Source organism: Enterobacter quasihormaechei, from assembly GCF_004331385.1.
Lineage (GTDB): Bacteria > Pseudomonadota > Gammaproteobacteria > Enterobacterales > Enterobacteriaceae > Enterobacter > Enterobacter quasihormaechei.
This window is the reverse complement of sequence record NZ_SJON01000010.1, coordinates 57,672-150,959: the sequence shown is the minus strand read 5'-3', so window position 1 is coordinate 150,959 and position 93,288 is coordinate 57,672. Positions and strand designations below refer to the sequence as shown.

The following is a 93,288-nucleotide window of genomic DNA, read 5'->3' as shown; positions in this document are numbered from 1 at the left end:
CTACGCTTACCGGGCCTACGTGGAGTAGCGGGGCATCGGTTTTCTCCCTCTCCCTGTGGGAGAGGGCATCAGGCATTAGCCTTAATCAATGCCCGTTCACTCACTCCACGTTTCATCACTCTATCCAGCACTTCCGCCTCCAGCTCCGCCAGTCTCGCTGACCCCACCCGGCGAGGGCGTGGAATATCCACCATCAGATCCAGCCCGATTTTTCCCTCTTCTATTAACAGCACCCGATCGGCCATCGCCACGGCTTCGCTGACGTCATGCGTCACCAGCAGCACCGTAAAGCCGTGCGCCTTCCAGAGCGATTCAATCAAATCCTGCATCTCGATCCGCGTCAGGGCGTCGAGGGCGCCGAGCGGTTCATCAAGCAGCAGCAGGCCCGGACGATGAATCAGCGCGCGCGCCAGCGCCACGCGCTGCTTCTGTCCTCCCGACAGTGCGGCGGGCCACTCTCCCGCGCGATTCTCCAGCCCGACCGCGGCGAGTGCCTGCCGGGCTTGCTCCTGCCAGCTGCCCTTCAGGCCCAGCCCGACGTTATCCATCACCGTTTTCCACGGTAGCAGACGCGCGTCCTGAAACATCATGCGCGTATCATCCTGAATAGTGGCCAGCGGCGTGGTGCCCGCCAGAATGTCGCCGCCGTTGGGGGCTTCCAGCCCGGCTAAAAGACGCAGCAGGGTACTTTTACCGCCACCGCTGCGTCCGACAACGGCCACAAACTGTCCGGCAGGGATATGCAGATCCAGTGCATTCAGAATGGTGTTTTCGCCGTAGCGTTTGGTCACGCCGTTCAGCAGTAACGGTGTCCCCTGGTTCAGTCGTGCAGTATTCATGCTTTCGCCTCCTGAGCGGTATACGCCGGGTTCCAGCGCAGCCAGCTACGTTCCAGCCACTGGGCGCTGACGTCCGCCAGTTTGCCGAGCAGGGCATAAAGGATAATGGCAACCACCACCACGTCCGTTTGCAGGAACTCGCGGGCGTTCATCGCCAGATAACCAATGCCGGAGTTTGCCGAAATGGTTTCCGCCACGATCAGGGTGAGCCACATCAGGCCGAGCGCAAAACGTACGCCGACCATAATGGAGGGCAGGGCGCCCGGCAGGATCACGTGGGTAAACAGAGCAAAACCCGACAGGCCATAGCTGCGGGCCATCTCAACCAGCCCGCGATCGATATTGCGGATCCCATGCCAGGTATTGATATAAATCGGGAACAACGTCCCCAGCGCCACGAGGAAGATTTTGGCGCTCTCATCAATGCCAAACCACAGGATAACCAGCGGGATCAGCGCCAGATGCGGCACGTTCCGCAGCATCTGAACGGAGGTATCCAGCAGCCGCTCGCCCCAGCGGGACAGGCCGCTGATGAGCCCCAGGGTCAGGCCGATGCTGCCGCCAATCGAAAAGCCGATGACGGCGCGCCAGGAGCTGATAGCCAGATGCTGCCACAGCTCACCGCTGGCGCTGAGCGACCAGAACGCTTCCACAACGCCTTCCGGCGAGGGCAAAATGCGGCTCGACAGCCAGCCGGTTGACGACGCCAGCTGCCAGACGAGGACAATGCCGACGGGCAGAAACCACGGCGCGGCGCGCAGCAGCCATTTTTGTGCGATTGCAGACATGGCGGCTCCTTAGCTTTGCGCGACTTTTCTCGGGATAAACGCGTTCGCTACGGCTTCACCCTGCAACTGAAGCTGACGCGGCTGCGGAATTTCCGGGATAGCGACATCCAGATGCGGGAACAGCAGTTCACCCACCTTGTACGCCTCTTCCAGATGCGGATAGCCGGAGAGGATAAAGCTGTCGATCCCCAGCTCCGCATATTCATTAATGCGTGCCGCCACGGTTGGACCGTCGCCCACCAGCGCCGTACCGGCGCCGCCGCGCACCAGTCCCACACCGGCCCACAGGTTTGGGCTGATCTCCAGATTCTCGCGCTTGCCGTTGTGCAGGGAGGCCATTCGGTGCTGGCCTACGGAGTCGGTTTTGGCAAAGGCGGCCTGTGCTTTGGCGATGGTATCGTCATCCAGATGAGCGATCAGACGGTCTGCGGCTTGCCAGGCCTCGTCGTTGGTTTCGCGTACAATCACATGCAGGCGAATACCGAAGCGTACCTTACGACCGTGTTCTGCGGCTTTAGCGCGTACCTGGGCAATTTTCTCTTTGACCAGCTCCGGCGGCTCGCCCCAGGTCAGATAGAGATCGACCTGCTCGGCCGCCAGCGCCTGCGCCACGTCAGACGATCCGCCGAAATAGAGGGGAGGGCGCGGCTGCTGTACCGGCGGGAAGTAGAGCTTCGCATCGCGAACGTGGATATGTTTTCCTTCGAAGGTAACGGTTTCCCCTTCCAGCAGACGCCGCCAGACGCGGGTGAACTCTGCGGAAGCTTCATAACGCTCGGTATGATCGAGGAAGACGCCGTCGCCCGCCAGCTCCTGCGGATCGCTGCCCGTCACCAGGTTGAACAGCGCGCGTCCGTTAGATAGCCTGTCCAGCGTTGCCGCCTGGCGCGCCGCGACGGTGGGAGACACTACGCTCGGGCGCAAGGCTACCAGGAACTTCAGGCGCTGGGTGACGGGGATCATGGATGCGGCAACGAGCCACGCATCCTCACATGAGCGGCCCGTCGGGATCAGCACCCCGGTAAAACCGATGCGATCTGCCGCCTGGGCGATCTGCTGTAGATAGCCATGATCGACCGGGCGGGCGCCTTCTTCTGTACCAAGATAGTGTCCATCACCGTGGGTGGGTAAAAACCAGAAAAGATTCAGACTCATGATTTTTTTCCTTCAATGCCAGCGGGTTGCCAGATGCGTTCGCGAATATTCACCTGCTTTGGAACCAGGCGGTTTTGATAAAAGAGATCGGCCGTTTGCTGCTGAAGCGCGGCAACGTGGGCGTTAACCGGCGCAATGGTGGTGGGTGGACGATGGTCAAGATACGTGGCGATCACCGGTTCAGGTAAGCCCATGGTTTTTGCCAGCAACGTGATGCTCTGCTGACGCTGGCTCTGGGTCAGCGCATCGGCCTGGGTAAAGGTATCCAGCACCTGCTGAATAAAGGCGCCATTTTTTTCTGCGTACGGACGTGCCGCCAGGTAGAACGAACCGGTCTGCTTCAGGGTAGTGCCGTCTTTCAGCACCCTTACCCCGCCCTGCAACAGCGCGGCGGAGTAGTAGGGATCCCAGATTGCCCAGGCATCGACGTTCTTTTGCTGAAACGCCGCGCGCGCATCGGCAGGCGTCAGGTATACGGGCTGGATATCGGTGAATTTAAGGCCGGCTTCCTGCAACGCGCGCAGCAGCAGGTTGTGCGAGCTGGAACCTTTTTGGAAAGCAACCTTATGGCCTTTAAGATCGGCGACGCTTTTAATATCGCTGTTTTCCGGTACCAGGATCACCTCTGCCTTCGGCTTGGCGGGCTCAACGCCAACGTAAACCAGATCCGCCCCGGCAGCCTGAGCAAAGATAGGCGGGATATCGCCGGTGCTGCCTAAATCAATACTCCCGACGTTCAGCGCCTCCAGCATCTGTGGTCCGGCGGGAAACTCGACCCAGGAAAATGTGGTCTCCGGAAAGCGCGTCTCCAGCAGCGCATGGCTTTTCGCCAGCACCATGCTGACGCTGCCTTTCTGATAACCGATACGCAGGCTCTCCGGCGCGGTCTCCGCCGCCTGAGCCAGTGACGCCACTACCAGCAGACCTGCCAGCCCGATACGGGTAACGGTTTTAAACATGGGCCACTCCTTGTGATTGATGACTTGCCGCTGCGTGACGATCCCGGCGGTTCAGGGCATGCCAGAAGGTTTCAAGCGCGCCGTCGAGGCGGGTTTGCAGGTTCGGCGTAAAATGCGGTTTATGCTGATAATCAATCACCTGTGAATCATCAGCGAACACGCCATGCAGGATCTCCTGGGCTTTCAGCGCGTTCAGAACCGGCTTGAGGGCATAATCTACCGCCAGCAAATGGGCGACCGTGCCGCCCGTGGCCAGCGGCAGGACGACCTTGCCGTCCAGCGCGCGTTCGGGCAGCAGATCGAGCAGCGTTTTCAGCGCGCCGGAAAAAGAGGCTTTATAAATCGGTGTCGCGACGATCAGCCCGTCAGCACTCTTAAACTGTTCGATCAGGGTTTTCAGCGCCGGGCTGTCGAAACGGGCGTAGAGCAGATCTTCAGGCGCGAAATTGTGTAAATTCCAGTGACACACTTCCACATCCAGAGCATTAAGCTTTTCGCGAGCGTATTCCAGCAGAGCGCTGGAGCGAGAGGGGAAGCGTGGGCTTCCGGCCAGAGTAATGACGCGCATGGTTGCTCCTTATAACTAATTGTTTGCTTTTATCTAACATTCATAACAATTTTCAGGAGTGTGACATTGCGTGGTTATTCCACTAAATGATTTATCCTCAGGATGAATGCTGAAAAATGCATAAGAAGCTTGCCGATAAGTAAACGATTGCGTTTTAAACGGCTTTTTTTGCCACAGGTCAATTCCCTTTCCGGGCGGGATCGCACATAATCCCCTCCCGGTTTGCACACCGGGAATCCAGGAGAGTTCATGTACTACCCCTTCGTTCGTAAAGCCCTTTTCCAGCTCGATCCTGAGCGCGCTCATGAATTTACATTTCAGCAGTTACGCCGTATTACAGGAACGCCTCTGGCCGCGCTGGTGCGTCAAAACGTGCCGGAAAAACCCGTTCAGTGCATGGGTCTGACGTTCAAAAATCCACTGGGCCTGGCGGCCGGTCTGGATAAAAATGGCGAATGCATTGATGCACTCGGTGCGATGGGCTTTGGCTCGATCGAAATCGGGACGGTGACGCCGCGCCCGCAGCCGGGAAATGACAAGCCGCGTCTGTTCCGCCTGGTTGAAGCCGAGGGGCTGATCAACCGCATGGGCTTTAATAACCTTGGCGTCGATCGTCTGGTTGAGAACGTAAAAAAAGCTCATTTTGATGGCGTGCTGGGTATTAATATCGGCAAAAATAAAGACACCCCAGTCGAGCAGGGTAAAGATGACTATCTGATTTGTATGGAAAAAGTCTATGCCTATGCGGGTTATATCGCGGTGAATATATCATCGCCTAACACCCCAGGGCTGCGTTCATTACAATATGGCGAAGCGCTCGACGATCTTCTTAGCGCCATTAAAAATAAACAAACGGCGCTACAGGCGATCCACCATAAATATGTCCCGGTCGCGGTTAAGATCGCCCCGGATCTTTCGGTTGAAGAATTGATCCAGGTTGCCGACAGTTTAGTTCGCCATAATATTGACGGTGTGATTGCGACCAATACAACCCTCGACCGTTCCCTCGTTCAGGGAATGAAAAACTGTGACGAAGCGGGTGGATTAAGCGGACGTCCGGTTCAATTAAAGAGCACTGAAATTATTCGCGCACTGTCTGCGGAATTAAAAGGCCAGCTGCCGATTATTGGCGTGGGCGGCATTGATTCCGTCATTGCTGCACGTGAGAAGATGGCGGCTGGTGCATCACTGGTGCAAATTTATTCCGGCTTTATTTTCAAAGGGCCGCCGTTGATTAAAGAAATCGTCACGCATATCTAATCTTTTCTCTTAATCAGACAACCAGGGCTTTATTTCCAGCCCTGGTTGTTTTATATTCCGTCATTGTTGCTTATTTAGACATTATAGTCTTTTATTACTAGTGTTATAAGCGAAGCGGCAAACAGGACATTTTTAGTACAGGACGTTTTGGGGACGGGAGAGAAACATGCGAATTAAACCTGACGATAACTGGCGCTGGTATTTTTGTGAAGAGCATGACCGCATGATGCTCGACTTAGCCAATGGCATGTTGTTTCGTTCTCGTTTTGCGCGCCGAATGTTAACCCCTGACGCGTTTGCTCCTTCAGGCTTTTGCGTTGACGACGCTGCACTCTATTTCTCTTTCGAAGAAAAATGCCGCGACTTCGATCTCTCCAAAGAACAGCGCGCTGAACTGGTTTTAAATGCGCTGGTGGCGATCCGTTTCCTGAAACCACAAATGCCGAAAAGCTGGCATTTCCTCGCGCACGGCATGAGCTGGACCCCGGCTACCGGCGATGCGGCAAGCGTCAATCTGAGCGATACCGAAGAAGAGGTGAATTTGCTGGTGGTTGAACCCGGTGAAAACGCCGCGCTCTGTCTGCTGGCCCAACCCGGCGTGACCATTGCCGGGCGAGTGATGCAGTTAGGCGACGCCATCAAAGTGATGAATGACAGGCTGAAGCCACAGCTGCGCGTGGATGCCTTCAGCCTCGAACAGGCGGTTTAAGCTTCGAGCTGTACGCTCGTTTTTGGCACACAGCTACAGCACAGGATCGTGCCGTCATTGCCAATCGCAGATTTCTTCAGGGCACTCACTTCCCCATCGACCAGTTTAATGCGACAGCATCCGCAGATCCCCGCGCGACAGGAATACGGTACGCGGATCCCTGCCTGCTCCAGCTGCTCCAGTAGCACCTGCTGATTATTGCCACGAATGACCTTGCCTTCCCAGTGAATATCCACCGCAGCGGCGACGTTTGTCTCAGGGGCGGCCATTTCATCTTGCTGGCCTGCGCCGTACACTCGTGCAGGCCCGCGAGTCAGAATTTCGACCTCGTCGCCCACGCGGATCACGCCGCTGGAGCGGGGGATCAGGTTCTGGCCGAAGTCGACATCACCGTTATCCTGCGCGGTACGAAATGACTGCAACGTTTTCAGCGGTTCGCCGGAAGGGTGTTTTTGGCCTTTCTCCGGGCTGACGGTGGTGAAAATACAGCGGCTGCACGGCTTCACGACATCAAAAATAACGCTGCCGATGCGGATGACTTTCCAGGTATCTTCATCCCAGGCGTCCGCGCCGGTCACCACCAGATTTGGGCGGAACTGCTCCATCTGCACGCTGGCTTTGCAGCGGCGCTGTAGATCACGCAGCGAGGCCTCGCTGGTCAGCAGGAAGGGAAATCCATCCGCGAAGGAGAGGGGAACCGCGTCGTGGCGTTTTACGCGACGGGTCAGCGCGGGTCCAACCCAGCGCAGCTGAACGTCGCGGGAGAAAAAGCCGCTCAGCCACTGGTTTATAGCGTCCGGCGCGATGCGCGCGGTAAAATGATTCCCCCACACTTCCGTTGGCGCATCGACGGGCGCAAAATCAGCAAAGCGGACAACCACGCTTGAGCCGTCCGGCGCGGTCAAATGCAAACCGTCATGAAGCGGGGAAGGGGTAAAGCGGACCATCTGCGGGAACTGGCGCGCGGTGATGAACGTACCGTCAGGCTCGGTGACCATAAAAATGCGATCGAAGGCGAAGCCGCTCATATCGGCCAGCGCGTGGGTCACGCCGATGCCGCGCATGGATTTCACCGGATGAATAAAAAGCCTGGATAACGTCGCCACTGCACACTCCCGCTAAAGAAATAAGCCTTCAACTTTATGACATACACGCCATATTAGCTATAATGCGCGACAATTTTCTATGAGTAAAAGTGACGATATGAATTCTCTGTTTGCCAGTACGGCCCGTGGGCTGGAAGAGCTGTTAAAAACTGAACTGGAAGGCCTGGGCGCGAAAGAGTGCCAGGTGGTTCAGGGTGGTGTCCATTTTGAGGGCGACACGCGGCTTATTTACCAGAGCCTGATGTGGAGCCGTCTGGCGTCGCGCATCATGCTGCCGATGAAAGAGTGCAAGGTCTACAGCGATCTTGATCTCTACACCGGCGTACAGATGATCGACTGGACAGAGATCTTCACGCCGGATGCCACCTTTGCGGTGCATTTCAACGGTGTCAACGACGAGATCCGCAACAGCCAGTACGGTGCCCTGCGCGTCAAAGACGCCATTGTGGACTGCTTCACGCGTCGTAATAAAGAACGTCCGAACGTTGACCGTGAAAACCCGGATCTGCGCATCAACGTCTGGCTTAACGGCGACACGGCGAGCATCTCCCTGGATCTGAGCGGGGCGGGCCTGCATCTGCGAGGCTACCGCGATCGCACCGGCATGGCGCCAATCAAAGAGACCCTGGCCGCCGCGATCGTGATGCGCTCCGGCTGGCAGCCAGGTACGCCGCTGCTCGATCCGATGTGCGGTTCCGGTACGCTGCTGATTGAGGCCGCGATGCTGGCCACCGACCGTGCGCCAGGGCTGCATCGTGGACAGTGGGGCTTTAAAGGCTGGGCGCAGCACGATGAAGCCATCTGGAAAGAGGTTAAAGACGACGCGCAGACCCGCGCGCGTAAGGGGCTGGCGGAGTACACGTCTCACTTTTACGGTTCGGACAGCGACGCGCGGGTAATTGAGCGCGCGCGCAGCAACGCCCGTCGTGCCGGGATCGGTGAGCTGGTGACCTTTGATGTTAAGGATGTGGCGAACCTGACCAATCCGCTGCCAAAAGGCCCGTATGGTACCGTTATCAGCAACCCGCCGTACGGTGAGCGTCTGGGCAGCGAGCCGGCGCTGATTGCCCTGCACAGCCTGCTGGGCCGCAACATGAAGGCGCATTTCGGCGGCTGGAATCTTTCTCTGTTTAGCGCCTCGCCGGAACTGCTGAGCTGCCTGCAACTGCGTGCAGATCGCCAGTTCAAGGCGAAAAACGGCCCGCTGGACTGCGTACAGAAAAACTACCATCTGGCAGAGATTGCGGCGGACAGCAAACCGTCCGGCGTGGCGGAAGACTACGCCAACCGCCTGCGCAAGAATCTGAAGAAATTTGAGAAGTGGGCGAAGCAGGAAGGCATTGAATGTTATCGCCTGTACGACGCTGATCTGCCGGAATACAACGTGGCGGTTGACCGCTATGCGGACTGGGTGGTGGTTCAGGAATACGCTCCGCCGAAAACCATCGATGCGCAAAAAGCGCGTCAGCGTATGCTGGACGTGATTGCGGCCACCATCGCCGTGCTCGGCATTTCGCCAAACAAGCTGGTGCTGAAAACCCGCGAGCGTCAGAAAGGCAAAAACCAGTATCAAAAGATGGGCGAGAAGGGCGACTTCATCGAAGTGGGCGAATATAACGCTCGCCTGTGGGTAAACCTGACCGACTACCTCGATACCGGCCTGTTCCTCGACCACCGTATCGCCCGCCGTATGCTGGGCCAGATGAGCAAGGGCAAAGACTTCCTGAACCTGTTCTCCTACACCGGCAGCGCCAGCGTTCATGCGGGGCTTGGCGGGGCGCGTAGCACCACCACGGTAGATATGTCCCGTACCTATCTGGAGTGGGCTGAGCGCAACCTGCGTCTCAACGGCTTAACCGGTCGGCAGCATCGTCTGCTACAGGCCGACGTGCTGGGCTGGCTGCGTGACACCGACGAGCAGTTCGATCTGATCTTCATCGATCCGCCGACCTTCTCTAACTCCAAGCGTATGGAGGATAGCTTTGATGTTCAACGCGATCACCTGCGCCTGATGACCGACCTGAAGCGTCTGCTGCGTAAAGGCGGCACCATTATGTTCTCGAACAACAAGCGCGGATTCCGAATGGATCACGACGGCCTGGCCGAACTGGGACTGAAAGCACAAGAAATCAGCCAAAAAACGCTGTCTCAGGACTTTGCCCGTAACCGTCAAATTCATAACTGCTGGCTGATCTCCGCGGTCTGAAAGGAAAAATAAATGTCTTTAATTAGTATGCATGGCGCGTGGCTCTCGTTCAGCGACGCACCGCTTCTCGATAATGCAGAGCTGCATATCGAAGATAACGAGCGCGTCTGTCTGGTGGGCCGTAACGGCGCGGGTAAATCGACGCTGATGAAAATCCTCAACCGTGAGCAGGGGCTGGATGATGGCCGTATTGTTTACGAGCAGGATCTGATCGTCTCTCGCCTGCAACAGGATCCGCCGCGTAACGTTACCGGCAGCGTGTACGATTTCGTGGCCGAAGGGATTTCAGAGCAGGCGGAATACCTCAAGCGCTACCACGAGATTTCGCATCTGGTGATGACCGATCCAAGCGACAAGAATCTCAACGAGCTGGCAAAAGTGCAGGAGATGCTCGATCACCACGGCCTGTGGCAGCTGGAAAACCGCATTAACGAAGTGCTGGCTCAGCTTGGCCTGGAAGCGGATATGGAGCTGTCGGCGCTCTCCGGCGGCTGGCTGCGTAAAGCCGCGCTGGGACGTGCCCTGGTGAGCGGGCCTAAGGTGCTGCTGCTGGACGAACCGACGAACCACCTGGATATCGAAGCGATTGACTGGCTGGAAGGGTTCCTGAAAACCTTTAACGGCACCATTATCTTCATCTCCCACGACCGTTCGTTCATCCGTAATATGGCCACGCGCATTGTCGACCTCGACCGCGGCAAGCTGGTGACCTATCCTGGCGATTACGATACCTATCTGCTGGAAAAAGAAGAGAACCTGCGCGTCGAAGAGCTGCAAAACGCCGAATTCGACCGCAAGCTGGCGCAGGAAGAGGTCTGGATCCGTCAGGGCATCAAGGCGCGTCGTACGCGTAATGAAGGCCGCGTTCGTGCCCTGAAGGCGATGCGTCGCGAACGTAGCGAACGCCGCGAAGTCATGGGCAGCGCCAAAATGCAGGTGGAAGAGGCGTCCCGCTCGGGCAAAATTGTCTTCGAAATGGAGAACGTCAACTATTCGGTTGACGGCAAAGTGCTGGTGAATGATTTCTCCGCTCAGGTTCAGCGCGGCGACAAAATTGCGCTTATCGGTCCAAACGGCTGCGGCAAAACCACGCTGTTGAAGCTGATGCTGGGCCAGTTGCAGGCCGACAGCGGTCGCATTCACTGCGGTACCAAACTGGAAGTGGCGTACTTCGACCAGCACCGCGCAGAGCTGGATCCGGATCGTACGGTGATGGATAACCTCGCAGAAGGGAAACAGGAGGTGATGGTTAACGGCAAGCCGCGTCACGTGCTGGGCTACCTTCAGGACTTCCTGTTCCATCCGAAACGCGCCCTGACGCCTGTGCGCGCGCTGTCCGGCGGTGAGCGTAACCGTCTTTTGCTGGCGCGCCTGTTCCTGAAACCCAGCAACTTACTGATTCTCGATGAACCGACGAACGATCTGGATGTCGAAACGCTGGAACTGCTGGAAGAGTTGATTGATGGTTATCAGGGAACCGTGATGCTGGTCAGCCACGATCGTCAGTTTGTCGATAACACCGTCACCGAGTGCTGGATCTTCGAAGGTGAAGGACGCATCGGACAATATGTGGGCGGCTATCATGACGCGCGTGGTCAGCAAGCGCAGTCGCTGGTGCAAAAACAGGCGAAGACTAAAAATGTCGCTGAACCTGCTGTTGCAAAAGCAGAAACCGCCAAAAAATCTCCAGCTAAAATGAGCTATAACTTGCAGCGCGAGCTGGAAGGGCTGCCGCAGCGTCTGGAAGAACTGGAAGCGGCGCTGGAAGCACTGCAAATTCAGGTCGCGGATGCGTCATTCTTTACGCAGCCTCACGACTATACTCAGAAAGTATTGGCTGAACTCTCCCAGGCCGAGCAGGCGCTGGAAGAAGCTTTTGAGCGCTGGGAGTACCTTGAGTCTCTGAAAAACGGCGCATAACAGGGATAATCTATGTGTGACCAGCACCGTGCCGATCGGCATATATTATGCTCGCAATGCGATATGCTCGTGGCGTTGCCAGAGCTTGGTCACGGACATAAGGCTGCCTGCCCGCGCTGCGGAGCTACGCTGACGACCGAGTGGGACGCGCCAAGGCAGCGTCCTACGGCTTACGCGCTGGCAGCCCTGTTCATGTTACTGCTCTCCAATCTCTTCCCTTTCATCTCTATGAAAGTGGGCGGGATGACAAGCCAGGTGGATTTACTGGAAATTCCTGGCGTGATGTTCTCGGAAGATTACGCCAGCCTCGGCACCTTCTTTCTTCTGTTCGTTCAGATAGTCCCGGCTTTTTGCCTGGTGGTTATTCTTTTGCTGGTCAACCGCGTCAGGATGCCTACCGCCCTTAAAATCAAACTCGCGCGCATCCTGTTCCAGCTGAAAAGCTGGGGGATGGCAGAAATTTTTCTGGCAGGTATCCTCGTCAGCTTCGTGAAGCTGATGGCCTACGGTGACGTGGGGATTGGCAGCAGCTTTATTCCGTGGTGTCTGTATTGCGTGCTGCAACTGCGCGCGTTCCAGTGCGTGGACCGACGCTGGGCCTGGGACGATATCGCCCCGGCCCCGACGCTCTCGCGGACGGTAAGGGTGGGCGTACCGGGTATTCGTCAGGGGCTTCGCTCCTGCTCCTGCTGCACCGCCGTGCTGCCAGCGGAGGTCGAGGTGTGCCCGCGCTGTGAAACAAAAGGTCACGTGCGGCGCAAAAATAGCCTGCAATGGACCATGGCGCTGCTGGTGACCTCCATCATGCTCTATCTGCCCGCCAATATATTGCCAATCATGATCACCGATCTGCTTGGCGACAGAATGCCCTCGACCATCCTTGCCGGGGTCATTTTGCTGTGGAGCGAGGGATCATACCCTGTTGCAGGGGTCATATTTCTCGCCAGTATTATGGTCCCGACCTTGAAGATGATTGCTATTGCCTGGCTTTGCTGGGATGCGAAAGGGCACGGTAAGCGTGACAGTGAGCGTATGCATCTGATTTATGAGGTCGTGGAATTTGTTGGCCGCTGGTCGATGATTGACGTGTTCGTGATTGCGGTTCTCTCTGCGCTGGTGCGTATGGGAGGGCTGATGAGTATTTATCCCGCTATGGGAGCGCTGATGTTTGCGTTGGTCGTCATTATGACCATGTTTGCGGCCATGACCTTCGACCCTCGTTTATCGTGGGATCGTGAGCCCGATTCAAGCCATGAGGAAGAGTAAGAGCATGGAAAATAAGAGTGGAGAGGCTAAAGTGCAGAAGGTCAGAAACTGGTCGCCGGTGTGGATTTTCCCCATCGTGACCGCGCTGATTGGTGCATGGATCCTGTTTTATCATTACAGCCATCAGGGACCGGAAGTGACGCTCATCACCACCAATGCAGAGGGGATTGAGGGCGGGAAAACCACCATCAAGAGCCGCAGCGTGGATGTGGGCGTCGTCGAAAGCGCGACCCTGACGGATGATTTAACCCATGTTGAAATCAAAGCCCGCCTGAATGCCGGCATGGAAAAACTGCTTCATGAAGATTCCGTTTTTTGGGTGGTGAAACCTCAGGTCGGAAGAGAAGGCATCAGCGGTTTAGGGACGCTGCTTTCAGGGGCTTACATTGAACTCCAGCCCGGCAGCAAAGGTACCCAGCCAGCAGACTATCAGCTGCTGGATTCACCGCCGCTTGCGCCGCCGGATGCAAAAGGGATCCGCGTTATTCTGGACAGCAAAAAAGCGGGCCAGCTCTCGCCGGGCGATCCGGTGCTGTTCCGTGGGTATCGCGTCGGTTCGGTTGAAACAAGCACCTTCGATCCGCAAAAACGGACCATCAGCTATCAGCTTTTTATCAATGCGCCTAATGACCGCCTGGTGACCAGCAACGTTCGCTTCTGGAAAGACAGCGGGATCGCGGTGGATCTGACCTCTGCGGGTATGCGCGTTGAAATGGGCTCGCTCACCACGCTGTTTGGCGGGGGCGTCAGTTTCGACGTGCCGGAAGGCATGGATCTCGGACAACCGGTGGCGGAGAAAACCGCCTTCAGGCTGTTTGACGATCAAAAAAGTATTCAGGATGCGCTCTATACCGATCACATTGACTACCTGATGTTCTTTAAGGACTCCGTACGCGGCTTGCAGCCAGGGGCGCCAGTCGAGTTCCGCGGTATCCGTCTGGGGACTGTGGGACAAGTGCCTTACTTTGTTCCGGGTCTTAAGCAGATGCTTGATGATGATTATCGTATTCCGGTGCTGATCCGCATCGAACCTGAGCGTTTGATTAACCAGATAGGTGAGGATCAGGATATCGGGGAGCATATCAGCGACCTGCTGAACCGCGGCCTGCGCGGCTCGCTGAAAACCGGCAACCTGGTGACAGGGGCGCTGTATGTCGATATGGACTTCTATCCTAAAGCGCCTGCCATGACGGGTATCCGCGAATTTGGCGGCTACAAAATCATTCCTACGGTCAGCAGTGGTCTGGCGCAGATCCAACAGCGTCTGATGGAAACGCTGGATAAGATTAATAATCTGCCGTTGAATCCAATGCTTGAAGCCGCGACGGGTTCACTGCATCAGAGCCAGGCGACGATGCAACGTCTGCAAACCACGCTGGATAATATCAACAAGATCACTGCTAACCAGTCCATGCAGCAGCTGCCGCAGGATATGCAGAAAACCTTGCGCGAGCTGAACCGCAGCATGCAGGGCTTCCAGCCGGGCTCGGCGGCCTACAACAAGATGGTGGCGGATATGCAACGTCTTGATCAGGTTTTACGCGAGCTACAGCCCGTTCTGAAAACGCTCAATGAAAAGAGCAACGCGCTGGTGTTTGAAGCGAAAGATAAAAAGGATCCTGAGCCTAAGAGGGCGAAACAATGAAAAAATGGCTAATCATCGTGGGCGCACTGGTATTAACGGCCTGTAGCTCCGGAAGCGACAACAAAAGCTACTACCAGCTGCCGCTAAGCGCGCAGCCGGGTGCGCAGAGCAGCACCTCGCAGGGCAGTCGTCTGCTGTGGGTTGAACAGGTTGCCGTGCCGGATTATCTGGCGGGCAACGGGGTGGTCTACCAGACCAGCGATGTGCAGTACGTTATCGCCAACAATAACCTGTGGGCCAGCCCGCTGGATCAGCAGCTTCGCAATACGCTGGTGGCGAACCTGAGCAGCCAGCTTCCTGGTTGGGTAGTCGCCTCACAGCCTCTGGGAAGCGATCAGGACACGCTGAATGTTAACGTGACGGGGTTCCACGGCCGCTATGACGGCGCCGTGGTTATCAGCGGAGAGTGGCTGCTGAATCACCAGGGCCAGCTGATGAAGCGTCCTTTCCATCTGGAGCTTAAGCAGCAGAAAGATGGCTATGACGAAATGGTGAAAGTGCTGGCACAGGGATGGGCACAGGAGTCGGCGGCCATTGCCAGAGAGATTTCCCGTCTGCCATAAGTAAAATTCATCGACAAAAGCCGCACTCAGCGACGCGCTGATGGCGGCTTTTTTTTCGTTTTGCGTTCAGGCTGTTACTTGTGCCGCATCACATTTTTTGTACAAACGATCTTCCATGTAGCTCACAAATATGACACCCGTATGAATTTTGAACGTTGACGCTGAAGCTGATTCGGGGTATTCGTTAACTGTGCTTGCACATATTGCAACCACTGTTTTCTTTCCACCAGACAAAAGAATGAGGGAAACGAGGCATGAAGAGACAGAAACGAGATCGCCTGGAAAGGGCTCATCAACGTGGTTATCAGGCTGGCATCGCCGGACGTTCTAAAGAAATGTGTCCCTATCAGGCCCTGAATCAAAGGTCCCAATGGCTAGGGGGCTGGCGAGAAGCCATCGGAGACAGGGCAGTACTTGCCTGATACCGTCTCTTTAAAAAGAAACCTCCGCAATGCGGAGGTTTCGCCTTTCTGGGAGGCGCTAAAAGCCGTTATCAGAAAGCAGAGGTATCCTGGAACAGACCCACTTTCAGGTCGTTTGCGGTATAGATCAGACGACCATCTACCAGCACTTCGCCATCCGCCAGGCCCATGATCAGACGGCGGTTAACGATACGCTTGAAGTGGATGCGGTAGGTGACTTTCTTCGCGGTAGGCAGAACCTGACCGGTAAATTTCACTTCGCCTACGCCCAGCGCGCGGCCTTTGCCTTCACCGCCAAGCCAGCCCAGATAGAAGCCTACCAGCTGCCACATAGCATCGAGGCCCAGGCAGCCAGGCATTACCGGATCGCCAATAAAGTGGCAACCGAAGAACCACAGGTCCGGGTTGATATCGAGTTCTGCTTCTACGTAACCCTTATCAAAGTTGCCGCCGGTTTCGGTCATTTTCACGACACGGTCCATCATCAGCATATTTGGGGCTGGTAACTGCGGGCCTTTCGCGCCAAACAGTTCACCGCGACCAGAGGCAAGAAGGTCTTCTTTCGTATAGGATTCGCGTTTATCTACCATGTTCTCAGTAAGCCTTATTTTAGTGAAGCACGCAGGATAGCTAACACGTGTACGCTGAACAAGTCCGATCAGTTTGAACTAAACCAACTTAACCAGCGCAACGGCCACGGATAACGATGACGAGCATCCTGCTGTGTCGCCTGAGCTATACGTTCCTGAATGGTCTGCATCAGGGTTGTCTGGCCTTCGCCGTCCCAGACCAGGTTCGTCAGTAAGGGTAGTGCATCCTCAACGCCTTCGATGGCCCAGACGGTGAATTGTTCCTGCTCTACCGCATCCAGAATCGCCTGGCTCAGGCTCAAATGGCGAGCGTTAGGTGCCGGAATAATCACGCCCTGTTTGCCGTTTAAACCGCGCTGCTGGCAGATAGCAAAGAAACCTTCGATTTTCTCATTCAGTCCGCCTACCGGTTGGGCACGACCAAACTGATCCACGGATCCGGTAATCGCAATGTTCTGGTTAATCGGCACGTCTGCAAGCGCGCTGATCACGGCGCACAGCTCCGCCATGGAGGCGCTGTCGCCGTCGACTTCGCTGTAGGACTGCTCAAAGGTTAACGAGGCAGAGAAGGGGAGCTGCTGCTCGAGCTGGAGTTCAGACATCAGGAATGCCTGCATGATCATCATGCCTTTAGCATGAATATTTCCGCCCAGTTCCGCCTTGCGTTCGATATCGGTAAATTCGCCGTCACCAATGTGCACCACACAGCTGATGCGGGAAGGCTCGCCGAAGGCGCGCGGGTGTCCAGGGAACTCGATGACGGATAAGGCGTTGATTTGCCCGATACGTTCGCCCTCGGTCTCCACCAGAATCTGTTCCAGCAGAATTTCATCCTGCATACGGTCAGCAAGATAGCCTTCGCGCCATTCACGCTGGGCCAGCATCTGGCTAAGCTGCTCGCCGCTAAACGTACCGTTGCCGCTGATTACGCCAACTTCACGCAGCTGTTTACCGATCCAGAGCGGGCAGAGCGGCAGGGTTTCCTGATCACCGGTGTAGCGTACGGCCTCGCGGATTAAGCCAGGCCACGCATCGCTGGCAGGCGAGGGCAGCGCGAAACGTTCCGCCACGGCCATCACCCACTGGCACCACTGCGCCATATCATCGGCATCAGCAATCTGAATATTGTCTTCAAATTCGCTGTAGACAGCCTGCTCCGCGAGTTCAGGCTCCATTTCCTGGAAGTCCGCCAGCGATTCGCGATCGCCCGTCAGCACGACGGTCAGAGACAGCGGCATAGACGGGATGGAGACCGGCAGAGGACGTGAATCGTCGTAGCCTACCCAGTCAAAACGTTGCTGCGTCACTACCGTTTTCAGGCGCATCCACAGCAGCGGCTGCGCAAGCAGCGTACGCAGGGAAATGAGCAGCACGCCGCCGTTCGCGCGGTGTACCAGCCCGGGTTGCAGTGACACCTCGCCATTGAACTGACGAAGGCAGCCGAACAGCTGTTCGGCTTCCGCCCAGCTGGCAGTAATCACTTCGCCTTTGGCAGCGAACAGCCCGTCGGCCTGTGCGGCGGGTTCGAACGTCACGTCGCGTCCGGCAATATGATACTGACCACCAAAAACGGCGTTCGTTTTTGGCTGCAACTGGCGCATGGCATCACCGAGAAGCGTCAAATACTCGGCTTCTTCCGGGGCTTTGAGCAGCATGAAGGGAGATGTGGCCCATGGGGATGACATCTGCTCCAGCGCATAATGCAAACGCGGTTGTGTCTCGCTAAGTATGTATTCGTGTTCTTTTGTGAAGTCTGGCTGTGTAAACAGTTCCTGATAGCTTTCGGTATCCGGAACAAGGTCACGCCATGCAAGTTTCGTAATGGTCAAAGTTGATGTTTTTTAGTCAGAAGTAAAACCGTGGAGTATACCGTAAGCGGCGCACTCTGCCCAATCAGGATTCGGGTTTTCATCATGCGGATTGCCGCAGCGTTTCACAGGATATGATTTCTTTTCAGCAGATTGCCAAAAAACTGATATTCTGAACTGAGTTACACGGTAACACTGAGATCGCAATGAAATATCAACAACTGGAAAACCTCGAAAGCGGCTGGAAATGGAAGTACCTGGTCAAAAAGCACCGTGAAGGGGAGCTGATCACCTGCTACATCGAAGCCAGCGCGGCTCAAGAAGCTGTGGATATGTTGCTGACCCTCGAAAACGAACCGGTACAGGTCAACGGCTGGATCGAGAAACATATTAATCCGGCCTTGTTGAACCGGATGAAGCAAACTATCCGCGCTCGTCGTAAACGGCATTTCAATGCCGAGCATCAGCACACCCGTAAGAAATCTATCGACCTGGAGTTTATGGTCTGGCAGCGTCTGGCCGGGCTTGCGCAACGGCGCGGGAAAACGCTGTCGGAAACGGTGGTGCAGCTGATTGAAGATGCCGAGCATAAAGAGAAGTATGCCAGCCAGATGTCGACGCTGAAGAACGATTTGCAGGCACTGCTGGGTAAAAAATAACGTTTTTGCTTTTGTTCAGATAATAAAAAACCCCGCATGGCGGGGTTTTTTTATAAGACGATAACTTATGCCGCAGGCTGAGTTACAACGTCTTTGATACCTTTAACTTCGATCTCTACGCGACGATCTGGTGCCAGGCAGTCGATCAGTGCAGCGCGTGGTTTCACGTTGTCACAGGTAGAACCGGTAACTGGGTTAGATTCGCCCATACCACGTGGGGAGATCTTGTTAGCTGGGATACCTTTAGATACCAGGTAATCAACTACAGACTGAGCACGTTTCTCAGACAGACCCTGGTTGTAAGCGTCAGAACCGATACGGTCGGTGAAGCCCAGAACCACTACAGAACCGTCTTTAGGATCCAGGTTGCTCAACTGGGTGTACAGCTGATCCAGTGCCTGCTGACCTTCTGGTTTCAGGGTAGCTTTGTTGAAGTTGAACAGAACGTCAGACTTCAGAGTGAAGTGCTTGGTCTGTACTTCTGGAGCTGGAGCCGGCGCTGGAGCTACGACTGGCGCATCTTCCTGCTGACCGAAACGGTAAGAAACACCAACGCTCAGCATGCCGTTGTCTGGACGAACGCCAACGGTAGCACCGTCACCGATGTTGTTAACCCACTGGTATTCCAGACGGGTAGCGATGTCGCGGGTCATTGCCCACTCAACGCCGCCAGCGAATACTGGGGAAACGCCAGTGTCGTGGTCGTCACCAGCGATGCTGTTGCTGGAGTCTGCACGCCATACCATGCCGCCCAGACGGGTGTACACGTCCAGATCGTCAGTTACTGGGTAACCCAGTTTAGCGGTCAGCTGAACGCCTTGAGCTTTGAAAGCGCCATTTACGTTGTCGCCTTTGTACGGCATACGACCTAACCAGTCGTAACCCATTTCAAAGCCAACATACGGGTTAACCTGATAGCCACCGAACGCACCTGCACCCAGCTGGCTCTCGTGAGTAGGGCCATCGTTGTTCAGGCTGCTGTTGTACCAACCGGTGTCATGGAACTGAGACCAGCCCAGTTTACCACCTGCATACCAGGTATTATCTTTCGGAGCGGCCTGCGCTACGGTAGCGAAGCCAGCCAGTGCCACTGCAATCGCGATAGCTGTCTTTTTCATTTTTTGCGCCTCGTTATCATCCAAAATTTGCCATGAATATCTCCATCGGAGAAATCACGGTTAAATCCTTCACCGGGGGGCGTGGTCAAATATAAACCTACCGATATCTTCGGCTTAGGCCGAGCACCCCTGGCGATGTAAAGTCTACAACGTAGCTGAAAACTTACAAGTGTGAAGTCCGTCAGGCATATGAAAAAAAAAGTTCCGTATACCTAATATTTAACATTTTTTGAACGATTTTTGTGCAGTAAAATTAACGAGAACCGCGTCAGACAAGCCTTGCCGCAGTTTTGGCGCATTGAACTTTTTTTGCATACTGCGGTCGAAAAAAATTCCAGGAAAACTCTTAAAATGACTCAATGGTACACATTTGAGTGAATTTTTAGCCCGGGATGTTGTCCTCTGCGATAGGAATCTTCACGAACCGGCCGCATGATGAACCCCATCGCGTTACCTTCTTCAGCAGCTTCAGACAGACGCAAATGTTCCTCTTGCGACAGATCTTCAGGTAACCATCCAATCACGACGCTATAGTTCCCGGTACGTAATGCCCGAACCATCGACTCAACCGTATCGCAAGGGGAGAGTTGATTGATCTGCATTACCTTCGCCAACGGCAGACCCGCCGACTGAACCCATTCACGACTTAGTTTTTGCTGTGGCGTCAGCCAGAGCTGCCAGCGAGACTGTTGACCGAGCTGCTGCAAAAGCGGCAGGAGTAACAGTTGTGTTAACAGCGGCTGGTCTTCACGGTAAACCACTTCACTGATAAGCCCTGTCGATACACGCCCGATAGAATTCTGCGCAACATTGCCTGCGGCAGAAGTAGAAGGTGTTAAGTGATTTGCATAGCCTGAAGTGTACATGTTCATTCCAGCCCTGTGGTTACTGTATGGATATACAGTAACCCCTGTGTGCATAAAGATCAACCTCATTTTCGGAAAGCGACTCGCAAATTTCATCCATTCCCGGTGAACCTGAAAAAATCATCTTGCCCAACGGCAATAAGTTGCCTATTTTCCTGCTAACGGATCCGTTAGTAAGAAATATCGTGTTTACTCTATGATTTTAAATGGAATTATCATGAAAAAGATATCCTATGAGCGGATTTATCAATCGCAGGAATACCTCTCTCCGCTGGGTGAAATTCACCATCGAGCCCTGTTTGGCGGTTATACCCTGGCCGTGGATGAAGCGGTGTTTGCAATGGTGTCTGACGGTGAGCTTTATCTTCGCGCCTGTGAGCAGAGTGCAAAATACTGTGTAAAAAATGCCTCCTCTTTTCTGACGCTGATGAAACGAGGACGTCCTGTTCTGCTTAATTACTATCGTGTGGATGAGGGGCTTTGGCAAAACAGGGAAAAGTTGCTTCAGCTCTCCTCGTTTGCGCTCGATGCTGCAAGGAAAGAGCGCTACCAGCGACATCAGCGTAACCGGCTAAAAGATCTGCCAAACCTGACTTTTCAGATTGAGGTCCTGCTGATGGAAGCGGGCATCACCAATGAAGAGACGCTACGACAGCTGGGTGCGAAGACGAGCTGGCTGAAAATGCGCTCCAGGAATAAGGCGCTGAGCATCCGGGTTTTGTTCGCGCTTGAAGGCGCCATCGAAGGGCTTCACGAAGCGGCACTCCCGGCGGATATTCGCCGGGAGCTTACGGAGTGGTTTAATGCGCTGCCTGAGTCGCAGGGGCATCATTCCGCCAGGTAGCAATCTGCTGTCGCAGTCGACAAATTTCCGGCAGCAAAGCGATAAGCAGGCCAATTTGCTGTAGGACCAGCGGAGCTTTGTTGTCGGTGCCCGGATCCAGGTGTGCGATACGCTGCACCAGTTCATCCAGTGCCTGGTGCACCCGCGGCTCATCCGCAGGTTGATGATGAAGCGCGTCATCAACGTAGCAAACGGCATCGTCCAGCAGCGCCAGGATCTCCGGATTGGTCAGCTTCTCACGGTGGGCGCCCAGGGTAGAGATATAGCTCGTAAACGTGTGGTTCAGGCACAGCAGCCGGAAGGCCGTTTCGCGAATTTCTGCCGTGGCGCGCGGCTCTGTTGACATATTAGAGACGACTGAAGCCAGCTCTGCGTCAGTATTATGCGCGTCGCGGCGGGCAATGCGATAGGCCAGACGGTTATCGCGGCCCTGATGGTACTGCTCAAGAATGGCGTCCAGATAGCGGCAGTTAGCGTTCATTGCTCTGTCGGAGACGCGGGGTAAGTTTCGAAAACGCCAGTCAGGCCAGATGAAGCTCACCGCTGCCCAGGCAATGGCGCAGCCGATTAGCGTGTCGATCACGCGGGGGAGGGCCACTTCAAATCCTTCCCCTAGCAAATTGAAGCAGAGCAGCACCAGCAACGTGATGAACATTGTGGCGTGAGCGTACTGCACATTGCGGAAGGCGAAGAACAACACGCCGGTGATCACAATAAGGATAAGCTGTCCTTCTACAGAAGGCACAAAATAGAGCACCGGCAGCCCGATGGCGACCCCGACTAACGTCCCGACAATACGCAGCGCAAGTCGATGGCGGGTAGCGTTATAGTTCGGCTGGCAGACGAACAGGCTGGTCAGCAGGATCCAGTATCCGTGATGCAACCCTGTTATCTGGATAAACGCATAGCCCACGCACAGCACCAGCGACATCCTCACCGCATGGCGAAAGAGTGCGGAATCCGGCGTAAAATGACGGCTCAGGCGCAGCCAGATATCGCTGAAGCCGTTCAGACTGTCATCCGCAAGCCGGTTGTCAGCATCGTTGGCCGGCATCGCCATCGCCTGTTCAGACTCAATGGTGGCCAGCTGGGCATCAATGGCTCGCAGGTTGTTGAGCAGGAATCCCAGGGCTTTGAACTGTTCCGGCGAGGTTCCGCTGGCCTGAACGCGATCGAGCGCCGCATCCAGGTGACTGAACGCGCGCTCAAAGCGAGGATCATGCTGATAGGGCGTGCGCAGCAGTATTGAGCGCGCAAGCTGCTGGCAGGCCTGAGACTGCATCGACAGCAGGCGCTGGAAGCGAAACATCACGTCGCTGTAGCGGAATTTCTCGCGCAGATCAGCGTACTGCACATGCGAGGAGCTGGCGCGCTCGTGTATATCCTGGGCGACAAAGTAGTAGTGGAGGGTGCGTCGGGTACCGCGCTGACCGCGATCGCCGCGCAGACGGGTGAGCAGAGACGCTTTGGTCTGGTTCAGCGTAGCGACCAGTTGGCCATTTGCCAGCGCCAGATCGTACAGTGGCGCCTGGCTATCCTCTTCGATATCCGGATCGAACAGCCGTGATTTCAGCTCCAGATAGTGGGCCAGCTGTTCATAGCTGCGGGCAAGGTTGTCCTGCAAGGCACGGACCGGAAAAATAAGATGCCCGGTTAAGGTCAGCAGGTTATACCAGATAGCACCCAACAGCAGCAGGACTGGCTGCTGATACCACTGATCGTAAAGGGAGACCCCCAGCATGGTGTAAATGGCAATCAGCAGGGCGCCGAACGCGATAGTGGCGTAGCGTTGCCCGAGGCCGCCGAGCAAAATGAAGCCGCTGGTCGACACCGTCAGCCCTAGGGCAAACAGCCAGGGCCAGGGGAAAAGCAGCTCCACGGAGGCGGAGGCAATAAAGAAGCAGACCAGCGTGATGACCAGGTTACGCAAACGTCCGGCCAGGCGGTCGTCGAGATCGGCCAGCGCGCCGGCCACCACCCCAAGCGTGAGGGGAATGGTGAGCTTAACGTCATTCAGCCACCACGGCAGCGCCACGGTGCCACAGAGAGCGATAAAGATCCTGACGTTATACAGCCAGTTACTGTTCCACGTATAGCGACGAATCAGGGGGCTTAGCATGAGAGCGGCCAGTCCTTATTACTGAAAACGACGACGGGCATTGGCTTCACGCGCGGCTTGCGCCACTTCGACCGGGACAACGCGGCGTCCGACCGGCCACAGGGCGATGGTGGCAATCTTGAAATTAGCGATGCCAACCGGAATGCCAATAATCGTAATGCACTGGGCGATACCGGCGAAGATATGCATCAGACACAGCCACCAGCCAAAGAAGATCAGCCACAGAATATTCAGCAGCGTGCCGCCGGTATTCATCAGGGCATTTTTTCTTTCCGGCTCCAGCTCATCCACGTGTACGGCTTCATTTCCATAAGGAACAAGGGACAGTTTGGTGATTTCCCAGCAGGAGCGCGTCAGCGGAAGCGTAAAGATGAGCACAATGCTCACCAGGGTGGCGAAAAGCCAGGAAAGGGTGGTGGCAAAACCGCCAAGGACAAAATTCAACACATTCAGAACGGTACGCATAAACCCTCATTTCCTTCGATATGATTAACGCCTGGTGATTGTAACGTTTTTTTGGGCTGGAGCACCTTAAAACTGGCAGTTAAACTGTCTGACAAATTATTACCTCGTGGATCCGGCAGGATATGGAACTGAAAGCTACTTCAATGGGCAAACGCCTGGCGCAGCACCCTTACGACAAGGTTGTCCTCCTCAATGCGGGAGTGAAAGTCTCCGGTGAACGCCACGAATACCTTATTCCGTTTAATCAGCTGCTCGCCATCCACTGCAAGCGTGGGCTGGTGTGGGGCGAGCTGGAGTTCGTCCTGCCGGCAGAGAAAGTGGTGCGACTCCACGGGACGGAGTGGGCTGAAACCCAGCGCTTCCATCATCATCTGAACGCGCGCTGGCAGCAGTGGAGCCAGGAGATGAGCGTGATTGCCGCACAGGTACTGCACCAGGTGCTGGACGATATCGCGTTAAGCAATACCCAGCAGAAGTGGCTAACGCGTCAGCAAACCGCCGGGCTTCAGCAAAAAATCACCCAGGCGCTGACGGCGTTGCCTTTACCCGTGGCGCGGCTGGAGGAATTTGATAACTGCCGTGACGCGTGGCAGCAGTGTCAGGCATGGCTCAGCGATATCGAGAAAAGCCGTCTGGCGCACAACCAGGCCTGGACCGATGCGATGCTTACGCAATATGCCGATTTCTTCAGCACGGTGGAATCATCGCCCCTCAATCCTGCCCAGGCGCGCGCCGTAGTGAATGGCGAGCAGTCTCTGCTGGTGCTGGCAGGGGCCGGTAGCGGCAAAACATCGGTGCTGGTGGCGCGCGCGGGCTGGCTTCTGACGACGGGCGAGGCGGTTGCCGACCAGATTTTGCTGCTGGCCTTTGGCCGCAAAGCGGCGCAGGAAATGGACGAGCGCATTCAGGCGCGTTTGCATACTCAGGATATCTCGGCGCGCACGTTCCACTCTCTCGCGTTACATATCATTCAACAGGGCAGCAAAAAAGTCCCTGTTGTCAGCAAGCTGGAGAGTGATGCTCAGGCTCGCCAGGCGCTGTTTATCAAGACATGGCGTCAGCAGTGCAGCGAGAAAAAGGCGCAGGCGAAAGGCTGGCGTCAGTGGCTTGAAGAGGAGCTGAACTGGGCGGTGCCGGAGGGCAGCTTCTGGCAGGATGAAAAGCTGGCGCGCCGGCTGGGTTCCCGTCTCGACCGGTGGGTAAGCCTGATGCGCATGCACGGCGGCTCTCAGGCCGAGATGATAGAAAGCGCACCGGAAGCGATCCGCGCCGTCTTCTCTAAGCGGGTTAGGCTGATGGCGCCGATGCTCAAAGCGTGGAAAACCGCGCTGAAAGAGGAAAACGCGGTCGATTTTTCCGGGCTGATCCATCAGGCCATTATCATTCTGGAAAAAGGGCGCTTCGTCAGTCCGTGGAAACACATTCTGGTGGATGAGTTTCAGGATATCTCGCCGCAGCGCGCTGCGCTGCTTTCGGCGCTGCGGGCGCAGAATAAACACACGTCGCTGTTTGCCGTGGGCGATGACTGGCAGGCAATCTACCGTTTCAGCGGGGCGCAGCTTTCCCTCACCACGGCTTTCCACCACTATTTTGGTGAAGGCGACCGCAGCGATCTCGACACCACCTACCGCTTTAACGCGCGGATTGGTGAAATTGCCAACCGCTTTATTCAGCAGAACCCGCATCAGCTGTCGAAGCCGCTCAACAGCCTGACGCCGGGGGATAAAAAGGCCGTCACCCTGCTGGCGGAGGATCAGCTGGAGCCGCTGCTGGACAAACTGAGCGGCTATGCGAAACCCGATGAGCGGATCCTGGTGCTGGCGCGTTACCACCACCTCAAACCCGCGGCGCTGGAAAAAGCGGCGACGCGCTGGCCAAAACTACAGCTCGATTTTATGACCATTCACGCCAGTAAAGGGCAGCAGGCTGATTACGTGATTGTGGTAGGGCTAAAAGAGGGGAGCGACGGTTTCCCGGCACCCGCGCGGGAATCCGTGATGGAAGAGGCGTTACTGCCGGTTCCCGAAGATTTCCCGGATGCCGAAGAGCGGCGTTTGTTGTACGTGGCGATAACCCGCGCGCGGCATCGCGTGTGGCTATTGTTCAACAAAGAGGAGCCGTCGGTGTTTGTCGATATTTTGAAGAGTATTGACGTGCCGGTAGCGAGAAAGCCGTAACATGTCGGCCCGGTAAGCGCAGCGCCACCGGGCAAAAAACTACTTCAGCCTTTCCGCAAGATAGCGCGGGTAATCCGGGATCAAAATCTCTACCGGATCGTTAAACTGCGGTGATTCAATGATGAAATCGGCCGTTGAAAGATTTGTCGCCACCGGAATGTTCCACACTGTCGCCAGACGCAGCAGCGCCTTAACGTCCGGGTCATGCGGCACCGCGTTCAGCGGGTCCCAGAAGAAAATCAGCACGTCGATTTTGCCTTCCGAAATCTGAGCGCCGACCTGCTGGTCACCCCCCATCGGGCCGCTCAGCATGGCATTCACTTCCAGACCGGTTTCGCGGTGGATCAGATTACCGGTTGTCCCCGTGGCGGAAAGGGCATGATGCTGGAGAAGAGGCTGATGGCGACGAACCCAGTTAAGCAGCATTTGTTTACAGTGATCGTGCGCAACCAGAGCAATGTGCTTGCGCGCCGGAAGTGTGCGTGTTGTCAGTTCCATAATCTTATCCGTGAAGTTACCTCGCTACACGATGACGGGAACTGACTGATGCTGCAAGAGAAAGGACGAAAAAATGTGGCTTACGACGACGGTTGTCGTTTCACCCATTGCAGAAAACGGGCCCGCGTATCCGTATCGGCATTCTGGAACCAGAACCTGAGGCGTTGCTCGGTGAGCGTCTGCGACTGAGGGGGAAGCACATCCAGCCCCTGTACGCCCGAAAGCAGGGTGCTGTCGTCTGCCATCATGGTAGCGAACTGAGGCAGGGAGGCGGGCCGGCTGGCTCTGTTATAGATCGCCGTGTCTGCTTCGTAATCCGTTCCTTTGGGCCTGTTTGTCAGCGCCAGGATATCCAGCTTTACCGGGATGGGCATGGAATCCCCGTCCACCAGTTCAAGGCGTGGCGAAGCGTCAAAGGCCTGTGACTCTTTCTCTGTATCGAGACGCGGAAGCCTGAAGTTGACCTTACTGATACGCTGCGTGTTAAAGCTGACGACCAGAGGCGGAGAAATGTACATATGCTGTTCGTTGTCGGCGAGGCGAATCGTCTTTTCCACCCGAAAAACGATCTGATGCGGACCGTTATCCAGCTCGATGCTGTCTGCGCCTCGCAGCAGGGAGCTGGAGACTTTTTTCCCGTCCAGCACCAGCAGGTCAACGTCCGGTGAGAGTCTGAGGGTGGTTGCGAAAACACACACCGGCATGATCAACGCAACTACAGCCGAGGCAATGCCGGTTTTCATAGCAGACTCCTGTAGACAAACTACCCATGTAAGAATGTATCAAAATTTTTCGATAATCACGTTTACTAACATATAGACATATTCTGCCGTTTTGCCCGCATACTTCTGTAGGGACAGCGTGGTTGAGATGGCTGCTTTGACGTACACTTTGAAAAAAACCAGGAGGAAGAGCATGAAAGAGAACGACATTGTCGAGATCCTGACGTCCACGCGCACTATCGCGCTGGTTGGCGCGAGCGACAAACCGGATCGTCCAAGCTATCGGGTAATGAAATACCTTCTGGATCAGGGTTATCACGTGATCCCGGTCTCGCCGAAGGTGGCGGGAAAAACGCTGCTGGGCCAGCAGGGCTATGCGACGCTCGCGGACGTGCCGGAAAAGGTGGATATGGTGGACGTGTTCCGCAATTCTGAGGCGGCCTGGGGCGTGGCGCAGGAGGCAATCGCCATTGGTGCGAAAACGCTGTGGATGCAGCTGGGCGTAATCAATGAGCAGGCGGCCGTGCTGGCACGCGATGCCGGGCTTAAGGTGGTAATGGATCGCTGTCCGGCAATCGACATCCCCCGTCTGGGGCTCGCAAAATAAAAAAAGCCCGCTTGACGGGCTTTTTTACACCTTTAGTTTCGCAGTCTTGGTGCCTGTAACTGTTTGCGGATGGTCTGAGCAAGCTCGTCCATAGTGGGTTGTTCCGGATGCTCATCCTGTAATTCACCACTCAACTGCGCTTCGGCAAGATAGGTATGGACAGGCTGACCATCGTCGCCCTCCATGACCACATGATACCAGGGCGCGGCGCGAAGCTCTGCGTCAACCGCCAGCTCGTCTGCTGACGGTTCATCAAGGGAATACTCCGGGTCGATATCCACGACCACACCCAAATATCCAAGCAAGGTGTGGCGGACCTGCTGGCCGATACCGAATTTGCTGGCAATCATAGTCACCTCCCGGGAAACATCACATACACACTATGTGCGGGCAATATTTCTCTTTTCAAGTTACATGACGCGACAGGCAAACCCTTTCAGATACAGCCCTTCCGGGTAGGTGGCGATCACCGGGTGATCGGCGGCCTGACGGAACTGCTCTATAAATTGTACATCACGACCCGCATCTATTGCGGCATCGGCGATGATTTTTTGGAATAAATCTGTCGTCATCAGGCCAGAGCAGGAGAATGTCAGCAGTACGCCGCCCGGGTTCAGCAGTTGGATCGCCAGCATGTTAATGTCTTTATAGCCACGGCAGGCGCCCATCAGCTGGCTTTTGTTTTCCACAAATTTCGGTGGATCCATCACGATGACGTCAAATTTCTCGCCCTGGTCGCGGTATTTACGCAGCAGCTTAAACACGTCGTCGCGCACAAACTCCGCTTTGCTCAGATCCAGCTTGTTCAGCTCGACGTTCTGCTTCGCCACGTCCAGCGCTTCCTGGGAGGTGTCGACGCTGACAACCTGGGCACAGCCGCCCATCAGAGCAGAGACCGCAAAGCCGCCGGTATAGGAGAAGCAGTTCAGCACGCGCTTATCGGCAACGTACTGGCGTGTTGCCAGACGGCTGTCACGCTGGTCGAGGTAATAACCGGTCTTATGGCCGCCCTGGATGTCCACCAGCAGCTTCATGCCGTGCTCCTCGATAGGCAGCAGGGCAGGCGGCAATTCGCCGGTGACCGGGCCTTGCGTCAGCTCCATGCCCTCTTTTTTACGTACCGCCACGTCGCTGCGGTCGTAAATGGCGCATGACGGGAACAGCGTTTGCAGGGCGCTGATCAGCGCAGCACGCTGGTATTCCGCCCCGGCGCTCAGCAGCTGCAACACCAGGAAATTGCCGAAGCGGTCGATGGTCACGCCCGGCAGGCCGTCAGACTCACCGGCAATCAGACGATAGCTGTCCAGTCCGTCGCGCTTTGCCAGCCACTCGCGCCACTGCTGCGCCTGTTGCAGACGGCGGACAAAGAAATCGATATCGATGGTTTCATCTTTATCGAACGTCCAGACGCGCGCGCGGATCTGAGAGGCGGGCGAGTATGCGCCGCGTGCTAACCATTTTCCCTGATGGTCAACAATATCGATGGTTTCGCCGAGGCTGGCTTTGCCTTCCATGCGGGCAACCGCGCCGGAGAAGACCCAGGGATGGCGGCGCAGTAATGACTTCTCGCGCCCTTTGGCTAACACTAAACGTACGCTCATAATTTGCTATTCTGTCGATTCCAGTAAAATGGCCGCCATTTTCCCGACTTCAGTGAGGAAATGCAACGCGCCAGTCGGATAAGGAGAAGGATGATGTCAAATGTTTGCACCATTGCCTGGGTCCACGGCCTCGTACAGGGCGTCGGTTTCCGCTACAGCACCCAGCGCGAAGCTCTTCAGCTCGGGCTGACGGGGTATGCGCGTAACAGGGATGATGGCAGCGTGGAGGTAGTCGCCTGCGGTGATGCGGATAAGGTTGAGAAGCTGGTGGCGTGGCTAAAAGCGGGCGGACCGCGAAGCGCGCGGGTTGATAAGGTTTTAACGGAACCGCATCAACCCGGCCGGGAATACGCTGACTTCAGTATTCGCTATTAAATGCATTTTACCGGTTTTGGCAGGCCGGCAATTTTTGTCGCCTGTTTAGCCGGGCCTTTCGGAAACAGGCGATACAGATAACGGCTGTTGCCTTTCTCTTCGCCAAACTTATTCGCCATGGCTTTGACCAGCATGCGGATCGCCGGCGACGTGTTGAATTCAAGGTAAAACTCGCGCACAAAGCGCACCACTTCCCAGTGCTCCGGGGAGAGGCTAATCCCTTCGTTTTCCGCAATTTTCTCCGCCAGCGCTTCGCTCCACTGGCGGCTCTCTTTCAGATAACCGTCGTTATCGGTTTCGATCTCTTTGCCTTCAAAACTCAACATAATCATTCACGCGTTAGTCAAAAACCGCATCAGTTTACCAAAAAAACAAAGCCCCGCATAAGCGGGGCCATGTTCACAGCACGGTGGGTTAATCGCGGCTGGCGAAGCCCAGGATGCTCAGCAGGCTGACGAAGATGTTGTACAGCGACACGTACAGGCTCACGGTGGCGCGGATGTAATTGGTCTCACCGCCGTGAATGATGTTGCTGGTTTCATACAGGATTGCGCCGGATGAAATCAGGATGAACACCGCGCTGATTGCCAGATGCAGAGCAGGCAATTGCAGGAAGATGTTCGCCAGCATACCGACCAGCACAATCACGATACCCGCCATCAGCATACCGCCGAGGAAGGACATGTCCTTACGGGTGGTCAGCACGTAGGCCGAGCAGCAGAAGAACACCAGCGCGGTGCCGCCCAGCGCCATCCCGATCACGTCGCCCATTCCGGCAGACAGATAGGCGTTCAGGATTGGCCCCAGGATGTAGCCCAGGAAGCCCGTAAAGGCGAACGCGGAAAGAATACCCACCGGCTTATCCGCAGTTTTATAGGTCAGGAACATCAGACCATACATACCCACCAGCGTCAGGATCAGGCCCGGAGAAGGCAGCATCAGCACGGTGCTGGCCGTCGCGGTGATGGCTGAAAACGCCAGCGTCAGGCTGAGCATGAAATAGGTATTGCGCAGCACCTTATGGGTGCTGAGTAGCGATGTGCGGTCGCGTGAAGAAGAAATTATACGATCCATGAGTCACTCTCTTATGACAGATGTAATTAGCGCAAAGAATAAGAAACGGCGCGGCAGACGCAAAGTGGTTTTACCCATCTTTACTCAACCCCTTAGGGATTATGCTGGTTTTTTCTTCTGAGAAAGCACTTGAATTCAGAATGAAGTGCGGTTTGCAAAGCGGATGCAGATCAACCTCTTATAGGTTACTGAAAAATATTGCGTTATTTCCCTAAGGCCGCTAAGAGTTATTTCCGGATCGTCATAAAAACAGACAATAAGGCGAAGGAAATGAAACCACAAACACGCACGCACTTTACGCTCTCTTTGTTAACCGCGGGGATCCTGTGCGCCAGCACGGCAACCTGGGCGGCTAACGTGCCGGCAGGAACCCAGCTGGCAGAGAAGCAGGAACTGGTCAGGAACAACGGCAGTGAACCCGCCTCGCTCGACCCGCATAAAGTCGAAAGCGATGTCGAATTTAATATTATCAGCGATTTATTCGACGGGCTGGTCAGCGTCTCTCCAACAGGTGAAATCCAGCCGCGCCTGGCGGAGAAATGGGAAAATAAAGATAACACCGTCTGGACCTTTCATTTGCGTCCGGGCATCACCTGGAGCGATGGAACCCCCATCACCGCAGAAGATATCGTCTGGAGCTGGCAGCGGCTGGTCGACCCGAAAACCGTTTCACCGTATGCCAGCTATCCCGGCAGCATGCGTATCGTTAACGGCACCGATATCGCAGAAGGCAAAAAAGCCCCCGAGTCGCTGGGCGTGAAAGCCATCAATGACGCCACGCTGGAAGTTACGCTCACGCAGCCAAATGCCGCTTTCCTGGCGATGCTGGCTCATCCGTCTCTGGTGCCGATAGATAAAGTCCTGGTCGGTCGTTTCGGTGAGAAGTGGACTAAACCGGAGCACTTCGTCAGCAGCGGGGCCTATACGCTGTCACAGTGGGTGGTTAACGAACGCATCGTGGCGGTGCGGAACCCACATTACTGGGATAACGCACATACCGTCATCAACAAGGTGACCTATCTGCCCATCTCCTCTGAAGCCGCAGACGTTAACCGCTACAAAGCGGGGGAAATCGACATTGTTTACACGGTGCCGATCAACCAGTTTGCTCAGCTGAAGAAAACGCTGGGGAGCGAGCTGGACGTTTCACCGCAGCTTGCCACCTATTATTATCAGTTCAATACCACCCGGCCGCCGTTCAACGACGCCCGCGTGCGCAGGGCGCTGAACCTGGCGCTGGATAAAGACATTATCGCCGGGAAAGTGTTAGGGCAGGGGCAGCGCCCGGCATGGCTGATCAGCCAGCCGGACATTGGCGGCGTCAAGCTACAGACCCCGGATTACGCCAGCTGGTCGATGGATAAACGCATTGCCGAGGCGAAAAAGCTGCTGGCCGAAGCCGGATTTAACGATAGCCATCCGCTCAGCTTTAATCTCCTCTATAACACCTCGGAATCGCACCAGCGCATTGCGATTGCCGCCAGCTCAATGTGGAAGAAGAACCTCGGCGTGGAGGCGAAGCTGCAAAATCAGGAGTGGAAAACCATGCTTGATACCATGCACACCCACAACTTTGACGCGGTGCGCTACGCCTGGATTGCCGATTACGACGATGCGGCAACCTTCCTGAACACCTTCCGTACCGGGGACAGCCAAAACACCACTCAGTACAGCAATCCGGACTACGATCGGGCTCTGGTGAATGCGGCGAAATCGAAAACGGCTCAGGAGCGCGGTAAGTTCTACCAGCAGGCAGAAGATCTGCTGGGACGTGACGTACCGGCGATCCCTGTCTATCACTACGTGCGCACGCACCTGGTGAAACCGTGGGTAGGGGGATTCACGCCGGACAAGCTTGGGTACTACTACACCAAAGATATGTACATCAAAAAGCACTCGCGCTAAGCTGGGGATAGTATGCTGCCAAAATGGCCAATCTGTCGTCAATTCAACCGATTAAACGCATTTTGGCTATTTTTAAAGCGAACGAATGCCCGCACTCTTTACAGCGCGCGGTGAGGTGTTTATAGTTCGCCTCACTTAGGAAGCGTGGCCGAGCGGTTGAAGGCACCGGTCTTGAAAACCGGCGACCCGAAAGGGTTCTAGAGTTCGAATCTCTACGCTTCCGCCAAATTCGAAAACCCTGTGATAGCAATATCGCAGGGTTTTTTGCTTTTGCGCCTGGTCTCTGCCATGCCACCCATGCTGTAGCTGATCGTTATCCCGTCGTCGGTCTTGTAGACCTGAGCTTTTACGCACCAGGTGTTCCCGATGTTCGCTGGGGTCAACACCTCTTCGGGCACGCCCGTGGCTGATATCTGTCCGGCTTTCAGGAGGATCAGCCGCTGGCAGAAATTGGCCGCAAGACTGAGATCGTGCAGCGCAACCACGACGGTAAGCGGCAGGCGCGAAATCAGCCGCATCAGCTCCAGCTGGTGCTGTATGTCCAGGTGGTTTGTCGGCTCATCGAGCAGCAGCACCTGCGGCTGCTGTGCCAGCGCGCGGGCAATCTGGCTTCGCTGACGTTCCCCGCCGGACAAATGCTGCCAGCGCCGCTGGCGTAATCCGCCCAGCTGCATCAGGCTTATCGCCTCTTCAACCGCCTCATCATCCTCGCGTGTGCTTCTTTGAAACGCCTTTCGGTAAGGGGTACGTCCCAGCCGTACGATTTCTTCGACGGTCAGTTCCCCATCGACTTCAGCATGTTGCGGGACAAACGCCATGTGCTGCGCACGTTTTTTCAGCGGCAACATGTCAAGCGTCGTGCCATTAAGCGCAACACATTCGCTCAGTCGCGGAAACAGCCCGGCAAGACAGCGCAGCAGCGTAGACTTGCCCGAGCCGTTTGGTCCTAACAGGCCGACAATCTGCCCGGATGACAGTTTGAGATCGATCTCCTTAAGCACCGTCTGCGCTTGTCGGGTTACGGTTAACCCGGCCACGGTAATATTCATCTATGCTCCTTCCGGTTCTGATAAAGCAACGCCATAAAAACGGGGGCACCCACCAGCGCAGTCACCACACCGATGGGCAGCACCTGGTGCACAATCAGCGTGCGCGACACGATATCGGCCAGGATCATAAAGTGTGCGCCGATAAGAAACGTCAGCGGGAGCGTGCGCCGATGGCCCGGACCGCTCAGCATGCGCGTCACATGGGGAATGACCAGCCCCATAAAGCCGACTGCACCAATAGCGCTCACAAGCGTTGCGGTAACGACGGCACAGGTCAGCAACAAAAGAATACGCACGGCGGTGACCGGTATGCCCAGCGTTGTAGAGACCTCATCCCCGAAGGTAAAGGTGTCCAGCGCACGCGAAAAGAGAAGTACCACCAGTAAACCCGCAAGCGTCACGGCCAGGGCCAGCAGCGCGTCCGGCCAGCGCACGCCGCTCAGGCTACCCATTAACCAGAACATAACGCTGCGGGATTGCTCGGCATTCGCGGAGGTGCTGACGATATAAGCGGTCATAGCGTTGAAGAGCTGGGTGCCCGCAATGCCGGCCAGCAAAATGCGCGACGGGCTTTCACTCATGCCGTTGGTAATCAGCATGATGAGCGCAAAGGCGGCGCAGGCACCCACAAACGCACCGCTGCTCACGCCAATCACGCTTCCTCCGATGCCGAGAAGCATCACGCAGACGGCCCCCAGCGAGGCGCCCGCGGAAATGCCCAGCAGATAAGGTTCCGCCAGGGGATTACGCAGGATCGACTGTAACACCAGCCCGCACAGCGCCAGGCCGCCGCCGCTGCACGCAGCCATCAGCGCCCGGCTCATGCGGTACTGCCAGACGATGCCTTCCTCTGGCTGCGGCAGATCGTATGATGTCAATCCCAGGCCGTTGAGGATCGCTTTTCCGGTAATGGCATACGATACCGGCATATCGCCGATACTCGCGGCAAAAACCAACATCAGCGGCAGCGCCAGGAGGCCTGTCGCCAGTAACCCCTGCTGGCGGCGGTCAGTGAAGAAATGACGCATTATTCGTCCTGAAATGAAGCCAGCCGATCGCTGATAAGCTCAACCGCATCGACGTTACGCATTGAAGGGTTTAACGACATTGCCGGCACCACAATAATGTGATTGTTCCTGACCGCAGGCAGGTTCTTTGTCACCGGGTCACTTCGCAGGAACGCCTGTTTTACCGCAACGTCATCGGCAGGGTAGAGCCTGCGGGACATCTCTGCGATGACAATCACGTCCGGCTGCGATTGGGCAATATGTTCCCACGTTACGGCAGGCCATTCGTCGTGGGAGTCAATAATGTTCTTCAACCCCAGCGTACGGCTGATCCAGCCCGGCGCGCCATAATTTCCCGCCACCCAGGGATCGCCATTCAGACGGCTGCTGGAGAACCAGAAAACGACGCTAAGCGGTTTCGCAAAGACGCGCGCCCGGGCCTTTTCGATACGTGCCGTCAGGGCGCGGTTGAGCTGTTCACCCCGTGCGGAAACATCAAAAATCGTCGCCAGCTCTGTCACTTCCCGCGTGATTTCCGCCAGCGAAAACGGCGCGCTTCGTGCCCCGTCTGCGTTTGACGTTTCCGTCACCGCTTTATCCGTGCAGTCGGCAGGGGAGATCCACGTATTAATCCCCAGCGACGCAAACTGCTCACGTGTCCCCACTTCGCCCTGCGGACCAATGTGCCAGTGATACTGCGCGAGAACGAGCTCAGGCTTCTGTCCCACTACGGCTTCAAAGGATGGCGAGTTATCCGCAAGCCGGGGAAGGTGTTTCCCGGCCTCCGCCAGCGGAGCCGGAAGTTTGCCAAACCAGACCGACGTCGCGGCTATCTTTTTGTCCAGCCCCAGAGCGAGCAGTAATTCTGTTTCATGCTGACCTACGGTCACGACGCGCTGAGGAGCCTTCGCAAAGGCCTGCTTTATGCCGCAATTTTCAACCGTAAGGGGCCAGGAGGTCACTGCAAAAGCGGCAGGCGTAGTGGAAAGCAGCGACGCCAGTAATAACCCTTTTTTGAGAAACATAGAACGCAATCCAGTAATTGTTATGTTATAACATAATACAGGTATTGTGATTGAGAGCAACCGCAGTTGCCCGCAATGAACTGCATAGCCGGAGAAAGGGGGCGTTTGAGGAATTTAACGGGCAGATCGGGTCACAGCTTCTGATCGACAATCGCCGATTTCACCCGGGACATCGCCAGAATGTTTTTAGCGCGCATATTTAATTTTTCGAGGATCTTCACGCGGTAGGTGCTGGTCGTTTTTTGTGACAGTTGCAGCTTTTTCGCAATTTCATGGTTTTCCAGATGAAAAAGCTTCAGCACGTCATACTCGCGTCGCGTAAACGAGTGCGTTCTGAGCGCCCGATAAAATCGCATCAGTTGCTGAAAAGGATGAACGCTAAAATGCATTGATGAATAGATAATATTGTCGATTCTCACCGCGCGATTCGCTTCTATCTCATGCATCAGGACAATGTAATCACGCCTGATTTTTTTGACCTGCTGGATAGTGCTATTGCGTAACGTATCCTGTTCAATCGCAATGATAAAATCCAGCGTCGGATCGACCTCATCAAGATCGTGAATATCTTTCTTATCGCGAATTAAATGGGTCGATGTCATGGCGCTTGAGACCCCGCGGCACAGGTAATAGTTATCACTGATAAAAATAAAATTCATAATTGCCGTTGAATAAAGTCATGGGGACTCACTTATCGCAGTGAGGCTGGGTTAACGGGTGTTGTATGAAAAAAAGTCTAAATCACACCCGGTAAAACTGATAAAATTAATGAATGTAAAAATAAATGTTTACATTTTAGCCAGTCGATGATGAAGAAATCATCTGGGCGGAAGGGAACGACGCAAGATGCTCAAGGTAATGCAATTTCCTGCTTTACATCATGCTCAGAGATGTTTATAGTGCGCCTCACTTTGGAAGCGTGGCCGAGCGGTTGAAGGCACCGGTCTTGAAAACCGGCGACCCGAAAGGGTTCTAGAGTTCGAATCTCTACGCTTCCGCCAAATTCAGAAACCCTGCGATAGCAATATCGCAGGGTTTTTTCGTTATTCCAGCCCCAGCGTATACTGCGCGATTTTGAAGTAGATAATGAGCCCGGTACCGTCAATCAGCGTGGCGATAAACGGCGCGGAGACGACCGCCGGGTCGATTTTGCAGCGTTTCAGTACCATCGGGATCACCGACGAGACGATGGCGCTCCACAGCGTAATGCAGACCAGCGTCAGGCTGACGATAAGCGTGATTTCCATCCCGATACCCATCATCCAGGCGCGAACGCAGCCCGCCAGACCCAGCGTGGCGGCAATCATCAACGACGTGCTCATCTCTTTGCGCAGCACGCGGCCCACATCGCGAAGGTGGACCTCACCCAGCGCCATGGCGCGCACCAGCGTGGAGGTGATCTGCGTTCCGCTGTTCCCGCCCGTGCCAATCAGCAGCGGAATAAAGAACGCCAGCGCAATGGCAGATTCCAGCGCCTCTTCAAAATGCTGGATCACCGAGCTGGTATACGCTTCCGCAACAAACAGCAGCAGCAGCCAGACGGAGCGCTTCTTCCACAGGCTGAAGGCGCTGGTTTCCAGGTAGGGTTTTTCCAGCGGCAGGGTCGCCCCCTGAAGCTGCGCATCTTCGGTGACGTCATCTTCCAGCAGGTGAGCGATTTCGCGCTCGGTGAGGCAGCCCACCAGCTTGCCGTGGGTGACCACCGGCACGACATCCGCACCCGCGTGCGCCAGCACCCCAGCGACATCCGTTCGCTCATCTTCCGGTTTGAGCTGAATAAAATCCGATATCATCAGTCGCTTAACTGGCTGCACGGTATCCGTGGCCTGCAATAATTTGCGAACGGCAATCAAACCCGCGAGGCGACCGTTATCCTCGATAAAAATATGTGAAGGAATATCATCGTCTTTTAATTTTTCGAAAAACTGCTCGCGTGCCAGAGCCACGCATAATGAAATATCGATAACAATAAAATCGGTATTCATATATTGCGCGATGGCGCTGTCATTAAAAGCCGGGTTTTGGTTGTGAATAGCGTAAGACATAGTAAATTCCCTTTGAATAATAAAATCTCTCAGGGGCGAGCAAGACAGGGCATGTCGAAAAGGAGATCCCCACGTCCTGGGTTCAGCACTGTACACCGTATCCCGTAAGGGAAGTTATACTGACAAAGCCTTGATTCGACAGTGCCTGTTTTACCCTGTGCCGGTTCTCTCGAACCCACCAGAGCGATAACGTGTATTTGTACAGGAGCCTCGCCATAACGAGATCGTTGTAAAACGTGAGGGATAATACGCTTATTTAAAACTGCTGCTGAGGAATTTTAATAATGTTTAAGAACGGTTTAAATGAATAGTATTAATCACATGTTGAGGTTTTATTTAACTGTTTTCTTTTTAAATGAAGAATTCATTTGTTACCGGAGAGAGTGAAATGGCATGGCTGGACACGCTGCTGGATCATTTTGCGCATTATCCGACGCATCTGTTCGCGCTGCTCGTTGTTATGGCGTTGAGTAAATCGACGGTGCTGGTCTCGTCGGTGCTGCCGCCCGCATCGGTCATGCTGATGGCGGGGATCGCCGTCAGCCAGTCGAGTCTGCATCCCGGCATGACGTGGCTGGCGGTGGTGATGGGCGCTACGGCAGGTTCGGTGCTGAATTACCATATCGGCCATCTGATGGGGCATACCCGGCTGGTGTCACGCCTCACCGCAAAACATGCCGATAAGTTTCTGCGGGTACAGCATCAGTTGCAAAAGAACGGCGTAGTCGCGCTGTTCACGTCGCGTTTCCTGGCGGTGCTGCGCTATATCGTGCCGCTGGCGGCCGGCATGCTCAGGATGAGCGCGATGAAGGTTTACGTCGTTAGCCTGCTGTCAGCCTGCGCATGGGCGGCGCTGTATGTCGGCATCGTCACCGGCATCAGCGTCTGAACGTATTCATCAGTTTGAGAAATGCTTCCCGAAAAAACGGTCACCAGTCTGTCACACTCAGCGTAACGATAAAAACGCATGAGGAAAAAGGGATGAGAAAAGCACTACTCGCTGTCGCCGTGGCAGGAACGCTTTCAGTGACGTTTGGGGCGCAGGCACAGGACGCGCCGGAAGGTTATCAGTTACAACAGGTGCTCATCATGAGCCGCCATAACCTGCGCGCGCCGCTCGCCAATAACGGCAGCGTGCTGGAGCAGTCCACGCCGAAGCAGTGGCCGGAATGGGACGTACCCGGTGGACAGCTGACCACCAAAGGCGGTGTGCTGGAAGTGTACATGGGCCACTATATGCGCGAGTGGCTGGCAGAGCAGGGGATGGTGAAGACGGGAGAGTGCCCGCCAGCGGATACCGTCTATGCCTACGCAAATAGCCTTCAGCGCACCGTGGCGACCGCGCAGTTCTTTATCACCGGCGCGTTCCCGGGGTGCGACGTTCCTGTGCATCATCAGGAAAAAATGGGCACCATGGACCCCACCTTCAATCCGGTCATTACCGATAACTCCCCTGCGTTTCGTGAGAAAGCGCTGAAGGCGATGGAGACGGAACGGCAGAAAATGCAGCTGGATGAAAGCTACAGGCTGCTGGAACAGCTGACAAACTACAGCGACTCGCCGTCCTGCAAGGAGAAAAACGTCTGCTCCCTGACGGAGGCAAAAGATACGTTCAGCGCCGACTATGAAAAAGAGCCGGGCGTATCGGGGCCGCTGAAGGTGGGTAACTCACTGGTGGATGCCTTCACCCTGCAATATTACGAAGGCTTCCCGGCCGATCGGGTGGCCTGGGGAGAGATCAAAACCGATCAGCAGTGGCGGGTGCTGTCGAAGCTGAAAAACGGCTATCAGGACTCGCTGTTTACCTCGACGGAGGTGGCGCAAAACGTGGCGAAACCGCTGGTGAAGTACATTGATAAAACGCTGGTGACCGAACAGGCAAACGCGCCCAGAATCACCCTGCTGGTGGGACATGACTCCAACATCGCCTCGATGCTGACCGCGCTGGACTTCAGGCCGTATCAGCTGCACGACCAGCAGGAACGCACCCCGATTGGCGGCAAAATTGTTTTCCAGCGCTGGCATGACAAAAACAGCAACCAGGAGCTGATGAAAATTGAGTATGTCTACCAGAGTTCAGCCCAGTTGCGGAACGCCAGCGTACTGTCGCTGCAATCCCCTGCTCAGCGCGTAACGCTGGAGCTGAAGGGGTGTCCGGTTGACGGAAACGGCTTCTGTCCGATTGATAAATTCAATGCGGTGATGAATAACGCGGCGAAATAGAAGAGACCCCCCGCGCGAGCGGGGGGATACGTTCAGACGTTTTTACGTTCGATGGTTTGCTCGCCCCAGAACAGCGAGTCTTTGTCGGTTTTTTCGAAGGCGCGAATCAGCACCTCATCGTTGCCTTCTTCCCAAATCTGCTCGGCCAGCTTTTCGTCATAATTGGCGACTTCAAAGATGGCTTCGGCAATCTCCGGAGAGGTATTGCGTAAACTTGCCCATTCGCCCACGTGATGAGCTTTGGATTCTTGAGTTGGCATACTTGTCCTCCTGTTGGGTTAGCCGTTCAGTTTTTTGGCAAGACCCGCGACGTATTCACCCTGGTAGCGGGCGATTGAAAGTTCTTCATTGCTTGGCTGACGTGAACCATCCCCACCGGCAATCGTTGTTGCGCCATAGGGCGTACCCCCACGGACCTGGGAGACATCAAACAGTTCCTGCGCGCCGTAGCCAATCGGCACAATGACCATCCCATGATGCGCAAGCGTTGTCCAGGTGGAAGTGATCGTCTGCTCCTGGCCGCCGCCCGTGCCGGTAGAGCTGAACACGCTGGCCAGCTTGCCGTACAGCGCGCCGGAGGCCCATAGCCCGCCAGTCTGGTCGAGGAAGGTGCGCATCTGGCCCGACATATTGCCGAAGCGGGTTGGGGTGCCGAAGATAATGGCATCGTAGTCCGCGAGTTCCTGCGGGGTGGCCACCGGGGCATTTTGTATTTTCCCGCCGGCTTTGGCGAAGGCTTCCGCCTGCATGGTTTCCGGTACGCGTTTAACCACGACCTCAACGCCGTCTACTCTGTTAGCGCCTTCTGCTACAGCGTGAGCCATGGTTTCAATGTGTCCATACATGGAATAATAGAGCACCAGAACTTTTGCCATTTTGCATCACTCCTCGTTGGTTTTTCTGACAGCGGATCGCTGCGTTACTTTAAAGATATGACATCACGGCCAGACTGCAAAAATGAACGGCATTTATTTGATATATAACAATATCTTCTGGATATGTGCTTTGTAGCAAAATGAAACAACTTTCGCAGCGCGGATTTTTCAAAATATAAGAACGGCTTATGAATAACCCGCGCAATATTTCATACGAAAGGCTGAGATCATGTTGCAGAATATTACCTCTCGCTTGCCGGATAGCCGCATTACACTAAGCTTAACTTCACGCGGCACAGATAAAGGCACTGTCCTTGAGCCGCGAGGTGAAAGAATCCTCTTTTACTGAATGCAATATGATGTCTAATGTTTCACACTCTGGAGGTTAGAGATGGCAAACCATCGTGGTGGTTCAGGTAATTTCGCTGAAGACCGTGAAAGAGCATCAGAAGCAGGTCGTAAAGGTGGCCAGTCCAGCGGGGGCAACTTCAAAAATGACCCTCAGCGCGCATCAGAGGCTGGTAAAAAAGGGGGTAAAAATAGCCACGGCAGCAACAAGTAGTAAGCCGGGTTAACTCTCTGCCGCCGGGTTTCCCGGCGGTTTTTTTATGTCTGTCACATTGAACTGTCGCCAAAGGCATCGCACACTACAGGATTGAATCTTCGTGCTGGTGTCTCATGTCCGTTTCCCGTTTTACCTTCTCCATAAAGCCTCAGGAAGCCATCCTGATCCTGATCACCATGTTCTGGGGCGGAACCTTTCTCGCCGTTCAGTACGCGGTCACGCTCAGCGATCCCTTTTTCTTCGTCGGGCTGCGCTTTGCAACGGCGGCCATTGCCGTGGCGCTTATCTCGCTGAAAACCCTGCGCGGGTTGACCCTGCGGGAGCTTAAAGCCGGCGTGGCCATTGGCGTGGCGATTGCCATGGGCTACAGCCTGCAAACGTGGGGACTACAGTCTATCTCCAGCAGCAAATCCGCCTTCATCACCGCCATGTACGTGCCGCTGGTGCCGCTATTGCAATGGCTGTGCCTCGGCAGGATCCCGGGCCTGATGTCGTGCATCGGCATCGTGCTGGCGTTCATCGGTCTGATTTTATTAGCCGGGCCGGAAAATAATCTGCTGGCGCTGGGGCCGGGGGAGATCATCACCCTGGTGGGGGCCGTTGCCATTGCGGCAGAAATTATTCTGATTAGCGCCTGGGCAGGAAAAGTGGACGTCAAGCGTGTGACGGTCGTGCAGCTTGCTACCGCGTCGCTGGTGGCGTTTGCGACAATGGTACCGGCGGGGGAGTCTGTCCCGCCGATGTCCACCGGACTGATCGTGGTGGCGCTGGGGCTGGGCATTTTCAGCGCCATTATTCAGGTCACCATGAACTGGGCGCAGCGCAGCGTGTCGCCGACGCGGGCGACGGTCATTTATACCGGTGAACCGGTGTGGGCGGGGATATTCGGGCGTATTGCCGGGGAGCGTCTGCCGCTGCTGGCGCTGTTGGGCGCGGCGTTTATTATCGCCGGGGTGCTGGTGAGCGAGTTGAAGTTAAAAAAACGACGTAAGGCGACTGCCGGATTGAGCGCTGAACAAGGGGCAGATAGCTAACAATGCGCATTCTGCCCGTTTAGCCCGGCGGCGCTTCGCTTGCACGGGCCTACAATTGGCATGTAGGCCGGATAAGCGTAGCGTCACCCGGCTATTTCAGGTTCAGGGGGTGATGGCTTTCCCTTGCGGTACATTCCTTTTCCGGCGGCAAAGCAGGGCGTTGAGCAGGATCGCGCCGAACGTCGCCGTGCCAATCCCGCCAACCGTAAATCCGCCCAGCGTCAGGGCGAAATCCCCCGCACCCAGCACCAGCGTCACCGCCACCATGATCAGGTTACCGTTCTGGCTCAGGTCAACATGGTTCTGCACCCAGATGCGAGCTCCCGCGACGGCAATCAGACCAAAGACCACAATCGAGGCGCCGCCAATGACGGGGGCCGGAATGGTGTGGATCAGCGCGCCGAATTTCGGTGAGAAGCCGAGCAGCATCGCCATGACCGCTGCCGCCACGAAGACCAGCGTGGAGTAGACTTTGGTCACGGCCATGACGCCGATATTTTCCGCGTAGGTCGTGACGCCGCTGCCGCCGACCGAGCCGGAGAGCATGGTCGCCAGACCGTCGCCCACAAACGCCCGTCCCATATACGGGTCCATATTGCGCCCGGTCATTCCCGCTACGGCTTTCAGGTGACCCAGGTTTTCAGCCACCAGAATCACCGCGACAGGCGCGATGAGCATCATCGCCTGAGCATTAAAGGTGGGCGAGGTCAGCTGGGGCATGCCGAACCAGGCGGCCTGATGAATCAACGTGAAATCGACCGGCTTGCCAAAACCGAACGCGTTCGTCAGCAGCGCGTAGATCAGACAGGCCGCAATCAGCCCGACCAGGATCAGCAGCCGCTGGATCATCCCGCGCGTAAAGACCGCCACCACGCCGATGCACAGCACCGTCATCACCGCCATCCAGCTTTCAAACGGCGAGCCGGAAACGCTCTTCACCGCTATCGGCGCCAGGTTCAGGCCAATCGCCATCACCACCGCCCCGGTGACGACGGGGGGCATCATCCGCTCGATCCAGCGCGTGCCGACTTTCATTACCACCAGACCGGTCAGGGTGTAGACCAGCCCGCAGGCGATAATGCCGCCGAGGGCCACGCTCAGGTTGGGGTTAATGCCCTGGCCGTTAAATCCGGTCGCTGCAATGACCACCCCCACGAAGGCGGCGCTGGAGCCCAGATAGCTGGGCACGCGCCCGCCGGTGACAAAAAAGAACAGCAGGGTACCGATACCCGACATCAAAATGGCGAGGTTAGGATCCAGCCCCATCAGCATGGGCATCAGCACCGTCGCGCCAAACATCGCGACCGCATGCTGTACGCCCATCACCATCGTCTGCCCGAGCGGGAGCCTTTCATCCGGCGCGACCACGCCTGCGTCTGTGGAGGTCGATTTCAACTGCCAGTGGGGAAGTCCGAACATGATCTGTCTCCTCATACGGGTTAACAGGCGGGTCGCATAAGCGCGTGGTAGCCGCGGTCGAACCACACCAGCCCTTGCGGCGCAGGGTGGCGAACAATGGACACAATGTCGCAGAACAGAATGTCGTGGGTGCCGACGCTAACCACCTGGCTGATGCGGCAGTCGAACGAGGCCAGCGCCGCCTCCAGACGCGGGCAGCCCGTCTCACCCGTCTCCCATTGCGCGGCGGCAAAGCGTTCCTCCATCGGGGTTTTGCCGCCAAAAAGAGTGGATAACGGCTCCTGTCCGGCGCTGAGCGTATTTACGCACAGGGTGCGGTTTTCGCTAAACGTCGGCCAGACGGACGCGCCGCGGTTGAGGCAAACCAGCAGCGTCGGCGGCGAATCGGTCACGCTGCATACCGCGCTGGCGGTAAAGCCCGCCATTCCCGCCGGGCCGTCGGTAGTGATGATATTGACCGCCGCACCGACGCAGGCCATGGCGTCGCGGAACGTTTGTTGGTCGGGTGTCGTCATGATGGCTCCTTACGCCAGCCCGCAGGCATCTTCGAAGGTCAGACGCGGTAAGCGTCCATAGACTTTGCTCATATCGCCATAGCCAATGTTGATCAGCAGGTTGCTTTTCAGCAGCGTGCCGGTGAAAAAGGCATCGTCGACCTTTTGCCGGTCAAAGCCGGACATCGGCCCGGTGTCCAGCCCCAGCGCGCGGCAGGCGAAAATCAGGTAGGCGGCCTGCATTGCGCTGTTGCGAAAGGCCGTTTCTTCGGCGTGTGCGGGGCTGGAGGTAAACCAGCGCTTTGCATCGGCGTGCGGAAACAGTTCGGGCAGGCGCTCATAGAATTCGCTATCCCAGGCGACAATCGCCGTGACCGGGGCAGTGAGCGTTTTTTCCAGGTTGCCGCTGGAGAGCGCCGGGCGCAGCTTCGCTTTTCCCTCAGCGCTTCGCACAAAGACAATGCGCGCCGGTGAGCAATTGGCAGACGTTGGGCCCCATTTCATCAGGTCATATATCTCGCGCAGCGTCTCGTCGCTGACCGGTATATCCAGCCAGCCGTTATGGGTGCGCGCGCCGGTAAACAGCGTTTCCAGCGCGGCGGGCGTAATGGCTTCGCTCATTAAAACTCCTTACAAAGCGGGTTCAGGGCTGTGCAGCAGGCTGGCAAGCCCGTTCAGCAGCAGGGTGTTAAAGGTGTCCGGCTCGGTCACGTTGCAGGCATGCCCGCCCTGGCGCATAACCGTTTTACGGGCATGCGGAAGGGCGGTGTGCAGTTCAGCAGAGCAGACGGACGGCACCAGCAGATCGTCGATGGAACAGATAATCTGCACGGGGCAGCGAACGCGTGCAGCGTGGCGGCTAAAATCGGCCTGTTTCAGCGCATGCAGCCGGCGCAGCAGGTTGGCTTTGCCCTGAAAATGGGCCAGCGCCAGCGCTTCTTCGGCCTCCAGGCGCGGGGCGCGGGCGGCCATCCAGTCTGCCGGGTAGAGGAATAGCGGCTGCGCCTCGACCCATGCCTGCGCGCCACCCGCATGCAGCAGGCGTTCGCGGACGTCAAAACAGCGGCGGGTATGGGCATTGAGGGTCAGCCAGCCGTTGACGCAGACCAGCGCGGTAAGGGCATCGTGCTTATCGATGGCCAGCCGCAGGCCCACCAATGCCCCCAGCGCGTGGCCCACCACGCAGTAACGGGCGAACCCGGCCCCGGCTAACGCCAGCGCAAGCTCGTCGGCCATCTGCGCCAGGGTGTAGTCTTCCGGCAGGGTATCCGGGTTATTTCCCGTGCCCCGCTGGTCATAGCACACCACCTGATACTCTTGCCCCAGCACGGCGAGCTGGGGCAGCCAGTAGCTCCCGCTGCCGCCGAGCCCGGCAATCAGCACCACCACGGGTGCGCCCTCGAAGGGGGGCGGTGAAATGGACAGTTTCATGGCCGCCTCACTGTGCAATGTGCGCCACTGTGGCGATTTCAACCAGCGCGTCCGGCTTCACCAGCCCGCACTGAATACAAAACCGCGCCGGTTTATCCCCGGGGAAAAACTCCGCGTAGATTTCGTTAATCGCGGCGTAGTTTTTCCAGTCGGTGATAAAGATGCTGTTGAAAGTCACGTCCTCCATGGTGCCACCCGCCGTTTCGATCACGGTTTTGATCGTCTCCAGCACGTGGCGGGTTTGCGCCTTTGGGTCGTTGATAAACACCACGTTGTTGTCTTTATCAAACGGCAGCGTGCCTGAGACATACACCACGCCGTCGGCGAGGGTGCCGGGAACGAACGGGGCAATCGGAGTGCTGGTGCCCGGCGGAATAATCACGGATTTCGGCATAGCGGTTCTCCTCAGGCGATACGGGCGAGCGGGGGATCCAGCGCGTCGCAGAAATCATTGACGTTACTGACCCAGCCAAAAAAGGTTTCGATATTGAACAGGGCGGCTTTCTGGGCGAAATCTGGCCCGGCCTGGTGGGTAGCGTCTTCCAGCACCACGCCAAAATACTCGAGGAAAAAGCCGTCGCGCAGGGTCGACTCCACGCACACGTTGGTGGCAATGCCCGTAAAGACCAGATGACGAATGCCCCGGCTGCGCAGCAGGCTGTCGAGCGGGGTATTGAAAAAGCCGCTGTAACGCGGTTTCGGCAGCACGATATCGCCAGCTTCCGGTACCAGCTCATCCACCAGCTGATAATCCCAGCCGCCTTTCGCCAGCAGCGTGCCCTGGAGTTCAGGCCGTTTGCGCATGGTTTTCAGGGCGTTGGATTTGTGAAAGTTGGGTGAGCCGGGGCCGCCGGCTTCGACGTACTGGTCGTCCCAGCCGTTCTGGAACCAGACGATGAGCATGCCCGCAGCGCGCGCGGCGTGAACGGCGGTTTTGATGTTCTCGATCACCGGCCGCGTGGCGGAGACGTCAAACCCCGCCAGATCGAGATAACCGCCTTTGCTGGCGTAGGCGTTTTGCATGTCCACCACGATCAGCGCGCTCTGCTGCGGCGCAAAGGTGATGGCTTCCGGGCGAGCGTTTAACGTCGTCATTACGCCACCTCCTTCGTGACGGCAGGGATATGGGCGCGGCACTGCATCAGCGGCTGAATGCGCTCGCCGAAGGTTTCCACGCCGCTAAGAAAATCATCGAAGGTCAGCAGCACGCCTTCCGCGCCGGGCACGGCAGCCACTTCGTCGAGCATTCTGGCGACGCTGGCATACGAGCCCACAAGGGTGCCCATGTTGATATTGACGGCAGAGGTCGGGTCGGCCATCTGGCGCACGTTGGTGTCTGCGCCGGAACGGGTGTCTTTCTGACTCTGCTCGGTAAGCCAGCTCAGGGCGTCGTCGTCAGCGCCGTCCTTGTACCGCTCCCATTTGGCGCGTGCGGCGTCGTCGGTTTCGTCGGCAATGACCATGAACAGCACGTACGAGCCCACGTCGCGCCCGGTTTTGTCGGCGGCCTCTTTCATGCGCGCGGCGGTCGGGGCGAAGGCGGCAGGGGTGTTAACGCCTTTGCCGAAGCAGAAGTTGAAGTCAGCATATTTCGCGGAGAATTCCATCCCCGCGTCGCTCTGCCCGGCGCAGATCACCTTCATCGGCACCGACGGCTGCGGACTGACGCGGCAGTCGTTCATGGTGAAGAAGTCGCCTTTGAAGTCGCTTTTGCCGGTGCCCCACAGGTCGCGCAGCACCTGTACGTATTCGGTCAGGTAGTCGTAGCGGCGGGAGAAGTAATCATCCCCCGGCCAGAGCCCCATCTGCTCGTACTCCGGCTTTTGCCAGCCGGTGACCAGGTTAACGCCAAAGCGTCCGCCGGAAATGGAGTCAATGGTGGAGGCCATCCGCGCCACGATCGCCGGGGGCAGGGTGAGAGTGGCGGCGGTGGCGTAAATCTGGATGCGGGAGGTTACCGCCGCCAGGCCCGCCATCAGGGTAAAAGACTCCAGGTTGTGGTCCCAGAATTCGGTCTTGCCGCCGAAACCGCGCAGCTTAATCATCGAGAGCGCAAAATCGAAATGGTAGTGTTCCGCCTTCTGCACGATAGCTTTGTTCAGCTCAAAGGTCGGCATGTACTGCGGGGCAGTGGTCGAGATAAGCCAGCCGTTGTTGCCGATCGGTACAAATACGCCAATTTTCATCACGAACCTCTCTTCATTACGTCGCAGGTGTAACGGCGTTTTTGCAAAGGGAGTGCCAGTTTTGAAATCTGCTTTGTTATTAATACGTTAACATTGGTTGATTAACTGGGTGCTAAAAATGTGGACTGACTGGTCAAAAACATTGCACAGAAAACAGGCGCTCATGCGCGATGGGAGTGCAGAAGGTCGTGGCGAGGCGGGGGTTTTGCTATGCTGAGCGCAGGAAAGAAAATGGAGAGCGGAAATGACACAAGGCGCAGTGAAAACACCCGGAAAACGTTCGCAGGCGGTGAGCGCCAAGAAACAGGCGATCCTCAGCGCCGCGCTGGAGACCTTTTCGCAGTTTGGTATTCACGGGACGCGTCTTGAACAGGTGGCTGAGCAAGCCGGGGTCTCCAAGACCAATCTGCTCTACTACTACCCGTCGAAAGAGGCGCTGTATGTGGCGGTGATGCAGCAGATCCTCGATATCTGGCTCGCGCCGCTCAAGGCATTTCGCGAAGAGCTGGCCCCGCTGGTGGCGATCGAGGAGTACATACGCCTGAAGCTGGAGGTGTCGCGTGATTATCCGCAGGCATCCAGGCTGTTCTGTCTGGAGATGTTACAGGGCGCGCCGCTGTTGCAGGCGGAACTGACCGGCGATTTAAAGCAGCTGGTGGACGATAAGTCGGCCATTATTGCCGGATGGGTCGCCAGCGGAAAGCTGGCACCGGTCGACCCGCAGCATCTGATCTTTATGATCTGGGCCGCTACCCAGCACTATGCTGACTTCGCGGCCCAGGTTGAGGCGGTGACCGGTAAAACGCTTCAGGATGAGGCATTTTTCCAGAGCACCCTCGAAAACGTGCAGCGGATGATTATCGAAGGGATCCGCGTGCGTTAATTGCCCGGCGGGAGAGGGCAGCTTAGGTCGCCCTCTTCACACTGCATCAGCGAGGCCAGAAACGCTTCACGCTCCACGGTTTTCTCCGCCAGACACTGGTTCACAATCATTGGCTGAACGCTCCCGCCTTCCGTGCCCGAACCGATAAACGCGCAGTCCGCGTCGCGCAGGCTAATCCACGACTGCTGCGCTTTTTTCAGCAGGTCGCGCTGGGGTGCTGCCGCCCGCTTGATGGCGGCCTGATACGTCTCGTTAAGCTTTTTATCGGCGGCCTGATACTGCTGCGCGCTACAGGTGTTCAGTTCAAGCTGCGTAGTGGCGTTGTCGCACTCGTTGGCCAGCGCGCTGGTGCTGAGCAGCAGTACTGCCCCTGCGAGAAATACTCTTTTCATCATCCCCTCCATGTAAAAAAGCCGGATGCGCTGTGCTTATCCGGCCTGCGGTTATTGTGTAGCCCCGGTAAGCGTAGCGCCACCGGGGAGTTTACACGATTATCCGATTGTCATCAGGCTGGCGTTACCGCCCGCTGCCGCCGTGTTGACGCTGAGAGAACGTTCAACGTACAGGCGCTCCAGCAGCAGGTTGGTTTCCCCGCGGGCGAAGCCCTGCACCGAAACAATCGCGCCGCTGCGGGCCGCGACCTGCTCGCACAGTTCGCGCAGCTGGTCGGAATCACCGTGGTAGATCACCGCGTCAAACGGCTGGGTCAACAGGGCGTCAGCCTTGGCAAAGCGAATGCGCGCCGAGACCGCTTTTGGCAGCTGTTTGGCGAGGTCGCGATGCAGGTCATCTTCCGGCCACAGCACCTCACAGCCCGTTGCCGTCGCGGCAGCCAGCTGCACCAGCGCGTCCTGCTCGTTATCCGCCACGCACAGCACGCGCTCGCGCGGCATCAGCGTCCAGGTGTTGCGCTCGCCGGTAGGGCCCGGCAGCAGACGCTGCGTACCGGCCTGCGCCAGCTCGCCGTACTGCTGCGCAATCGCACGCAGTTCAGGACGGTTATCAGCCCACTTAATCAGCGCGTCCAGCGGCTGGGTCAGCACGGCTTTCACCTGCGCATCCACCGGGTATTCAGCGTCCTGACGCGCCAGCGTCACGCCGAGCGCATTTTCCGGACGGTTCGCCAGCAGACGGTACAGATAGAGCGGACCGCCCGCTTTCGGACCCGTACCGGAAAGACCTTCGCCGCCGAACGGCTGTACGCCCACGACTGCGCCAACCATGTTACGGTTGACGTACAGGTTGCCCACTTTGGCATTGCCGGTTACCTGGGCAATGGTTTCGTCGATACGGGTATGCACGCCGAGCGTCAGGCCGTAACCCGAAGCGTTAATCTGATCGATAAGCGCGTTGAGGTTGTTACGGCTGTAGCGCACCACGTGCAGCACCGGACCGAAGACCTCTTTTTTCAGCTCGTCGAAGCTTGCCAGCTCGATAAGCGTAGGCGGCACGAAGGTGCCGGTCTGCCACTCGCGGGCATCTTCACCGTTCTCGCGCACCGCCTGGAACACCGGACGGCCTTTGGCACGCATGGTCTGAATGTGGTTTTCAATGTTGGCTTTGGCTTCCGCGTCGATCACCGGCCCGATGTCGGTGGTGAGACGGCCCGGGTTGCCCATGCGGCATTCCGCCATCGCGCCGCGCAGCATCTTTAGGGTGTGGTCAGCCACGTCATCCTGTAAGCACAGCACGCGCAGGGCGGAACAGCGCTGGCCTGCGCTGTCGAAGGCGGAGGCCAGCACGTCAACAACCACCTGTTCGGTCAGCGCCGAGGAGTCCACGATCATGGCGTTCATGCCGCCAGTTTCGGCGATCAGCGGCGTCGGACGGCCCTGTGCATCCAGACGGGTAGCAATGTTGCGTTGCAGCAGGGAGGCCACTTCGGTCGACCCGGTAAACATCACGCCGCGCACGCGGTTATCGGAGGTCAGTTTGGCACCCACCGTTTCACCGCGCCCTGGCAGCAGTTGCACCACGCCCGCCGGTACGCCGGCTTCCAGCAGAATGTTAATGCCCTGAGCGGCAATCAGCGGGGTTTGCTCCGCCGGTTTCGCCAGCACGCTGTTGCCTGCGGCAAGGGCCGCGGCAATCTGGCCAGTGAAGATCGCCAGCGGGAAGTTCCACGGGCTGATACAGACCACCGGACCGAGCGGGCGGTGCGTTTCGTTGTCGAAATCATCGCGCACCTGACCGGCGTAGTAGTGCAGGAAGTCGACCGCCTCACGCACCTCGGCGATGGCGTTGCTGAAGGTTTTCCCCGCCTCACGCACCAGAATGCCGATGAGCTGCTGCATCTGATCTTCCATCAGCACCGCAGCACGTTCCAGAATGGCGGCACGCTCCTGCGGCGGGGTGGCAAACCAGATTGGCGCGTTATTCACCGCGCTCTCCAGCGCCTGATCCACTTCCGCTTCCGTGGCTTCGCGCACGTAGCCGACGATATCCTTCGGCTCTGCCGGGTTGATCACCGGCTGCATTTCACCGTCCTCAACGGACTGCTCAAGGATCGGTTTGGCCTGCCATTTCTGCAATGCGCTGTTGAGCAGAGCAGAAGAGAGCGACGCCAGGCGGTGTTCGTTCGCCAGATCCAGGCCCGCCGAGTTGACGCGGCCCGCGCCGTACAGCTCGCGCGGCAGGGCAATTTTCGGATGCGGCAGACCAATCTGGCCTTCCTGCGCCGCCAGCTTCTCTACGGCCTGTACCGGATCGGCCACCAGTTCGTCGAGCGGTAGCGTGGTGTCGGCAATCCGGTTAACGAAGGAGGTGTTCGCCCCGTTCTCCAGCAGACGACGCACCAGGTACGCCAGCAGGGTTTCGTGGGTGCCCACCGGGGCATAGATACGGCACGGACGGTTCAGCTTGCCGTCGGCCACTTTCCCGGTCACCTGTTCATACAGCGGCTCACCCATCCCGTGCAGGCACTGGAACTCGTACTGGCCCGGATAGTAGTTTTGCCCCGCCAGGCTGTAAATGGCCGCCAGGGTGTGGGCGTTGTGGGTGGCGAACTGCGGATAAATCAGGTTCGGCACGCCGAGCAGTTTTTTAGCACAGGCGAGGTAAGAGACGTCGGTGTACACCTTGCGGGTATAGACCGGATAACCTTCCAGCCCTTCCATCTGGGCGCGTTTGATTTCGCTGTCCCAGTAGGCGCCTTTCACCAGGCGGATCATCAGGCGGCGACGGCTGCGGCTGGCCAGATCAATCAGGTAATCAATGACGAACGGACAGCGTTTCTGGTAGGCCTGGATAACGAAACCAATCCCGTTCCAGCCCGCCAGCTCCGGCTCGAAGCACAGTTTTTCCAGCAGATCGAGGGAGATCTCCAGACGGTCAGCCTCTTCGGCGTCGATGTTGATGCCGATGTCGTACTGACGCGCCAGCAGGGTCAGGGATTTCAGGCGCGGATAGAGTTCTTCCATCACCCGGTCATACTGCGCACGGCTGTAGCGCGGGTGCAGGGCAGAAAGCTTGATAGAGATGCCCGGACCTTCATAAATACCGCGGCCGTTAGACGCTTTACCGATGGCGTGGATCGCCTGCTGGTAAGAGACCATGTAGGCCTGCGCGTCGGCGGCGGTCAGCGCCGCTTCACCCAGCATGTCGTAGGAGTAGCGGAAACCTTTGTCCTCCAGCTTGCGGGCGTTCGCCAGCGCTTCAGCAATGGTCTCCCCGGTGACGAACTGCTCGCCCATCAGGCGCATCGCCATGTCCACGCCCTTGCGGATCAGCGGCTCGCCGCGCTTGCCGATAATGCGGTTCAGCGAGCGTGACAGGTTGGCTTCATTATGGGTAGAAACCAGCTTGCCGGTAAACAGCAGGCCCCAGGTGGCGGCGTTAACGAACAGCGACGGGCTGCGGCCAATGTGGGACTGCCAGTTGCCGTTGCTGATTTTGTCGCGGATCAGCGCGTCGCGGGTGGCTTTATCCGGAATACGCAGCAGCGCTTCTGCCAGACACATCAGCGCCACGCCTTCCTGAGAAGAGAGAGAGAACTCCTGCAACAGGCCCTGCACCATGCCGGCGCGTCCGCTGGCGGTTTTCTGGTTACGTAGCCTGTCGGCGAGCTGATACGCCAGGCTGTGCGCCTGAGCGGCCACGGCTTCCGGCAGGCGTGCCTGCTCCAGCAGCATCGGAACGGCGTCGGTTTCGGCACGGCGGTAAGCGCCGGTAATGGCGGCACGGCTGACGGACTGCGGCAGGATCTGCTCGGCGAAGTCGAGGAAGGGCTGGTGGTTCTCTTCAACGGCCGTTACGGCCTCTTCGCTTTCGTTCGCTGCGCCCGCCAGCAGGGCAGGCAGCTCCGGCAGACCTTCTTCACTCTCCAGTCTTTCCAGATAGTTAAAAATCGCCTGCTTGATTAACCAGTGCGGTGTGCGGTCGATGCGGGTCGCAGCGGTTTTAATCCGTTCGCGGGTAGCGTCATCCAGCTTAACCCCCATGGTGGTCATCCCCATGCCAAAACTCCTGTTGTTCTGTAATAGCGTTCTGTTGATAGCGTGAAATATCCACCATGTTGCAACTTTGTGCAACCGTGTTAAATGTGACCTGGGCTGCAAGCTGGAAAATGAATGGATTGTTAACGATTAGTTAGCTGAGAAAAAGAACGCGCAGCGGTTTACGAAGCCAGTTTTTATGCGGTGCTTAACACTTTTTAAAGGTGCAACCCGTAAAAGCGTGAGCGAGTGCAACCTATAGGAAAGACGTATAAAACCAGGGATGAAATTCATGTAAATGCAGTGTTAAATCGTTTGTCAGTGGGAAGCGTATACGGCAGGATAGCGCGCCCAACGGAAACACATACACACATCACTACGTTCCGGTGATGACATAACAAGGCAACCCGGACGGTTGTCGCTCGACATTTTGGAGAATTTGAATGGCTATTAGCACACCGATGCTGGTGACATTTCTCGTTTATATTTTTGGCATGATCCTGATAGGGTTTTTGGCATGGCGTTCCACTAAAAACTTTGACGACTACATCCTTGGCGGGCGCAGCTTAGGCCCAATGGTCACCGCGCTCTCTGCGGGCGCATCCGACATGAGCGGCTGGCTGCTGATGGGGCTGCCGGGCGCGATTTTCATCTCCGGTATCTCCGAAAGCTGGATCGCCATCGGCCTGACCGTCGGCGCGTGGATCAACTGGAAGCTGGTGGCAGGCCGTCTGCGCGTGCATACCGAAGCCAACAACAACGCCCTGACGCTGCCGGACTACTTCACCGGGCGCTTTGAGGATAACAGCCGCGTTCTGCGTATTATCTCTGCGGTGGTGATCCTGTTGTTCTTCACCATCTACTGCGCCTCCGGCATCGTGGCGGGCGCCCGTCTGTTCGAAAGCACCTTCGGCATGAGCTACGAAACGGCGCTGTGGGCCGGTGCGGCGGCGACCATCCTTTATACCTTCGTGGGCGGGTTCCTGGCGGTAAGCTGGACCGACACCGTGCAGGCGAGCCTGATGATTTTTGCCCTGATCCTGACCCCGGTGATTGTCATTTTCACCGTCGGCGGCTTTGGCGAATCGCTGGAAGTGATCAAGCAGAAGAGCATTGAAAACGTCGATATGCTGAAAGGGCTGAACTTCGTGGCCATCGTCTCCCTGATGGGCTGGGGCCTGGGCTACTTCGGTCAGCCGCACATTCTGGCGCGCTTTATGGCGGCGGATTCTCACCACACCATCGTTCACGCGCGTCGCATCAGCATGACGTGGATGATCCTGTGTCTGGCGGGCGCGTGCGCGGTTGGCTTCTTCGGCATTGCGTACTTTAACAACAACCCGGCGCAGGCGGGCGCGGTGAACCAGAACGCCGAGCGCGTGTTCATCGAGCTGGCGCAGATCCTGTTCAACCCGTGGATTGCCGGTATCCTGCTCTCCGCGATCCTGGCGGCGGTGATGTCCACCCTGAGCTGCCAGCTGCTGGTGTGCTCCAGCGCCATTACGGAAGACCTGTACAAAGCATTCCTGCGTAAGGGCGCGAGCCAGAAAGAGCTGGTGTGGGTAGGGCGCTTTATGGTGCTGCTGGTGGCGCTGATTGCCATTGCGCTGGCGGCTAACCCGGAAAACCGCGTGCTGGGGCTGGTAAGCTACGCCTGGGCGGGCTTTGGCGCCGCGTTTGGTCCGGTGGTGCTGTTCTCCGTGCTGTGGTCACGCATGACCCGCAACGGCGCGCTGGCGGGGATGATCATCGGTGCGGTGACCGTCATCGTCTGGAAACAGTTCGCGTGGCTGGGCCTGTACGAAATCATCCCGGGCTTCATCTTCGGCAGCCTCGGTATCGTGGTGTTCAGCCTGCTGGGTAAAGCGCCGTCTGCCTCTATGCAGAAACGCTTTGCGGAAGCGGATGCGCACTATCACTCTGCACCGCCAACGAAGCTTCAGGCTGAGTAATTTTCCCCTCACCCTAACCCTCTCCCCAAAGGGGAGAGGGGACAGACCGTTCACCCGTTCGAGATGAGAATGATGATTAAAACAGGGTTGATGATGGCAGCATTAATGCTGCTGGCGGGATGTAACGCTCCCACGCAGCATGCGGCGGTGGAGACCTGCAAAGCGGATAACCAGATGCAGCAGACCACGCTCTATTTTGGCTTGAATCGCCCGGCAGGGGCGCAGATTACCGGCAGCGAGTGGCAGCAGTTTGTTGACAAGGACGTGACGCCGCGTTTTCGCGATGGCTTAACGGTGGTTGATGCCCGCGGGCAGTGGCTGGGTAACGACGGAAAAGTGGCGCGTGAACCCAGCAAAGCGTTAATGCTCATCCACGGTAAAGACGCGCAGAGCGAGAAGAACATCGAAGCGTTGCGCGGGATCTATAAGTCTCGTTTCGCGCAGGAATCGGTGATGCGGGTCGACCAGCCGGTGTGCGTACAGTTTTAATGAAAACGGCGGGAATTCCCGCCGTTGTTGTTTTGTAGGCCGGGTAAGCAAAGCGCCACCCGGCATTGCATCAGAGCACTAATCCCGCAAAGCTCGCCGACAGCAGGCTCACCAGCGTCGCACCGTATACCAGGCGCAGACCAAACCGCGACACCACGTTGCCCTGCTGCTCGTTCAGCCCCTTAATCGCTCCGGCGACGATGCCGATGGAGGCGAAGTTAGCGAACGACACCAGGAACACGGACAAAATACCCAGACCGCGCGGGGACATTTGATGGGCTATTTTTTGCAGCTCAATCATCGCCACAAATTCATTCGCCACCAGTTTCGTTGCCATAATACTCCCCGCGTTTAAGGCATCGCTCAGCGGAATACCGATAAGCCACGCCAGCGGATAAAATACGTAACCCAGGATCTGCTGGAAGCTCATGCCAAATACGCTGGAGAAAAGGGCGTTAACGGCGCTAATAATAGCGATAAAGCCAATCAGCATCGCCAGAATAATCATCGCCACCTTAAAGCCCGCCAGAATATATTCGCCCAGCATTTCAAAGAAGCTCTGGGATTCATGCAGCTTTTCCAGTTTGATATCGGGTTCGGCTTCCGGGCGGGCCGGGTTAATGACCGAAAGAATAATAAAGGTGCTGAACATGTTCAGGATCAGCGCTGCGACGACAAATTTAGCGTCGAGCATGGTCATGTAGGCGCCAACAATCGACAGCGAAACCGTCGACATCGCCGTTGCGGCCATCGTAAACAGGCGACGCGAGGAGAGATCGCCAAGCACGCCCTTATACGCAATGAAGTTTTCAGACTGACCGAGGATCAGCGAGCTCACCGCGTTGAAGGATTCCAGCTTGCCCATGCCGTTGAGCTTTGACAGGAGCGTTCCGATAACGCGAATAAAAATCGGCAGAATGCGCCAGTGCTGAAGAATACCAATCAGTGCCGAGATAAAAATAATAGGGCAGAGTACACCCAGGAAAATGAACGCCAGCCCTTTCTCACCCATCCCGCCAAAGACAAAATTCGTCCCTTCGGCAGCGAATTTAAGCAGAGACTCAAAGAAACCTGAGACATATTTAATAATGAACAGGCCGCTTTGCGCATGCAAAAAAAAGAATGCCAGCACGATTTCAATCACAATCAGCTGCAAGACGAAACGAATACGAATTTTTCGGCGGTCGAAACTCACCAGCCAGGCAAGCGCAAGAATAATCACCAGCGCCAGCAGGAAATGAACAATTTTAAACATGGGTTATTTTCAGTTGGTTTTCGAGGCGGACATTTAGCCACAGCCCCGGTTAACCGTAAATGGGCATTTTCGTTATACCTTATAAACGTAACGGTTACTCAGGCAATTATTACTCCGCAATGCGTTTACATCTGGTCATCAAAACTCCACATATTTCGCTTGTTTTTCTTTGTGCCGTAATGATAATCACTATCACTAGAATTTACGTTTCTTTGCATCAGTTGACCGCGATAAACATTTAAGGTACCGGCATGTTTGTTCCTTTTCTCATTATGTTACGTGAAGGCCTTGAAGCGGCCCTGATCGTGAGCCTTATCGCCAGTTATCTGAAGCGTACCCAGCGCGGTCGCTGGATCGGCGTGATGTGGGTTGGCGTTTTCCTTGCCGCGGCGCTGTGCCTGGGGCTGGGTATTCTTATCAACGAAACCACCGGTGAATTTCCTCAGAAAGAACAAGAGCTTTTTGAAGGCATTGTCGCCGTAATAGCCGTGGTGATCCTCACCTGGATGGTGTTCTGGATGCGCAAAGTCTCCCGTAACGTGAAGGTGCAGCTGGAGCAGGCGGTGGATAACGCCCTGCAAAAAGGCAACCACCACGGCTGGGCGCTGATCCTGATGGTCTTTTTCGCCGTGGCGCGTGAGGGTCTGGAGTCCGTTTTCTTCCTGCTCGCGGCGTTTCAGCAGGACGTGGGCATCTGGCCGCCGTTGGGCGCGATGCTCGGGCTGGTCACGGCGGTTGTGCTTGGCTTCCTGCTCTACTGGGGCGGCATTCGGCTTAACCTGGGCGCGTTCTTCAAGTGGACCAGCCTGTTTATTCTGCTGGTGGCCGCGGGGCTGGCGGCAGGGGCGATCCGCGCCTTCCACGAGGCGGGCCTGTGGAACCATTTCCAGGACGTGGCGTTCGATCTCAGTAACGTTCTGTCCACCCATTCGCTGACCGGTACCCTGCTTGAAGGGATCTTCGGCTATCAGGAAACGCCGACCGTCAGCGAAGTGGCAGTTTACTTTATCTATCTGGTTCCGGCGCTGATCCTTTTCGCTATGCCGCCGCGTACCGGCTCGCAGGCGTCACGCGTTGCGCCGTAAGTGCTGTATTAGTTACAACATACTTTTAAGGGAAGAGTCATGACCAGTCAGTTCCGTCGTAGTGCGTCAGGCGCAGGCATTGCCGCGCTGTTCGTGTCTGCCTTCGCCGCTCAGGCAGCAGATATTCCGCAGGTAAAAGTCACCGTCAACGATAAACAGTGCGAGCCGATGACCATTACGGTTAACAGCGGTAAAACCCAGTTTATTATTCAGAACCACAGCCAGAAGGCGCTGGAGTGGGAGATCCTGAAAGGCGTGATGGTGGTGGAAGAGCGCGAAAATATCGCGCCGGGCTTCAGCCAGAAGATGACCGCCAATCTACAGCCGGGCGAATACGACATGACCTGCGGCCTGCTGACGAACCCGAAAGGTAAGCTGATCGTCAAAGGCGCAGCGACGGCAGACGCGGCCAAAGGCACGGCGCTGTTAAGCCTTGGCGACGCCATTACCGCCTATAAAGCCTACGTCACTAAAGAGACGGCGGATCTGGTGTCGGGCACCCAAGCCTTTACCGACGCGGTGAAAGCGGGCGATATCGAAAAAGCGAAATCGCTGTATGCACCTACCCGTCAGCACTATGAGCGCATCGAGCCGATTGCCGAGCTGTTCTCCGATCTCGACGGCAGCATTGATGCCCGCGAAGACGACTACGAGCAGAAGGCCGCCGATCCAAAATTCACCGGCTTCCACCGTCTGGAAAAAGCGCTGTTTGGCGATAATTCCACCAAAGGAATGGAGAAATATGCCGCTCAGCTGAACACCGACGTGCTGGAGCTGCAAAAGCGCATCAGCGAGCTGGCCTTCCCGCCGTCGAAAGTGGTGGGCGGCGCGGCGGGCCTGATTGAAGAAGTGGCCGCAAGCAAAATCAGCGGTGAGGAAGATCGCTACAGCCACACCGACCTGTGGGACTTTCAGGCGAACGTTGACGGCGCGCAGAAAATTGTCGATCTGCTGCGGCCTCAGCTGCAAAAAGAGAACGGCGAGCTGCTGGCGAAAGTGGATGCCAACTTCAAAAAGGTCGATACCATCCTGGCGAAGTACCGTACCAAAGACGGGTTCGAAACCTACGACAAGCTGACCGAAGCCGACCGTAACGCGCTAAAAGGCCCGATTACAACGCTGGCGGAAGATCTCTCCCTGCTGCGCGGCGTTCTGGGTCTGGATTAAGCACGATGAACAAGCATGACGAGTACGACGTCGCTGAACCTTCACGGCGTCGGTTGTTAAAAGGGGTAGGGGCGCTGGGCGGCGCGTTTGCCCTGGCAGGTGGCTGCCCGGTGGCGCATGCGGCGAAACCGCAAAGCGCGCCCGGCACGCTGTCGCCGGATGCGCGCAGGGAGACGCAGCCGTTTTATGGCGAGCACCAGGCAGGGATTTTGACGCCGCAGCAGGCCTCGATGATGCTGGTGGCTTTCTATTCGCTGGCGAGCGATAAGGCCGACCTGGAGCGTCTGTTCAGGCTGCTGACCACGCGCATTGCCTTCCTCACCGCGGGCGGTCCGGCGCCGGAAACACCGAATCCGCGCCTGCCACCGATGGATTCCGGGATCCTTGGGGCGTTTATTGCTCCCGATAACCTGACCATCACCGTGTCGGTGGGGGAATCGCTGTTTGATGACCGCTACGGCCTGGCAAAGCAGAAGCCGAAAGCGCTGCAAAAAATGACGCGTTTTCCCAATGACTCTCTCGACGCGGCGCTGTGCCACGGCGATGTGCTGTTGCAGATTTGCGCCAATACGCAGGATACGGTGATCCACGCCCTGCGCGATATCATCAAACACACGCCGGATCTGCTCAGCGTGCGCTGGAAGCGGGAAGGATTTATCTCTGACCACGCCGCGCGCAGTAAAGGGAAAGAGACGCCGGTGAACCTGCTGGGCTTCAAAGACGGCACCGCCAACCCGGACAGCAGCAATGCCGCGCTGATGAAAAACGTGGTCTGGGTGACGGCGGATCAGGGCGAACCGGCCTGGGCCGTGGGCGGCAGCTACCAGGCGGTGCGCATTATCCAGTTCCACGTGGAGTTCTGGGACCGCACGCCGCTGAAAGAGCAGCAGACAATTTTCGGTCGCGATAAGCAAACCGGGGCGCCGCTCGGCATGAAGCATGAGCACGATGAACCCGACTACACGCGCGATCCAAACGGCGATGTCATCGCCCTGGACAGCCATATTCGTCTCGCCAATCCTCGCACCCGGGAGACGCAATCCAGCCTGATGATGCGAAGGGGTTACAGCTACTCGCTGGGTGTGACCCACTCCGGTCAGCTTGATATGGGGCTGCTGTTTGTCTGCTATCAGCATGACCTGGAAAAAGGATTTCTCACCGTACAGAAGCGGCTGAACGGCGAAGCGCTGGAGGAGTACATTAAGCCCATCGGCGGCGGCTATTTCTTTGCTCTGCCCGGAGCGCGTGACGCGAACGCCTGGCTCGCTCAGGGTCTGATAGAAGCCTGATAATCGTCCCTGCGACAGTTCGCGGGGACATTATTTTTTTCCTGGACTATCTTATTGTTATATTTCTGTAATATTTCTATATGAGACTGATTTTCCATGTAGGGGCAGTCTGAAAAGTTGCATTCAGGTAAAATAAATGTTGCATTTATGATAATCCCTGATGTACTTAAGATAAGACAGCGGTAGTTCCCGGCAGTGATGTTACTCACTATGGAGATCGCGAATGGTTGCGTCCTGTACTGGACAAGGTAAACACAACAACCGCAGTACCCGGCGCGGAGGCTCAGACTCCGGCAGCGATTTCCTCACCACTAAATTCTCTCCTTCACCTCAAGAACCTGTTTCGACCGACGTGCATAGCGGTGCGCGTAGCCGTTCTGTATCGTCATCCGGTAATGCAAGCAATGGCTTACAAGGAAGCCAACCCTCTGATGTTCGTGCGCATAATCGTGCCGATGCTGGCGCGTGTGATGAATACCAACAACTCAAGGTGCTATCCATGGGAAGACAAAAAGCAGTGATCAAAGCTCGTCGTGAAGCAAAACGTGTGCTGAGACGGGATTCACGTAGCCATAAACAGCGTGAAGAAGAATCGGTCACCTCGCTTGTGCAGATGAGCGGCGTTGAATCCATTGGCATGGCGCGGGACAGCCGCGACGCATCGCCAATTGTGGCGCGCAATGAGGCTCAGGCGCACTACCTGAATGCTATCGAGAGTAAACAGCTCATCTTTGCAACCGGTGAAGCCGGATGCGGGAAAACCTGGATCAGTGCCGCCAAAGCGGCGGAGGCGCTGATTCATAAGGACGTGGAAAGGATCATCGTTACCCGTCCGGTACTGCAAGCTGATGAAGATCTGGGCTTCCTGCCCGGCGATATTTCGGAGAAGTTTGCCCCATACTTCAGGCCCGTCTATGACGTGCTGGTGAAGCGGCTGGGCGCTTCCTTTATGCAGTACTGCCTGCGACCAGAGATTGGCAAGGTGGAAATCGCGCCGTTCGCCTATATGCGCGGACGTACATTTGAAAATGCGGTCGTTATTCTCGACGAGGCTCAGAATGTGACCGCTGCGCAAATGAAGATGTTTTTAACGCGCCTCGGGGAGAACGTGACGGTGATCGTCAATGGCGATATTACCCAGTGTGACCTGCCGTCGGGCGTGAAGTCCGGCCTCAGCGATGCCATGTCACGTTTTGCGGAAGATGAGATGATTGGGGTGGTCCGCTTCACCAAAGAAGACTGCGTCCGCTCAGCGCTGTGTCAACGCACGCTGGAAGTCTATTCCGATTAAGATCATTCTTTTAAGTCATTTCTTCCCGGTGTCATGCCGGGAAGCTTCGTTTATTCCCATTGAAACAGTGACGTTTGTTTGAATCATATTTATTTCCTATAGCATTCAACGGGATTTAGAAATCGTTTTGCGGTATTAATAATATTACCGCCCATTACTTATGTGCGTTTTTCATACAAAAAGAAAAGTGTGATATGTATTTATAATACCCACAAAATATCTATGAATATAATGATCTCGCTAATTGTTCGTTAAAATCAAACGTGAATGTTGTCACAGAACATGACTAAGCAGCAAAAATTAAGTTGGTGTCTTCTGGGTAATTATCTATGTTTCGTACTTGTTCAAACAAAATTCTAACAAGAAACACGCCGGGGGATCGTTTCCTCTGGAACATCACGCTGAGGGTCATACATGAACGAACTGGTTAGTGCAATTAACGGTGTTATCTGGAGCCCGGCGTTAATATTTTTATGTCTGGGTGTCGGCCTCTATTTCTCACTACGTAGTCGCTTTCTGCAATTACGCCATATTAAACATATGATTACCCTGATGTTTGAGGGACGCCCTACCGAGGCAGGCGTATCATCGTTTCAGGCGCTGACGATGACGCTGGCCGGTCGCGTGGGGACGGGGAATATCGCGGGGGTAGCGACCGCCATTACTTTTGGTGGACCGGGTGCGCTTTTCTGGATGTGGGTAGTGGCTTTTTTAGGGGCCAGTTCTGCTTTTGTCGAATCCACCTTAGGTCAGGTTTATAAAGAGAAAATTAACGGCGAATATCGTGGCGGCCCTGCCTTTTATATTGAAAAAGGGTTAGGCGTGAAGTGGTACGCATGGTTATTTGCTATCGTAACCATTTTCTCCTGCGGATTATTACTGCCAGGCGTGCAGGCAAACTCTATTGGTGCGAGTCTGGATATTGCCTTTGGCCTGAGTCCGAACGTCACGGCGGCATTACTTGCCCTGTTGTTAAGTTTTATTATTTTTGGTGGCGTGAAAAGGATCGCCAGTTTTAGCAGTATGGTGGTTCCGTTTATGGCGCTGGGCTATATTATTGTCGCCTGCGTGATTATCGCTATCAATATCGATCAGCTTCCCGCGGTTATTCTGCTGATCTGGAAAAGCGCTTTCGGGCTTGAAGCTGGCTTTGGCGCTATTCTGGGCCAGGCTATCATGTGGGGCGTGAAGCGCGGCGTCTATTCTAACGAAGCGGCGCAGGGTACCGGGCCGCATGCTTCATCCGCGGCGGCCGTAAGCCATCCGGTGAAGCAGGGGCTGGTTCAGGCGTTCTCCGTTTATATCGACACGCTGTTTGTCTGCTCCGCGACCGGCTTTATGCTGTTGATTACCGGGCTGTATAACGTCCAGGGTGTCGATGGTGCTGCCCTCTATACCGGTATTGCTGGCGTGGCGGCCGGTCCTGGCTATGTGCAGACGGCGATGGAAAGTATGATGCCTGGCTTTGGTAATTACTTTGTTGCCATCGCGCTGTTCTTCTTCGCCTTCACCACAATCATTGCCTACTACTACATCGCTGAAACCAATATCGCCTACATCAACCGTAAAATTCACCGCCCGTGGCTGACGTTCCTGCTGAAATTATGTCTGATGGCTTCCACCGTCTATGGCACCGTCCGCACTGCGGATCTGGCATGGGGATTAGGCGATATTGGGGTAGGGCTGATGGCATGGCTCAACATTATCGCCATTGTTCTGTTGCATAAAAAAGCGTTTGCCAGCCTGAAAGACTATGAAACCCAGAACGCGCAGGGGTTGGATCCCCAGTTTGACCCGGTTCGGCTTGGGATAAAAAATGCCGATTACTGGCTGGAGGATCGCAGGGATGAAGAGGGTTTGAATAGCGGCCAGAGTCCTGCTCCCGAGGGAAAGCAACCGGCTGGAAAGCTGAATAGCTAAGGAATGGTTAAGACGGGCCCGTACTTTGTACGGGCTTTCTTTTATAGGTGAGGCGGCTCAGTCTGCCCCGGGGGGATTGACTCGCTTCGCTCTCAGTATGTCCAACTGGCTGCGCCAGTTGTCTAACCCGGTCGGGGGTTTTCATCCCCCCCCTTTCGGAGAATATAAAAGAAAAAAGCCCGTACTTTCGTACGAGCTCTTATCTTGAATATGGCGGTGAGGGGGGGATTCGAACCCCCGATACGTTGCCGTATACACACTTTCCAGGCGTGCTCCTTCAGCCACTCGGACACCTCACCATATTGTTTTGCTGCCTGACCGCTTGGGGGGCAACGGGGCGCTACTATAGGGAGTTGCGCGAAAGCGGTCAAGCAGATTTTCTGCATTCGTGCCTGTTCGGTTAAGCCTTAATCAGCTTATGGCGCACCGCGCAGGATTAACGCTGCGAATCGAGCACTTCGCTGTTTTTCACCACCTCCTGCGCTTTGCCGTAGCTTTCGATCAGCAGCTGATAGGCCGGGAAGATATGGGTGTAGACTTCCGCCCACGCCGCCGCATCTTCACGATTCCATGTCCGCTGAATTTCGGAGGCAACGGCTGCCGTGTCCATCGGCACCACGCCTGCCTGTACCACGCGTGCCAGGGTGATCTCCTGCGCCATTTTGCTGTACGTGCCGGAGGCATCAATCACCGCAAACACTTTATATCCGTCCGCCACCGCGCTGATAGACGGAAATGCCATGCAGACGCTGGTGATCGTACCAGCGATAATCAACGTTTTACGCCCGGTGGCTTTTACCGCCGCCACAAACTCCGGGTTATCCCAGGCGTTGATCTCACCTTTGCGTGCAACGTATTGGGCGTGCGGCGCGTTGGCGTGGATCTCCGGAATAAGCGGGCCGTTCGGCCCCTGTGGAACCGACGCCGTGGTGATCACCGGGATCTCCGCCAGCGTGGCGATTTTTGCCAGCGCCGCCGCACGGGCGCGCAGCTCAGGCATCGGCATATCGCCAACGGTCTGGAACAGCCCGCTCTGGTGATCGATAAGCAGCATAACGGCATCATTAACGTCAATGACGGGACGCGCACCGTTGAAGTTAGCAGGTGTAGACATAATGCTCTCCTTTATCAGGTTTAGATCTGGCCAAAGCGGCCGGAGTTAAAATCGCGTATAGCTTCGGCGATCTCGGTTTTACTGTTCATCACAAACGGGCCGTAGCCCACAATCGGTTCATTCAGCGGCTCACCGGCCATCAGCAGCACTTTGGCATCGCTGCTGGCTTCGAGATGCAGTTTGTCACCACTCTGACTCAACACGACCAGCTGCGCCTCACCGGCGGGCGTAGTGCCGTTCACCGTCACGCTCCCCTCAAGTAAAACCAGCGCCGTGCTCCAGCCTTCGGGCTGATTGAGCGTCAGGTGGCTGCCCTGGTGCAGCGCGAGATCCCACACGTTCAGCGGTGAGAAGGTATGCGCCGGGCCGGTGACATCGTCAAAGCGGCCAGCAATCACGCGCAATGTTCCGCTGTTATCCGGCAGGGAGATCACCGGGATATCCGCTTTAGTGATGCTCTGGTAGCCGGGCGTCGCCATTTTGTCTTTGGCGGGCAGGTTGACCCACAGCTGCATCATTTTCAGTTCACCGCCTTTCTGCGAGAACGCGCTGGAGTGGAACTCTTCGTGCAAAATGCCGGCGCCTGCCGTCATCCACTGCACGTCGCCCGGGCCGATTACGCCGCCTCTGCCGGTGGAATCACGGTGCTCCACTTCACCTGAGTAAACGATGGTCACCGTTTCAAAACCACGATGAGGATGCTCGCCCACCCCGCGTTTCGCGCCGTCCGCCGGAAAGGTGTAAGGACCGGCATAGTCCAGCAGCAGGAACGGGCTCAGCGGTTCGCCGTGCGTCTGGTAAGAAAACATTGAACGAACCGGGAAACCGTCACCGACCCAGTGCGGACGAGGTGCGGTATAAACGCCTGTTACGTTTTTCATGATTAACTCCTGATGTTCTGTTGATGTAATTAGCTTATATTCACGGTTAATATCCCGGTAGATAGCGAAAATGACATTCACTGTTCCTGAAATGGAACAATGGAGGCGTATGCAGGATCTCAATGATTTCGTATGGTTTGTGAAGGTGGTGGAGCATGGCGGCTTTGCGGCGGCAGGTCGGGCGCTCGATCAGCCTAAGTCAAAACTAAGCCGTCGGATCGCGCAGCTGGAAGAACGCCTGGGCGTTCGGCTGATACAGCGAACCACGCGGCAGTTTACGGTGACAGAGGTGGGGCAAACGTTCTACCAGCACTGTAAAGCCATGCTGGTTGAGGCCGAAGCGGCGGAGGAGGCGGTAGCGGCTCTACAGGCTGAACCGCGTGGTATGGTCAGGATCACCTGCCCCGTGACCCTGCTGCACGTTCACGTGGGGCCAATGCTGGCGAGGTTTATGGCGCGCTATCCGGGGATCAACCTCCAGCTCGAAGCGACCAACCGCCGGGTGGATCTCGTGGCGGAGGGGGTGGACGTGGCGATCCGCGTTCGTCCGCGCCCGTTTGATGACAGCGATCTGGTATTAAGGGTACTGGCGGACAGGGGACACTGTCTGGTTGCCGGGCCGGCACTGCTGGAACGGATGGGCAACCCGACGGCGCCTTCTGAACTCAGCGCATGGCCGGGTTTAAGTATGGGCGCGGGTAAGCATCTGCATAAGTGGGAGTTAAGCGGGCCGGAAGGCGCGAAAGCAGAAGTTCACTTCACGCCGCGCCTGGTGACCACCGATATGCTGGCGCTTCGGGAAGCGGCGATGGCGGGGGTAGGCCTGGTGCAGCTGCCCATTTTGATGGTGAAGGATCAGCTGGCGTCAGGTGAACTTATTCGAGTGCTAAATGCGTGGGAACCCAAACGGGAGGTCATCCATGCGGTGTATCCTTCAAGACGAGGTTTGCTGCCCTCGGTCAGGACGCTGGTGGATTTTCTCACCGAAGAGTACGCACGGATGGTGGAGGAGTAAAGTCCCTGTAGGTCGGGTAAGCGAAGCGCCACCCGACACATTCCCGCAGAGGAAGCAAAGTTCGAATCCCCTTGCGGAGAATATAAAAGAAAAAAGCCCGTACTTTCGTACGAGCTCTCATCTTGAATATGGCGGTGAGGGGGGGATTCGAACCCCCGATACGTTGCCGTATACACACTTTCCAGGCGTGCTCCTTCAGCCACTCGGACACCTCACCATATTGTCATCCCGTTGTTGCCGGGACGGGCGCTAATGTAAGGAAAAGCCGTACTGCCGTCAACCCACTTTTTCAGTAATTTAGCGCGTTTATACAAACTTCAGGCAACCTGATTCCGAAATGTGCGAAAAGCGCCTCTTTTATCAGCAACGCGGTTCGTTGATAAATTTGTTATGCTGGCAATCCAGTTGAAAATGAAAATAAAACAGCGCAATAAAAGGCAGGAATGACTATGGATATTATCTTCTATCACCCCACTTTTGATACGGCTTACTGGATCAACGCGCTCACGGCGGCACTGCCTGGCGCACGCGTTCGCGAATGGAAGCGGGGCGATAATGAACATGCCGACTACGCGCTGGTCTGGCATCCCCCGGTCGAAATGCTACAGGGCCGCCGTTTGAAGGCGGTGTTTGCCCTTGGTGCGGGGGTAGACTCCATCCTGAGCAAGCTGAAGGCTCACCCTGAAATGCTGCCGGAAACTATTCCCCTGTTCCGACTGGAGGATACCGGTATGGGACAGCAGATGCAGGAATATGCCGTGAGTCAGGTGCTGCACTGGTTCCGCCGCTTCGACGATTATCAGGCCTTTAAGCAGCAATCCCACTGGGAACCGCTCCCGGATTATCAGCGCGAAGATTTCACCATCGGCATCCTCGGGGCGGGCGTCCTGGGTTCGAAAGTCGCAGAAGCGCTCGCCCCGTGGGGCTTCCCGCTGCGCTGCTGGAGCCGCAGCCGTAAGGATTATCCGGGCGTCGAGAGCTTTGCGGGAATGGATGAACTTCCGGCGTTCCTGAAAGAGACACGGGTACTCATTAACCTGCTGCCGAATACCGCGGAAACGGTGGGCATAATCAATAGCGCGCTCCTCAACCAGCTGGCAGACGATAGCTACTTAATGAACCTGGCGCGCGGGGTGCACGTGGTGGAAGACGATCTGCTGAAAGCGCTGGACAGCGGTAAGCTTAAAGGCGCAATGCTCGATGTCTATAGCCGCGAACCGCTGCCGACAGAAAGCCCGCTCTGGGCTCACCCTCGCGTGGCGATGACCCCCCATATTGCGGCCGTAACGCGACCGGCGGAGGCCGTGGCGTACATCTCGCATACCATCAGCGAAATAGAGAAGGGCAACGCGATGACCGGGCAGGTCGACAGACAGCGAGGCTACTGAGATAAACCCGGCGTTCGCCGGGTTTTTGCTAATATTCGCCGCTGATAACTGCTATCCTTTGGAAAAACCGCAGAGGAGAGAAAGATGTATCCCGTTGACCTGCATATGCACACCGTCGCCAGTACTCACGCTTACAGTAACCTCCATGATTATATCGCTCAGGCGAAGCTGAAAGGCATCAAACTGTTTGCGATCACCGATCACGGCCCGGATATGGCGGATGCGCCGCACTACTGGCATTTTGTGAATATGCGTATCTGGCCACGTCTGGTGGACGGCATCGGGATACTGCGCGGCATCGAAGCGAACATCAAAAATACCGATGGTGAAATTGACTGCACCGGCCCGATGCTGACCTCGTTAGATCTGATCCTCGCCGGTTTCCATGAGCCGGTTTTTGCGCCGCAGGATAAAGAGACCAACACCGCAGCGATGATTGCCACCATCGCCAGCGGCAACGTACACATTATCAGCCACCCGGGCAACCCTAAATACCCGATTGATATTCAGGCCGTGGCGCAGGCGGCGGCGAAGCACCGCGTGGCGCTGGAGATCAACAACTCTTCGTTCGTTCACTCGCGTAAGGGCAGTGAAGCCAACTGTCGCGACGTGGCGGCTGCCGTGCGTGACGCAGGCGGAATGGTGGCGCTGGGCTCTGATTCTCACACGGCCTTTACGCTGGGTGATTTCAGCGAATGCCTGAAAATATTGCAGGACGTGAATTTCCCGGAAGAACAGATCCTGAACCTCACGCCGCGTCGTATGCTCGACTTCCTTGAGTCGCGCGGCATGGCGCCGATTGATGAATTTGCCGATCTTTAATGACTAATGGAATAAAAACATGAATGAGTTTTCCATCCTTTGCCGCGTGCTGGGCACCTTATATTACCGCCAGCCGCAGGATCCGCTTCTGGTTCCGCTGTTTACCCTGATCCGTGAAGGTAAGCTGGCGCAGAACTGGCCGCTGGAACAGGATGAGCTGCTGGAACGCTTGCAAAAAAGCTGCGATATGCAGCAGATTTCCACCGATTACAACGCGCTGTTCGTGGGAGAAGAGTGTCGCGTGTCACCGTATCGTTCTGCCTGGCAGGAAGGGGCAACCGAAGCGGAAGTGCGGGCATTTCTCTCAGAACGCGGTATGCCGCTGACGGATATACCAGCCGATCATATCGGTACGCTGCTGCTGGCGGCCTCCTGGATTGAAGATAATGCAGGTGACGATGAGAACGAGGCGATTGAAACCCTGTTCGAAACGTATCTCCTGCCGTGGGTTGGAACCTTCCTGGGCAAAGTGGAAGCGCACGCAACGTCACCATTCTGGAGAACGCTGGCTCCGCTGACGCGTGACGCTATCGCTGCCATGTGGGATGAGCTGGAAGAAGAGAACGAAGAGTGATTTAGATCACAAAAATTCTGCAACGATACATTTCAACTTGCACGTAATGTGCTTCCGATCTCATTTCCCGGGTGCGCATCTGCTAAGATGCGCACCATGAATATATTACTTTGTATAGCAATCACGACTGGCATCCTTTCCGGCCTTTGGGGTTGGGTGGCGGTGTCGCTCGGTTTGTTGAGCTGGGCCGGATTCCTTGGCTGCACGGCCTACTTCGCCTGCCCGCAGGGTGGTCTTAAAGGGCTGTTTATTTCAGGCTGCACGTTGCTAAGTGGCGTGGTCTGGGCGCTGGTCATTATGAAAGGTAGCGCGCTGGCACCGCATATAGAAATCCTGGGTTACGTCATGACCGGTATTGTGGCCTTCCTGATGTGCGTTCAGGCAAAACATCTGCTGTTGTCCTTTGTGCCCGGCACGTTCATGGGTGCCTGCGCGACCTTTGCAGGGCAGGGGGACTGGAAGCTGGTGGTTCCTTCACTCATGCTGGGTTTACTGTTTGGCTATGCCATGAAGAACAGCGGCCTCTGGCTGGCAGCCCGACGCGAGAAGAGCCAGAACGTTTCGGCGGTAAGTGAATAAATAAAGGCGAGACGGAAATCTCGCCTTTTTGTTGCACTGTCGATCAACGTGAAACAGTTCGGCGGCGGCGCGGCAGAAAAATACCCTTCTTATACCCGTTAATCAGCCGATTGATTTAACGCGGATCGGTTTAAATATTTACTCAGGGGATGCGGTAAAAATGATTGTCACCGTTTCTGATGAAAATTCGCTCCATTTATCGCAGCAGTGGAATGCACCGGCCAGTACGCTTTAATCATTCATGAAATCAATCATTTATTAAAGTGGCGGCGCGGCGCAGGTAAGCTATGCTGATATCAAGAATCCGGTAATCGGGTTGCTTAAATTGATACTTCACAGGTCATAACGGAGCGTTTTTACCCCTCATGGACGAATTTCATTGAGGAGTACAAATAATGTTCAAATCCGCAGCGTGTATTATTTCTGGTCTGGGACTGATCCTGTCCTCTTTTTTTTCTCCGGCTTATTCCGCAACCATTGAAAATGGTGGGGTTATTCATTTTCGTGGCGCGGTGGTGGCCGATCCGTGCGAAGTCGCTCCTCAGCATCAGCAGTTTGCGATTTCCTGCCCGGAAAATAACCGTATGAAAACGCACACCATCAGTTATGACGAGGCGCTCCGGGGACATCATCCTCATTCAAACCTGGCCGCTGTCACCATGAAATACCTGAATGAAGAAAAAACGCTCGCGGTTGTTCAGGTGGACTACCGCTAGCAGCCGTTTCTTTCACGACGGTTTTTCTCCCTCTCCCTCTGCGATACACTTAAGAAAAGGGCGGGTTGCAGAGGGTGTTTATGAGACCGCAAATCGACGTTATTCATGGCGATATCACGACGTTGCACGTTGACGTGATCGTCAACGCAGCCAATTCCTCCTTGCTGGGCGGAGGGGGAGTGGACGGTGCCATTCACCGGGCCGCAGGCCCACAGCTTCTGGAAGCATGCAAAACCGTGCGCCAGCAGCAGGGAGAGTGCCCCCCGGGGCATGCCGTCATTACGCTGGCGGGGGATCTCCCGGCCAAAGCGGTGATCCATACCGTTGGCCCCGTCTGGCACGGCGGCGACCATCATGAAGCTGAGATTCTTGAACAGGCGTATCGTAACTGCCTGCGGCTTGCGGCCGATAACGGCTATAAGACCATGGCGTTTCCTGCCATCAGCACGGGGGTTTACGGTTATCCAAAGGAAGCGGCAGCAAATATCGCCGTAAATACCGTTTATCACTACCTTTCCCTTAAGCCCATGCCGGAAAAAGTTATTTTTGTCTGTTTCGACGAGCACACCGCCGACCTCTATCAGCGGATATTGACCGAGCGCAGCCAGCTATTTTGATGTCTGAGATGCAAAAACGGCGCCCTGATGGCGCCGTTTTGTTATCCCGCTTTAACCTGAGGTTTGCCTGAAAACAGGAAACGCAAAAGCGGGATCCGCAGGTGGATTTCATACAGCACGATGGCAATGCCAACCACAAAGACCAGACCGGTGAAGAAGCCCAGCGCATTCGAGGCAATATGCGGCGTAATGTATGCCCCGAAAAACAGCGTCAGCGGATGGTGCACCAGGTAGATAAACAGCGAAGCATTAACGAAATAGGTTACGCGGCTGGATTTAAAATTCAGCAGGCGATGGCCCAGCGCGAACACCACGTTCACCATCCACAGGCCCATCAGCATCGTTATCACGCTCTCGGTTTCATACATCCACGCGTCCCCGCTGCCGTAGCGCTGATTGAGAAGATAGGCTGCAAAGGCCAGCGCAGCACCCACTGCACACCAGGGGGAGGGGGTGGTAAACAGCGCTTTAAGCCGCGGATGAATAAACGCCAGCGCGCCAATCAGGAAGAAGGGAATGTAGAACAGCGTCTGCATCACCACGAAATTAAACAGCCCATCGCTCAGAACAGGGGGATAGACAATGAACAGGGTACGCCTGACGGCGGCATACGCAATCCCCAGCGCAAGAAACAGCAGCGACAGCTTGCCCAGAGTGATGTTGGCGAAAAAGGCAGAGGATGTTGAGCTCGCGCGCTGGCGCAGCCGGCTGAAGATCAGCACGCTCACCGTGGTTAACACCACCAGTACCAGCAGGAACCAGAGGTGGGAAATCAGCTCCCAGACCAGGGTGTTGTATTTCTCATAAAGGGAGAGATTCGACCAGGTTTCCGTCTTGCCTTTAACATACTGCAACATAATGAACTGCGGCAGCGTCAGCAGCGGGATGGCCGTCAACATCGGTATGCCCACGCGCTCCACGCGCACTTTCCACCAACGCTTCAGGGGATAGCGCAAAAAGAGCATGTAGGAGAAATATCCAGAAATGACAAAAAACACCTGCATGCGGAAGGCATGAATAAAATCATTAAACAGCGTAAGCCACCAGGAAGGCATCTGACTGTTCACGTGCCAGGTGTGGCTGGAATAAATCAGTGAAATATGAAAAGGGATCCCCAATAGCATGAGCCATGCGCGGATCGAGTCGAGGAAATATTCACGTTGTACAGGGGTTGTGCTCATATAACTTTGCGCATTCTCAGACTTTTCGCCTTATCCCTAAGGCTCATAATGGTTACATTCGGAGCCAACCCTACACCAAGACCGACACCCTGTCTCCAGGATAAGCACGCAAAGTGAAAAGCGGGTTCTTTCATTTGCTTAATCCATGAGCCAGCGAGCTGAACAAAGCAGTGATAATGTTGTCGGATTGCCTGAGTTTCCATTAAAATGGATCGGATCGATATAAGCACACAAAGGGGGAAGTGCTTACTTATTATGAAACATAAACCACAAATGATGAAAATGCGTTGGTTGGGTGTTGCAGTGCTGTTGTCACTGTATACCTCATCTGCACTGGCCTTTAACATCGATGATGTCGCAAAACAGGCAAAATCGATGGCGGGCAAGAGCTATGAAGCGCCAAAAAGTAACCTGCCCTCCGTTTTCCGCGATATGAAATACGCGGACTATCAGCAGATCCAGTTCAATCACGATAAAGCGTACTGGAACAATATTAAAACCCCGTTCAAGCTTGAATTTTACCACCAGGGTATGTACTTCGACACGCCGGTTGCCATCAATGAAGTGACGGCGACCGCGGTACGCAAAATCAAGTACAGCCCGGATTATTTCAATTTTGGCGATGTGCAACACGATAAAGACACGGTGAAAGACCTCGGCTTCGCAGGCTTCAAGGTGCTTTATCCGATTAACAGCAAAGATAAAAACGACGAAATCGTCAGCATGCTTGGCGCCAGCTACTTCCGCGTGATTGGCGCGGGGCAGGTGTACGGGCTTTCTGCGCGCGGTCTGGCGATTGATACCGCGCTGCCATCAGGTGAAGAATTCCCTCGTTTTCGCGAGTTCTGGATCGAACGTCCAAAACCAACCGACAAACGTCTGACAATTTATGCGCTGCTGGACTCCCCTCGTGCGACCGGCGCTTATCGCTTCGTGATCATGCCAGGGCGTGACACGGTGGTTGACGTGCAGTCTAAAGTTTACCTGCGCGATAAAGTGGGCAAGCTGGGCGTTGCACCACTGACCAGTATGTTCCTGTTTGGGCCGAATCAGCCGTCTCCGGCAACCAACTTCCGTCCTCAACTGCATGATTCTAATGGCCTCTCCATCCATGCCGGTAACGGCGAGTGGATCTGGCGTCCGCTGAACAACCCGAAACACCTCGCGGTCAGCAGCTTTGCGATGGAAAACCCGCAGGGCTTTGGTCTGCTGCAACGTGGCCGTCAGTTCTCCCGCTTTGAAGATCTGGATGACCGCTACGATCTGCGCCCAAGCGCCTGGGTTACGCCGAAAGGCGACTGGGGTAAAGGCAAGGTTGAGCTGGTTGAAATTCCAACCAACGATGAAACCAACGACAACATCGTGGCGTACTGGACACCGGATCAGCTGCCGGAAGCCGGTAAAGAGATGAACTTCAAGTATGCGATCACCTTCAGCCGTGACGAAGACAAACTGCACGCGCCGGATAACGCGTACGTGATGCAGACACGTCGTTCGACGGGTGACGTGAAGCAGTCAAACCTGATTCGTCAGCCGGATGGCACGCTGGCGTTTATCGTGGACTTCACCGGGCAGGATATGAAAAAACTGGCGCCGGATACTGCCGTGACGTCACAGGCGAGCATTGGCGATAACGGTGAAATCGTTGAGAACGCCGTGCGCTACAATCCGGTGACCAAAGGGTGGCGTTTGACCCTGCGCGTGAAGGTGAAAGATCCGAAACAGACCACTGAAATGCGCGCCGCGCTGGTCAGTAACGATAAGCCGCTGAGTGAAACCTGGAGCTATCAGCTACCTGCCAATGAATAATACATCTGAATATATTGATGCCATGCCGCTGACGGACATTGAAAAAGCGGCACTCCCTGCGAGCGACATCCGCGCGGTTCACTCCGCGCTGGATGGTGAACACCGTCACTTTTCCCGTGATGATGATACGCCGCTGGGGTCAGTGAAGGCACGTCTGGAGCAGGCATGGCCGGACTCGCTGGCTGAAGGGCAGTTGATCAAGGATGACGAAGGGCGTGACCAGCTACAGGCAATGCCGAAGGCCACGCGTTCCTCTATGTTCCCCGACCCGTGGCGCACCAATCCGGTGGGCCGCTTCTGGGATCGCCTGCGTGGGCGTGACGTAACGCCGCGCTATCTGTCGCGTCTGACCAAAGAACAGCAGGCGTCCGAGCAGAAATGGCGTACCGTGGGAACGATTCGTCGTTACATTCTGCTGCTGCTGACGCTGGCGCAAACGGTCGTCGCCACCTGGTACATGAAAACCATTCTGCCGTACCAGGGCTGGGCGCTGATTAACCCTGCTGACATGATTGGCCAGGATATCTGGGTCTCCTTCATGCAGCTGCTGCCGTACATTTTACAGAGCGGCATCCTTCTGCTGTTCGCCGTGCTGTTCTGCTGGGTCTCCGCCGGGTTCTGGACCGCGCTGATGGGCTTCCTGCAACTGCTGATGGGACGTGACAAATACAGCATTTCCGCGTCAACGGTCGGGGATGAACCCCTGAATCCTGAGCACCGTACCGCGCTGATCATGCCTATCTGTAACGAAGACGTTGACCGCGTATTCGCAGGGCTGCGTGCAACCTGGGAGTCCGTGAAGGCGACCGGTAACGCGGCGCATTTCGACGTCTACATCCTGAGCGACAGCTACAACCCGGATATCTGCGTGGCAGAGCAAAAAGCCTGGATGGAGCTGATTGCCGAAGTGCAGGGCGAAGGACAGATCTTCTACCGTCGTCGTCGTCGCCGCGTGAAGCGTAAAAGCGGGAACATCGATGACTTCTGTCGTCGTTGGGGTAACCAGTACAGCTATATGGTGGTACTGGATGCAGACTCCGTCATGAGCGGCGATTGCCTGAGCGGTCTGGTGCGTCTGATGGAAGCTAACCCAAACGCGGGTATCATTCAGTCTTCGCCAAAAGCCTCCGGTATGGACACGCTGTATGCGCGCTGCCAGCAGTTTGCGACCCGCGTCTATGGGCCGCTGTTTACCGCCGGTCTGCACTTCTGGCAGCTGGGCGAGTCTCACTACTGGGGCCACAACGCCATTATCCGCGTGAAGCCGTTCATCGAGCATTGTGCGCTGGCGCCGCTGCCGGGTGAAGGGTCATTTGCCGGGTCCATTCTGTCGCATGACTTTGTGGAAGCCGCGCTGATGCGCCGTGCAGGGTGGGGCGTCTGGATTGCCTACGATCTACCGGGCTCGTATGAAGAGCTGCCGCCGAACCTGCTGGATGAGCTCAAGCGTGACCGCCGCTGGTGTCACGGTAACCTGATGAACTTCCGCCTGTTCCTGGTGAAGGGGATGCACCCTGTTCACCGGGCGGTGTTCCTGACGGGCGTGATGTCCTATCTCTCTGCACCGCTGTGGTTTATGTTCCTCGCGCTCTCGACCGCGTTGCAGGTCGTGCATGCCCTGACGGAGCCGCAGTACTTCCTGCAACCGCGCCAGCTGTTCCCGGTGTGGCCGCAATGGCGTCCGGAGCTGGCGATTGCGCTGTTCGCGTCGACCATGGTGCTGCTGTTCCTGCCGAAGCTGCTCAGTATCGTTCTGATCTGGTGTAAAGGTTCGAAGGAGTACGGTGGTTTCTGCCGCGTAACCCTTTCACTGCTGCTGGAAGTGCTGTTCTCGGTCCTGCTGGCACCGGTGCGTATGCTGTTCCACACGGTATTCGTGGTGAGCGCGTTCCTGGGATGGGAAGTGGTGTGGAATTCACCGCAGCGTGACGATGACTCCACGCCGTGGAGTGAAGCCTTTATGCGCCACGGCTCTCAGCTGCTGCTGGGGCTGGTGTGGGCTGTCGGGATGGCCTGGCTGGATCTGCGTTTCCTGTTCTGGCTTGCGCCAATCGTCTTCTCGCTGATCCTGTCGCCGTTTGTGTCGGTGATCTCCAGCCGTTCGACGGTGGGCCTGCGTACCAAACGCTGGAAGCTGTTCCTGATCCCGGAAGAGTATTCTCCGCCGCAGGTGCTGGTGGATACCGATACCTACCTGGAGCAGAACCGCAAACGCACGCTGGATGATGGTTTTATGCACGCCGTGTTCAACCCGTCATTCAACGCCCTGGCAACCGCAATGGCGACCGCGCGTCACCGTGCCAGCCAGGTGCTGGAGATCGCCCGCGATCGCCACGTTGAGCAGGCGCTGAACGAGACGCCAGAAAAGCTTAACCGCGATCGTCGTCTGGTGCTGCTGAGCGATCCGGTGACGATGGCAAGGCTTCACTACCGCGTGTGGTCCGCGCCGGAGAGATACTCTTCGTGGGTGAACTACTATAAGGACGTGAAGCTGAACCCGCTGGCGCTGAAAGCGAAATAAGTTGTTAAGTAGGGCGGTAAGCAAAGTGCTACCCGCCAAATAAAATACCGGCTTAATCGCCGGTATTTTTTTAGAGGTTACTCATGAGAATAATCATTGTCGTGATGATGGCATGCCTGCTCAGCGGCTGCGGCAGCATTATCAGCCGCACCATCCCCGGACAGGGCCACGGAAATCAGTACTATCCCGGCGTACAGTGGGATGTGCGCGATTCCGCGTGGCGCTATCTCACCGTGCTCGATCTGCCGTTTTCGCTGATTTTCGATACGCTATTGCTGCCCATCGATGCCAGCCACGGCCCGTACGAGTAACGGGAGCTTAACGCTCGTCCCATTCATCCGCTGCGGCCTGACCTTCTTCCGTATCCAGCGGCGGTTCGAGCTGAAACTCACCTTCGTCCCATTCGTGCAGCGTATTTTCTTCGAGCCACTCCTGACGTAACTCAATTTCGTCATAGTCGCCGTCGAATACGGCCTGCGCACCTTCACCACTCAGCATCGGCAGACATTCTCCGTCTTCACCTTCATCAGCAAAGAACTCGGCCTGCCACATAATATCGCCGTCCTGTAGGACATATTTTTGGATATTGAGTTGTTGCACGTCAGCATCTTCTTCCTCAATGCCGGGATTATCGGCGAGGAATTCTTCGCGAGCGGCATCAATTGCTTCTTCCAGCGTGGCGTACATGGTCATTAGTGTCTCCCTGTTTTTCGTGAAGGTATTCAGGGAAAGAATAGCTGATTATATGATTTTGCAAGTATGAATAAGAAAATTAGCCGTCACGATGTTGTGTTATGCGCGCCGGGCGTAGCGCCCGGGACAAGCTGAGCCAGGAATAGACGGCGTTGAACAGCACGACGCCTGCCGTCACGATAAAAACGGCCCGGAAACCGAAACTGGCCGAAACCCCCGCCCCGACCAGTGGCCCGGTGACGTTACCCAGATCGCGAAACGACTGGTTGTAGCTAAAGATACGCCCGGCAATCTGGTTGGTGGAGTTATAAACGAGCAGCGTCTGCACCGCCGGGAGCAACGCGCCGTCCGCAGCCCCCAGCAGGAAGCGCAGCACCCCGAGCTGCCACGGCGATTGCACCATCGACATGGGGATAAGCAGCAGAACGGAGACAATCAGGGCGCAGATGAGGATCTTCTCCGGGCCGATGCGGTCTCCCAGCTTGCCGAGCCGCGGCGCGCTCAGCAGCGCGGCCACGCCGGGCACGGAGGCGATCAGTCCGCTGATAAAGGCAATGTTTCCGACGTTTCCGGCCAGATCACGCACATAAAGCGTCAAAATAGGCGCAATGGAGCCGGTAGCCACCTGAATAATCATGGTGGTTACAAACAGGCTCAGCACCAGCTTTGGGTTTTTCAGCGAGGCCAGCACGTCACGGGCGTGCAGCATCTCTTTTTTGGCCACGGGGGTGAAATTCTCGCGGATGCAGATAAGCGTCACGAGGAAGCAGAGGAACAACACGCTGGCGGTAATGAAGAAGACCGGCCGCAGTCCGTAGTGGTCGGCCAGCAGCCCGCCTGCCAGCGGACCGAGCAGCGCGCCGCTTACGCCGCCAGTGGAAAGCGTACCCAACGCCCAGCCGCTTTTCTGGCGCGGGATTTGGGTGGCAATCAGAGCGTTAGCATTCGGGATAAACCCTCCGAGCAGGCCCAGGAGCGCGCGTAAGATCAGGAACTGCCAGACGTTCTGCGCCACGCCCATCAGCAGCATAATGATTGCCATCCCGAGCGCGGAGCGCAGCAGCATGATTTTGCGGCCTTTACGGTCGGCCAGGCCACCCCAGAACGGCGACGCAATGGCGGAGAACAGGAACGTAATGCTGAACACCAGCCCGGACCACATATTCAACGCGCTGTGGCCGGTCACGCCGAGCTGTTCAACGTAAAGCGGCAGGAAGGGCATGACCAGGCTGAAGGCGGCGCCGGTAAGAAAACAGCCCAGCCACGCAACCGTCAGGTTACGTTTCCAGTTTATGGGAGCATCTGAGGGGGACATAACTATCCGCATTATGGGGTGCAGGGCACCGTGACCAGTGAGGTAATAAGCCTGCTAATTATGCGCCAGGGTTATGATTGCCGCAATGACGGGAGCTTTTAAAGCTAAAACAACATGCGACCCGGAAGGCCGCATGTCGATTAATAACGAGAAGGGACGCCCTGAGGCCGGGTTTTGAAACGGCGATGCAGCCACATGTACTGCTCCGGGGCGAGCATAATGCATTTCTCCACAATGCCGTTCATCCAGCGCGCGGTAGTTTCTGCGTCGTCGAGCGGCGGAGCGAGTTCCGGCTCCAGCATGATGAGCTGATAGCCTGAACCGTCCGGCTTACGGCGCGGCACAAACGGCACGATAGCGGCTTTGGACATTCGCGCCAGCATCCAGGTCCCGGTGGTCGTCGCGGCCTCTTCCACCGCAAAGAACGGGACAAACACGCTGGATTGCGGGCCGTAGTCATGATCCGGGGCATACCAGACCACCTCACCTGATTTCAGGGCGCGGATCATTCCCTTCAGGTCTTTGCGGTCGATCATGCTTTTGTTGGAGCGCATGCGTCCGTTGGTCTGGATCAAATCGATCACCGGATTGTCGTTAGGACGATAAACGCCAATACCCGGCGCCTGCATACCGAACATGCGTGCGCCAATTTCGAGGGTCAGGAAATGAACGCCTATCAGCAGGACGCCAGTCTTGTTGGCCTGGAGATGATGCACGGGATCCATGCCGGTGCCGACCACTTCCGTCCAGCGCGCCATGCGCTTATCCGACCAGAACCAGGCCATGCCGGTCTCCATCAGCCCCATACCGACCGATTCGAAGTTTTTCACCACCCTGTCGTGGCGCTCAGATTCACTCATCTGAGGAAAACAAAGCTCAAGGTTGCGATACGCGATCCTGGCGCGACGCTTCATAAACTGTTGAGCAATGCGGCCCAGTCCTTTACCCATGCGGAAAATAAGCGGATAAGGCAGCTGTACAATGAGCCACAACAAGCCAATGCCTGACCAGGTTAACCAATAGCGGGGGTGCAAAAGCGCGGCAGTAAATTTCGGTAACTGGGTCATGTCTGTCCTGTGTTCTTACGTCCTGAAGGGCTATTGTCTCATTTTTTAATGGATAGCCAAAATATCTGTCATCGAAACATGAAAGAGTCTGCAAGTGTTAAGTCTGATAAATCAGATTGACTGAAATGTAGCGTAAATTGTGTGGATGTAAATTGTCTTTGTTTGCTATATCATGCCGACCGATTTTTATTTCTCAACGATTGCAGGACTTGTACACCATGCCAGTGTTACACAACCGCGTTTCGAATGAGATGTTGAAAGCGCGCATGTTGGCCGAAACCGAACCGCGCACAACGATCTCTTTCTATAAATATTTCACCATCAACGATCCACAGGCGACCCGCGATGCGCTTTACCAGGCTTTCACCGCCCTGAACGTGTTTGGCCGCGTCTATCTGGCGCGAGAGGGGATTAACGCGCAGATCAGCGTGCCGGAAAGCAAGGTCAGCGCCTTCCGCGATCTCCTCTACGGGTTTGATCCCGCGCTTGATGGGGTGCGCCTGAACATTGCGCTGGATGATGACGGTAAATCATTCTGGGTGCTGCGCATGAAGGTGCGTGAGCGTATTGTGGCGGATGGTATTGACGATCCGAGCTTCAATGCCGGCGATGTGGGTGAGTACCTTAAGGCCGCTGAAGTGAATGCGATGCTCGACGATCCGGACGCGGTATTCATCGATATGCGTAACCACTATGAATATGAAGTGGGCCACTTTGAAAATGCGATGGAGATCCCTGCCGACACCTTCCGCGAGCAGCTGCCGAAAGCCGTAGAGATGATGCAGGAGCATAAAGACAAAAAGATCGTGATGTACTGCACCGGGGGGATCCGCTGCGAAAAAGCCAGTGCCTGGATGAAGCACAACGGTTTTAATAAAGTCTGGCACATTGAGGGCGGGATCATTGAGTATGCCCGCCGCGCCCGGGAGCAGGGTTTACCGGTGCGTTTTATCGGTAAGAACTTTGTGTTTGACGAGCGTATGGGCGAGCGAATTTCAGAGGATGTGATCGCGCACTGCCACCAGTGCGGTACGCCGTGCGATACGCATACCAACTGCAAAAACGACGGTTGTCATCTGCTGTTTATTCAGTGTCCTGCCTGTGCCGAGAAGTACAATGGCTGCTGTAGCGAGCTGTGCAGTGAAGAGAGTCTGCTGCCTGAAGAAGAGCAACGACGCCGCCGTGCCGGGCGCGAGAACGGGAATAAGATCTTTAATAAATCCCGGGGTCGACTGAATACCAAACTGGGTATTCCGGACCCGGAGTAAAACGATGCCCGGCGGCGCAAAAGCCTGCCGGGCCTTTTTTTATGACTTCTGCTGAACGCCTTCCACCGAAATAATCAGCTCCACGTCCTGCGATGCCGGGCCTAAATCCGTGGTGATATTAAAATCTTTCAGATGAATTTTGCCTGCGGCTTCAAAACCAGCGCGTTTGCCGCCCCACGGGTCGTCGCCCTGGCCGATTAATTTCGCTTCCAGCGTTACCGGTTTTGTTACGCCGTTCAGCGTCAGATTACCGGTAATATTCAGCTCATCACCGTCTTTCTTCACCGCTGTCGACGCGAAGGTGGCTTGCGGGAATTTCGCCACGTTCAGGAATTCAGCGCTGCGCAGATGTTTATCACGCTCGGCGTGGTTAGTATCGACGCTGTTGGTATTAATGGTGACATTCACTTTATCGGCAGCAGGGTTTTTCTCGTCGAAAGTGAATGTGCCATCGAAATCATTGAACGTGCCATATAACCAGCTGTAACCCAGATGCTGAATACGGAAATTGACGAAGGCATGCTGACCCTCTTTATCAATTTTATAGTCAGCAGCGACAGCCGAACCGGTGGTGAATAACAGCGAACCTAATGCGATACCCAACAGGCGTTTTTTCATTTTATGCTCCAGAGTCAACTGACGAACGGCCAAGCATGCGCTTCAGCGTATCGTCTTTATCAATAAAGTGGTGTTTCAGGGCCGCAAGGCCGTGCAGAACCGATAAGATCACCACGCTCCATGCCAGCCACAGATGAACCACACCTGCGGTGTCAGCCTGTGAACCGGCGTCAGCCAGCGTGGCAGGGACGTCGAAAAGTCCAAACACGCTGATCGGCTTGCCGTCTGCGGTCGAAATGAGATAGCCGCTGATCAGAATGGCGAACAGCAGGGCATAGAGTGCGATATGTGCGCCTACAGCGCTGATGCGGGTAAAACGACCATGGCTCCTGGGGGCAGGTGGGGGCGGAGAGACATGTCGCCAGATCACGCGAATAACCAGACCCATCATCAGCAGAACCCCAATGCTTTTGTGCAATTCGGGAGCCTGATGATACCAACCGTCATAATAGCTTAATGTCACCATCCAGAGGCCGAGACCAAACATGGCATAGACGGCAAGCGCAAATAGCCAGTGTAAACACATGGATATTATTCCGTAGCGGCTGGAGGAGTTACGCCATTGCATATGAATTTCCGTTCTCAAATGTCTGAGCACTAAAAATGAACGGGTTAAATTAATAATGCAACTGAAAAAAAAGAATAATGATTTTTATTTAATTTATTTCAGCGAATTTGAATGTGTTCGCGCGATGTAATTCAATCGCTTCGTTCAATAAATTTGAGATGAGTTTTTATAAAAAACAGAAGTTAAATAAGCTTAAAGGAGTGTCAGTAAATGTCAGCGAGAATTCTCAAAAGAATACGATATAGATGACGTCAACGATCGCCAGCAGCGACCAGAGCACAATGTAGAGCATGAAATGCTCGCGAATGTTATTGATCAGATAATTCACCAGTCTGCGCATCATGCCCCTCTCGCTAAACAGGCTCCGTTTATTCGGAGCCTGTGGACGTATTATCTGTCAAAGCGCGAGAGCGCGAAGGGGGTGAGATCAAACGAAGGCGCAATCCCCTGCGCAAACTGGGCGGCGATTTCGCCTAGCACCGACGCAAATTTAAACCCGTGACCGCTGAGCCCGGTTACGATCAGGGTATTGTCGTGTCCGGGCAGCGTGTCGATGATGAAGTCTTCATCCGGCGTGTTGTCGTAGGTGCACGCTGCGCCGTAAAGCAACCCGCCTACGCCCGGCAGAATATTACGCAGGAACGTGAAGGCTTCGGAACCATCCTGCGGATAGGCTCCGTACGGCTTGCGCTCTTCCGCAGAGGAAATAACCTGCCCGCCGTTGTGTTTGCCAATCTTAAGCGCGTCTTTCTCCGAAGGGAAACCGTAGAACTGATCGCCATTGGGCAATTCGCCCGTAAACGCCGGGAATTTGTTCTGGCTGCTGTAACGCCCGTCAGACTGGAACCACGAGAAGACTTTGCGCACCGGCTGGATGGGCAGGTCCGGCTGCAGTTTTGTCACCCACGTTCCCGCACTGACCAGCAGGCGTGCGGCGCTATATTCACCCTCAGACGTGGTGACGGTTGAACCATCGGCATGGTGGGTGATGCCCGTGACCGGACAGTTGAACAACTGCGCGCAGCCCGCTTTGGCAGCGAGATCGATCCAGGTCTTAATGGCCGTTTCGCTGTGCAGCACGCCGGAGTTGGCTTCAAACAATCCAATGTAATCTTCAGGGACAGAAATTTCCGGCCAGCGCGCCATAATGCCGTTCGCATCCAGACGCTCAACGTCCAGGCGGTAGGCTTTCGCGCTCTTCTCAACGTTCGCCAGAAACGTGGAGTTGGCAGGCCCGAGATTAATCACCCCGGTGCGCTCAAAAATGCGCTCCTCGGTGCGTGCCGCCAGTTCGTCCCACAGCGTCTGAGCCCGAAGCACCAGCGGTACATAGCGTTCACCTTCACCGTAAGCGTGACGGATCAAACGGGTATCGCCGTGATGGCTTCCTTCAGAATGGGGGGGAAGGTGGGCGTCAATCATCAGCACATTCAGACCCGCCTGCGTGGCGTAATAACCGGCGGCAGATCCTACGGAGCCGCTTCCGATAATGATCAAATCGTATTTCATAGGCTTCTCTTTACTAACGCTTTGTTAGCAGAGTAATTAACTATGTGGGCTTATACAAGAACGAAATAAATAAGGCACCGCGAGGGTGCCTGTTGAGTGAAGGGCATAAGATTAATGCCGTTTATACTCATTTTCCTGATAGTCGCCAGATTCTATTTTTGCGATGCCTGCTTCCAAAATAGAGATAAACTGACGGGCGACGTCTGTTGTAAGCCACAGCGTCTGTCCAACTTCCGCTTCATCACGGTTTTGCTGATTTGGGGTCTGGTAGTGCAAACGCAGCATCAGCGCATCGTAGCTGTCTACGGTGCTGATATCCCAGCCAACAAGCGGATGGGTCTGGATCACTTCACTATTCTTTTCCATTATAACCCCCTTAATGCGTGTTAGAAGACAACGACTTTGAGGTTCAATGCATGTTTTTCTGAAAGCAATTTCAGTATATCAATTAATAAGGGTTCAGAAGGAAAAAATAAACGGGTAGCAACACATTTTTATGCTTTTTAGGATTGTTCGAGCAATAAAACACCATCTTGTTCACGATTTTCTAAGAAGATGCTGAAATATTTTGAACTTACAGGAGACGAAACGAAAAAAAGCCGGGGCGACCCGGCAAAAAAACACAATGAGGGAGCAAATTTTAATCTGTGATGAACCAGTCGTCGGCGCTTTCCCAGGTTTCCTGCAAAATTTCGCTGATGCGGTCTTTGTCTTCTTTCGCGCCGCCGATGACGGAAAGATGGTTTGCCGTTGCATAACGTACGGTTACGGCGCCATCGTTTTCAGGAAAAGTGCTGTTAATACGTCGGGATAGCTCACCCGCCAGCGCGTCGAGTGCGCCAGCAGGCAGGACGGTGGTTTTGGCAATGGTGACTTCAATACGCATAAATGCCCCCTGTGTAATATACTGTTTATTTATACAGTTATATTGTCGGTTTGACAACAGGGGGCGACAGTTTTTTAGCGTTTTACCGTCCAGCTTACGGTTTCACCGGCGAGGAACGGAATCAGCGTATCATCGGTGAGCGCAATCGACTCTTCAACCTGGCTTTCTTTACGCTCCAGCTCAAGGAAGGTGTCATTGACCGGCAGACAGTAGAAACGTGGACCGTTAAGAGAGCAGAAGGCTTCGAAATGCTCTAGCGCGTTCATCTCTTCAAACACGGTTGCGTAACTTGCGAGTGCGGTCGGCGCGTTGAAGCAACCTGCACAGCCGCAGCTCGCCTCTTTCCGGTGACGGGCATGCGGGGCGGAATCCGTGCCAAGAAACGCGCGAGGGAAGCCGCTGGCCACCAGCTCACGCAGCGCCTGCTGGTGGATATTGCGCTTAAGGATCGGCAAACAGTACAGATGTGGACGAACCCCACCCACCAGCATGTGGTTACGGTTAAACATCAGGTGCTGCGGGGTGATGGTGGCGGCAATCAGTTCGTTTCCATCCCGGACGTACTCTGCGGCATCTTTGGTCGTGATATGTTCAAACACCACCTTCAGCCCCGGAAGACGCTGGCGCAGCGGCTCCATTACCGTTTCAATAAACCGTGCTTCGCGATCGAAAATATCAATGTCAGCGTGGGTCACTTCCCCGTGCACCAGCAGCGGCATCCCCAGTTTTTGCATACGCTCCAGAACGGGCATGATGGCGTCAACGCTGGTCACCCCATGGCTGGAGTTGGTAGTGGCGTTTGCCGGGTAGAGCTTCGCGGCGGTGAACACACCTTCGTTAAACCCGCGCTCAACCTCATCGGGATCCAGCGAGTCCGTGAGGTAGCAGGTCATCAACGGGGTAAAATCGTGCCCGGCCGGAACGGCGTCAAGGATACGCTGGCGATAGGCGATCGCGGCCTCGACGGTGGTGACTGGTGGAACCAGGTTAGGCATTACAATCGCACGGCCATAAATTTCGCTGGTATATGGCACGACGGTTTTCAGCATATCGCCATCACGAAGATGGATATGCCAGTCGTCTGGGCGGCGGATTTTGAGAACCTGGGATTGTACAGTCATGGAAGCTCCGGCTTGAAAGAGATCAGTCATAAGATGGCTGTTTTTGCCGGACACAAATCATAAGCGGAAACGTTTTCGTTTGCACACACTTCCGTTAAAAAAAACGGGCGCCTGAGCGCCCGGAGACTTTAGTCGGTGAAAGGAATGATGATTTCACCCGGCTTCACCTCTATCCCTTTGGCATATTTTTTCGCCAGAGATTCGCCCTTACTCTTGTCTTCGCTCAGAACGTAGGCGGGCTGCTGGTTAAAGTAGTTCTGCAACGACTGGTTGAGATAAGGCATCAGCGTTTGCAGTACCGGTTTCATTTTGTCAGGCGTCACAACCGCGTCCACAATTTCCATCTCTTGCAGGAAAATTGCCCCTTTCTCTTTATTAAAGACCGGCAGCGCCTTGAGCTTCAGCTTAATGTCCGCTTTCTGATTGCCGAACAGCGAGGTCATGTCCAGGCTGGCATCGCCGGAAAGGGTGACTTTGTTAGGCTCCTCGCGACCAATCTGGCTGGCGAGATTCGTCAGAACGATATGCGCATCCGCAAGGCCGGGTACACCGATATCTTTTGAAAAGTTATTATGTTTTTCCAGCGCCTGATTAATTTCCTGCTCACTGACGGTGTACTGCGTAAGCTGGTTACATCCCACCAGCAGACCACTGACAACTAACGCAGCGGCAATAACGATCTTTTTCATGGCGTTCCTCAACATAAAATCGGCGCATCTGTCCTGATACGCCAGTATGTCAGGGTGATCCTACAGAAACCAGCAGAAAAAACTGATAGTGGAGGGAGGCAAATTTCCTCCCGCCAGAAGGTCAGGCGCCGGGCTCCAGCATCCCGCGCGTGCTGCGTTTATCGCTGAACTGCCACCAGAGCGCAATCAGCGTCATAAAGCCGACCATACCGAGCATGACCCACGGCAGCTCCGGTTGATGGAGGGCTTTTCCGGCATCAAACAGCCAGCCGCCGCCGGTGTAACCCAGTGCGCCGCCAAGCGCCAGCCCAAGACGGCTGAACCCCATGTAGCTGCCTCGGGCACGAGCGTCGGCAAGCGACGCGCTCAGCGTTTCACGGGCTGGCTCGGCAATGATGGAGCCAATATAGAAGGTGCAGATCAGCATAAACAGCTGCTGGAGTGAGCTCACCAGGCCGATGGGCATCATGCTCAGCGTCATCAGCAACAGCCCGGCCATCAGACGGTGCTCAAGCCGGAAACGGCGCTCGCTCCAGCGGGCAATCGGATAAAGCAGCGTCAAAGAGAGGCAGGCCTCAATGGCATACATCCATTTCACCGCCGCCGGCGTACCGGCAATATCATTAACCATGATCGGCAGCATCAGCATGACCTGCACGGCAAGCATGTAGTAGCCGGTCAGGGTTAACACATACGTGACGAAGCGTTTATCGCTCAGCACGCGGTTAAGCCCTTCCCGCACTGGCGCTTTAACTGTCGACAGTTTCCACGCAGGCAGAAACAGACCGTTAAACAGCGCGCAGAGAATAAACAACACCGCGCCGGTGGCGCAGACCAGACGGAAATCGTATTGCAGCAGCCAGCTTCCCAGCAGGGCGCCCACGACCGCGCCGGCGCTGTCCTGCATCATTAAAATTGAGAAGAAGCGACCCCGGTGTTGCGGGCGGATGAGCTTAACCACCAGCGCGGTACGCGGCGGGTCGAAAAGGGTGCCGCCAATGCCGGAAAGGAAACAGGAGAACCACAGCAGCCAGGGTTCATGCGCGATGGCCATCGTGGCGAAGCCCGCCGCACGTAACAGCATGCCGGTGACAATCATCGGTTTTGCGCCGAAGCGGTCGGCAATGGCGCCGCCAAACACGCCCAGGCCCTGTTGGACAAACTGGCGTAAGCCCAGCGCGATCCCGACCATCAGCGCCGCCCAGCCCATTTGATCGACAAAACGAATCGATATAAGCGGAAAAACGACAAAAAAGCCGAGCACGACCAGCATGTTATCGACGAGCAGGAAATATTTACCCAGGCTCCTGGCCTGTGATACGCGGGACATTTTCCCTCCAGGGAAAACAGAAGGTGAGCACGCTAACATTCTGCGATGCCGCCACGCTTTTTCCCATACCCGCTGGCGACAATATTTTTTTATCAAAAAGGTGCTTTGATAGAGAGTTCTCATCGAAAAATGTGAAAAGCGATCAAAATGGTATGTCACTGTTTTCACAGAAGGCACAGGCACAGGTATAGTAAAGCTAACTGGCAGAGCAGAATCGACGGGAAGGAGTGGTATCGATGTTTGGCTATCGCAGTAATGTGCCAAAAGTGCGTCTGACGACGGACAGGCTGGTCGTTCGTCTGGTGCATGAGCGTGATGCCTGGCGTCTGGCGGATTATTACGCCGAGAATCGCCAGTTTTTAAAACCCTGGGAACCCGTTCGGGACGAGAGCCACTGTTACCCCTCCGGCTGGCAGGCGCGCCTCAGTATGATTGCGGAATTTCACAAGCAGGGAAGCGCGTTTTATTTCGCGCTTCTCGATCCGGAAGAGAAAGAGATCGTGGGCATTGCCAATTTTTCAAACGTGGTGCGCGGGTCGTTTCACGCCTGTTACCTCGGATACTCCATCGGCCAGAAATGGCAGGGGCAGGGGCTTATGTTTGAGGCGCTGACGGCGGCGATCCGCTACATGCAGCGCACGCAGCATATCCATCGCATTATGGCGAACTATATGCCGCACAATAAGCGCAGCGGCGATCTGCTGGCCCGTCTGGGGTTTGAAAAAGAGGGCTATGCCAAAGATTACCTGCTGATTGACGGCGAGTGGCGGGACCATGTCCTCACCGCGCTCACCTCGCAGGAGTGGACCGCAGGTCGTTAAGGAGAAAAAATGAAATATCAGTTAAATGGCGCCGAGGCGCGCGTGATTGGCTGCCTGCTGGAAAAGCAGGTCACGACGCCGGAACAGTATCCCCTTTCCGTCAATGCCGTCACGATGGCCTGCAATCAGAAGACGAACCGTGAGCCGGTGATGAACCTGGCCGAACACGAGGTGCAGGATATCCTCGACGAGCTGGTGAAACGCCACTACCTGCGTACCGTCAGCGGCTTCGGCAATCGCGTCACTAAATATGAACAGCGCTTTTGTAATTCTGAATTTGGCGATTTAAAACTCAGCGCTGCGGAAGTGGCTGTTATCACCACGCTGCTGCTGCGCGGGGCGCAGACGCCGGGGGAACTGCGTACGCGCGCCTCTCGCATGCATGAATTTCGTGATATGCAGGATGTTGAACAGACGCTGGAGGGGCTGGCCTCACGTGAGGACGGTCCTTACGTGGTGCGCTTACCCCGCGAGCCGGGCAAGCGTGAAAGCCGCTATATGCACCTGTTCAGCGGCGACGTGGATACCTCTGCGCTGGCCGCTGACTCCGACGCGCCAGCGTCAAACGACAGCCTGACCGCGCGCGTGGCAGCCCTGGAAGAAGAGGTTGCCGGGCTGAAGCAGCGTCTGGATGCTTTACTCGCACACCTGGGAGATTAAACGTGACAACATTACGCATTGGCGTTGTAGGCCTGGGCGGGATTGCGCAAAAAGCCTGGCTGCCCGTTTTAGGCGCAGCGTCAGACTGGACGCTGCAAGGGGCGTGGTCGCCTACCCGTGAAAAAGCAGAGCGCATCTGCGAAACCTGGCGCATCCCTTATGCCGGTTCGCTACAGGATTTAGCCCGTGAATGTGATGCGGTATTTGTGCATACCTCTACGGCAACACACTATCAGGTGGTGAGCGAGCTGCTGAACGCGGGCGTTCACGTCTGCGTGGATAAGCCGCTGGCGGAAAATGTGCAGGATGCTGAACGTCTGATAGAGCTGGCTGCGCGTAAAAAACTGACGCTGATGGTCGGTTTCAACCGCCGTTTCGCCCCGCTCTATCAGCAGCTCAAGGCTCAGTCCGGCTCGTTTGCCTCTCTGCGCATGGATAAGCACCGTACCGATAGCGTGGGGCCGAACGATCTGCGCTTCACGCTGCTGGATGATTATCTCCACGTTGTGGATACGGCGCTGTGGCTGAGTAACGGAAATGCACGCCTGCAAAGCGGCACGCTGCTGACTAACGAGCAGGGCGAGATGGTCTACGCCGAGCATCATTTTGCCGTTGAACATGTGCAGGTGACGACCAGCATGCACCGCCGGGCGGGCAGTCAGCGCGAGTCCGTGCAGGCCGTTACGGATGGGGCGCTGTATGACGTCACCGATATGCGTGAGTGGCGGGAAGAGAAGGGCAACGGCGTGGTCGCGTTACCCGTTCCCGGCTGGCAGAGCACGCTGGAGCAGCGCGGCTTTGTAGGCTGCGCGCGTCACTTCATCACCTGCGTGCAAAATCAGACGGTGCCTGAAACGTCCGGCGAGCAGGCAATTCTGGCGCAACGCATTGTGGAACGACTCTGGCGCGACGCGATGTCGGAATAACCCGCTGTAACATCTGCCGATAGTAATTCCTTAAAATCCGGTTAGACTAAGCGCCGCTTGTTGGCTTTGCCGGGTGGCGCTAACGCTTACCCGGCCTACAAATCCGTAGGGTTGTGGAACTTCACGTTAATGAACTTATTAAAATCGCTGGCGGCCGTCAGCTCGATGACCATGTTTTCCCGCGTGCTTGGCTTTGCGCGCGATGCCATTGTGGCAAGGGTTTTTGGCGCAGGGATGGCAACGGACGCCTTTTTCGTCGCGTTTAAGCTGCCGAACCTGCTGCGCCGTATTTTTGCCGAAGGGGCTTTTTCACAGGCATTTGTCCCGATCCTCGCGGAATATAAAAGCAAGCAGGGCGAAGATGCCACCCGCGTCTTTGTGGCCTACGTTTCCGGTTTACTGACTCTGGCGCTGGCGATCGTCACCGTTCTGGGGATGCTGGCAGCGCCCTGGGTGATCATGGTAACGGCACCGGGCTTTGCCGACACGGCGGATAAATTTGCCCTGACGACGCAGCTGCTGCGTATCACCTTCCCCTATATCCTGCTGATTTCACTGGCGTCGCTGGTGGGTGCCATCCTGAATACCTGGAACCGCTTCTCCGTTCCGGCTTTTGCCCCCACGTTCCTCAACGTCAGCATGATTGGCTTTGCGCTGTTCGCCGCGCCGCATTTTAACCCGCCGGTGCTGGCGCTGGCCTGGGCCGTGACCGTCGGCGGCGTACTACAGCTTGCCTACCAGCTTCCGCATCTGAAAAAGATCGGCATGCTGGTTCTGCCGCGCATCAATTTCAAAGACGCGGGGGCAATGCGCGTTATCAAACAGATGGGACCGGCGATCCTCGGCGTCTCCGTCAGCCAGATCTCGCTCATCATCAATACCATCTTTGCCTCCTTCCTGGTGTCGGGTTCGGTCTCCTGGATGTATTACGCCGACCGCCTGATGGAGTTTCCGTCCGGGGTGCTGGGCGTGGCGCTGGGGACTATTCTGCTGCCGTCGCTGTCGAAAAGTTTTGCCAGCGGCAATCATGATGAATATTGCCGCCTGATGGACTGGGGCCTGCGCCTCTGTTTCCTGCTGGCGTTACCCAGTGCGGTGGCGCTGGGGATACTGGCGAAACCGCTGACGGTGTCGCTGTTCCAGTATGGAAAATTCACCGCCTTTGATGCCGCCATGACGCAGCGTGCGCTTGTGGCCTATTCGGTGGGGCTGATGGGGCTGATTGTCGTGAAGGTGCTTGCGCCCGGCTTCTATTCACGTCAGGACATCAAAACGCCGGTTAAGATTGCCATTGTGACGCTGATCATGACTCAGCTGATGAACCTGGCGTTTATTGGTCCGCTGAAACACGCGGGTCTGTCACTGTCGATTGGTCTGGCGGCCTGTCTCAACGCCGGGCTGCTGTACTGGCAGCTGCGCAAGCAGGATATCTTCACCCCGCAGCCGGGCTGGGCAAGCTTCCTGCTGCGCCTGGTGATCGCGGTACTGGTGATGGCGGCAGCGCTGGTTGGCATGCTGTACGTGATGCCTGACTGGGCGCAGGGCACCATGCCATATCGCCTGATGCGTCTGATGGCCGTGGTGGCCGTGGGCGTAGTGGCATATTTTGCCACGCTGGCGGTGCTTGGCTTCAAGGTGAAAGAGTTCACCCGCCGCACGGTATAAACGCTAAAAGGGGAGTCACCAGACGGTGCTCCCCGTTTCATGACGTGCCGCTACTGCGTCAAATCGAAATCTTTTTCCCGCCCGTAATACGTGCAGTAGACGTCTGACCATCCGCACCGTACAGACCCGGCTCTTTATAGGGCTTCAACACCTCAAGCGCCTGCTGATTACGGATAATCTGACCTTCCAGCAGCCAGCCGTTATGCTGGTTGAGATCGCGTAGATGCTGGGTTTTTTCTGTAATGGTCTGCCAGCGTTCGTTGATCTCGTCATTGGCGCTGCGTTTCGCGTCTTGCTCAGCGCGTCGCTGTTTTTCCAGATAATCCAGGGTCGCCAGCAGCGAGCTTTTGTCTTCAGTAATGCGTTGCAACGCGCTGCCGTTGATTTGACCAGAAGAGAGGTGGTGCTGTTCTGCGTCCATCACCGTTTTCAGGTCGTTCAGGACCACCGTCATCTGATCCAGTATTTCTGACAGTCGACTCATACGGTTAGTTACTCTGGAGGAAACTCTGTGCGTCCTGAATCAGCGCATCAGCGATTTTGCTGGTATCCATTTTCAGTTCGCCGTTACGAATAGCCGTTTTCAGCGCTTCAACACGTTCCATGTTGATATCGCTGCTGCCTGGCTGCATCAGCTTCGACTGCGCATCGCTCAGCGTGACGCTGGTGCTGTTAGCGGTCGACGTTTTTTCCAGACGCGCTTTCTGCGGTGCAGCCTCATTCGTTTCGCGAGGTTGTACAGTGCTAACCGGCTTCAGGGCTGATGTACGATCAATGCTCATAGTGTTGTCCTCATCGAGGGTTCGCGGCGTTTGCGCCTGACATCATCATTTGTTGAATATTTATCGGCAGTCGCCGCGAAATCTTTAAAAAGATTACAGGTTAATCAGAATATTCCCATCAGGACCGACCGTGCCGCTGACCACCTGGCCTGAGGACATTCTGACCCGGGCATTCTGCGCCACTGCGGCGTTATTCAGCGCC

Annotated in this window: 94 protein-coding genes, 4 tRNA genes, 1 pseudogene and 1 riboswitch (1 of these 100 cut by a window edge); of the genes and pseudogenes, 44 read left to right on the top strand and 55 right to left on the bottom strand. The window is 55.9% G+C overall.

All coding sequences use genetic code 11. From position 1 onward, the window contains the following. Nucleotides 1-68 precede the first annotated feature (68 nt). Genes ssuB through ssuE form a run of 5 tightly spaced genes read right to left on the bottom strand, consistent with a single transcriptional unit; the run spans nucleotide 69 to nucleotide 4,309 of the window. Nucleotides 69-839 (bottom strand): aliphatic sulfonates ABC transporter ATP-binding protein, encoded by a 771-nt coding sequence (gene ssuB, locus E0L16_RS14590; RefSeq protein WP_131637228.1) that lies wholly within the window; start codon nucleotides 837-839, stop codon nucleotides 69-71. Continuing rightward, complete coding sequence (gene ssuC / locus E0L16_RS14585) at nucleotides 836-1,627, bottom strand: aliphatic sulfonate ABC transporter permease SsuC (protein WP_107535066.1); 792 nt, start codon at nucleotides 1,625-1,627, stop codon at nucleotides 836-838. Before ssuC ends, ssuB begins: the two co-directional genes overlap by 4 nt. A gap of 9 nt (nucleotides 1,628-1,636) precedes the next feature. Then, entirely contained in the window at nucleotides 1,637-2,782 is a 1,146-nt protein-coding gene (ssuD, locus tag E0L16_RS14580; protein WP_112792835.1) for an FMNH2-dependent alkanesulfonate monooxygenase, read from the bottom strand. Next, the gene (locus E0L16_RS14575) at nucleotides 2,779-3,741 is read right to left on the bottom strand and encodes a sulfonate ABC transporter substrate-binding protein (RefSeq protein ID WP_131637227.1); all 963 of its coding nucleotides are present in this window, start codon (nucleotides 3,739-3,741) and stop codon (nucleotides 2,779-2,781) included. The genes ssuD and E0L16_RS14575 overlap by 4 nt, the downstream gene beginning before the upstream one ends. Then, entirely contained in the window at nucleotides 3,734-4,309 is a 576-nt protein-coding gene (gene ssuE / locus E0L16_RS14570; RefSeq protein ID WP_063449145.1) for an NADPH-dependent FMN reductase, read from the bottom strand. Before ssuE ends, E0L16_RS14575 begins: the two co-directional genes overlap by 8 nt. A 249-nt stretch (nucleotides 4,310-4,558) precedes the next feature. Here ssuE and pyrD point away from each other — a divergent pair, with 249 nt between their 5' ends. Together pyrD and zapC are read left to right on the top strand one after the other, a co-directional pair. Beyond that, nucleotides 4,559-5,569: a quinone-dependent dihydroorotate dehydrogenase gene (gene pyrD / locus E0L16_RS14565; protein WP_063866295.1), complete on the top strand. Its 1,011-nt coding sequence runs from the start codon at nucleotides 4,559-4,561 to the stop codon at nucleotides 5,567-5,569. Nucleotides 5,570-5,735: 166 nt separating this feature from the next. Continuing rightward, nucleotides 5,736-6,278, top strand: coding sequence for a cell division protein ZapC (zapC, locus tag E0L16_RS14560; protein WP_063866297.1), 543 nt, complete (start codon nucleotides 5,736-5,738; stop codon nucleotides 6,276-6,278). Here zapC and E0L16_RS14555 read toward each other — a convergent pair. Then, nucleotides 6,275-7,384: a YcbX family protein gene (locus E0L16_RS14555; protein WP_112792839.1), complete on the bottom strand. Its 1,110-nt coding sequence runs from the start codon at nucleotides 7,382-7,384 to the stop codon at nucleotides 6,275-6,277. The two genes, zapC and E0L16_RS14555, sit on opposite strands and share 4 nt — an antisense overlap. Before the next feature lie 97 nt (nucleotides 7,385-7,481). Here E0L16_RS14555 and rlmKL point away from each other — a divergent pair, with 97 nt between their 5' ends. The 6 genes from rlmKL (at nucleotide 7,482) to rmf (ending at nucleotide 15,406) form a co-directional block, all read left to right on the top strand. Beyond that, nucleotides 7,482-9,590, top strand: a complete 2,109-nt coding sequence (rlmKL, locus tag E0L16_RS14550; protein WP_131637226.1) for a bifunctional 23S rRNA (guanine(2069)-N(7))-methyltransferase RlmK/23S rRNA (guanine(2445)-N(2))-methyltransferase RlmL — start codon at nucleotides 7,482-7,484, stop codon at nucleotides 9,588-9,590. A 12-nt stretch (nucleotides 9,591-9,602) separates the two neighbouring features. After that, nucleotides 9,603-11,510, top strand: coding sequence for an ABC transporter ATP-binding protein (locus E0L16_RS14545; protein WP_107535070.1), 1,908 nt, complete (start codon nucleotides 9,603-9,605; stop codon nucleotides 11,508-11,510). A gap of 12 nt (nucleotides 11,511-11,522) precedes the next feature. Next, nucleotides 11,523-12,776, top strand: a complete 1,254-nt coding sequence (gene pqiA, locus E0L16_RS14540; protein ID WP_131637225.1) for a membrane integrity-associated transporter subunit PqiA — start codon at nucleotides 11,523-11,525, stop codon at nucleotides 12,774-12,776. 4 nt (nucleotides 12,777-12,780) lie between these two features. Beyond that, a complete protein-coding gene (gene pqiB, locus E0L16_RS14535) occupies nucleotides 12,781-14,421 on the top strand; it encodes an intermembrane transport protein PqiB (protein ID WP_063866301.1) in 1,641 nt (546 codons plus the stop codon). Next, nucleotides 14,418-14,984: a membrane integrity-associated transporter subunit PqiC gene (gene pqiC / locus E0L16_RS14530; protein WP_112792841.1), complete on the top strand. Its 567-nt coding sequence runs from the start codon at nucleotides 14,418-14,420 to the stop codon at nucleotides 14,982-14,984. The genes pqiB and pqiC overlap by 4 nt, the downstream gene beginning before the upstream one ends. A gap of 254 nt (nucleotides 14,985-15,238) precedes the next feature. Further along, nucleotides 15,239-15,406 carry a ribosome modulation factor gene (rmf, locus tag E0L16_RS14525; RefSeq protein ID WP_003858162.1) on the top strand — a complete coding sequence of 56 codons (168 nt, stop codon included), beginning with the start codon at nucleotides 15,239-15,241 and terminating at the stop codon, nucleotides 15,404-15,406. 71 nt (nucleotides 15,407-15,477) lie between these two features. Here rmf and fabA read toward each other — a convergent pair whose 3' ends face one another. Together fabA and E0L16_RS14515 are read right to left on the bottom strand one after the other, a co-directional pair. Beyond that, entirely contained in the window at nucleotides 15,478-15,996 is a 519-nt protein-coding gene (gene fabA / locus E0L16_RS14520; protein WP_000227926.1) for a bifunctional 3-hydroxydecanoyl-ACP dehydratase/trans-2-decenoyl-ACP isomerase, read from the bottom strand. Between the two features lie 68 nt (nucleotides 15,997-16,064). Then, nucleotides 16,065-17,825 carry an AAA family ATPase gene (locus tag E0L16_RS14515; protein ID WP_131637224.1) on the bottom strand — a complete coding sequence of 587 codons (1,761 nt, stop codon included), beginning with the start codon at nucleotides 17,823-17,825 and terminating at the stop codon, nucleotides 16,065-16,067. 185 nt (nucleotides 17,826-18,010) lie between these two features. On the opposite strand from E0L16_RS14515, the gene matP reads away from it, so the two are divergent. Beyond that, on the top strand, nucleotides 18,011-18,463 hold the full coding sequence (gene matP, locus E0L16_RS14510; protein ID WP_006809347.1) for a macrodomain Ter protein MatP: 453 nt from the start codon (nucleotides 18,011-18,013) through the stop codon (nucleotides 18,461-18,463). A 65-nt stretch (nucleotides 18,464-18,528) separates the two neighbouring features. On the opposite strand, the gene ompA is transcribed toward matP, so the two are convergent. Together ompA and sulA are read right to left on the bottom strand one after the other, a co-directional pair. Next, entirely contained in the window at nucleotides 18,529-19,581 is a 1,053-nt protein-coding gene (gene ompA / locus E0L16_RS14505) for a porin OmpA (protein ID WP_017694761.1), read from the bottom strand. A gap of 356 nt (nucleotides 19,582-19,937) precedes the next feature. Then, nucleotides 19,938-20,447, bottom strand: coding sequence for an SOS-induced cell division inhibitor SulA (gene sulA, locus E0L16_RS14500; RefSeq protein ID WP_131637223.1), 510 nt, complete (start codon nucleotides 20,445-20,447; stop codon nucleotides 19,938-19,940). A 217-nt stretch (nucleotides 20,448-20,664) separates the two neighbouring features. Here sulA and E0L16_RS14495 point away from each other — a divergent pair, with 217 nt between their 5' ends. Beyond that, a complete protein-coding gene (locus tag E0L16_RS14495; RefSeq protein WP_063449134.1) occupies nucleotides 20,665-21,291 on the top strand; it encodes a TfoX/Sxy family DNA transformation protein in 627 nt (208 codons plus the stop codon). Here the strand turns inward: E0L16_RS14495 and yccS are convergent. Then, a complete protein-coding gene (gene yccS, locus E0L16_RS14490; RefSeq protein ID WP_131637222.1) occupies nucleotides 21,248-23,410 on the bottom strand; it encodes a YccS family putative transporter in 2,163 nt (720 codons plus the stop codon). The genes E0L16_RS14495 and yccS overlap by 44 nt on opposite strands. A gap of 18 nt (nucleotides 23,411-23,428) precedes the next feature. After that, nucleotides 23,429-23,875 carry a YccF domain-containing protein gene (locus tag E0L16_RS14485; protein ID WP_003858149.1) on the bottom strand — a complete coding sequence of 149 codons (447 nt, stop codon included), beginning with the start codon at nucleotides 23,873-23,875 and terminating at the stop codon, nucleotides 23,429-23,431. A gap of 122 nt (nucleotides 23,876-23,997) precedes the next feature. Here E0L16_RS14485 and helD point away from each other — a divergent pair, with 122 nt between their 5' ends. After that, on the top strand, nucleotides 23,998-26,052 hold the full coding sequence (gene helD, locus E0L16_RS14480) for a DNA helicase IV (RefSeq protein ID WP_131637221.1): 2,055 nt from the start codon (nucleotides 23,998-24,000) through the stop codon (nucleotides 26,050-26,052). Between the two features lie 39 nt (nucleotides 26,053-26,091). Here the strand turns inward: helD and mgsA are convergent, their stop codons facing one another. After that, entirely contained in the window at nucleotides 26,092-26,550 is a 459-nt protein-coding gene (gene mgsA, locus E0L16_RS14475) for a methylglyoxal synthase (protein WP_006809340.1), read from the bottom strand. 80 nt (nucleotides 26,551-26,630) lie between these two features. Further along, the gene (csgI, locus tag E0L16_RS14470) at nucleotides 26,631-27,293 is read right to left on the bottom strand and encodes a curli synthesis inhibitor (RefSeq protein ID WP_131637220.1); all 663 of its coding nucleotides are present in this window, start codon (nucleotides 27,291-27,293) and stop codon (nucleotides 26,631-26,633) included. 172 nt (nucleotides 27,294-27,465) lie between these two features. Here csgI and E0L16_RS14465 point away from each other — a divergent pair, with 172 nt between their 5' ends. Continuing rightward, a complete protein-coding gene (locus E0L16_RS14465) occupies nucleotides 27,466-27,879 on the top strand; it encodes a CoA-binding protein (RefSeq protein ID WP_006809337.1) in 414 nt (137 codons plus the stop codon). A 32-nt stretch (nucleotides 27,880-27,911) separates the two neighbouring features. On the opposite strand, the gene hspQ is transcribed toward E0L16_RS14465, so the two are convergent. Then, nucleotides 27,912-28,229 (bottom strand): heat shock protein HspQ, encoded by a 318-nt coding sequence (gene hspQ, locus E0L16_RS14460; RefSeq protein ID WP_006809336.1) that lies wholly within the window; start codon nucleotides 28,227-28,229, stop codon nucleotides 27,912-27,914. Between the two features lie 60 nt (nucleotides 28,230-28,289). After that, nucleotides 28,290-29,480, bottom strand: coding sequence for a 23S rRNA (cytosine(1962)-C(5))-methyltransferase RlmI (rlmI, locus tag E0L16_RS14455; RefSeq protein ID WP_102749639.1), 1,191 nt, complete (start codon nucleotides 29,478-29,480; stop codon nucleotides 28,290-28,292). Between the two features lie 93 nt (nucleotides 29,481-29,573). Between rlmI and yccX the strand changes: the two genes are divergently transcribed. Next, complete coding sequence (gene yccX / locus E0L16_RS14450) at nucleotides 29,574-29,855, top strand: acylphosphatase (RefSeq protein WP_207388510.1); 282 nt, start codon at nucleotides 29,574-29,576, stop codon at nucleotides 29,853-29,855. Here yccX and tusE read toward each other — a convergent pair. Together tusE and yccA are read right to left on the bottom strand one after the other, a co-directional pair. After that, nucleotides 29,852-30,181: a sulfurtransferase TusE gene (tusE, locus tag E0L16_RS14445; protein ID WP_131637218.1), complete on the bottom strand. Its 330-nt coding sequence runs from the start codon at nucleotides 30,179-30,181 to the stop codon at nucleotides 29,852-29,854. The two genes, yccX and tusE, sit on opposite strands and share 4 nt — an antisense overlap. Before the next feature lie 88 nt (nucleotides 30,182-30,269). Beyond that, on the bottom strand, nucleotides 30,270-30,929 hold the full coding sequence (gene yccA / locus E0L16_RS14440; RefSeq protein WP_047726838.1) for an FtsH protease modulator YccA: 660 nt from the start codon (nucleotides 30,927-30,929) through the stop codon (nucleotides 30,270-30,272). Between the two features lie 270 nt (nucleotides 30,930-31,199). On the opposite strand from yccA, the gene E0L16_RS14435 reads away from it, so the two are divergent. Then, nucleotides 31,200-32,834 carry an ABC transporter substrate-binding protein gene (locus E0L16_RS14435; protein ID WP_131637217.1) on the top strand — a complete coding sequence of 545 codons (1,635 nt, stop codon included), beginning with the start codon at nucleotides 31,200-31,202 and terminating at the stop codon, nucleotides 32,832-32,834. A gap of 138 nt (nucleotides 32,835-32,972) precedes the next feature. After that, nucleotides 32,973-33,060 (top strand) — tRNA-Ser (locus E0L16_RS14430). On the opposite strand, the gene E0L16_RS14425 is transcribed toward E0L16_RS14430, so the two are convergent. The 4 genes from E0L16_RS14425 to E0L16_RS14410 all read right to left on the bottom strand — a co-directional run bounded on the left by E0L16_RS14425 (nucleotide 33,047) and on the right by E0L16_RS14410 (nucleotide 36,574). Next, nucleotides 33,047-33,883, bottom strand: coding sequence for an ABC transporter ATP-binding protein (locus E0L16_RS14425; RefSeq protein WP_131637216.1), 837 nt, complete (start codon nucleotides 33,881-33,883; stop codon nucleotides 33,047-33,049). The two genes, E0L16_RS14430 and E0L16_RS14425, sit on opposite strands and share 14 nt — an antisense overlap. Next, nucleotides 33,880-34,911 carry a FecCD family ABC transporter permease gene (locus E0L16_RS14420; RefSeq protein WP_131637215.1) on the bottom strand — a complete coding sequence of 344 codons (1,032 nt, stop codon included), beginning with the start codon at nucleotides 34,909-34,911 and terminating at the stop codon, nucleotides 33,880-33,882. Before E0L16_RS14420 ends, E0L16_RS14425 begins: the two co-directional genes overlap by 4 nt. Beyond that, complete coding sequence (locus tag E0L16_RS14415; protein WP_131637214.1) at nucleotides 34,911-35,915, bottom strand: ABC transporter substrate-binding protein; 1,005 nt, start codon at nucleotides 35,913-35,915, stop codon at nucleotides 34,911-34,913. Before E0L16_RS14415 ends, E0L16_RS14420 begins: the two co-directional genes overlap by 1 nt. A gap of 131 nt (nucleotides 35,916-36,046) precedes the next feature. Further along, nucleotides 36,047-36,574, bottom strand: coding sequence for a LuxR C-terminal-related transcriptional regulator (locus tag E0L16_RS14410; RefSeq protein ID WP_063449125.1), 528 nt, complete (start codon nucleotides 36,572-36,574; stop codon nucleotides 36,047-36,049). Between the two features lie 254 nt (nucleotides 36,575-36,828). On the opposite strand from E0L16_RS14410, the gene E0L16_RS14405 reads away from it, so the two are divergent. Further along, a tRNA-Ser gene (locus E0L16_RS14405) sits at nucleotides 36,829-36,916 on the top strand. Nucleotides 36,917-36,958: 42 nt separating this feature from the next. Here the strand turns inward: E0L16_RS14405 and E0L16_RS14400 are convergent. Continuing rightward, on the bottom strand, nucleotides 36,959-37,960 hold the full coding sequence (locus tag E0L16_RS14400; RefSeq protein ID WP_131637213.1) for a magnesium transporter: 1,002 nt from the start codon (nucleotides 37,958-37,960) through the stop codon (nucleotides 36,959-36,961). 60 nt (nucleotides 37,961-38,020) lie between these two features. After that, nucleotides 38,021-38,190, bottom strand: a riboswitch (M-box (ykoK) riboswitch). Nucleotides 38,191-38,348: 158 nt separating this feature from the next. Between E0L16_RS14400 and E0L16_RS14395 the strand changes: the two genes are divergently transcribed. Both E0L16_RS14395 and agp read left to right on the top strand, forming a co-directional pair. Beyond that, nucleotides 38,349-38,849, top strand: a complete 501-nt coding sequence (locus E0L16_RS14395) for a DedA family protein (RefSeq protein WP_131637212.1) — start codon at nucleotides 38,349-38,351, stop codon at nucleotides 38,847-38,849. 92 nt (nucleotides 38,850-38,941) lie between these two features. After that, the gene (gene agp, locus E0L16_RS14390) at nucleotides 38,942-40,183 is read left to right on the top strand and encodes a bifunctional glucose-1-phosphatase/inositol phosphatase (protein ID WP_131637211.1); all 1,242 of its coding nucleotides are present in this window, start codon (nucleotides 38,942-38,944) and stop codon (nucleotides 40,181-40,183) included. 32 nt (nucleotides 40,184-40,215) lie between these two features. On the opposite strand, the gene E0L16_RS14385 is transcribed toward agp, so the two are convergent. Further along, complete coding sequence (locus E0L16_RS14385) at nucleotides 40,216-40,443, bottom strand: YccJ family protein (protein WP_028012649.1); 228 nt, start codon at nucleotides 40,441-40,443, stop codon at nucleotides 40,216-40,218. 18 nt (nucleotides 40,444-40,461) lie between these two features. Then, nucleotides 40,462-41,058, bottom strand: a complete 597-nt coding sequence (gene wrbA, locus E0L16_RS14380; RefSeq protein ID WP_131637210.1) for an NAD(P)H:quinone oxidoreductase — start codon at nucleotides 41,056-41,058, stop codon at nucleotides 40,462-40,464. Between the two features lie 391 nt (nucleotides 41,059-41,449). Here wrbA and E0L16_RS14375 point away from each other — a divergent pair, with 391 nt between their 5' ends. After that, the gene (locus E0L16_RS14375; RefSeq protein WP_001273664.1) at nucleotides 41,450-41,620 is read left to right on the top strand and encodes a con-10 family general stress protein; all 171 of its coding nucleotides are present in this window, start codon (nucleotides 41,450-41,452) and stop codon (nucleotides 41,618-41,620) included. A gap of 116 nt (nucleotides 41,621-41,736) precedes the next feature. After that, a complete protein-coding gene (locus E0L16_RS14370) occupies nucleotides 41,737-42,657 on the top strand; it encodes a DMT family transporter (RefSeq protein ID WP_063866317.1) in 921 nt (306 codons plus the stop codon). A 102-nt stretch (nucleotides 42,658-42,759) separates the two neighbouring features. Here E0L16_RS14370 and rutG read toward each other — a convergent pair whose 3' ends face one another. From rutG to rutA, 7 genes are read right to left on the bottom strand one after another with little or no spacing between them, the layout of a single operon-like run. Further along, nucleotides 42,760-44,076 (bottom strand): pyrimidine utilization transport protein G, encoded by a 1,317-nt coding sequence (gene rutG / locus E0L16_RS14365; RefSeq protein WP_131637209.1) that lies wholly within the window; start codon nucleotides 44,074-44,076, stop codon nucleotides 42,760-42,762. Between the two features lie 20 nt (nucleotides 44,077-44,096). After that, on the bottom strand, nucleotides 44,097-44,591 hold the full coding sequence (rutF, locus tag E0L16_RS14360) for an NADH-dependent FMN reductase RutF (protein WP_102749649.1): 495 nt from the start codon (nucleotides 44,589-44,591) through the stop codon (nucleotides 44,097-44,099). Between the two features lie 9 nt (nucleotides 44,592-44,600). Beyond that, nucleotides 44,601-45,191: a malonic semialdehyde reductase gene (locus tag E0L16_RS14355; RefSeq protein WP_063449118.1), complete on the bottom strand. Its 591-nt coding sequence runs from the start codon at nucleotides 45,189-45,191 to the stop codon at nucleotides 44,601-44,603. 9 nt (nucleotides 45,192-45,200) lie between these two features. Then, entirely contained in the window at nucleotides 45,201-46,001 is an 801-nt protein-coding gene (rutD, locus tag E0L16_RS14350; RefSeq protein ID WP_131637208.1) for a pyrimidine utilization protein D, read from the bottom strand. A 7-nt stretch (nucleotides 46,002-46,008) separates the two neighbouring features. Beyond that, nucleotides 46,009-46,395 carry a pyrimidine utilization protein C gene (rutC, locus tag E0L16_RS14345; protein WP_063449116.1) on the bottom strand — a complete coding sequence of 129 codons (387 nt, stop codon included), beginning with the start codon at nucleotides 46,393-46,395 and terminating at the stop codon, nucleotides 46,009-46,011. A gap of 11 nt (nucleotides 46,396-46,406) precedes the next feature. After that, the gene (gene rutB, locus E0L16_RS14340; protein ID WP_102749652.1) at nucleotides 46,407-47,096 is read right to left on the bottom strand and encodes a pyrimidine utilization protein B; all 690 of its coding nucleotides are present in this window, start codon (nucleotides 47,094-47,096) and stop codon (nucleotides 46,407-46,409) included. Continuing rightward, entirely contained in the window at nucleotides 47,096-48,187 is a 1,092-nt protein-coding gene (gene rutA, locus E0L16_RS14335; RefSeq protein WP_063866322.1) for a pyrimidine utilization protein A, read from the bottom strand. Before rutA ends, rutB begins: the two co-directional genes overlap by 1 nt. A gap of 244 nt (nucleotides 48,188-48,431) precedes the next feature. Here rutA and rutR point away from each other — a divergent pair, with 244 nt between their 5' ends. Next, on the top strand, nucleotides 48,432-49,070 hold the full coding sequence (rutR, locus tag E0L16_RS14330) for an HTH-type transcriptional regulator RutR (protein ID WP_023315786.1): 639 nt from the start codon (nucleotides 48,432-48,434) through the stop codon (nucleotides 49,068-49,070). Here the strand turns inward: rutR and E0L16_RS14325 are convergent. Then, nucleotides 49,067-49,462 (bottom strand): lysozyme inhibitor LprI family protein, encoded by a 396-nt coding sequence (locus tag E0L16_RS14325; protein ID WP_131637207.1) that lies wholly within the window; start codon nucleotides 49,460-49,462, stop codon nucleotides 49,067-49,069. The two genes, rutR and E0L16_RS14325, sit on opposite strands and share 4 nt — an antisense overlap. Nucleotides 49,463-49,561: 99 nt before the next feature. Continuing rightward, the gene (gene putA / locus E0L16_RS14320) at nucleotides 49,562-53,524 is read right to left on the bottom strand and encodes a trifunctional transcriptional regulator/proline dehydrogenase/L-glutamate gamma-semialdehyde dehydrogenase (RefSeq protein ID WP_131637206.1); all 3,963 of its coding nucleotides are present in this window, start codon (nucleotides 53,522-53,524) and stop codon (nucleotides 49,562-49,564) included. Nucleotides 53,525-53,946: 422 nt separating this feature from the next. On the opposite strand from putA, the gene putP reads away from it, so the two are divergent. Next, nucleotides 53,947-55,455 carry a sodium/proline symporter PutP gene (gene putP / locus E0L16_RS14315; protein ID WP_063866325.1) on the top strand — a complete coding sequence of 503 codons (1,509 nt, stop codon included), beginning with the start codon at nucleotides 53,947-53,949 and terminating at the stop codon, nucleotides 55,453-55,455. A gap of 69 nt (nucleotides 55,456-55,524) precedes the next feature. Further along, nucleotides 55,525-55,944 carry a DUF3574 domain-containing protein gene (locus E0L16_RS14310; protein ID WP_131637205.1) on the top strand — a complete coding sequence of 140 codons (420 nt, stop codon included), beginning with the start codon at nucleotides 55,525-55,527 and terminating at the stop codon, nucleotides 55,942-55,944. Nucleotides 55,945-56,014: 70 nt separating this feature from the next. On the opposite strand, the gene E0L16_RS14305 is transcribed toward E0L16_RS14310, so the two are convergent. Then, on the bottom strand, nucleotides 56,015-57,199 hold the full coding sequence (locus tag E0L16_RS14305) for a NupC/NupG family nucleoside CNT transporter (protein ID WP_131637204.1): 1,185 nt from the start codon (nucleotides 57,197-57,199) through the stop codon (nucleotides 56,015-56,017). Nucleotides 57,200-57,450: 251 nt separating this feature from the next. On the opposite strand from E0L16_RS14305, the gene efeU reads away from it, so the two are divergent. The 5 genes from efeU to E0L16_RS14275 all read left to right on the top strand — a co-directional run bounded on the left by efeU (nucleotide 57,451) and on the right by E0L16_RS14275 (nucleotide 63,951). Beyond that, complete coding sequence (efeU, locus tag E0L16_RS14295; RefSeq protein WP_063866328.1) at nucleotides 57,451-58,284, top strand: iron uptake transporter permease EfeU; 834 nt, start codon at nucleotides 57,451-57,453, stop codon at nucleotides 58,282-58,284. Between the two features lie 39 nt (nucleotides 58,285-58,323). Then, complete coding sequence (gene efeO / locus E0L16_RS14290; protein ID WP_131637203.1) at nucleotides 58,324-59,451, top strand: iron uptake system protein EfeO; 1,128 nt, start codon at nucleotides 58,324-58,326, stop codon at nucleotides 59,449-59,451. A 5-nt stretch (nucleotides 59,452-59,456) separates the two neighbouring features. Beyond that, nucleotides 59,457-60,740: an iron uptake transporter deferrochelatase/peroxidase subunit gene (gene efeB / locus E0L16_RS14285; RefSeq protein ID WP_131637202.1), complete on the top strand. Its 1,284-nt coding sequence runs from the start codon at nucleotides 59,457-59,459 to the stop codon at nucleotides 60,738-60,740. 499 nt (nucleotides 60,741-61,239) lie between these two features. After that, nucleotides 61,240-62,031: a phosphate starvation-inducible protein PhoH gene (gene phoH, locus E0L16_RS14280; protein ID WP_172807014.1), complete on the top strand. Its 792-nt coding sequence runs from the start codon at nucleotides 61,240-61,242 to the stop codon at nucleotides 62,029-62,031. 414 nt (nucleotides 62,032-62,445) lie between these two features. After that, a complete protein-coding gene (locus E0L16_RS14275; protein WP_063866332.1) occupies nucleotides 62,446-63,951 on the top strand; it encodes an alanine/glycine:cation symporter family protein in 1,506 nt (501 codons plus the stop codon). A gap of 211 nt (nucleotides 63,952-64,162) precedes the next feature. Here E0L16_RS14275 and E0L16_RS14270 read toward each other — a convergent pair. From E0L16_RS14270 to E0L16_RS14260, 3 genes are all read right to left on the bottom strand, one after another. Continuing rightward, nucleotides 64,163-64,250 (bottom strand) — tRNA-Ser (locus E0L16_RS14270). 137 nt (nucleotides 64,251-64,387) lie between these two features. After that, on the bottom strand, nucleotides 64,388-65,065 hold the full coding sequence (locus E0L16_RS14265) for an isochorismatase family protein (protein WP_064910751.1): 678 nt from the start codon (nucleotides 65,063-65,065) through the stop codon (nucleotides 64,388-64,390). A gap of 20 nt (nucleotides 65,066-65,085) precedes the next feature. Next, nucleotides 65,086-65,946, bottom strand: a complete 861-nt coding sequence (locus E0L16_RS14260) for a pirin family protein (protein WP_131637201.1) — start codon at nucleotides 65,944-65,946, stop codon at nucleotides 65,086-65,088. A 109-nt stretch (nucleotides 65,947-66,055) separates the two neighbouring features. Here E0L16_RS14260 and E0L16_RS14255 point away from each other — a divergent pair, with 109 nt between their 5' ends. Beyond that, nucleotides 66,056-66,961: a LysR family transcriptional regulator gene (locus tag E0L16_RS14255; protein ID WP_131637200.1), complete on the top strand. Its 906-nt coding sequence runs from the start codon at nucleotides 66,056-66,058 to the stop codon at nucleotides 66,959-66,961. Between the two features lie 129 nt (nucleotides 66,962-67,090). Here the strand turns inward: E0L16_RS14255 and E0L16_RS14250 are convergent. Next, nucleotides 67,091-67,178: transfer RNA gene (locus tag E0L16_RS14250), tRNA-Ser, on the bottom strand. A 232-nt stretch (nucleotides 67,179-67,410) separates the two neighbouring features. Here E0L16_RS14250 and ghrA point away from each other — a divergent pair. From ghrA to ymdB, 7 genes and pseudogenes are all read left to right on the top strand, one after another. Beyond that, nucleotides 67,411-68,349 carry a glyoxylate/hydroxypyruvate reductase GhrA gene (gene ghrA / locus E0L16_RS14245; protein WP_131637199.1) on the top strand — a complete coding sequence of 313 codons (939 nt, stop codon included), beginning with the start codon at nucleotides 67,411-67,413 and terminating at the stop codon, nucleotides 68,347-68,349. 84 nt (nucleotides 68,350-68,433) lie between these two features. Then, entirely contained in the window at nucleotides 68,434-69,171 is a 738-nt protein-coding gene (locus E0L16_RS14240) for a phosphatase (RefSeq protein ID WP_131637198.1), read from the top strand. Between the two features lie 19 nt (nucleotides 69,172-69,190). Continuing rightward, the gene (locus E0L16_RS14235; protein ID WP_131637197.1) at nucleotides 69,191-69,745 is read left to right on the top strand and encodes a TorD/DmsD family molecular chaperone; all 555 of its coding nucleotides are present in this window, start codon (nucleotides 69,191-69,193) and stop codon (nucleotides 69,743-69,745) included. Nucleotides 69,746-69,841: 96 nt separating this feature from the next. Further along, nucleotides 69,842-70,324: a DUF1097 domain-containing protein gene (locus tag E0L16_RS14230; RefSeq protein WP_207388509.1), complete on the top strand. Its 483-nt coding sequence runs from the start codon at nucleotides 69,842-69,844 to the stop codon at nucleotides 70,322-70,324. Nucleotides 70,325-70,394: 70 nt separating this feature from the next. Further along, nucleotides 70,395-70,559, top strand: a pseudogene (locus tag E0L16_RS14225) (curli assembly chaperone CsgC); the annotation flags it as partial. 160 nt (nucleotides 70,560-70,719) lie between these two features. Next, on the top strand, nucleotides 70,720-71,040 hold the full coding sequence (locus E0L16_RS14220; protein ID WP_063449096.1) for a type 1 fimbrial protein: 321 nt from the start codon (nucleotides 70,720-70,722) through the stop codon (nucleotides 71,038-71,040). An 80-nt stretch (nucleotides 71,041-71,120) separates the two neighbouring features. Next, nucleotides 71,121-71,657: an O-acetyl-ADP-ribose deacetylase gene (gene ymdB / locus E0L16_RS14215; RefSeq protein ID WP_131637195.1), complete on the top strand. Its 537-nt coding sequence runs from the start codon at nucleotides 71,121-71,123 to the stop codon at nucleotides 71,655-71,657. Nucleotides 71,658-71,698: 41 nt separating this feature from the next. Here the strand turns inward: ymdB and mdoC are convergent, their stop codons facing one another. Next, the gene (gene mdoC, locus E0L16_RS14210) at nucleotides 71,699-72,838 is read right to left on the bottom strand and encodes a glucans biosynthesis protein MdoC (RefSeq protein ID WP_131637194.1); all 1,140 of its coding nucleotides are present in this window, start codon (nucleotides 72,836-72,838) and stop codon (nucleotides 71,699-71,701) included. A 255-nt stretch (nucleotides 72,839-73,093) separates the two neighbouring features. Here mdoC and mdoG point away from each other — a divergent pair, with 255 nt between their 5' ends. From mdoG to E0L16_RS14190, 3 genes are all read left to right on the top strand, one after another. Further along, nucleotides 73,094-74,647, top strand: a complete 1,554-nt coding sequence (gene mdoG, locus E0L16_RS14200; protein ID WP_063866342.1) for a glucans biosynthesis protein MdoG — start codon at nucleotides 73,094-73,096, stop codon at nucleotides 74,645-74,647. Then, nucleotides 74,640-77,168: a glucans biosynthesis glucosyltransferase MdoH gene (gene mdoH / locus E0L16_RS14195; protein WP_131637193.1), complete on the top strand. Its 2,529-nt coding sequence runs from the start codon at nucleotides 74,640-74,642 to the stop codon at nucleotides 77,166-77,168. The genes mdoG and mdoH overlap by 8 nt, the downstream gene beginning before the upstream one ends. Before the next feature lie 83 nt (nucleotides 77,169-77,251). Continuing rightward, nucleotides 77,252-77,479: a YceK/YidQ family lipoprotein gene (locus E0L16_RS14190; RefSeq protein ID WP_063449091.1), complete on the top strand. Its 228-nt coding sequence runs from the start codon at nucleotides 77,252-77,254 to the stop codon at nucleotides 77,477-77,479. Nucleotides 77,480-77,486: 7 nt separating this feature from the next. Here E0L16_RS14190 and E0L16_RS14185 read toward each other — a convergent pair whose 3' ends face one another. The 3 genes from E0L16_RS14185 to E0L16_RS14175 form a co-directional block, all read right to left on the bottom strand. After that, the gene (locus E0L16_RS14185; protein WP_107535100.1) at nucleotides 77,487-77,861 is read right to left on the bottom strand and encodes a MysB family protein; all 375 of its coding nucleotides are present in this window, start codon (nucleotides 77,859-77,861) and stop codon (nucleotides 77,487-77,489) included. A gap of 79 nt (nucleotides 77,862-77,940) precedes the next feature. Next, the gene (gene mdtG, locus E0L16_RS14180; protein ID WP_064910749.1) at nucleotides 77,941-79,176 is read right to left on the bottom strand and encodes a multidrug efflux MFS transporter MdtG; all 1,236 of its coding nucleotides are present in this window, start codon (nucleotides 79,174-79,176) and stop codon (nucleotides 77,941-77,943) included. A gap of 140 nt (nucleotides 79,177-79,316) precedes the next feature. Then, complete coding sequence (locus tag E0L16_RS14175; RefSeq protein WP_131637192.1) at nucleotides 79,317-80,243, bottom strand: Kdo(2)-lipid IV(A) acyltransferase; 927 nt, start codon at nucleotides 80,241-80,243, stop codon at nucleotides 79,317-79,319. A gap of 218 nt (nucleotides 80,244-80,461) precedes the next feature. Between E0L16_RS14175 and trhO the strand changes: the two genes are divergently transcribed. After that, a complete protein-coding gene (gene trhO / locus E0L16_RS14170) occupies nucleotides 80,462-81,511 on the top strand; it encodes an oxygen-dependent tRNA uridine(34) hydroxylase TrhO (protein ID WP_131637191.1) in 1,050 nt (349 codons plus the stop codon). A 39-nt stretch (nucleotides 81,512-81,550) separates the two neighbouring features. Here trhO and E0L16_RS14165 read toward each other — a convergent pair whose 3' ends face one another. From E0L16_RS14165 to mdtH, 9 genes are all read right to left on the bottom strand, one after another. Then, a complete protein-coding gene (locus tag E0L16_RS14165) occupies nucleotides 81,551-82,129 on the bottom strand; it encodes a YceI family protein (RefSeq protein ID WP_063449087.1) in 579 nt (192 codons plus the stop codon). Between the two features lies 1 nt (nucleotide 82,130). After that, nucleotides 82,131-82,697 (bottom strand): cytochrome b, encoded by a 567-nt coding sequence (locus E0L16_RS14160; RefSeq protein ID WP_107535103.1) that lies wholly within the window; start codon nucleotides 82,695-82,697, stop codon nucleotides 82,131-82,133. A 226-nt stretch (nucleotides 82,698-82,923) separates the two neighbouring features. Then, entirely contained in the window at nucleotides 82,924-83,037 is a 114-nt protein-coding gene (locus E0L16_RS14155) for a YceO family protein (protein ID WP_063449457.1), read from the bottom strand. Nucleotides 83,038-83,087: 50 nt separating this feature from the next. Beyond that, complete coding sequence (gene solA, locus E0L16_RS14150; RefSeq protein ID WP_112791703.1) at nucleotides 83,088-84,206, bottom strand: N-methyl-L-tryptophan oxidase; 1,119 nt, start codon at nucleotides 84,204-84,206, stop codon at nucleotides 83,088-83,090. A 111-nt stretch (nucleotides 84,207-84,317) separates the two neighbouring features. After that, nucleotides 84,318-84,572 (bottom strand): biofilm formation regulator BssS, encoded by a 255-nt coding sequence (gene bssS / locus E0L16_RS14145; RefSeq protein ID WP_015570838.1) that lies wholly within the window; start codon nucleotides 84,570-84,572, stop codon nucleotides 84,318-84,320. A 274-nt stretch (nucleotides 84,573-84,846) separates the two neighbouring features. Continuing rightward, nucleotides 84,847-85,092 (bottom strand): DNA damage-inducible protein I, encoded by a 246-nt coding sequence (dinI, locus tag E0L16_RS14140; RefSeq protein ID WP_063866349.1) that lies wholly within the window; start codon nucleotides 85,090-85,092, stop codon nucleotides 84,847-84,849. A gap of 74 nt (nucleotides 85,093-85,166) precedes the next feature. After that, complete coding sequence (pyrC, locus tag E0L16_RS14135) at nucleotides 85,167-86,213, bottom strand: dihydroorotase (RefSeq protein ID WP_131637190.1); 1,047 nt, start codon at nucleotides 86,211-86,213, stop codon at nucleotides 85,167-85,169. A 128-nt stretch (nucleotides 86,214-86,341) separates the two neighbouring features. Next, nucleotides 86,342-86,902 (bottom strand): lipoprotein, encoded by a 561-nt coding sequence (locus E0L16_RS14130; RefSeq protein WP_063866351.1) that lies wholly within the window; start codon nucleotides 86,900-86,902, stop codon nucleotides 86,342-86,344. 121 nt (nucleotides 86,903-87,023) lie between these two features. Continuing rightward, the gene (gene mdtH, locus E0L16_RS14125; protein WP_131637189.1) at nucleotides 87,024-88,232 is read right to left on the bottom strand and encodes a multidrug efflux MFS transporter MdtH; all 1,209 of its coding nucleotides are present in this window, start codon (nucleotides 88,230-88,232) and stop codon (nucleotides 87,024-87,026) included. Nucleotides 88,233-88,468: 236 nt separating this feature from the next. On the opposite strand from mdtH, the gene rimJ reads away from it, so the two are divergent. The 4 genes from rimJ to murJ all read left to right on the top strand — a co-directional run bounded on the left by rimJ (nucleotide 88,469) and on the right by murJ (nucleotide 92,304). After that, nucleotides 88,469-89,053 (top strand): ribosomal protein S5-alanine N-acetyltransferase, encoded by a 585-nt coding sequence (gene rimJ / locus E0L16_RS14120; protein ID WP_131637188.1) that lies wholly within the window; start codon nucleotides 88,469-88,471, stop codon nucleotides 89,051-89,053. 9 nt (nucleotides 89,054-89,062) lie between these two features. Further along, nucleotides 89,063-89,713 (top strand): YceH family protein, encoded by a 651-nt coding sequence (locus tag E0L16_RS14115; protein ID WP_131637187.1) that lies wholly within the window; start codon nucleotides 89,063-89,065, stop codon nucleotides 89,711-89,713. 2 nt (nucleotides 89,714-89,715) lie between these two features. Beyond that, nucleotides 89,716-90,639 carry a Gfo/Idh/MocA family protein gene (locus tag E0L16_RS14110; protein WP_112791707.1) on the top strand — a complete coding sequence of 308 codons (924 nt, stop codon included), beginning with the start codon at nucleotides 89,716-89,718 and terminating at the stop codon, nucleotides 90,637-90,639. Nucleotides 90,640-90,768: 129 nt separating this feature from the next. After that, the gene (murJ, locus tag E0L16_RS14105) at nucleotides 90,769-92,304 is read left to right on the top strand and encodes a murein biosynthesis integral membrane protein MurJ (protein WP_063449079.1); all 1,536 of its coding nucleotides are present in this window, start codon (nucleotides 90,769-90,771) and stop codon (nucleotides 92,302-92,304) included. 58 nt (nucleotides 92,305-92,362) lie between these two features. Here murJ and flgN read toward each other — a convergent pair whose 3' ends face one another. From flgN to flgA, 3 genes are all read right to left on the bottom strand, one after another. Further along, nucleotides 92,363-92,788 carry a flagella biosynthesis chaperone FlgN gene (gene flgN / locus E0L16_RS14100; protein WP_112791708.1) on the bottom strand — a complete coding sequence of 142 codons (426 nt, stop codon included), beginning with the start codon at nucleotides 92,786-92,788 and terminating at the stop codon, nucleotides 92,363-92,365. A 4-nt stretch (nucleotides 92,789-92,792) separates the two neighbouring features. Beyond that, the gene (gene flgM, locus E0L16_RS14095; protein WP_063449077.1) at nucleotides 92,793-93,086 is read right to left on the bottom strand and encodes a flagellar biosynthesis anti-sigma factor FlgM; all 294 of its coding nucleotides are present in this window, start codon (nucleotides 93,084-93,086) and stop codon (nucleotides 92,793-92,795) included. 93 nt (nucleotides 93,087-93,179) lie between these two features. Further along, nucleotides 93,180-93,288 carry the end of a flagellar basal body P-ring formation chaperone FlgA gene (gene flgA / locus E0L16_RS14090; protein WP_131637186.1) on the bottom strand. 551 nt of this gene lie beyond the right edge of the window, so 109 of the gene's 660 nt are visible here — the last part of the coding sequence; its start codon lies off the right edge, out of view — the gene reads right to left on this strand; it ends in the stop codon at nucleotides 93,180-93,182.

Bases quoted from the DNA above. Each gene is read 5' to 3' on its own strand.
- E0L16_RS14160 (WP_107535103.1), bottom strand. From the start codon at position 82,697: ATGCAATGGCGTAACTCCTCCAGCCGCTACGGAATAATATCCATGTGT.
- rutA (WP_063866322.1), bottom strand. From the start codon at position 48,187: ATGAAAATTGGCGTATTTGTACCGATCGGCAACAACGGCTGGCTTATC.
- pqiA (WP_131637225.1), top strand. From the start codon at position 11,523: ATGTGTGACCAGCACCGTGCCGATCGGCATATATTATGCTCGCAATGC.
- rutD (WP_131637208.1), bottom strand. From the start codon at position 46,001: ATGAAACTGTCCATTTCACCGCCCCCCTTCGAGGGCGCACCCGTGGTG.
- yccS (WP_131637222.1), bottom strand. From the start codon at position 23,410: ATGCTAAGCCCCCTGATTCGTCGCTATACGTGGAACAGTAACTGGCTG.
- E0L16_RS14395 (WP_131637212.1), top strand. From the start codon at position 38,349: ATGGCATGGCTGGACACGCTGCTGGATCATTTTGCGCATTATCCGACG.
- flgM (WP_063449077.1), bottom strand. From the start codon at position 93,086: ATGAGCATTGATCGTACATCAGCCCTGAAGCCGGTTAGCACTGTACAA.
- ymdB (WP_131637195.1), top strand. From the start codon at position 71,121: ATGAGACCGCAAATCGACGTTATTCATGGCGATATCACGACGTTGCAC.
- putA (WP_131637206.1), bottom strand. From the start codon at position 53,524: ATGGGGATGACCACCATGGGGGTTAAGCTGGATGACGCTACCCGCGAA.
- pyrD (WP_063866295.1), top strand. From the start codon at position 4,559: ATGTACTACCCCTTCGTTCGTAAAGCCCTTTTCCAGCTCGATCCTGAG.
- murJ (WP_063449079.1), top strand. From the start codon at position 90,769: ATGAACTTATTAAAATCGCTGGCGGCCGTCAGCTCGATGACCATGTTT.
- E0L16_RS14155 (WP_063449457.1), bottom strand. From the start codon at position 83,037: ATGCGCAGACTGGTGAATTATCTGATCAATAACATTCGCGAGCATTTC.
- ghrA (WP_131637199.1), top strand. From the start codon at position 67,411: ATGGATATTATCTTCTATCACCCCACTTTTGATACGGCTTACTGGATC.
- E0L16_RS14465 (WP_006809337.1), top strand. From the start codon at position 27,466: ATGAAAGAGAACGACATTGTCGAGATCCTGACGTCCACGCGCACTATC.
- E0L16_RS14355 (WP_063449118.1), bottom strand. From the start codon at position 45,191: ATGAGCGAAGCCATTACGCCCGCCGCGCTGGAAACGCTGTTTACCGGC.
- E0L16_RS14255 (WP_131637200.1), top strand. From the start codon at position 66,056: ATGCAGGATCTCAATGATTTCGTATGGTTTGTGAAGGTGGTGGAGCAT.
- E0L16_RS14115 (WP_131637187.1), top strand. From the start codon at position 89,063: ATGAAATATCAGTTAAATGGCGCCGAGGCGCGCGTGATTGGCTGCCTG.
- hspQ (WP_006809336.1), bottom strand. From the start codon at position 28,229: ATGATTGCCAGCAAATTCGGTATCGGCCAGCAGGTCCGCCACACCTTG.
- ompA (WP_017694761.1), bottom strand. From the start codon at position 19,581: ATGAAAAAGACAGCTATCGCGATTGCAGTGGCACTGGCTGGCTTCGCT.
- E0L16_RS14310 (WP_131637205.1), top strand. From the start codon at position 55,525: ATGATGATTAAAACAGGGTTGATGATGGCAGCATTAATGCTGCTGGCG.
- E0L16_RS14485 (WP_003858149.1), bottom strand. From the start codon at position 23,875: ATGCGTACCGTTCTGAATGTGTTGAATTTTGTCCTTGGCGGTTTTGCC.
- dinI (WP_063866349.1), bottom strand. From the start codon at position 85,092: ATGCGTATTGAAGTCACCATTGCCAAAACCACCGTCCTGCCTGCTGGC.
- matP (WP_006809347.1), top strand. From the start codon at position 18,011: ATGAAATATCAACAACTGGAAAACCTCGAAAGCGGCTGGAAATGGAAG.
- E0L16_RS14410 (WP_063449125.1), bottom strand. From the start codon at position 36,574: ATGAATTTTATTTTTATCAGTGATAACTATTACCTGTGCCGCGGGGTC.
- agp (WP_131637211.1), top strand. From the start codon at position 38,942: ATGAGAAAAGCACTACTCGCTGTCGCCGTGGCAGGAACGCTTTCAGTG.
- solA (WP_112791703.1), bottom strand. From the start codon at position 84,206: ATGAAATACGATTTGATCATTATCGGAAGCGGCTCCGTAGGATCTGCC.
- yccX (WP_207388510.1), top strand. From the start codon at position 29,574: ATGTCAAATGTTTGCACCATTGCCTGGGTCCACGGCCTCGTACAGGGC.
- sulA (WP_131637223.1), bottom strand. From the start codon at position 20,447: ATGTACACTTCAGGCTATGCAAATCACTTAACACCTTCTACTTCTGCC.
- E0L16_RS14235 (WP_131637197.1), top strand. From the start codon at position 69,191: ATGAATGAGTTTTCCATCCTTTGCCGCGTGCTGGGCACCTTATATTAC.
- E0L16_RS14220 (WP_063449096.1), top strand. From the start codon at position 70,720: ATGTTCAAATCCGCAGCGTGTATTATTTCTGGTCTGGGACTGATCCTG.
- fabA (WP_000227926.1), bottom strand. From the start codon at position 15,996: ATGGTAGATAAACGCGAATCCTATACGAAAGAAGACCTTCTTGCCTCT.
- trhO (WP_131637191.1), top strand. From the start codon at position 80,462: ATGCCAGTGTTACACAACCGCGTTTCGAATGAGATGTTGAAAGCGCGC.
- pyrC (WP_131637190.1), bottom strand. From the start codon at position 86,213: ATGACTGTACAATCCCAGGTTCTCAAAATCCGCCGCCCAGACGACTGG.
- E0L16_RS14575 (WP_131637227.1), bottom strand. From the start codon at position 3,741: ATGTTTAAAACCGTTACCCGTATCGGGCTGGCAGGTCTGCTGGTAGTG.
- csgI (WP_131637220.1), bottom strand. From the start codon at position 27,293: ATGAAAACCGGCATTGCCTCGGCTGTAGTTGCGTTGATCATGCCGGTG.
- E0L16_RS14185 (WP_107535100.1), bottom strand. From the start codon at position 77,861: ATGACCATGTACGCCACGCTGGAAGAAGCAATTGATGCCGCTCGCGAA.
- ssuD (WP_112792835.1), bottom strand. From the start codon at position 2,782: ATGAGTCTGAATCTTTTCTGGTTTTTACCCACCCACGGTGATGGACAC.
- rlmKL (WP_131637226.1), top strand. From the start codon at position 7,482: ATGAATTCTCTGTTTGCCAGTACGGCCCGTGGGCTGGAAGAGCTGTTA.
- E0L16_RS14425 (WP_131637216.1), bottom strand. From the start codon at position 33,883: ATGAATATTACCGTGGCCGGGTTAACCGTAACCCGACAAGCGCAGACG.
- E0L16_RS14165 (WP_063449087.1), bottom strand. From the start codon at position 82,129: ATGAAAAAACGCCTGTTGGGTATCGCATTAGGTTCGCTGTTATTCACC.
- E0L16_RS14385 (WP_028012649.1), bottom strand. From the start codon at position 40,443: ATGCCAACTCAAGAATCCAAAGCTCATCACGTGGGCGAATGGGCAAGT.
- E0L16_RS14275 (WP_063866332.1), top strand. From the start codon at position 62,446: ATGAACGAACTGGTTAGTGCAATTAACGGTGTTATCTGGAGCCCGGCG.
- rlmI (WP_102749639.1), bottom strand. From the start codon at position 29,480: ATGAGCGTACGTTTAGTGTTAGCCAAAGGGCGCGAGAAGTCATTACTG.
- E0L16_RS14415 (WP_131637214.1), bottom strand. From the start codon at position 35,915: ATGTTTCTCAAAAAAGGGTTATTACTGGCGTCGCTGCTTTCCACTACG.
- wrbA (WP_131637210.1), bottom strand. From the start codon at position 41,058: ATGGCAAAAGTTCTGGTGCTCTATTATTCCATGTATGGACACATTGAA.
- mdtH (WP_131637189.1), bottom strand. From the start codon at position 88,232: ATGTCCCGCGTATCACAGGCCAGGAGCCTGGGTAAATATTTCCTGCTC.
- putP (WP_063866325.1), top strand. From the start codon at position 53,947: ATGGCTATTAGCACACCGATGCTGGTGACATTTCTCGTTTATATTTTT.
- E0L16_RS14420 (WP_131637215.1), bottom strand. From the start codon at position 34,911: ATGCGTCATTTCTTCACTGACCGCCGCCAGCAGGGGTTACTGGCGACA.
- mdoH (WP_131637193.1), top strand. From the start codon at position 74,640: ATGAATAATACATCTGAATATATTGATGCCATGCCGCTGACGGACATT.
- mgsA (WP_006809340.1), bottom strand. From the start codon at position 26,550: ATGGAACTGACAACACGCACACTTCCGGCGCGCAAGCACATTGCTCTG.
- rutG (WP_131637209.1), bottom strand. From the start codon at position 44,076: ATGTTCGGACTTCCCCACTGGCAGTTGAAATCGACCTCCACAGACGCA.
- flgN (WP_112791708.1), bottom strand. From the start codon at position 92,788: ATGAGTCGACTGTCAGAAATACTGGATCAGATGACGGTGGTCCTGAAC.
- tusE (WP_131637218.1), bottom strand. From the start codon at position 30,181: ATGTTGAGTTTTGAAGGCAAAGAGATCGAAACCGATAACGACGGTTAT.
- rimJ (WP_131637188.1), top strand. From the start codon at position 88,469: ATGTTTGGCTATCGCAGTAATGTGCCAAAAGTGCGTCTGACGACGGAC.
- ssuE (WP_063449145.1), bottom strand. From the start codon at position 4,309: ATGCGCGTCATTACTCTGGCCGGAAGCCCACGCTTCCCCTCTCGCTCC.
- rutF (WP_102749649.1), bottom strand. From the start codon at position 44,591: ATGACGACACCCGACCAACAAACGTTCCGCGACGCCATGGCCTGCGTC.
- E0L16_RS14240 (WP_131637198.1), top strand. From the start codon at position 68,434: ATGTATCCCGTTGACCTGCATATGCACACCGTCGCCAGTACTCACGCT.
- efeU (WP_063866328.1), top strand. From the start codon at position 57,451: ATGTTTGTTCCTTTTCTCATTATGTTACGTGAAGGCCTTGAAGCGGCC.
- E0L16_RS14400 (WP_131637213.1), bottom strand. From the start codon at position 37,960: ATGTCTTACGCTATTCACAACCAAAACCCGGCTTTTAATGACAGCGCC.
- phoH (WP_172807014.1), top strand. From the start codon at position 61,240: ATGGGAAGACAAAAAGCAGTGATCAAAGCTCGTCGTGAAGCAAAACGT.
- E0L16_RS14545 (WP_107535070.1), top strand. From the start codon at position 9,603: ATGTCTTTAATTAGTATGCATGGCGCGTGGCTCTCGTTCAGCGACGCA.
- E0L16_RS14370 (WP_063866317.1), top strand. From the start codon at position 41,737: ATGTCCGTTTCCCGTTTTACCTTCTCCATAAAGCCTCAGGAAGCCATC.
- E0L16_RS14375 (WP_001273664.1), top strand. From the start codon at position 41,450: ATGGCAAACCATCGTGGTGGTTCAGGTAATTTCGCTGAAGACCGTGAA.
- zapC (WP_063866297.1), top strand. From the start codon at position 5,736: ATGCGAATTAAACCTGACGATAACTGGCGCTGGTATTTTTGTGAAGAG.
- ssuC (WP_107535066.1), bottom strand. From the start codon at position 1,627: ATGTCTGCAATCGCACAAAAATGGCTGCTGCGCGCCGCGCCGTGGTTT.
- bssS (WP_015570838.1), bottom strand. From the start codon at position 84,572: ATGGAAAAGAATAGTGAAGTGATCCAGACCCATCCGCTTGTTGGCTGG.
- E0L16_RS14175 (WP_131637192.1), bottom strand. From the start codon at position 80,243: ATGACCCAGTTACCGAAATTTACTGCCGCGCTTTTGCACCCCCGCTAT.
- mdoG (WP_063866342.1), top strand. From the start codon at position 73,094: ATGAAACATAAACCACAAATGATGAAAATGCGTTGGTTGGGTGTTGCA.
- pqiB (WP_063866301.1), top strand. From the start codon at position 12,781: ATGGAAAATAAGAGTGGAGAGGCTAAAGTGCAGAAGGTCAGAAACTGG.
- E0L16_RS14305 (WP_131637204.1), bottom strand. From the start codon at position 57,199: ATGTTTAAAATTGTTCATTTCCTGCTGGCGCTGGTGATTATTCTTGCG.
- E0L16_RS14190 (WP_063449091.1), top strand. From the start codon at position 77,252: ATGAGAATAATCATTGTCGTGATGATGGCATGCCTGCTCAGCGGCTGC.
- E0L16_RS14435 (WP_131637217.1), top strand. From the start codon at position 31,200: ATGAAACCACAAACACGCACGCACTTTACGCTCTCTTTGTTAACCGCG.
- mdtG (WP_064910749.1), bottom strand. From the start codon at position 79,176: ATGTCCCCCTCAGATGCTCCCATAAACTGGAAACGTAACCTGACGGTT.
- E0L16_RS14130 (WP_063866351.1), bottom strand. From the start codon at position 86,902: ATGAAAAAGATCGTTATTGCCGCTGCGTTAGTTGTCAGTGGTCTGCTG.
- E0L16_RS14325 (WP_131637207.1), bottom strand. From the start codon at position 49,462: ATGAAAAGAGTATTTCTCGCAGGGGCAGTACTGCTGCTCAGCACCAGC.
- efeB (WP_131637202.1), top strand. From the start codon at position 59,457: ATGAACAAGCATGACGAGTACGACGTCGCTGAACCTTCACGGCGTCGG.
- E0L16_RS14265 (WP_064910751.1), bottom strand. From the start codon at position 65,065: ATGTCTACACCTGCTAACTTCAACGGTGCGCGTCCCGTCATTGACGTT.
- E0L16_RS14230 (WP_207388509.1), top strand. From the start codon at position 69,842: ATGAATATATTACTTTGTATAGCAATCACGACTGGCATCCTTTCCGGC.
- E0L16_RS14260 (WP_131637201.1), bottom strand. From the start codon at position 65,946: ATGAAAAACGTAACAGGCGTTTATACCGCACCTCGTCCGCACTGGGTC.
- yccA (WP_047726838.1), bottom strand. From the start codon at position 30,929: ATGGATCGTATAATTTCTTCTTCACGCGACCGCACATCGCTACTCAGC.
- E0L16_RS14495 (WP_063449134.1), top strand. From the start codon at position 20,665: ATGAAAAAGATATCCTATGAGCGGATTTATCAATCGCAGGAATACCTC.
- rmf (WP_003858162.1), top strand. From the start codon at position 15,239: ATGAAGAGACAGAAACGAGATCGCCTGGAAAGGGCTCATCAACGTGGT.
- rutB (WP_102749652.1), bottom strand. From the start codon at position 47,096: ATGACGACGTTAAACGCTCGCCCGGAAGCCATCACCTTTGCGCCGCAG.
- pqiC (WP_112792841.1), top strand. From the start codon at position 14,418: ATGAAAAAATGGCTAATCATCGTGGGCGCACTGGTATTAACGGCCTGT.
- ssuB (WP_131637228.1), bottom strand. From the start codon at position 839: ATGAATACTGCACGACTGAACCAGGGGACACCGTTACTGCTGAACGGC.
- efeO (WP_131637203.1), top strand. From the start codon at position 58,324: ATGACCAGTCAGTTCCGTCGTAGTGCGTCAGGCGCAGGCATTGCCGCG.
- mdoC (WP_131637194.1), bottom strand. From the start codon at position 72,838: ATGAGCACAACCCCTGTACAACGTGAATATTTCCTCGACTCGATCCGC.
- helD (WP_131637221.1), top strand. From the start codon at position 23,998: ATGGAACTGAAAGCTACTTCAATGGGCAAACGCCTGGCGCAGCACCCT.
- rutR (WP_023315786.1), top strand. From the start codon at position 48,432: ATGACACAAGGCGCAGTGAAAACACCCGGAAAACGTTCGCAGGCGGTG.
- rutC (WP_063449116.1), bottom strand. From the start codon at position 46,395: ATGCCGAAATCCGTGATTATTCCGCCGGGCACCAGCACTCCGATTGCC.